92 protein-coding genes and 2 tRNA genes (1 of these 94 cut by a window edge) are annotated in these 115343 nt (G+C 60.1%); 44 read left to right on the forward strand and 50 right to left on the reverse strand.

Features of this window, described 5'->3' with window-relative positions; genetic code table 11:
• Together ACYU70_RS08110 and ACYU70_RS08115 are read left to right on the forward strand one after the other, a co-directional pair.
• Positions 1 to 1198 carry the 3' portion of an efflux RND transporter permease subunit gene (locus ACYU70_RS08110; RefSeq protein ID WP_342295495.1) on the forward strand. It extends 1910 nt beyond the left edge of the window, so only the last 1198 of its 3108 coding nucleotides appear in the window; the start codon falls outside the window, past its left edge; its stop codon occupies positions 1196 to 1198.
• 195 nt (positions 1199 to 1393) lie between these two features.
• Positions 1394 to 2785, forward strand: coding sequence for a TolC family protein (locus ACYU70_RS08115; protein ID WP_342295497.1), 1392 nt, complete (start codon positions 1394 to 1396; stop codon positions 2783 to 2785).
• Between the two features lie 184 nt (positions 2786 to 2969).
• Here the strand turns inward: ACYU70_RS08115 and ACYU70_RS08120 are convergent, their stop codons facing one another.
• A complete protein-coding gene (locus tag ACYU70_RS08120) occupies positions 2970 to 3887 on the reverse strand; it encodes a T9SS type A sorting domain-containing protein (protein ID WP_342295499.1) in 918 nt (305 codons plus the stop codon).
• 239 nt (positions 3888 to 4126) lie between these two features.
• On the opposite strand from ACYU70_RS08120, the gene eat reads away from it, so the two are divergent.
• The 4 genes from eat to eutC all read left to right on the forward strand — a co-directional run bounded on the left by eat (position 4127) and on the right by eutC (position 8227).
• A complete protein-coding gene (gene eat / locus ACYU70_RS08125; RefSeq protein WP_342295501.1) occupies positions 4127 to 5473 on the forward strand; it encodes an ethanolamine permease in 1347 nt (448 codons plus the stop codon).
• Between the two features lie 82 nt (positions 5474 to 5555).
• Entirely contained in the window at positions 5556 to 6944 is a 1389-nt protein-coding gene (locus tag ACYU70_RS08130; RefSeq protein ID WP_342295503.1) for an ethanolamine ammonia-lyase subunit EutB, read from the forward strand.
• A gap of 37 nt (positions 6945 to 6981) precedes the next feature.
• Entirely contained in the window at positions 6982 to 7461 is a 480-nt protein-coding gene (locus ACYU70_RS08135; protein WP_342295505.1) for a cupin domain-containing protein, read from the forward strand.
• A gap of 19 nt (positions 7462 to 7480) precedes the next feature.
• Positions 7481 to 8227 (forward strand): ethanolamine ammonia-lyase subunit EutC, encoded by a 747-nt coding sequence (gene eutC / locus ACYU70_RS08140; RefSeq protein ID WP_342295507.1) that lies wholly within the window; start codon positions 7481 to 7483, stop codon positions 8225 to 8227.
• Positions 8228 to 8327: 100 nt separating this feature from the next.
• Here the strand turns inward: eutC and ACYU70_RS08145 are convergent, their stop codons facing one another.
• Both ACYU70_RS08145 and ACYU70_RS08150 read right to left on the reverse strand, forming a co-directional pair.
• Positions 8328 to 11873, reverse strand: coding sequence for a T9SS type A sorting domain-containing protein (locus ACYU70_RS08145; protein WP_342295509.1), 3546 nt, complete (start codon positions 11871 to 11873; stop codon positions 8328 to 8330).
• Positions 11874 to 12028: 155 nt separating this feature from the next.
• Positions 12029 to 13291, reverse strand: coding sequence for a zinc dependent phospholipase C family protein (locus ACYU70_RS08150; protein ID WP_342295511.1), 1263 nt, complete (start codon positions 13289 to 13291; stop codon positions 12029 to 12031).
• Positions 13292 to 13464: 173 nt separating this feature from the next.
• Between ACYU70_RS08150 and ACYU70_RS08155 the strand changes: the two genes are divergently transcribed.
• Entirely contained in the window at positions 13465 to 14427 is a 963-nt protein-coding gene (locus ACYU70_RS08155; protein WP_342295512.1) for a glycoside hydrolase family 43 protein, read from the forward strand.
• Positions 14428 to 14574: 147 nt separating this feature from the next.
• Here the strand turns inward: ACYU70_RS08155 and ACYU70_RS08160 are convergent, their stop codons facing one another.
• From ACYU70_RS08160 to ACYU70_RS08190, 7 genes are all read right to left on the reverse strand, one after another.
• The gene (locus ACYU70_RS08160; protein WP_342295514.1) at positions 14575 to 16623 is read right to left on the reverse strand and encodes a glycoside hydrolase family 127 protein; all 2049 of its coding nucleotides are present in this window, start codon (positions 16621 to 16623) and stop codon (positions 14575 to 14577) included.
• An 11-nt stretch (positions 16624 to 16634) separates the two neighbouring features.
• Positions 16635 to 18464 (reverse strand): NPCBM/NEW2 domain-containing protein, encoded by a 1830-nt coding sequence (locus tag ACYU70_RS08165; RefSeq protein WP_342295515.1) that lies wholly within the window; start codon positions 18462 to 18464, stop codon positions 16635 to 16637.
• A gap of 64 nt (positions 18465 to 18528) precedes the next feature.
• A complete protein-coding gene (locus tag ACYU70_RS08170; protein WP_342295517.1) occupies positions 18529 to 20601 on the reverse strand; it encodes an alpha-L-arabinofuranosidase C-terminal domain-containing protein in 2073 nt (690 codons plus the stop codon).
• Between the two features lie 84 nt (positions 20602 to 20685).
• Positions 20686 to 22173 (reverse strand): L-arabinose isomerase, encoded by a 1488-nt coding sequence (araA, locus tag ACYU70_RS08175; protein ID WP_342295519.1) that lies wholly within the window; start codon positions 22171 to 22173, stop codon positions 20686 to 20688.
• 77 nt (positions 22174 to 22250) lie between these two features.
• Positions 22251 to 22952, reverse strand: coding sequence for an L-ribulose-5-phosphate 4-epimerase (locus ACYU70_RS08180; RefSeq protein WP_342295520.1), 702 nt, complete (start codon positions 22950 to 22952; stop codon positions 22251 to 22253).
• Complete coding sequence (locus tag ACYU70_RS08185) at positions 22949 to 24673, reverse strand: ribulokinase (RefSeq protein ID WP_342295521.1); 1725 nt, start codon at positions 24671 to 24673, stop codon at positions 22949 to 22951. Before ACYU70_RS08185 ends, ACYU70_RS08180 begins: the two co-directional genes overlap by 4 nt.
• Positions 24674 to 24752: 79 nt before the next feature.
• Positions 24753 to 25949 carry an aldose epimerase family protein gene (locus ACYU70_RS08190; RefSeq protein ID WP_342295522.1) on the reverse strand — a complete coding sequence of 399 codons (1197 nt, stop codon included), beginning with the start codon at positions 25947 to 25949 and terminating at the stop codon, positions 24753 to 24755.
• 371 nt (positions 25950 to 26320) lie between these two features.
• Here ACYU70_RS08190 and ACYU70_RS08195 point away from each other — a divergent pair, with 371 nt between their 5' ends.
• The gene (locus tag ACYU70_RS08195) at positions 26321 to 27553 is read left to right on the forward strand and encodes an NADP-dependent isocitrate dehydrogenase (RefSeq protein ID WP_342295523.1); all 1233 of its coding nucleotides are present in this window, start codon (positions 26321 to 26323) and stop codon (positions 27551 to 27553) included.
• A gap of 234 nt (positions 27554 to 27787) precedes the next feature.
• Here the strand turns inward: ACYU70_RS08195 and ACYU70_RS08200 are convergent, their stop codons facing one another.
• The 16 genes from ACYU70_RS08200 to mltG all read right to left on the reverse strand — a co-directional run bounded on the left by ACYU70_RS08200 (position 27788) and on the right by mltG (position 44577).
• Complete coding sequence (locus ACYU70_RS08200; protein WP_342295524.1) at positions 27788 to 28105, reverse strand: hypothetical protein; 318 nt, start codon at positions 28103 to 28105, stop codon at positions 27788 to 27790.
• 200 nt (positions 28106 to 28305) lie between these two features.
• Entirely contained in the window at positions 28306 to 28788 is a 483-nt protein-coding gene (locus ACYU70_RS08205; protein ID WP_342295525.1) for a hypothetical protein, read from the reverse strand.
• Positions 28789 to 28845: 57 nt separating this feature from the next.
• Positions 28846 to 29346, reverse strand: coding sequence for a cupin domain-containing protein (locus ACYU70_RS08210; RefSeq protein WP_342295526.1), 501 nt, complete (start codon positions 29344 to 29346; stop codon positions 28846 to 28848).
• 48 nt (positions 29347 to 29394) lie between these two features.
• Positions 29395 to 30324 carry an ROK family protein gene (locus tag ACYU70_RS08215; RefSeq protein WP_342295528.1) on the reverse strand — a complete coding sequence of 310 codons (930 nt, stop codon included), beginning with the start codon at positions 30322 to 30324 and terminating at the stop codon, positions 29395 to 29397.
• Positions 30325 to 30362: 38 nt separating this feature from the next.
• On the reverse strand, positions 30363 to 31646 hold the full coding sequence (gene fucP, locus ACYU70_RS08220) for an L-fucose:H+ symporter permease (protein ID WP_342295529.1): 1284 nt from the start codon (positions 31644 to 31646) through the stop codon (positions 30363 to 30365).
• Between the two features lie 167 nt (positions 31647 to 31813).
• Positions 31814 to 33025, reverse strand: a complete 1212-nt coding sequence (locus ACYU70_RS08225) for a glycoside hydrolase family 130 protein (RefSeq protein ID WP_342295530.1) — start codon at positions 33023 to 33025, stop codon at positions 31814 to 31816.
• 91 nt (positions 33026 to 33116) lie between these two features.
• Positions 33117 to 34244 carry a LamG domain-containing protein gene (locus ACYU70_RS08230; RefSeq protein WP_342295532.1) on the reverse strand — a complete coding sequence of 376 codons (1128 nt, stop codon included), beginning with the start codon at positions 34242 to 34244 and terminating at the stop codon, positions 33117 to 33119.
• Positions 34245 to 34300: 56 nt separating this feature from the next.
• The gene (locus ACYU70_RS08235; RefSeq protein ID WP_342295533.1) at positions 34301 to 35806 is read right to left on the reverse strand and encodes a RagB/SusD family nutrient uptake outer membrane protein; all 1506 of its coding nucleotides are present in this window, start codon (positions 35804 to 35806) and stop codon (positions 34301 to 34303) included.
• A 21-nt stretch (positions 35807 to 35827) separates the two neighbouring features.
• Positions 35828 to 39295, reverse strand: a complete 3468-nt coding sequence (locus tag ACYU70_RS08240; protein WP_342295535.1) for a SusC/RagA family TonB-linked outer membrane protein — start codon at positions 39293 to 39295, stop codon at positions 35828 to 35830.
• Between the two features lie 57 nt (positions 39296 to 39352).
• Positions 39353 to 40417: a FecR family protein gene (locus ACYU70_RS08245; RefSeq protein ID WP_342295537.1), complete on the reverse strand. Its 1065-nt coding sequence runs from the start codon at positions 40415 to 40417 to the stop codon at positions 39353 to 39355.
• Positions 40418 to 40588: 171 nt separating this feature from the next.
• Positions 40589 to 41167, reverse strand: a complete 579-nt coding sequence (locus ACYU70_RS08250; protein ID WP_342295538.1) for an RNA polymerase sigma factor — start codon at positions 41165 to 41167, stop codon at positions 40589 to 40591.
• A 355-nt stretch (positions 41168 to 41522) separates the two neighbouring features.
• Positions 41523 to 41607 (reverse strand) — tRNA-Ser (locus ACYU70_RS08255).
• A 75-nt stretch (positions 41608 to 41682) separates the two neighbouring features.
• A tRNA-Ser gene (locus ACYU70_RS08260) sits at positions 41683 to 41769 on the reverse strand.
• 104 nt (positions 41770 to 41873) lie between these two features.
• A complete protein-coding gene (locus ACYU70_RS08265; protein ID WP_342295540.1) occupies positions 41874 to 42851 on the reverse strand; it encodes a YihY/virulence factor BrkB family protein in 978 nt (325 codons plus the stop codon).
• Between the two features lie 6 nt (positions 42852 to 42857).
• Positions 42858 to 43349, reverse strand: a complete 492-nt coding sequence (locus tag ACYU70_RS08270) for an acyl-CoA thioesterase (RefSeq protein WP_196287696.1) — start codon at positions 43347 to 43349, stop codon at positions 42858 to 42860.
• A 145-nt stretch (positions 43350 to 43494) separates the two neighbouring features.
• Complete coding sequence (gene mltG, locus ACYU70_RS08275; protein ID WP_342295543.1) at positions 43495 to 44577, reverse strand: endolytic transglycosylase MltG; 1083 nt, start codon at positions 44575 to 44577, stop codon at positions 43495 to 43497.
• A gap of 205 nt (positions 44578 to 44782) precedes the next feature.
• On the opposite strand from mltG, the gene ACYU70_RS08280 reads away from it, so the two are divergent.
• The gene (locus ACYU70_RS08280) at positions 44783 to 45415 is read left to right on the forward strand and encodes an L-threonylcarbamoyladenylate synthase (RefSeq protein WP_342295545.1); all 633 of its coding nucleotides are present in this window, start codon (positions 44783 to 44785) and stop codon (positions 45413 to 45415) included.
• Positions 45416 to 45609: 194 nt separating this feature from the next.
• On the opposite strand, the gene ACYU70_RS08285 is transcribed toward ACYU70_RS08280, so the two are convergent.
• Together ACYU70_RS08285 and ACYU70_RS08290 are read right to left on the reverse strand one after the other, a co-directional pair.
• The gene (locus ACYU70_RS08285; protein ID WP_342295547.1) at positions 45610 to 46524 is read right to left on the reverse strand and encodes a lysophospholipid acyltransferase family protein; all 915 of its coding nucleotides are present in this window, start codon (positions 46522 to 46524) and stop codon (positions 45610 to 45612) included.
• Positions 46525 to 46526: 2 nt separating this feature from the next.
• Positions 46527 to 47396: a hypothetical protein gene (locus ACYU70_RS08290; protein ID WP_342295549.1), complete on the reverse strand. Its 870-nt coding sequence runs from the start codon at positions 47394 to 47396 to the stop codon at positions 46527 to 46529.
• A gap of 172 nt (positions 47397 to 47568) precedes the next feature.
• Between ACYU70_RS08290 and ACYU70_RS08295 the strand changes: the two genes are divergently transcribed.
• The 9 genes from ACYU70_RS08295 (at position 47569) to ACYU70_RS08335 (ending at position 63512) form a co-directional block, all read left to right on the forward strand.
• The gene (locus ACYU70_RS08295; RefSeq protein ID WP_342295551.1) at positions 47569 to 47985 is read left to right on the forward strand and encodes a hypothetical protein; all 417 of its coding nucleotides are present in this window, start codon (positions 47569 to 47571) and stop codon (positions 47983 to 47985) included.
• 150 nt (positions 47986 to 48135) lie between these two features.
• The gene (locus ACYU70_RS08300) at positions 48136 to 52584 is read left to right on the forward strand and encodes a CusA/CzcA family heavy metal efflux RND transporter (RefSeq protein ID WP_342295552.1); all 4449 of its coding nucleotides are present in this window, start codon (positions 48136 to 48138) and stop codon (positions 52582 to 52584) included.
• A 55-nt stretch (positions 52585 to 52639) separates the two neighbouring features.
• The gene (locus tag ACYU70_RS08305) at positions 52640 to 53824 is read left to right on the forward strand and encodes an efflux RND transporter periplasmic adaptor subunit (RefSeq protein WP_342295554.1); all 1185 of its coding nucleotides are present in this window, start codon (positions 52640 to 52642) and stop codon (positions 53822 to 53824) included.
• Positions 53825 to 53920: 96 nt separating this feature from the next.
• Positions 53921 to 54592 carry a WbqC family protein gene (locus ACYU70_RS08310; protein WP_342295556.1) on the forward strand — a complete coding sequence of 224 codons (672 nt, stop codon included), beginning with the start codon at positions 53921 to 53923 and terminating at the stop codon, positions 54590 to 54592.
• Between the two features lie 162 nt (positions 54593 to 54754).
• Positions 54755 to 57364, forward strand: coding sequence for an ATP-dependent Clp protease ATP-binding subunit (locus ACYU70_RS08315; RefSeq protein ID WP_342295557.1), 2610 nt, complete (start codon positions 54755 to 54757; stop codon positions 57362 to 57364).
• A gap of 143 nt (positions 57365 to 57507) precedes the next feature.
• Positions 57508 to 59652 carry a S9 family peptidase gene (locus tag ACYU70_RS08320; protein ID WP_342295559.1) on the forward strand — a complete coding sequence of 715 codons (2145 nt, stop codon included), beginning with the start codon at positions 57508 to 57510 and terminating at the stop codon, positions 59650 to 59652.
• A 186-nt stretch (positions 59653 to 59838) separates the two neighbouring features.
• Entirely contained in the window at positions 59839 to 61407 is a 1569-nt protein-coding gene (locus tag ACYU70_RS08325; protein WP_342295561.1) for an acyl-CoA carboxylase subunit beta, read from the forward strand.
• A gap of 117 nt (positions 61408 to 61524) precedes the next feature.
• Positions 61525 to 62595 (forward strand): M42 family metallopeptidase, encoded by a 1071-nt coding sequence (locus ACYU70_RS08330; protein WP_342295563.1) that lies wholly within the window; start codon positions 61525 to 61527, stop codon positions 62593 to 62595.
• Between the two features lie 107 nt (positions 62596 to 62702).
• A complete protein-coding gene (locus ACYU70_RS08335; protein ID WP_342295565.1) occupies positions 62703 to 63512 on the forward strand; it encodes an ABC transporter substrate-binding protein in 810 nt (269 codons plus the stop codon).
• On the opposite strand, the gene ACYU70_RS08340 is transcribed toward ACYU70_RS08335, so the two are convergent.
• Both ACYU70_RS08340 and aroB read right to left on the reverse strand, forming a co-directional pair.
• On the reverse strand, positions 63496 to 64740 hold the full coding sequence (locus ACYU70_RS08340) for a 3-phosphoshikimate 1-carboxyvinyltransferase (RefSeq protein ID WP_342295566.1): 1245 nt from the start codon (positions 64738 to 64740) through the stop codon (positions 63496 to 63498). The genes ACYU70_RS08335 and ACYU70_RS08340 overlap by 17 nt on opposite strands.
• 111 nt (positions 64741 to 64851) lie before the next feature.
• Complete coding sequence (aroB, locus tag ACYU70_RS08345; protein WP_342295568.1) at positions 64852 to 65898, reverse strand: 3-dehydroquinate synthase; 1047 nt, start codon at positions 65896 to 65898, stop codon at positions 64852 to 64854.
• 103 nt (positions 65899 to 66001) lie between these two features.
• Here aroB and ACYU70_RS08350 point away from each other — a divergent pair, with 103 nt between their 5' ends.
• On the forward strand, positions 66002 to 66442 hold the full coding sequence (locus ACYU70_RS08350; protein ID WP_342295570.1) for a hypothetical protein: 441 nt from the start codon (positions 66002 to 66004) through the stop codon (positions 66440 to 66442).
• A 12-nt stretch (positions 66443 to 66454) separates the two neighbouring features.
• Here the strand turns inward: ACYU70_RS08350 and ACYU70_RS08355 are convergent, their stop codons facing one another.
• Positions 66455 to 67582 carry a chorismate mutase gene (locus ACYU70_RS08355; protein WP_342295572.1) on the reverse strand — a complete coding sequence of 376 codons (1128 nt, stop codon included), beginning with the start codon at positions 67580 to 67582 and terminating at the stop codon, positions 66455 to 66457.
• A 148-nt stretch (positions 67583 to 67730) separates the two neighbouring features.
• Between ACYU70_RS08355 and ACYU70_RS08360 the strand changes: the two genes are divergently transcribed.
• The 6 genes from ACYU70_RS08360 (at position 67731) to lysS (ending at position 76126) form a co-directional block, all read left to right on the forward strand.
• Positions 67731 to 68930 (forward strand): proline dehydrogenase family protein, encoded by a 1200-nt coding sequence (locus ACYU70_RS08360; RefSeq protein WP_342295574.1) that lies wholly within the window; start codon positions 67731 to 67733, stop codon positions 68928 to 68930.
• Between the two features lie 225 nt (positions 68931 to 69155).
• Positions 69156 to 69524, forward strand: a complete 369-nt coding sequence (locus ACYU70_RS08365; protein WP_342295575.1) for a hypothetical protein — start codon at positions 69156 to 69158, stop codon at positions 69522 to 69524.
• Positions 69525 to 69733: 209 nt separating this feature from the next.
• Entirely contained in the window at positions 69734 to 70585 is an 852-nt protein-coding gene (locus tag ACYU70_RS08370; protein WP_342295577.1) for a hypothetical protein, read from the forward strand.
• Positions 70586 to 70828: 243 nt separating this feature from the next.
• Positions 70829 to 72994, forward strand: a complete 2166-nt coding sequence (locus ACYU70_RS08375) for a carboxy terminal-processing peptidase (protein ID WP_342295579.1) — start codon at positions 70829 to 70831, stop codon at positions 72992 to 72994.
• A 261-nt stretch (positions 72995 to 73255) separates the two neighbouring features.
• Entirely contained in the window at positions 73256 to 74344 is a 1089-nt protein-coding gene (locus tag ACYU70_RS08380) for a hypothetical protein (RefSeq protein WP_342295581.1), read from the forward strand.
• Positions 74345 to 74575: 231 nt separating this feature from the next.
• Complete coding sequence (lysS, locus tag ACYU70_RS08385) at positions 74576 to 76126, forward strand: lysine--tRNA ligase (protein WP_342295582.1); 1551 nt, start codon at positions 74576 to 74578, stop codon at positions 76124 to 76126.
• Positions 76127 to 76406: 280 nt separating this feature from the next.
• Here the strand turns inward: lysS and ACYU70_RS08390 are convergent, their stop codons facing one another.
• Together ACYU70_RS08390 and ACYU70_RS08395 are read right to left on the reverse strand one after the other, a co-directional pair.
• A complete protein-coding gene (locus ACYU70_RS08390; RefSeq protein ID WP_342295584.1) occupies positions 76407 to 76772 on the reverse strand; it encodes a YtxH domain-containing protein in 366 nt (121 codons plus the stop codon).
• Positions 76773 to 76897: 125 nt separating this feature from the next.
• Complete coding sequence (locus ACYU70_RS08395; RefSeq protein WP_425293310.1) at positions 76898 to 77335, reverse strand: CsbD family protein; 438 nt, start codon at positions 77333 to 77335, stop codon at positions 76898 to 76900.
• A 248-nt stretch (positions 77336 to 77583) separates the two neighbouring features.
• Between ACYU70_RS08395 and ACYU70_RS08400 the strand changes: the two genes are divergently transcribed.
• From ACYU70_RS08400 to ACYU70_RS08435, 8 genes are all read left to right on the forward strand, one after another.
• Positions 77584 to 77835 (forward strand): Kazal-type serine protease inhibitor domain-containing protein, encoded by a 252-nt coding sequence (locus ACYU70_RS08400; protein ID WP_342295586.1) that lies wholly within the window; start codon positions 77584 to 77586, stop codon positions 77833 to 77835.
• Positions 77836 to 77847: 12 nt separating this feature from the next.
• Positions 77848 to 78786 (forward strand): GNAT family N-acetyltransferase, encoded by a 939-nt coding sequence (locus ACYU70_RS08405; protein ID WP_342295588.1) that lies wholly within the window; start codon positions 77848 to 77850, stop codon positions 78784 to 78786.
• Positions 78787 to 78994: 208 nt separating this feature from the next.
• The gene (locus ACYU70_RS08410; protein ID WP_342295590.1) at positions 78995 to 79366 is read left to right on the forward strand and encodes a cupin domain-containing protein; all 372 of its coding nucleotides are present in this window, start codon (positions 78995 to 78997) and stop codon (positions 79364 to 79366) included.
• Between the two features lie 31 nt (positions 79367 to 79397).
• Positions 79398 to 80255 (forward strand): dienelactone hydrolase family protein, encoded by an 858-nt coding sequence (locus ACYU70_RS08415; RefSeq protein WP_342295591.1) that lies wholly within the window; start codon positions 79398 to 79400, stop codon positions 80253 to 80255.
• Positions 80256 to 80308: 53 nt separating this feature from the next.
• Positions 80309 to 80611, forward strand: coding sequence for a hypothetical protein (locus ACYU70_RS08420; protein WP_342295593.1), 303 nt, complete (start codon positions 80309 to 80311; stop codon positions 80609 to 80611).
• A gap of 307 nt (positions 80612 to 80918) precedes the next feature.
• Entirely contained in the window at positions 80919 to 81155 is a 237-nt protein-coding gene (locus ACYU70_RS08425) for a hypothetical protein (RefSeq protein WP_342295595.1), read from the forward strand.
• A 268-nt stretch (positions 81156 to 81423) separates the two neighbouring features.
• Positions 81424 to 81843 carry a hypothetical protein gene (locus ACYU70_RS08430; RefSeq protein WP_342295597.1) on the forward strand — a complete coding sequence of 140 codons (420 nt, stop codon included), beginning with the start codon at positions 81424 to 81426 and terminating at the stop codon, positions 81841 to 81843.
• Positions 81844 to 81958: 115 nt separating this feature from the next.
• Positions 81959 to 82450, forward strand: a complete 492-nt coding sequence (locus ACYU70_RS08435; RefSeq protein ID WP_342295599.1) for a hypothetical protein — start codon at positions 81959 to 81961, stop codon at positions 82448 to 82450.
• Positions 82451 to 82624: 174 nt separating this feature from the next.
• Here the strand turns inward: ACYU70_RS08435 and ACYU70_RS08440 are convergent, their stop codons facing one another.
• Positions 82625 to 82894 (reverse strand): hypothetical protein, encoded by a 270-nt coding sequence (locus ACYU70_RS08440; protein ID WP_342295601.1) that lies wholly within the window; start codon positions 82892 to 82894, stop codon positions 82625 to 82627.
• A gap of 809 nt (positions 82895 to 83703) precedes the next feature.
• On the opposite strand from ACYU70_RS08440, the gene ACYU70_RS08445 reads away from it, so the two are divergent.
• The 5 genes from ACYU70_RS08445 (at position 83704) to ACYU70_RS08465 (ending at position 88705) form a co-directional block, all read left to right on the forward strand.
• Positions 83704 to 83970, forward strand: a complete 267-nt coding sequence (locus ACYU70_RS08445; protein ID WP_342295602.1) for a hypothetical protein — start codon at positions 83704 to 83706, stop codon at positions 83968 to 83970.
• Positions 83971 to 84167: 197 nt separating this feature from the next.
• Positions 84168 to 85982 carry an ABC transporter ATP-binding protein gene (locus tag ACYU70_RS08450; protein ID WP_342295604.1) on the forward strand — a complete coding sequence of 605 codons (1815 nt, stop codon included), beginning with the start codon at positions 84168 to 84170 and terminating at the stop codon, positions 85980 to 85982.
• Between the two features lie 249 nt (positions 85983 to 86231).
• A complete protein-coding gene (locus ACYU70_RS08455; RefSeq protein ID WP_342295607.1) occupies positions 86232 to 86960 on the forward strand; it encodes a hypothetical protein in 729 nt (242 codons plus the stop codon).
• A gap of 128 nt (positions 86961 to 87088) precedes the next feature.
• Positions 87089 to 87355: a barstar family protein gene (locus tag ACYU70_RS08460; protein ID WP_342295608.1), complete on the forward strand. Its 267-nt coding sequence runs from the start codon at positions 87089 to 87091 to the stop codon at positions 87353 to 87355.
• Positions 87356 to 87691: 336 nt separating this feature from the next.
• On the forward strand, positions 87692 to 88705 hold the full coding sequence (locus ACYU70_RS08465; protein ID WP_342295609.1) for an ABC transporter ATP-binding protein: 1014 nt from the start codon (positions 87692 to 87694) through the stop codon (positions 88703 to 88705).
• On the opposite strand, the gene ACYU70_RS08470 is transcribed toward ACYU70_RS08465, so the two are convergent.
• Positions 88695 to 89732: a hypothetical protein gene (locus ACYU70_RS08470; protein ID WP_342295611.1), complete on the reverse strand. Its 1038-nt coding sequence runs from the start codon at positions 89730 to 89732 to the stop codon at positions 88695 to 88697. The two genes, ACYU70_RS08465 and ACYU70_RS08470, sit on opposite strands and share 11 nt — an antisense overlap.
• Before the next feature lie 371 nt (positions 89733 to 90103).
• Here ACYU70_RS08470 and ACYU70_RS08475 point away from each other — a divergent pair, with 371 nt between their 5' ends.
• Positions 90104 to 91042, forward strand: coding sequence for a D-2-hydroxyacid dehydrogenase (locus ACYU70_RS08475; RefSeq protein WP_342295612.1), 939 nt, complete (start codon positions 90104 to 90106; stop codon positions 91040 to 91042).
• 143 nt (positions 91043 to 91185) lie between these two features.
• Here the strand turns inward: ACYU70_RS08475 and ACYU70_RS08480 are convergent, their stop codons facing one another.
• From ACYU70_RS08480 to ACYU70_RS08525, 10 genes are all read right to left on the reverse strand, one after another.
• Positions 91186 to 92136 carry a pectinesterase family protein gene (locus ACYU70_RS08480; protein ID WP_342295614.1) on the reverse strand — a complete coding sequence of 317 codons (951 nt, stop codon included), beginning with the start codon at positions 92134 to 92136 and terminating at the stop codon, positions 91186 to 91188.
• Between the two features lie 96 nt (positions 92137 to 92232).
• A complete protein-coding gene (locus ACYU70_RS08485; protein WP_342295615.1) occupies positions 92233 to 93180 on the reverse strand; it encodes a pectinesterase family protein in 948 nt (315 codons plus the stop codon).
• Between the two features lie 375 nt (positions 93181 to 93555).
• Complete coding sequence (locus ACYU70_RS08490) at positions 93556 to 94389, reverse strand: enoyl-ACP reductase FabI (RefSeq protein WP_342295616.1); 834 nt, start codon at positions 94387 to 94389, stop codon at positions 93556 to 93558.
• Positions 94390 to 94464: 75 nt separating this feature from the next.
• The gene (recN, locus tag ACYU70_RS08495; protein ID WP_342295617.1) at positions 94465 to 96150 is read right to left on the reverse strand and encodes a DNA repair protein RecN; all 1686 of its coding nucleotides are present in this window, start codon (positions 96148 to 96150) and stop codon (positions 94465 to 94467) included.
• An 89-nt stretch (positions 96151 to 96239) separates the two neighbouring features.
• Positions 96240 to 97163, reverse strand: coding sequence for a type IX secretion system protein PorD (gene porD / locus ACYU70_RS08500; protein ID WP_342295618.1), 924 nt, complete (start codon positions 97161 to 97163; stop codon positions 96240 to 96242).
• Positions 97160 to 97810 carry a phosphopantothenoylcysteine decarboxylase domain-containing protein gene (locus ACYU70_RS08505; RefSeq protein WP_425293311.1) on the reverse strand — a complete coding sequence of 217 codons (651 nt, stop codon included), beginning with the start codon at positions 97808 to 97810 and terminating at the stop codon, positions 97160 to 97162. The genes porD and ACYU70_RS08505 overlap by 4 nt, the downstream gene beginning before the upstream one ends.
• Before the next feature lie 138 nt (positions 97811 to 97948).
• Complete coding sequence (locus tag ACYU70_RS08510) at positions 97949 to 98542, reverse strand: flavoprotein (RefSeq protein ID WP_425293312.1); 594 nt, start codon at positions 98540 to 98542, stop codon at positions 97949 to 97951.
• A gap of 148 nt (positions 98543 to 98690) precedes the next feature.
• On the reverse strand, positions 98691 to 99038 hold the full coding sequence (locus ACYU70_RS08515) for a DNA-directed RNA polymerase subunit omega (RefSeq protein WP_342295619.1): 348 nt from the start codon (positions 99036 to 99038) through the stop codon (positions 98691 to 98693).
• 19 nt (positions 99039 to 99057) lie between these two features.
• Positions 99058 to 99888 (reverse strand): outer membrane protein assembly factor BamD, encoded by an 831-nt coding sequence (locus tag ACYU70_RS08520; RefSeq protein ID WP_342295620.1) that lies wholly within the window; start codon positions 99886 to 99888, stop codon positions 99058 to 99060.
• A gap of 105 nt (positions 99889 to 99993) precedes the next feature.
• Positions 99994 to 101805: an OstA-like protein gene (locus tag ACYU70_RS08525; protein WP_342295621.1), complete on the reverse strand. Its 1812-nt coding sequence runs from the start codon at positions 101803 to 101805 to the stop codon at positions 99994 to 99996.
• 88 nt (positions 101806 to 101893) lie between these two features.
• Here ACYU70_RS08525 and tilS point away from each other — a divergent pair, with 88 nt between their 5' ends.
• From tilS to ACYU70_RS08540, 3 genes are all read left to right on the forward strand, one after another.
• Complete coding sequence (tilS, locus tag ACYU70_RS08530; protein WP_342295622.1) at positions 101894 to 103225, forward strand: tRNA lysidine(34) synthetase TilS; 1332 nt, start codon at positions 101894 to 101896, stop codon at positions 103223 to 103225.
• 126 nt (positions 103226 to 103351) lie between these two features.
• Complete coding sequence (gene mdh, locus ACYU70_RS08535) at positions 103352 to 104296, forward strand: malate dehydrogenase (RefSeq protein ID WP_342295623.1); 945 nt, start codon at positions 103352 to 103354, stop codon at positions 104294 to 104296.
• 146 nt (positions 104297 to 104442) lie between these two features.
• On the forward strand, positions 104443 to 104847 hold the full coding sequence (locus ACYU70_RS08540; RefSeq protein ID WP_460615958.1) for a hypothetical protein: 405 nt from the start codon (positions 104443 to 104445) through the stop codon (positions 104845 to 104847).
• A 10-nt stretch (positions 104848 to 104857) separates the two neighbouring features.
• On the opposite strand, the gene ACYU70_RS08545 is transcribed toward ACYU70_RS08540, so the two are convergent.
• From ACYU70_RS08545 to mutL, 3 genes are all read right to left on the reverse strand, one after another.
• Positions 104858 to 105793 (reverse strand): rhomboid family intramembrane serine protease, encoded by a 936-nt coding sequence (locus tag ACYU70_RS08545; protein ID WP_342300879.1) that lies wholly within the window; start codon positions 105791 to 105793, stop codon positions 104858 to 104860.
• 82 nt (positions 105794 to 105875) lie between these two features.
• Entirely contained in the window at positions 105876 to 106670 is a 795-nt protein-coding gene (locus ACYU70_RS08550; protein WP_342300881.1) for a rhomboid family intramembrane serine protease, read from the reverse strand.
• 40 nt (positions 106671 to 106710) lie between these two features.
• A complete protein-coding gene (gene mutL / locus ACYU70_RS08555) occupies positions 106711 to 108789 on the reverse strand; it encodes a DNA mismatch repair endonuclease MutL (protein ID WP_342300883.1) in 2079 nt (692 codons plus the stop codon).
• Positions 108790 to 109078: 289 nt separating this feature from the next.
• Here mutL and ACYU70_RS08560 point away from each other — a divergent pair, with 289 nt between their 5' ends.
• Positions 109079 to 112102 (forward strand): glycoside hydrolase family 3 N-terminal domain-containing protein, encoded by a 3024-nt coding sequence (locus tag ACYU70_RS08560; protein WP_342300884.1) that lies wholly within the window; start codon positions 109079 to 109081, stop codon positions 112100 to 112102.
• Positions 112103 to 112171: 69 nt separating this feature from the next.
• Here ACYU70_RS08560 and ACYU70_RS08565 read toward each other — a convergent pair whose 3' ends face one another.
• On the reverse strand, positions 112172 to 112975 hold the full coding sequence (locus ACYU70_RS08565; protein ID WP_342300885.1) for a DUF2490 domain-containing protein: 804 nt from the start codon (positions 112973 to 112975) through the stop codon (positions 112172 to 112174).
• Between the two features lie 369 nt (positions 112976 to 113344).
• Here ACYU70_RS08565 and bshA point away from each other — a divergent pair, with 369 nt between their 5' ends.
• Positions 113345 to 114481, forward strand: a complete 1137-nt coding sequence (gene bshA, locus ACYU70_RS08570; protein WP_342300887.1) for an N-acetyl-alpha-D-glucosaminyl L-malate synthase BshA — start codon at positions 113345 to 113347, stop codon at positions 114479 to 114481.
• Positions 114482 to 114669: 188 nt separating this feature from the next.
• On the opposite strand, the gene ACYU70_RS08575 is transcribed toward bshA, so the two are convergent.
• On the reverse strand, positions 114670 to 115206 hold the full coding sequence (locus ACYU70_RS08575; protein ID WP_342300889.1) for a DUF7935 family protein: 537 nt from the start codon (positions 115204 to 115206) through the stop codon (positions 114670 to 114672).
• Between the last annotated feature and the right edge of the window lie 137 nt (positions 115207 to 115343).

Here is a 115343-nt window from a genome sequence, read left to right on the forward strand (position 1 = left end):
CGCGACGGTGAAAAAATACACCGGAGCTCGCGTGTCAGTTTCTCAGGACCAGAGCATTAGCTCTGGCGGGGGCGGCGGTAAAGGCGGCGGCCTACCGGTGCAGTTTGTGGTGCAAACCCAGGATTTCGAGAAACTGACGGCCGCCGTGCCCAAGTTTCTGGAAGCCGCGCTGGCCGACAAAACCTTCAGCTTCGTGGACGTCAACCTGAAATTCAACAAGCCAGAGCTGCGCGTGGTGATTGACCGCGAAAAGGCCCAGAGCCTGGGCGTGAGCGTGCAGGACATTTCGCAGACCTTGCAAGCCGGCCTAAGCGGGCAGCGCTACGGCTACTTTATCCGCAACGGCAAGCAGTACCAGATTATCGGCCAGGTGGCCCGCGAAGACCGCAACCAGCCGCTCGACGTGCGCACCCTGAACGTGAAAAACCGCAGCGGCAAGCTCGTGCAGCTCGACAACGTGATTCGCCTCGAAGAAAAGAGTACGCCGCCCCAGCTCTACCGCTTCAACCGCTACAACGCGGCCACGTTCTCGGCCTCGCTGGCCAAGGGCAAAACTTTGGGCGAAGGCATCGCCGCTATGCAGGCCATCGCCGATAAAAACCTGGACGACTCGTTTTCGACTTCACTCTCGGGCCAGTCGCGCGACTTTGCTGAAAGCTCGTCATCGGTGCTGTTCGCCTTTGGCCTGGCGCTGGTGCTGATTTACCTGATTCTGGCCGCGCAGTTTGAAAGCTTCCGCGACCCCGGCATCATCATGGTGACGGTGCCGCTGGCCCTTTCAGGCGCGCTGTTCAGCCTGTGGTATTTCAACCAGACCATGAATCTATTCTCGCAAATCGGCATCATCATGCTGGTGGGTCTGGTGACGAAAAATGGTATTCTCATTGTGGAATTCGCCAACCAGAGCGTGGAGAAAGGCGCTGATTACATGACCGGCTTGATTGAAGGCTCGGCGGCTCGTTTCCGGCCTATTTTGATGACCAGCCTGTGCGCCGTGCTCGGCATTTTGCCCATTGCGATGGCGCAGGGGGCGGGCGCGCTGGGCCGCCGGGCCATGGGCATTGGCGTGGTGGGCGGGCTGCTGTTTGCCACGGGCCTCACGCTGTTCGTGGTGCCGGTGATGTACTCGTATTTCGCTACAGCTAGGAAGCATAAGCCGAAAGTGGCGGAGACTGAGCCAGAAGCAGTAGTGGCTTAGCATGGCCGCTAACTCCCCTCCTTACCAAGGAGGGGATGTTCGAGCCGAAGGCTCGGACGGGGGTGGTTGTGGGCGTTGAACGGTGCGGAATATTCGTTCAGTCAATCCCAACGCCCACAACCACCCCAGCTGACGCTTCGCGCCAGCGTCCCCTCCTTGGTAAGGAGGGGAGTTTGATGTTCTGATTTTCCTTTCATGAAATTCCCTCAGCTTCTTTTCCTTTCCCTCCTCCCCTTCGGCGTGATGGCCCAGCAGGTGCCCAAGGCCCGGCCCAACCAGCTGGCGCGGCCGGCTTCGGTGGCTACGGCCCCGGCGCTCTCGCTTCAGGAAGCCATTGCCGAGGCGTTGCAGCACAACTATGGCATCTTGCTTTCGCGTCAGGATGTGCAGATTGCGGAGAACAACGTGACCCGGGGCAACGCCGGCCAGCTGCCCAACATCAACGCCAACCTGACCCGGACGTTCAACCACAATAATATCACCTCAACGGTGGGCGATAACGCGCCCCGCGTTATTAACGGCGGCACGTCGAACCTGCTGAATTCAAACGTGACGCTGGGCTGGACGATTTTCGATGGCTTCGGGATGTTCATCGCCTACGACCGACTGAAAACCCTGCGCCAGCAGCAGCAGCAAATCACGCGCGCTACGGTGGAGGAAACCGTGGAAAACGTGACCAACGCCTACTACGACGTGGTGCGGCAGGCCGGCAAAATCACCTCGCTGGAAGAAGCCCTGAAAATCGGTCAGGCCCGCATCGACCTCACCCAGGCGCAGGTGGATGTGGGCGTGAGCGCCAAGGTGGAAGTGCTGACCGCCCGCGTGGATTACAACGCCGACCGCAGCCTATTTCTGCAACAGCAGCAGGCCCTGGCGGCAGCCAAAATCACCCTCAACAACCTGCTGGGCCGCACGCCGCGCCAGGATTTCGAGCCCAGCGACAGCCTGACTGTGACCCGCGACCTGCGCGAGGACGTGATTACGGCGGGCATCAAGGCCAACAACCCGCGCCTGGCCCAGGCCCGCCTGGGCGTGGACGTGGCCACCTACGACCGCAAGCTGATAACGGCCTCGCGCTTCCCCCAAATCGGGCTGGTGACGGGCTACGGCATCAACCGCAACATCAACAACGCGCAGTTTATCACGCTGCCCACCGGCCCGGTACTGAGCACGAGCATCAACAACACGGTAGGCCTGAACTATGGCATCACCGCGTCGGTGCCGATTTTCAACGGCTTCAACATCCGCCGGCAGGAGCAGAACGCCCGCGTAGTGGAGGAGCAAAGCAAGCTCAGCCTGGCCCAAACCGACTTACAGCTCGATGCCAACGCGGCCACGGCATTTGCCCAATACCAGAACTTTATCCAGCTGCTCGACCTCGAAGAAACCAACATCCAGTTGGCCCGCCAGAACGTGGACATTGCCCTGGAGCGCTACCGTCTGGGCCTGCTCACGCCCCTGGCCCTGCGCGAGGCCCAGCGCAATGAGCTCGCTGCCGAAACCCGCCTGCTGGACATCCGCTACTCGGCCAAGCAAGCCGAGATTGCGTTGCGGCGGCTGAGCGGCGGGCTGGTGCAGGCGCCGTAACTGTCATTGCGAGGCCGCAGGCCGCGGCAATCCGTCCTCGCATGAGCGACCAACCCCGAGTTGTGACAAAGCATTTTTCAACAACAGAAAGCCCCAATACCGCGAAGTATTGGGGCTTTCTGTTGTTGAAAAAGGGTCTGGGTTTGAGAGGACATATTGCTTCGGCCTCGCAATGACAAGCGTCTTATTCCTTCACAAAACGCTTGGTCTGGGTGCCACCTTTGGTGGTGATTTTGTAGAAGTACGTGCCGGCCGGCACGTCGTGCAAATCGAGCTGCTGGGTCTGCGGGCCTTTTTCCTGGCTGGCTGCTGATACCAAGGTGCGCAGCTTGTTGCCGTCTTTGTCGAGCAGGTCGATGGTTACGGGGCCGGCTTTTTTCACCTCGTAGTCGAGCTGGCTGGTAGGCGCGGCAGGGTTCGGGTATAAGCTGGTGTTGCCCACGCTGGGTTCAGCTTTGTTGGCAGCGGGCGCGTTGGGGTCCATCAGCAGAAACATGGCGGGCTTGAAGAAGCGGCGTAGACCACCCCGCTCACGCTGCCGGCCTTGGAATGCGGCCATTTTTTGCTGTTGCTCGGGCGTGGCATTTCTAGCCACAATGGCCTTGATGTCGGTGGCCCATTTCTCTTTCTGCGGAGCTACTTCCTGGGTGAGCTGCGCGATGGGCGCATCGTATTTCTGGGCCATCTGAGCCACGTTCAGCATGATGCCCCGGGCCTGAAAGCGCAGGTCGTGGGCCTGCTTCTGCTGGGCCTCGGTGAGGGTGGGGCGGGTGGCGGGGGCTTCCGTGCCCTCGGGCACCACGCTGCGGCGCAGGGCCTGGCCTTGCTCCTTTAAGGCTTTGAGCTGGGTGCGGTAGGTGGCCAGCTGGGTGCGGTAGGTGGCCAGCTGGGTACGGTCTTCGGCGGAGAGTTGGGGCTCCAGCTTCTGGCGCTGCTGTTGCAGCACGGGCAGGATGTTGGCCTGAAAATAGGCGCGGATTTCGCGGCGCATGGGCCGGTTTTCGTGCTGGCGGTGCCGGCCGCCCCGGGCCACGCCCACTACCGTAGCCGACAGAATGACCAGCAGCAGCAAAGCCAGGATTTTGGGTGCGTTCGATTTCATAATGATTTAGGAAGAAAGGATGGATTACCAGAGTTTACTCTCAATAGACTGCGTGGCTGCCATGGGGTTTAAGCGCGGTCCTGGCTTTCTTACCCAGCGTGGCTCACCAATACCAAGCTGGTTTGGGCCACTAAATCCTCACAAACGATACCGGTAGTCCATCTGTGCAGTGCTCCAACTCACTGAAACCAAACCCAAACCGGCATTACCTTAACGGCTGAAACCCAGCCCGCCCGCGCATGAGCACCGCCCCCGTCCTGAAGAAAGCGCTGACGCCGCTGCACCTGTGGGCCATTGCTGTGGGCCTGGTTATTTCGGGCGAGTATTTTGGGTGGAACTACGGCTGGGCGGTGGCCGGGCCGGTGGGCTTTCTGGTGGCTACGCTGGTGGTCACGGTGCTCTACGTCACGTTTGTTTTCAGCTTTACGGAGCTTACCACGGCCATTCCCAGCGCGGGCGGGCCATTTGCCTACGCCCACCGGGCCTTGGGGCCGATTGGCGGCTTCGTGGCCGGCTACGCCACGCTGGTCGAGTTTCTGTTTGCGCCGCCGGCCATTGCGTTTGCACTGGGCAGCTATGGGCATTTTCTGTGGCCGGCGGTGCCGGTGCTGGGCACGGCGCTGGGCTGCTACGTGGTGTTCACGCTGATTAATCTGCTGGGCATTAAGGAATCGGCCAACTTTTCGCTGGTAGTCACGGTGCTGGCCGTGGGCGAGCTGCTGCTGTTTATGGGCCTGCTCACGCCGCACTTCCGCACCGCCAATTTTCTGGCGTACCCGGTGCCGGTCACGCTGCCCGGCGTGTTTGCGGCGCTGCCGTTTGCCATCTGGTTTTACCTGGCCATTGAGGGCGTGGCGATGGTGGCCGAGGAGGTGGAAAACCCGCGCCGGACCATTCCGCGCGGCTATGGCTACGGCCTGCTCACGCTGGTGGCCCTGGCCCTGGGCGTGATGATATTGAGCGGCGGCGTGGGCGACTGGCGGCAGCTAAGCCATCTCGACCACCCGCTGCCCGAAGCCCTGAGCATGGTGCTGGGCAAAGACAGCCGCTGGACGAAGTTCTTCGCCAGCATCGGCCTGTTTGGGCTGGTAGCGTCGTTTCACGGCACCATCATCGGCTATTCGCGGCAGGTATTTGCCCTGGCGCGGGCCAGCTATCTGCCCGGTTTTCTGGCCCGCCTCAACGGCCGCCAAACGCCGCACTGGGCCTTGGTGGCGGGCGGCGCGGTGGGCATGCTGGCGCTGCTCACGGGTACTACGGCCCAGGTTATTATCCTCTCGGTGCTGGGGGCGCTGGTGATGTACGTAGTGAGCCTGCTCAGCCTTTTTGTGCTGCGCCGCCGCGAGCCGGATTTGGTTCGGCCCTTCGCCGTGCCGGGCTACCCGTATGTGCCGCTGCTGGCCTTGGCACTGTGCCTGGTGAGCCTGGCGGCGCTGGTTTACTATAACTTACTGCTGAGCGGGATTTTTCTGGGCGGGCTGCTGGCACTGCTTGCGGTGTATTTGTTGCTGGGCCGGCATCGGAAAGAACTGCCGCAGGAAGACCGTCATGCAGAGCGCAGCGAAGCATCTTTACCGCAGCAGTAATTATTTTCTTGCGATTGAATTGCGTTGCGCGGTAAAGATGCTTCGCTGCGCTCTGCATGACCGTTCAAATTACCCATACCCAATGCCCTACCGCCACACCATCGGCCAGCGAGCCTACGTTTTCGACGACCTGAAAACGCTGCTGGCGCGGGCCACTCCCCTGCGCTCCGGCGATGTGCTGGCCGGCGTGGCCGCCGCCACTTACGAGGAACGGGTAGCGGCGCAGTTTGCGCTGGCCGATGTGCCGCTACGCACTTTTTTGCATGAAGCACTGGTGCCATATGAGCAGGATGAAGTCACCCGGCTGATTATCGACACGCACGACACGGCGGCGTTCGCACCCATCGCCCATTTCACGGTGGGCCAGCTGCGCGACTGGCTGCTTTCGGAAGCGGCCGATGCCGAGACACTGCGTGCCCTGGCCCCCGGCCTCACGCCCGAAATGGTGGCCGCCGTGAGCAAACTGCTGCGCAACCAGGAGCTGATTGGCGTGGCGCGGCGCTGCGAAGTCGTCACGAAGTTTCGCAACACGCTGGGCTTGCGCGGGCACCTGGCCACCCGCCTCCAGCCCAACCACCCCACGGATGACGCGCGCGGCATCGCCGCCAGCCTTGTCGATGGCCTGCTCTACGGCAGTGGCGACGCGGTTATCGGCATCAACCCAGCTACCGACAGTCCCAAAGCGGTGAGCCAGCTGCTACACATGCTGGACGCGGTGCGCGAGCAATACGCCATTCCCACCCAGACCTGCGTGCTCTGCCACGTCACCACTGCGCTCCAGCTCATCGAGCAAAAAGCCCCGGTGGATTTGACGTTTCAATCCATCGCCGGCACCGAGGCGGCCAATGTCAGCTTCGGCGTCAGCCTGAGCTTGTTGCGCGAAGCCCACGATGCCACGCTGGCCCTGAACCGGGGCACACTGGGCGACAACGTGATGTACTTTGAAACCGGCCAGGGCAGCGCCCTTTCGGCCAACGCCCACCACGGCCTCGACCAGCAAACCTGCGAGGCGCGGGCCTACGCCGTGGCCCGCCGGTTCCGGCCGCTGCTAGTGAATACGGTGGTTGGCTTCATCGGCCCTGAGTATCTCTACGATGGCAAGCAAATCATCCGGGCGGCGCTGGAAGACCATTTCTGCGGCAAGCTGCTGGGCCTGCCCATGGGCGTGGACGTATGCTACACCAACCACGCTGAGGCCGACCAGGACGACATGGATAACCTGCTCACGCTGCTCGGCGTGGCGGGCTGCAACTTCATCATGGGCATCCCGGGGGCCGACGACATCATGCTCAACTACCAGTCCACGTCCTTCCACGATGCGCTGTACCTGCGCCAAGTGCTGGGCCTGCGCCCCGCGCCCGAGTTTGAGGCCTGGTTGCGGCAGCAGGGCATTTTTGATGAGCGCGGCCGGCAGCTGCCGGCCGCGCAGCACCAGCTGCTGGGCATGGGGCTCCTACAAAACCCGTCGTAGCTCCCGCTTTGCCCAAGTGCTGTTTACTTTCGGCGCTATGATGACAGCCCAGGACCTTATTCAGCAGCTGCACCTGCAGCCCCACCCCGAAGGCGGATACTACCGCGAAACCTACCGGGCTGCCCTGCACACCACGGCCGCGAGCGGCGTGCAGCGGAACGTGAGCACGGCCATCTACTACCTGCTGGAAAACAACGACCGGTCGCATTTCCACCGAATTCAGTCCGATGAATTGTGGTTTTTTCACCAGGGACAGCCCCTGGAGGTCTTGCTGTTGGAAAACGGCCAACTCACCGTTCTGACGCTGGGTCATGACGTGGCGCGGGGCGAATTGCCTCAGGCCGTGGTACCGGCTCATACGTGGTTTGGGGCGCGGGTGAAGTCGGGTACGGGCTTTTCGCTGGTGAGCTGCACAGTGGCCCCCGGCTTCGATTTTGCTGATTTCGAACTGGCCGACCGCGCCCGACTAACTAATGAGTTTCCGGAGCAAGCCGCAGTTATCGAACAATTCACCTAGCGCATCACGCCCGTCATCCATGAATCCATCTGCCGACCCCTGGACCGGGCTGCGCGCCTTCACGGCCGCCCGCATTGCGCTGGGCCGCACCGGCATCAGCGTGCCTTTGCAGGAGGCGCTGGCTTTCCGGCTGGCCCACGCCCACGCCCGCGACGCCGTGTATTCGGCCCTGAATACAGAGGCGCTGCTGACCGAACTGCCGGAGCTGAAGCTGCCCATATGCCAGGTGCACAGCCTGGCCACCAGCCGCGAGGAATACCTGCAGCGTCCCGACTGGGGCCGGGTGTTGGATGACGATTCGAGGGAGCAGCTGGCGGAACTGGCGAACGGGGAATGCGACCTGACCATCGTGCTGGCCGATGGTCTTTCGGCCACGGCCATAAATACCCACGCCCTGCCCCTGCTGCAACTGCTGGTGCCCGAACTACAACATATGGGTTTTCGCCTGGGGCCGCTGGTGCTGGCCGAACAGGCCCGCGTAGCATTGGGCGACGAAATCGGCCAGCTGCTGCGGGCGCGCCTCGTGCTGGTGCTCATCGGTGAGCGGCCGGGACTGAGCTCGCCCGATAGCCTCGGGGCCTACTTCACCTACGCACCCCGGCCGGGCCTCACAGATGAAGCCCGCAACTGCGTATCCAACATCCGGCCCGAAGGGCTGGCGTATCCGGCGGCGGCGGCGCGGCTGCTGCACCTCTTGCAGGAGGCGCTACGGCGGCAGCTGTCGGGCGTAGGGCTGAAGGATGAGTCGGATTTGCTGCTTGAGTAATTTACTAACGAAACCACTTCGTTGCTTTCAAATGAAGAAGGCCGACCCTGTTGGGGCCGGCCTTCTTCATTGTCAGTGGAAAATTGTTAGCGGAAAATCATTATTCCACCACCACTTTCCGCACCAGCAGGGTGCCGTCTACGGTCAGGCGCAGGGTATACACGCCGGCCGCGAGGGCATGCACATCAAACTCCGCGTCGATGGCTTGGCCGGCAGGGGCGCTCAGCGAGCGGCTCAGCACGGTTTGGCCGAGGGCGTTGGTGAGCGTGGCGGCTACTGCGGCCTTGCTGCCCAGCACCGGCAGCTGCACCCGGAACGAGCCCGAAGCCGGATTCGGGAACAGCTGGGTCTGGGCGCTCAGCGCCTGGGCGGGCGTGGTGGCCAGCGCCCCCGCCGGGCGGAACTCCACGGCGAAGCGGCCGGCGGCCGTGGTACCGCTCAGGCTAAAGGCGTAGCTGGTGCCGGTGCTCAGCACCGTGCGGGTACCGGTCAGGGCATCAACCAGCGTGGCAGTGCCGACGAAATTGGCCACATTGGCGGCCTCGAAGGTATAGCGGCCGGCCTGCGGCACCTGCACCGTGAGCGGCACCAGCACGGCGGTATTGCCCAGCACGGGCAGGCCGTTGATGGCCATTTCCTCGTTGCTGGCGGCCAGTGAGGCCAGGTTCAGGCCGCTGGGGTTAGCCAGCTTGGCGGCATCATACTCGGCGTCGTGGCTGGCGGTGGCACCGGCTTCAAAGTACACGTACGCTTCGTCGCGGCCAGCGCTGGCGTTGCTTAGCTCCAGGTGCAGCTGCGGGCGGGTATCGGCCAGCCCCCGCCCGAAGGCGGGCACCGCGCCAAAGGTGGTCACGCGGTTGTTGTTGGTCAGGTTCACGGCACCGTTGCTGACCGGCAGTTGCAGGCGCACAAAGTAGCCCGAAGCCGTGGGAATGAGGGGCGAAGTGCCCATGCCATTGGAATACGAGCGGTAGGTGCCGCCGTACTGCCCGCTGCTCTGGAACACATACATGGCCCCATCCACGCCGGGGCGTTGGGTGGCGGTCACGGTACTCCAGTCGAGCGGGGACGGGTAAGGGTTGCCCAGCAACTGCCAGCCCCCGTCGGGGCTGGTGCCCCAACTCAGGGTGCCCGAGTTCTGGCTGCCGTTGTTTAGCAAGCCCACAAAATCGACCAGCGCCGTGTTGGGCGCGTTCACGGTATAGCCGCGGTTCACCGTCATGGGGCTGCCCGAGGCCGGCACGAACCAGCCCTTGTCGAAGGGGCCATAGGTGGAGGTGACGGTGGTAATGCGGGATTGGTCGTAGCCAAACACGTTGGGGAACGGCCGGATGGCTCCTGGCGTGGGGCTACTATTGTAAGCCGTATTAAAGATGGGCGTGAAGCCCGCCGTGGCCAGGTCGTTCACCGTGGTGTTGCTCACCGGGGCCGAATAGTGGCGGTAGCCGATGGGGTTGGCATTGTCGATGTAGCGCTGCACGGTAGCCGTGCCCACTACCACGCCGCCCGCATTCACCACGCCGGCCGTGCCCGTGGCCGACGAAAGCAGGGTAAACGGCTGGCCCCCGGTAATCAGGTTGCCGGCCTGCAGGTTCAGGCCCTGCGTCAGGCTCAGGGCTTGGCTCAGGGTCACGCTGGCCGGGTTGGCCACGCCTACGGCCAGCACCGTAGTGGGCAGGCCCAGGCCCGTTGCTTGAGCAGCGGTGCCGTTGTAGATGTAGTTGGCCAGCGGGCTGTAGGTGCGGGTGCCCGCCAGCAACACGGCGCCGGTGGGCACGCCCGTGGGCGCGATGCCGGCCGGGTCGCAAATCGCCAGCGTGCCGCCGGCCTGCAGGTCGAAGCTGCCGGTGCCGCTCAGCAGCTGGCAGTTCTGGGCCAGTCCCCCGCCCCCCAGAATGGTGAACGTGCCAGCCGCCGTGAGCGGACCTACCAGCACCGCGAAGGCATTGGGGTTGATGGTTACGTTGTTGTAGTTGCCCGTAATGGGCGTGGGCGCAGTCGCCGTGCCGGAGGAAACCACCAGGTTGGGCAACGCGGCCGGATTCACGGTGAAGGTGGCCGCCGCCGAGGTGCCGCCGCCGGGCGCAGGGTTGGTCACGGTCACGTTGTAGCTGCCGGCCGTGGCCTGGTCGCCCGCCGTGAGCTGAATGGTGAGCTGCGTGGCCGACACGTAGGTAGTGGTGCGGGCTGCGCTGTTGAAATTCACCACCGAAGAGGCAATGAAGTTGGTGCCGTTCACCGTCAGCGTCTGGGCCGCCGCCCCGACCGTCACCGAGTTGGGCGAGAGGCTGCTGATGGTGGGGGCCGGGTTGTCGGGCAGCACGGTAAACGTGCCGGGGCTGGTAGCCGTGCCGAGGGGCGTGGTCACGGTGATGGTGCCGCTGGTGGCCCCCGTGGGCACGTTGAAGGTGATGGACGTGGCGCTTACCACCGTGTAACCGGTGATGGCCGCGCCGTTCAGGGTCACGGCCTTTACGCCCGTGAAGTTGGTGCCCGTAATCGTAACCAGCGTACCGGTTTGCCCGCTGGCAGGCGCGATATTGGTGATGGTGGGTACCGCATTGGCAAAGGCCACACCGCGGAAGGAATAGTTGGTGCCGGCAGTAGCAATGGCCGCCGGCAGGGTAGCTGTGCTGGGAGCAGCGTTGTAGCCGCTGTTATCGTTGAGAAAGAATAAGCCGCTGCCGCTGGCCACCAGCGTAACGACGCCGGCAGCACTCACCTGGCCATCGAGGCCGCGAATGGACAAGCCCGTGCCCCCGGTAATGGTGCCGTTGTAGGTCCAGGTACTGCCGACCAGGCTAAATTTCTGAATGCCCCCTCCGGCTGAGGTGTTACCGTCGTCGGCCACGTAGACGACATCAACTCCCGGTACCGAAGGGTTAAGGTCGGCGAAGTAGAAGGCCAGCGGGCTTACAGCGCTGTTGGCTGGGAAGCCGGGCAGCAGTACGGTCGTCTGGCCACTGGTGGTGGGCAAACCGCTACCTACCTGGCTAACGCCAATGAAAGGCGAGGAGGCGCTGCTAACGTAGAGGTTGCCCCCGAACGTATTGACATAGCGCAGGTTGCTGGGCGTGCTGCTGATGACGGTTGAGGTGCCGTTGTTGCCGAATGGCACGTAGCGCACCCCACCCGACGAACCTGCCGTGTAGAAGCTGGTGCCGTTTGCCGTAGTGCCGGCGCGCAGGTTGCCCGTGGCATCCGTCAGGCGCGTACTGGTGTCGACGGAGCCATCGGCAGCCACGCGGCCTACTATGCGGTTGGTGGTAGCCGGGGCCGTACCAGATACGGCAGCCACACCAGGCGCGGCGTCGTAGCCGGTTATCACCAGATAGGCACCGTCGGCTGAGCGCGTCAGGCCCGCATCGGTAGTCGATGAGCCCGCTACCGTCAAAATGCGATTGGTGCCCAACACTGTTGTTGGCAGGGAGATGGACTGCACCAGTCCACCGGCCGGCGTGTATTCAAGTAAAACCACCACAGTAGCAGCGCTAGTAAGCCCCGCCGTGCCGTCGCCGACGCGCACCACCACCAGATTGCCAGGAGTAAACGGCGCGGCCTGGCCCAGCACGGGCAGCAGCACCAACAAGACCAATAGCCACGCCCAGCGTAGCAGTGGCATTTCCCTCGAGTAACGTTTCAACATAGGAAAAGGACTAATGAGTGAATGGATGGGTTAGGTAAACAAAAGTCTCAGGAGCAGGCAAAACAGTCTTAAAAAAAGAAAGGTATGTAAAAAAGCCAGCCTTACAAGCACTAGCTTCTTCACATACCTCAATTTTCGGCAGGGCCACGTTTTTTCTAGCGCAGCGTCTTCAGCTGCTCCAGCGCGGCCTGGGTTTCCTGCTGCTTGCTGCCCTCTTTTTCTTCCTGCGAGGCCGGGGTTTTGGGCGTACTGCCGTAGAAGGCGAGGATGTTTTGACGGGCCACGGGGCTGAGGTTTTCGAACTTCTTGCCGGCCAGCTTGCGCAGCCACTCGCCGTAGGTTTCATCGGCCAGGCCGTATTCGCCGGCGTGGGTGGGCTTGCCGGTATCGAAGTCGGCATTGGACAGGGTGAGGGGCGCGGCGGCGGTGTCGGCGGGCTGGCGGGCCACGTTGGCGCAGTAGCTGGCCATCACCTTGCGGAAGCTGGCCCGGAAAATCTTCTCGGCCTCCGGCGTGGGCAGTTTGAAAGCGAAGGGTTTCAGCGGCCCAATTTTGGGCAACACCCGGATGAAATACGAGATGATGCGCGCCCCGAAACCTGGGCGCTTATACTCCTTGCCGTATTCTTTGCGGAAGGCCTTGGGGTGGTTGCGGGCCATGTAATCGCGCCGCCGGGCCCCGGGGCTCAGTTTCACGATGTCCTTGCGCTTGTAGTGCCAGGCCGCGCGCGCCGCCGTCGGAATGAGCTGGCTCACGGCAAAGCGGTAGCTGGCAATGCTCAGGTCCACGTTCACAATCACCTGGCCCAGCTCCAGGCCGTAGGTTTTCAGAAAGGCCCGCTCCAGCGGCGACTTACTCACCTTGAAGCCGATTTTCTGGTGGTAGTCCTGGCTGTGGTACTTGCCGCTGGCCAGTTGCACTACATCGAAGGAAAACTCCAGCTGCCCATGCTGCTTGGGGCCTTGCTCGTAGGTCACCACGTCGCCGAATTTCGCTTTCAGGTCGGGGTACACCAGCGGCACGGCGCGGTTGGTGCCTTCGGCGTGGCCGTTGAGGTCGGCCGAATAGTGGGCCAATGCGCCCAAGGCGAAGGCGTAATCGTTGAGGTCCCGGGACTCGTTGATGAGGTTGCGGATAAAGTCGCCGGAGCGCACGTAGTGCGTCAGGTTGGTGAACAGCACCGAGCCGAAGGGATAGTAGCCCATGTCCTGAATGATGGCCCCGCCGTAGGCATACGCCTTGGCATCAACCAGTTGCTCGGGCGTGGAGGCCGGGTAGCGCTTCAGGATGGCCGGTACCAGGCAGCGCTCCCAGGTCGAGTCGATGTTGGCCTGATGCGTCAGCACGGCGTAGCCGGCCGCCGGGCGGGCAGCCAGGGCCAGCAGCACAACCAGCAGAAATGAATAGATACGGAGCATGAAAAAGGTGCAGAAGAAGGTAAGCACAACGTTGGTTGCTTGCAACGGCAAACACCCTGGCCGCGTTGCCGCCCCCGGCAATAGGCTGCCGCATTGCCGGGACCGTCAATTTGCATGTACATTGCACAAACGATTGTGTAAGCCCGGATTCGCCCTTTCATTTTGAATGTAACATGAAGCTGTTTCTTCCCGCGCTGTTCCTGTTGGCCGCTACAGCCGCCGCCCAAACTGCCCCCGCTCCCACCCCGGCCGGCAACCCCATCTTCCGCCACAAGTACACGGCCGACCCCAGCGCCATGGTGCAAAAAGGCACCGTGTACCTCTACACCGGCCACGACGAAGCCCCCGCCCGCCAGGAGCGCTACGTGATGCACGAGTGGCTCTGCTTTTCCAGCACCGATATGGTGAACTGGACCGAGCATCCGGTGCCGCTCAAAGTGTCGGACTTTGCCTGGGCCAAAGACGATGCCTGGGCCTCGCAGGTGATTGCCCGCAACGGCAAGTTCTATTGGTACGCAGCCGTGGAGCACGGCTGCATTCACGGCAAGGCCATCGGCGTGGCGGTATCAGACAGCCCCACCGGGCCGTTCAAAGATGCGCGGGGCTCGGCCCTGATTACGCCCGACGCGACGCCCGACGACAAGATTAGCTGGGCCGATATCGACCCCACGGTTTTCGTCGACAGCAAGGGCCAGGGCTATTTATTCTGGGGAAATACTACCTGTTATTACGCCAAGCTCAAAGCCAATATGACGGAGCTGGACGGCCCCATCCAGACCGTGAAAGGCCTGCCGCGCTACACCGAGGCCCCGTGGGTACACGAGCACAACGGCTGGTATTACCTGAGCTACGCCTCCGAATTCCCCGAAAAAATAGTGTACGCCATGAGCCGCAGCCTGGAAGGCCCATGGGAATACAAGGGCATTCTGAACGAGCTGGCGGGAAATTCCAACACCAACCACCAGGCCATCATTGACTTCAAAGGCCAGTCCTACTTCATCTATCACAACGGCGGAGCCAATACCGACGGCGGCAGCTTCCGCCGCTCAGTCTGCATCGATAGCCTGTATTATAACAAAGACGGCACCTTGAAGCGCGTGGTGATGACGACGGAGGGCGTGAAGGCGGCGAGGTAGCCTTTATGTCAGGGAATTGACCGCTATGCAGAGCGCAGCGAAGCATCTTGCCCGCGCAACGCAATCCAATCAATGGGATTAGTAGCTGCGGTAAAGATGCTTCGCTGCGCTCTGCATGACGTTCGTTTTTGTTCTATACATCAGACCCTATTTCCCCACCGTCGCCTCCGTGGTGGCGGGCTGGCTCAGCAGGTCCACATCGGTGATGCGCTCGGGGAACCAGACGGTCATTTCGCCCTTGCCGCGGTTGGCCCAGGCGTAGTACGGGATGGCCGTGAGCGTCTGCGGCACGGTGCGGATGGCCGTGGCGCTGGCATCTACCTCCACCGCCGGAACGGTGGCCGTCAGGGTCATCATGCCGTTGAGCAGGCCGGGCTGGTAGATGGTGCTGAAAGCCGCGCCGACGGGCACGATGAGGTTGCTGGTTTTGCCATTATTGTCCTTCCACTCGGCGCAGTACATGACCGGGCCACGCTGCAAAGCCACTTTACCGAGGTCGTCCTTCACCTTGGCATTGGCCAGCACGCGGCGCACTTCCATGGGCAAAGTCAGGTCAATAACGTCGCCTTTGTGCCACTTGCGGGCCAGCACGGCGTAGCCGTTGCGTAGGGTGTAGGCCACGGGCTTGCCGTTGATTTTGAGGGTGGCCGCCTGCCCGGAAGGTGTGGCGAAGGTGTACAGATTCGAGGGCATGGCCTCGTTGCGCGCCCAGCCGGGAATGCGCAGCAGCAGGGTAAAATCGGTGGTGGCAGCCGGGTTCACGGTGAATTTCAGGCCGCCGTCCCATGGGTAGTTGTTCTGCTGAATGATGCTAACTTTTTGCTTGCCGATGCTTAGGTTGCTGGTGCCGCTCACGAAGAGGTTCACGTACAAATCCCGGCCGTTCTGGGCGTAGACGTAGCCGGGCAGAGCGGGCATTAGGCGGGCCAGGTTGGTGGGGCAGCACGAGCATTCGAACCAGCCCGCCCGCGCCGGCTCGGTCTGGGGAAAGCTGGCGCTGCTCTTAATCTGCATCGCGTTGCTGTAGAAAAAGCTTTTGCCATCGAGGCCCACGCCGGAAATCAGGCCATTGTAGAGCACTTTTTCCATCACGTCGACATACTTGGCATCGCCGTGGAGCTGGAACATACGCTGGTTCCAGTACACGTCGGCCACCGAGGCGCAGGTTTCGTTGTAGGCCGTGGCGTTGGGCAGCTCGTAGTTGGCCCCAAACCGCTCGCCGCCGGGCACCGCGCCGGTGCCGCCCGTTACGTATAATTTCTTCGCCACCATGTTATTCCAGATGGTATCCACGGCGGCCAGCAGCTTCTTATCGCCGGTGAGGGCGGCCACATCGGCCATGGCCGAGTAGAGGTATTCGGCGCGCACGGCGTGGCCTTCGGCTTCTTTTTGGTTGTACACCGGCTTGTCGTCCTGCCAGTACTGGCCGTTTTTGAATGGGTCGTGGCTCTTGGCGTCGTAGCCCTTGTACTGGCCCCGCGCCTCGATAAAGAACTTCGCCGTGCTCAAGTATTCAGGCTTGCCCGTGACGCGGTAGAGCTTCACCAAACCCATTTCCACGATTTCGTGACCGGGCGCCACGGTGCGCTTGCCGGGACCGAAAACGGAGCACACCAAATCGGCATTTTTGAGGGCGATGTTGAGCAGGGTTTTCTTGCCGGTGGCCTCGTAATGAGCCACTGCCGACTCGTAGAGGTGGCCGGAATTGTAGAGTTCGTGGCTTAGCTCGCGCTCCTTTTCCCAACGCTCTTTGCCTGACCAAGCGTGTGGGTGCGCGGGGTCGATGGTGCGGGCCGTGTAGAGGTAGCCATCGGGCTCCTGGGCCGCGCCTACTTTGGCAATCAGGCCGTCGATGTAAGCGTCCAGCTTGGCGTCGGGGTACACGCTCATGGAATATGATGCGCCTTCGATGGTCTTGTAGATATCGGTATCATCGAAAGGGTAACCCGTGGCAAACTTGCCCGATTTTGCCGCCGCCATCTCGAAGTTCTTCACCCGATTGGTGGCTTCGCAGCGGGCGAAGGATGCGGGAATGGTGACGTCGGTGTTGGTTTTGAGGCGCGGCAGCCAGAAGCTGTCCGTCAGCTTCACTTTAGTGAAGGGGACGGCCTGAATGGGGTAATCGGTGTGCTGGGCCACGGCCGGGCCGGCCACGCCCAAACCCAAAAACAACAGGAATAGCTTCGAAGTCATCATGATGGATGCTGTTACTTTTTGCGAGCAGAAATGCGATACAGCGCCGCCCCGTGCCGCCGGATATAAGGCGCAAACTCCGTTGTGAATTCACCAATTTTTCGGCCGCTCCACAGGTCGGTTACGGTTGCTTCGCTGGCAATTCCCAGCTCCTTCAGCAGCACCGGCACGCGCACCGAATCGGCGGGGGCCGGCCGGTAAGGCGATTTGGTGAAAACCAGGAAATCGAGCGTGCCGCCGGTGTTCTGCACGGCCGCCGCATTATCGAGCCCAACTGTGGTGCTGAGGTGCGTGGAGCCAGCCGGCAGGTCGTATTCGATGATGGAGTTGGCGTGGGTGCCGATGCCGGTTTCATAGGCTTTCCCGGCCACCAGCAGCGGCGCGCCTGATACGCTTTTGTTTACTGTAGACTTGCCCCAGCCGGCGCTGGCATTGCGCCACGGCAGCGTCGTCAAAGCCACCGTTTTGCCGCCACCGCTCAGCGTGGGGTTTAGCCAGTCGGCGTGGTCCCAGGCGGTGCCGTCGCCGCCGTCGCGCACGTTCAGGTAGAGCTTGGTGGCGCCGGTGATGTCCACGTCGGCCGCATTGCCTGGGGTTTGTCGATTTATTAGTCCGCTGGCCCACACGGCTTCGCTGGCGGGGGCCAGCTCCTGGTCCTGGGCGTTGAAAAGGGCCAGGAATTTATCGCCGGTGGTGGGGTCGTCGGCGGTCCAGGCCACGAGGTCGCCGCCGCGGAACAGCTGGCGGTTGTGGGTGCTGCTGCGGTTCACGGCCAGCACATTTTTGTTGGTGAGTAAAGCCAGCGTGGCGGCGTCGTTGCTGGGCAGGTCGCCGCCGAACATCAGCGGGGAGCGGAATACGCTCCAGAGCGTCATCAGGGTGCGCTGCTCGTCGGGCGTGAAGCGGGTCTGGCGGTCGTCGCCCCGCTCGGCGCGGATGCCCAGGCGGCCCAGCGGCAGCATATCCGCATCGGGAAAAGCGCCGGGTTGGATGTAAGGTGCCCAGCGGTTACAGACCTCAAAATGCTCCTTGAGTTGCTCCCAGCTGTCCCAGAAGTCGCCCACGGTGCGCCACATATTGGCATTGGCAGCAACGTGTTTGGCTTCCGCAATCGGGGTTTCACCGGGCGAGGTGCTGAACACGATTTTGCGGCCCGACTTATCAATGGCCCGCCGAATCATCTCCACTTCCGGCTTGTGGTAGGGCTCCGAAAGGTCATCGACTTTCACGAAATCCAGCCCCCACGCGGCATAGAGCTTGAACAGCGAATCGTAGTATTCCTGCGCGCCCGGCCCGGCTTTCACCGTGTACATATCGTGCAGCCAGCGGGCTAGGCTTTCCTTGCTATATATGTCGGCAGCCGTCAGCTTGGTGCCGAGGATGGGCAGCCGGCGTTGCACCGCCACCACCGGCACGCCGCGCATGATGTGAATGCCGAATTTCAGCCCCTTGGCGTGCAGGTAATCGGCCAGCGGCTTGAAGCCCTTGCCGCCGGCCGCCGAGGGAAATCGGTTCACGGCCGGGATGAAGCGGCCGTATTCGTCGAGGTTCCAGTCGGGGTTTTTCTCGTTGTAGCCGTGGGCCGTGTCGTTGCCCACGTACCAGCGGATATCCACCACTACGTATTCCCAGCCGCTGCTTTTGAGGTTTTTCGCCATGTAATCGGCGTTGGCGCGCACCTCGGCTTCGGTCACGGTGGGGCCGTAGCAGTCCCAGCTGTTCCAGCCCATGGGCGGCGTGGCGGCCCACTGGTGGAAGTCGGTTTTCGAGGCGGCTTTTTGGGCGTGACAGGGAACGATGCCCAGCAGCAAACCGGCAGCCAATAGCGTTTTATTTTTTTTCATGGATGATGTGTCGCTACGGACAGTGTAAGGGCGGGGTCGTACCCGGTAGGGCTTGCCCCCGCCCCTAGCGCTTGCCCGGAATGCGCAGCACCGTGAGCGAGTTCGGGGCCAGCGTATAACTCACCACCGACCCAGCCACGGCGAATTTCGATTCCTGCGGCGTGAGTTTCTTCGGCTCCTGGAGGCTGTTCTGAGTGTTTAAATCGTCGGAGGCCATCACCAGGGCGCGGCCAGTTTTGCCGAGCTTTTTGGCCCCGGTCAGGCTCACTTTCACAGCGCGGGGCGTAGCGGAGTAGTTCACCAGCTTCACCACGATGTCGCCGGCCGCATCGTCGGCCACGGCGCTGGCGAAGAGGTTATCGGTGCCGTTTTTGGCGTTGGCGGGCAACTGCACGGGCAGCATGGTGGTGCCCTTGTTCTGGCTGAAAAGCTGCTGCACGTAGTAATTCACCGTGCCGTAGGCGTTCAGGTTGTCGAACCAAATGAGGTTCGGCGTCCACTGCCAGGCATCGACGTGGGCGAACAGCGGCGCGTAGGACGCCATAGCTACCACATCGGCATTGCGCTCCAACCCCGTCATGAAGGCGGCTTCGGAGAGGGCGCAGTCCCAGTTGTTCTTGTTTTCCTGGCTGGCAATGCCGGCGCTCTGGGCGGCGTACTCGCCGGCGAAGATTTTGGAGCCGGTGCGTGGGTAGTTGTCGTAGCGGTCCACGTGCTGACGGAACCACTCCGGCCGGGCGTAGTAGTGCTCGTCGATAAACTCGGCCTTCTGCGCCCGCAGCGTGGCTGTGGCTTTGTCAAAAAGCTCGCCCTCCGGCGACGGCCCGGCGCTGCTCACAATCTGAATAGTCGGGTATTTGGCCTTCAGTGCTTTGGCAAACGGCTCGTAGCGCTCCAGGTACTGCGGCCCCCACTGCTCGTTGCCGATGCCAATCATCTTCAGGTTGAACGGCGCGGGGTGGCCCATGGCCACGCGCTTGGCACCCCAGGTGGAGGTGGCGGGGCCGTTGGCGAATTCCACCAAATCCAGCGCGTCCTGAATGAAGGTATCCAACGTGGGCTCGTCGCCCGGCCCGGCCGCGTTCGGCCCCTTGGCCGCGCTGCCGAGGGGGGCTAGCTCGGCCGAGTTGAACTGGCAGGCCATGCCCACGTTCAGAATAGGCAGCGGCTCAGCCCCAATGTCCTCCGAAAGCTGGAAATACTCGAAGAAGCCCAGCCCGAACGACTGGTAATAATCGGGCGTGTAGCGCTGTTTAAATTCTTTGTTCCAGCGGTTTATCATGGGCTGGCGGCTGGCTACCTCGCCAATGGTTTCCTTCCACTGGTAGCGGTTATCCAGCGTCATGCCCTCCACGATGCAGCCGCCGGGGAAGCGCAGGAAGCCGGGCTTCATGTCCTTGAGCAGCTGCACGAGGTCGGGCCGCAGGCCATTCTCACGCTTCAGGTACGTGTCCTTCGGGAAGAGCGAAACCACGTCGATATCGGCAGTGCCGGTGCCTTCCACGGTCAGTTTGAGACGGGCTTTGGCCGCCGTGGCTGTAGGCCGGAGCACCACGCTATACTTCTTCCACTCGCCGGTGAGGCCCGTAATTTGGGCCTGGGCCAGCGGCTGGCCTGATGCGGCGATTTCGGGGCCGCCGGCGCGGCGGCCGGGCTCCTCCAGCGCCACGTTCAGGGCCGATATGCTGCCGGGACCGCGCCGCAGGTACACCGAGAAGGTGTATTCCGCGCCCTGCTTCAGGCCCATGCCCCGGAAGCCTTCGTTCACAAAACCGGCATCGGGGCTGGCGGTTTTCACGCTCAGGCGCAGGAAATGGCGGTTGGTGTTGCCAATGGGCTGGTCGCCCGACACGCGGTAATCGGCCAGGCCGGCCGCGCCCCGAATGGCCTTCCAGCCAATGAGGTGGTCGTCGGTTTCAAACGACTTGTTCTTCACCAGCTCGGGGTACAGCCCGCCATCGGCCGCGAAGTTGATGTCTTCGAAAAACAGGCCGTACATGTTTTTGGGCACCGGTGCACCGGGCTTGTTCACCTGCACGGTGAGGGTGGCGGGGGCCGTTTGGGCCAGGACAGCGGGGCCGGTCAACAGGCCCAGCAGAACCAGAAATGCGGGCAGGCCAGCGGTAGGAATTCGCATGATGATAATGGGTTGTAAGTCTCAAAAAGAACGTCATGCTTCGATTTCGCTCAGCATGAAGGCCTGTTTTAGCAAGCTCCGCCCCTACCCGCGAAAAGCTACTTCGTTGTACCGCAGCTCGTTCTTAAAGGTCCGCAGCTTGGTATCAGCATCAATAATCACGAATTCAATCCCGGCCATTTCGGCGAAATCTTCGAGGTACTCGGCGGTCAAGTTCTGGCTGTAGCCGGTGTGGTGGGCCCCACCAGCTAATATCCAGGCAGCCGCGCCGGTAGCCATATCGGGCTTGATTTTCCAGAGCACGCGGGCCACGGGCAGCTTGGGCAGGTCGGCGGCGGGCAGCACGGCTTCTACTTCGTTCACAATCAGGCGGAAGCGGTTGCCGAGGTCCACGATGGTGGCGTTCAGGGCCGGGCCGGCGGGGCAGTTGAATACCAAGCGGGCTGGGTCGGCCTTGCCGCCGATGCCCAGCGGGTGCACTTCCACCTTCACTTTGCCGGCGGCGATGCTCGGGCAAATTTCCAGCATGTGCGAGCCGAGCACCTGCTCGTTGCCGGGCTCGAAGTGGTAGGTGTAGTCCTCCATGAAGGAGTTGCCGCCGGGCAGGCCCGCGCCCATCACCTTCATGGCGCGCACCAGGGCCGAGGTTTTCCAGTCGCCCTCGCCGCCGAAGCCGTAGCCCTCAGCCATGAGGCGCTGCGTGGCGATGCCGGGCAGCTGCGCCATGCCGTGCAGGTCCTCAAAAGTATCGGTGAAGCCTTTGGCTCCCTTGTCTTGCAGGAACTTGCGCATGCCGGCCTCGATGCGGGCGGCTTCGCGCAGGCTTTCGCGCTGGGCACCGCCGGCTTTCAGGTCCTCGGCCAGCTCGTATTCTTTTTCATAAGTAGCCAGCAGCTCGTCAATCTGGCTGTCGCTCACCTCATTCACCACCGCCACCAAATCGCCGATGCCGTAGGTATTCACCTCGTAGCCAAACTTGATTTCGGCTTCCACCTTGTCGCCTTCGGTCACGGCCACGTAGCGCATGTTGTCGCCGAAGCGGATGAACTTGCCGCCCTGCCAGTCGGCCCAGGCCGTGGCCACGCGGCTCCAGATGCTCAGGCTCTCGTGCACCGCCGCGCTCTGCCAGTGGCCTACTATCACCTTGCGCTTCAGCCGCATCCGGGCGCCGATGAAGCCAAATTCCCGGTCACCGTGCGCCGATTGATTGGTGTTCATAAAGTCCATGTCAATATCGGCCCACGGAATGTCGCTGTTATACTGCGTGTGCAGATGCGCCAGCGGCTTCTGCAGGATTTTCAGGCCGTTAATCCACATTTTGGCCGGCGAGAAAGTGTGCATCCAGGCAATCAGGCCCACGCAGTTTTCGGCCGTGTTGGCCTCCTGCATGAGCTTATAAATCTCCTGCGGGGTCTTCAGAATGGGCTTATAGACGATTTTGATGGGCAGCTTGAGGCCAAGCTCCTTGGCGATTTCCTGCGAGTGGCGGGCCACTTCTTCCAGGGTTTCGGGGCCGTAGAGGTGCTGGGTGCCAGTGACGAACCAGGCTTCGTAATGGGTGAGGTCAATCATGAGAAGTAGCGCGGACTTTCAGTCCGCGTTTGGAGGGATGGGTTGGGGATGTTTCGGGCGCGGACTAAAAGTCCGCGCTACTGTTGTCCGTAGTAGGAATTCACGCCGTGCTTGCGCTCGTAGTGCTTGCGAATGAGGGCGTCTTTCAGGCGTGGCACTTCCGGGCGCAGGGTGCAGCTGAGGTAAGCCATGCGGGCTATTTCTTCGAGCACAGCGCTGTTGTACACGGCTTTATCCACCGTTTTACCCCAGGTGAAGGGGGCGTGGTTGGCCAGCAGCACCATTTCTACTTCCGTGGGCGAGAGACCGCGGCGCTGGAATTCGTTGAGGATTTGCCAGCCGGTCTGGTGCTCGTAGTCGCCGGCAATCATGGCATCGTCCATGGGCGGGGCGCAGGGCACGTCGGCCGTCAGGTGGTCGGCGTGAGTGGTGCCGAGGATGGGAATATCGAGTTGGGCCTGGGCCCAGGCAGTGGCGTAGGTGCTGTGCGTGTGCACGATGCCGCCGATATGCTCCCAGTGGCTGTAGAGCACGGCGTGGGTTTTGGTGTCGGATGAAGGCCGCTTCTCCCCTTCCAGCACGTTGTTGGCGAAGTCGAGAATGACAATATCCTCCGGCTTCAGCAGGTCGTAGGGCACGCCGCTGGGCTTGATGGCGAACACGCGCTTCTCGCGGTCCACCACGCTGGCGTTGCCGAAGGTGAACAGCACCAGCCCGAGCTTGGGTAGTTGCATGTTGGCGTCGTAGCACGCCTGTTTCAATTCCTGGTACTGGCTCATGCGGTGGCGATAGCGGCGGTTTCGGTTTCCTCAACTGGTTCGGCCGGGCCGTTGGTCGCGCTTTCCACAAAGCGGCCGAAGGACTGGTACTGCGCGTAGCGAGCGGCGTAGTCGGCCACGCGGGCGGGGTTGGGCGTGTAGGTTTCGGCGAAGCCGGAGCCCATGGCCTTCTGGGCCGTTTGCACGTCGGGCTGAATGCCGGCGGCCACGGCCGCATACATGGCCGCGCCCAACGCTGGAGCCTGCTCCGACACGGCGATTTTGATGGGCCGGTCGAGCACATCGGCCAGAGTTTGCATCACAAACCGCGACTTTTTGGCTACGCCGCCGATGCCGATAACCTGCTTCACGGGAATGCCTTCGGCCTCAAACCGCTCCACAATCTGCTTCGAGCCGTAGCAGATGGCCTCCACCAGCGCCCGGAAAATCTGGGGCGCATTGGTGCCCATTGTCAGGTTCATTATCGCGCCTTTCAGGGCCTGGTTGGCGTCGGGCGTGCGGCGGCCGTTCACCCAGTCGAGGGCCAAGACGGCGCTTTCGGCGGGGTCCACGGCAGCGGCGGCTTCGCTGAGCTGCACCAGTAGCGCGTCGCTCATTTCTTCGCGCAGGGCGGCCTGCAGCTCTGGTGTCAGGACTTTGGAATGTTGCAGCACGTTGTACAGCGGCCACTCCACGATGTTGCGGAACCAGGCCAGCAAATCACCAAAAGCTGACTGCCCGGCTTCCAGCCCCAGCATGCCCGGAATCACGGAGCCATCCACTTGCCCGCAGATGCCGGCCACTAAATGGTCACCCACTTCGGCCGTGGGCGCGACCACGATGTCGCAGGTCGAGGTGCCCATCACCTTCACCATCGAATAGGCCTCGATTTCGCCCGCGATGGCCCCCGCGTGGGCATCGAATGAACCCACCGCGACTACCGTAGCGGTGGTCAGGCCGAGGCGCTGGGCCCACTCTTCGGAGAGATGGCCAGCCACCTCATCGGCGGTGTACGTTTCGGTGAATAATCGATTGTGTAAACCAGCCAGTTTTGGTTCGAGGTGGGTGAGAAACTGCTCGGAGGGCAGGCCGCCCCAGCTCGCGTGCCACATGGCCTTGTGGCCGGCGGCGCAGCGGCTGCGCTTAAAGGTGGCGAGGTCGCCGCCCGTCAGGAGCAGGGTCAGCCAGTCGCAGTGCTCCATCCAGGAATGGGCAGCAGCGGCCACGGCCTCATCCTCGCGCAGAATGTGCGTGATTTTGGCCCAGAACCACTCCGAGGAGTAGATACCGCCTGAATATTTAGTGTAATCTTCGCCGCCCCAGGTGCGGGCTTTGTGGTTGATTTCGGCCGCTTCGGCCAGGGCCGTGTGGTCTTTCCAGAGCACGAACATGGCGTTGGGGTTATTCTCGAAGCCGGGCGTGAGGGCCAGGGCCACCCCCTGCGCGTTCACGGGTCCGGGCGTGGAGCCGGTGGTGTCCACGGCCAGGCCCACGACCTGCGCGGCGGGCACCTGCCGGGCCACGCGGCGCACCACGGCCTCCAGGCCCTCGATATGGTCGAGCGGGTGCTGGCGGAACTGGTTGCGCGTGGGGTTGCAGAATTGCCCAGTTTTCCAGCGGGCGTAGTTGTGCACGGCCTGGGCTACTTCGGTGCCGGTGCGGGCATCCACGAGCAGGGCGCGGACGGAGTCGGTGCCGTAGTCGATGCCGATGACGTAGGCGGGGGTGGTGATTTGTTGCATAGGTGATAGTAGCGCGGACTTTTAGTCCGCGATAGAATAGTATGGTTATTCGGGCACGGACTAAAAGTCCGCGCTACACCTACTTCCGCACGCCGAAGGTGTAGGTGCTGGTGGTGTGGTAAGTTTCGCCCGGCTTGAGGATGGTGCTCGGGAATTTGGGCTCGTTGGGCGAGTCGGGGAAGTGCTGGGTTTCGAGGCAGAAGCCGGCGTGCAGGCCGTACACGGTGCCGCCTTTGCCTTTGAGGCTGCCGTCGAGGAAGTTGCCGGTGTAGAACTGGATGCCGGGCTGGTCGGTGGTCACCTCCAAGGTGCGGCCCGAGGTGGGGTCGTACACGGTGGCGGCGGGGTGCTGGCCGGTTTCGGCGTTCAGCACCCAATTGTGGTCGTAGCCGCCGGGCACCTGCGCAATGCGCTCGCCGATGGCGTGGGGTGTGGTAAAGTCGAAGGGCGTGCCCTTCACGGGGCGCAGCTCGCCGGTCGGAATCAGGCCGGCATCCACTACGGTATAGCGGTCGGCGGGCAGGGTCACTTCGTGCTTCAGAATGTCCTTGCTCACGCCGTGGCTCAGGTTGAAATAGGCGTGGTTGGTGAGGTTGACGGGCGTGGCCTTGTCGGTGGTGGCGGTGTAGTCGATGCGCAGGGCATTGGCGTCGGTCAGGGTGTAGACCACCGTAATCTGGAGGCTGCCGGGGTAGCCTTCTTCGCCGTCCTTGCTCAGGTATTTCAGGGTCAGGGTTTGGCCGTCGGGCGAGGTGCCGGGGGTGGCTTCCCAGATTTTCTGGTCGTAGCCCACTTTGCCGCCGTGCAGCGAGTTGGGGCCGTTGTTCACGCCCACCTGGTAGCTTTTGCCGTCGATGGTAAATTTGCCCTTGGCAATGCGGTTGCCGTAGCGACCGATGAGCGCGCCGATGTAGGGGTTAGCCTTGCGGAAGGCCGGGCTCTGGTAGTCGCTCACGTTATCGAACCCGAGTACGACGTCGCCCATTTTGCCGCCCCGGTCGGGCATCATCAGGCCCACGAGGGTACCGCCGTAGTTGGTGATGGTGGCCTTAGCGCCCTGCTTGTTTGTGAGGGTGTAGAACTGGATTTCGGTGCCGTCGAGGGCTTTGCCGAAGGAAGCGGAAGTGGGCATGGCAGCGACTTTCGTTTGGGTGGAATCGGCGGCCGGAGCCGTCGTGGTGGATTGCTCTGCGGGTTGATTGGACCCGCAGGCGGCCAGCAACAGCAGACCGGGCAATGTTACGGCCAGCAGCCCGGAACGACGAAATGGAATCATGGGTGGGGAATGAATAGGTGAAGCTAAAGCGGATGGTTTCGGCTGCCTTCCTGGACCAGCGGCTACTATTGGCGCAAGCGGAAATGGGTGCTACGCCTTGTTTTAGGGCCAGGCGTGGGCGGCTGGGTCTAAGAAATCAATCGCCCACACAATCGATTGTGTGAACAAATATAGCGAAAGCCTACCAAGTACAAAGCCAAAATCTTATGCCCTCCAAAAAACGTCCCCCAATGCCCTAAAACGCACCATCGGCAGCGGCCCGTGAGCTGCCCGCGTTGGGCTACCCCGCTTTCCTCCCTTAATATTGTTGTCGAACTGGAAAAGCCAGCGTACACACTGAACCCAACTCAAACGATAAACCAATAGCGGAAATGACCAAAATCAAAGTAGCCAACCCCGTAGTAGAGCTCGACGGCGACGAGATGACGCGCATCATCTGGAAATTCATTAAGGACAAGCTCATCACGCCCTACCTCGACCTCGACATCAAATACTACGACCTCGGCATCGAGTACCGCGACGAGACGAATGACCAGGTCACCATCGACTCGGCCAACGCCATCAAGCAGTACGGCGTGGGCATCAAGTGCGCCACCATCACCCCCGACGAGGAGCGCGTGAAGGAGTTTGGCCTGAAGCAGATGTGGAAATCACCCAACGGCACCATCCGCAACATCCTGGACGGCACCGTGTTCCGCGAGCCCATCGTGATGAGCAACGTGCCCCGCCTGGTGCCCAACTGGACGGCCCCCATCTGCATCGGCCGCCACGCCTTCGGCGACCAGTACCGCGCTACTGACTTCGTAACCAAAGGCAAGGGCAAGCTCACCATCACCTTCCAGCCCGAAGACGGCGGCGAAACGCAGTCGTTTGAGGTGTACAACTTCAAGAGCGACGGCGTGGCCCTGGCCATGTACAACACCGACGAAAGCATCCGTGGCTTTGCCCACGCCTGCTTCAACCAGGCCCTGAGCAAAGGCTGGCCGCTGTACCTGAGCACGAAGAACACCATCCTGAAGAAGTACGATGGCCGCTTCAAGGACATCTTCCAGGAGATTTACGAGCAGGATTACCTCGCCAAGTTCAAGGAAGCCGGCATCACCTACGAGCACCGTCTGATTGACGACATGGTGGCCTCGGCGCTGAAATGGAATGGCAACTTTGTGTGGGCCTGCAAAAACTACGATGGCGACGTGCAGAGCGACACCGTGGCCCAGGGCTTCGGCTCGCTCGGCCTGATGACCTCCGTGCTCGTGACGCCCGACGGCGGCACCATGGAGGCCGAAGCCGCCCACGGCACCGTGACGCGCCACTACCGCGACCACCAGGCAGGCAAGCCCACCTCTACGAACCCCATCGCCAGCATCTTCGCCTGGACGCGTGGCCTGGAGTTCCGCGGCAAGCTCGACGGCAATCAGGAGCTCATCGACTTCTGCCACGCGCTAGAGGCCGTGTGCATCGAGACCGTGGAAAGCGGCAAGATGACCAAGGACTTGGCCGTCTGCATCCACGGCAACAAAGTGCAGCACGGCCGCGACTACCTCTACACTGAGGAGTTCCTGGCAGCGCTGGACGAGAACCTGAAAGCCAAGCTGGCTAAGTAGGTTTTCTGACTGCTTTGCAAGAAAAATCCCCGCCTGACCGGCGGGGATTTTTTTTGTGGATAAACGGCAGCGCTGGCCCGACCTCCCTAGGCGGTCCGACCGGTTGAAGGAAGCACGTTCTGGTAAACAACGACAACCGGTCCGACCGCCTAGGGCGGTCGGACCGGCGCAGACGCAAACAGCCCCGAATTTCTTGCGAAATCCGGGGCTGCGTCAAATGCTAAGCGGACTTAATTAGCGGCGGTTGTAGCCGTAGCTACGGTCGCGGCTGTTGCGGTGCTGGGCTTCCCAGCGGGCACGCTCGGCGGCTTCGCGCTGGGCGGCGAGGCGGGCGCGGTCCTGCTCTAGCCGGCGTTGGTTGGCTTCGTAGCGGGCCCGTTCCAGGGCGATGCGGCGTTGTTCCTGTTGGCGCTGGGCAGCTTCGTAGCGGGAGCGCTCGATGGGCGACAGGCGGCGTGGGTCTTTATCGTGGTCGAAAGCGGGAGCAGCCGAGGCGGCGGTGGCAACGAAGAGCAGGCCGGTGGCGAGGAGCGAAAGCAGGGAGGTTTTCATGACGAAAAGAAAAGTTGAAGAGTGAATGGAGATTGTGACGGCGTCTGTCTCTCCAAACGCAAGCGCTGTGCCAAGGCCAGAAAGGGCCAAAACCCGCGTTTCTATCAATCAACTACTTCACAATAACTTACCTCAACTCCTTCCCTTTCAACCGTCGACCAAGCCGCCGAGTCTACCGACTAACATCCCCACGCCCCGCCTCAGAAACCACCCAATAATCCCGCAATTCCCTTGATATTGAGCCGGGCGAACTTCTGCACCCGCGCAAACCGGTCGGTGGTTTCCTCCAGGTCCTCGTCTTTGGGCTGGCGCGCGGGCACCTGGGTGTGCAGCCGCGCGAAAATCGTGGCGGCAATGTCCATGTAGCCCAGCAACAACAGGTACAGCTGCTTCTTCTCGTCCTCGGCGTAGCCCTTCTGGCGAATGGCCTTCACGAGCGTATCGAGCTGCGCGGTTTCGTCGGTGAACAGGTCGCGCAGGGCGCGGCGCTGCTGCTCGTAATCGAACAGCTGCTGCTCGCTGGCCGCCGAGGTCGGAAAGGGGAAACTATCCGTGAAAGCCACGGCCTTGACAAAGGCACTTTCGGCGGCATAAACCGTGGTCAGGTGCTTCTGGAGGCTGGTCCAGAGCCCGGTGCGGGCTTTGTCGAAAGCGCTGGGATTGGCCGGTTCGGTACCGTTCATCAGGAGGGTTGCTGGAATATGAACGGCAAAGGTACTCCGGCGGCCGGGCCGGGGTTGCTAGCGCCCAAAGTCGTCCTGCACCCGCACGATGTCGCTTTCATCCGATGGATTCTGCGCGTCGGTGTGCTGCCAGATTTCGGCCAGGATGCCCCAGTTCTGCAGGCCTATGAGGCGGTGGCGCTCACCCTGCCGCAGGATGATGCGCTCGCCGGCCTGGTATGTTTTCACTTCGCCCTGCTCGTCGTCGTCGCTGAAGGCCACGCCCACGGGGCCCTGCACCACCTGCCAGATTTCGGCCCGGCGGTGATGGTACTGCCAGCTCAGGCGCTGCTCGGGGGCCACTATCAGGATTTTCGGGCTGAGCTTGCCGGCAATGCGCAGCGAATCGGCCGATAATCCTTCGAAATAAGTGTCAGCAAAGGCCTGGGCCTGGGTTTCGTCAATGACGAAAAAACCGCCCCAGGGTCGGGCTTCATCCTGTGACGCAATTTTGAACCCCTGCTCATTCAGGCGGGTCGCGGTCTGTTGAAACAGTTCTTGTTTGGTCAGATTTTCCATATGGCAACGGAGAATAAAAGGCGAGAAAAATGCGGGCAGCAGGTTCGTCTACGCGACTAGGTAAGCCGCGCCAAATACCCCGGCGCTGTCGCCCAGTTGGGGTTTGACTACCGGCGTTTCAAATACATGGTCGAACACGTAAGGAGCCACCTGACTCACGCCCTCGGTGTAGAGCCGGTCGATATTGCCCACGCCCCCACCGATGACGATGACGTCGGGGTCGACGATATTGACCACCGTGCCCAGCGCCCGGCCGAAGTAGCTGACCAGGCGCTGCATGGTGGCTTCGGCGGCGGGGTCGAGGCCAGCGGCGGCGCGCTCGGTAATTTCCTTCAGGGAGCGGGACTGGCCGGTGAGGGTGGCGTAATAGCGTTGCAGGGCAGGGCCGGCCAGGATGCTTTCGTTACAGCCGGTTTTGCCGCAGTAGCAGAGTGGGCCGTTGGCTTCGTCCAGGAAATTGTGGCCCCACTCGCCGGCCAGGCCGTGGAAGCCTTCTAGGGCGTGGCCATTCACCACCAGCCCGCCGCCTACGCCCGTGCCTAGGATGATGCCGAACACTACTTTGGCATTGGGAAACTGCTGTTTGACCACGCCCAGGCGGGTTTCGGCCAGGGCGAAGCAGTTGGCATCGTTAGCCATTTCGATGCGGATGCCCAGCAGCTTTTCCAGGTCGGCCTTCATCGGCTTACCATTGATACAGAGGGCATTGCTGTTTTTCATCAGGCCCGTGCGGGGCACCAGGGTGCCAGGCGTGGCCAGCCCCAGACTGGTGGCTTTGCTGCCCACGGATTGCTCCATGTGGCCCACCAGCTGCTTAATCTGGCTCAGGACATGGTCGTAGCCCTTGTCCGCACCGGTGGGTAGCCGGTCGCGGAAAAGGACCTCCGGCTCCTGCGCTGATTTGAGGACGACGCCCTCAATTTTAGTACCTCCCAGGTCCAGGCCCCAGAGTTTCTCTTCGCGTTGAAAACCGTTCATGCAGGTTGTGAATGCGCCCTTGTATTGGGCATTAGAAATCAGACAGCTTTGTGCGACACTTTGTAGAGCCGCGCCCCGAACAGAGCGATGAAGGCGTAGCAGATGATGGGCAGGTAGTAAGCTGCCGCGATGTCGTGGTTGGCGATTTTGCCCATGAGGTAGGGGAAAAACGCGCCGCCCGCCACAGCCATCACCAGAATGGATGAGGCCTGCTGCGTGTGCGGGCCCAACTCTTTAATACCCAGCGAGAAAATGGTGGGGAACATGATGCTGAAGAAGAAATTAATCAGCAGCAGGGCGATGAACGAAGGCCAACCCCAGCTCTGGGCCACGATAACGCACATCAGCACGTTGGCCAGCGCGAAGGCGGCCAGCAGCCGGTTGGGCGCGATGTAGCGCATCAGGAACGTGCCCACGAAACGGCCGCTCATCATCATCACCATGAACAGCGAGAAATAGCCGCCCGCCACCTTGTCGGTGAAGTGCATTTTTTCGACGCCGTAGTTGATGAAGAAAGCCCAGGTGCCGCCCTGCGCTGCCACGTTGAGGAACTGCGCCAGCCAGGCCCAGCGGAAGTGGCTGTGCCCGAACAGGCCCTTGGCCTGCGGCACTTCTTCGGCCGTGCCGGAGTAGTAGCCGGCTTCGGTTTCGGCAGGCGCGGGTGCGGCGTGGACGTCCTGCAAGGCCGGAACTTTCACGAATGAGAAGGCCACGGCAATAACCAGAATGACGCTGCCGATGACCAAGTACAGGCTTTTCACCGAAGTCAGGTCGCCATTGACGTGCGAGTTGACGCCGCTCAAAATGAAGTAGCTGCCCAGCAGCGGCCCAATCACCGCGCCCAGGCCATTGAACGACTGGGCAAAGTTCAGGCGCTGGTCACTGGTTTTTTCCGGTCCGAGGGCGGCCATGAAGGGGTGCGCTACGGCCTCCAGCGTGGCCAGCCCGCAGGCCAGAATGAACAGCGCCCCCCGAAAGAAGGTGAACGAGCTGGCATTGGCCGCCGGCACGAACAGGAAGGCTCCCAGCGCATACAGCCCCAGGCCCAGCTGCACGCCGCGCTTATAGCCGAAACGCTTCATGAACAGGCCGGCCGGAATGCCCATCACAGCATAGGCCCCGAAAATGGAAAACTGCACCAGCCCCGACTGCGCCTTGCTCACACTGAGCACGTTCTGAAAGTGCTTGTTCAGCACGTCGCCCATAGTGATGGCAATGGCCCAGAGCATGAACAGCGACGAGACGAATACCAGCGTCGGGATGTATTTCTTCTCGGTGAACGGGACTTTTTCGGGGGCGCTGATGGCCACAGTGGTTTGCATATGGGTGGGAATGGGTATTGGGGAGGAAATTAATACGTTTCTGTCATCCTGAGCGCAGCGAAGGACCTTATCACGGTTGCTGCAACTGGACTCGTGCTAATTGTTTAGCGGTGATAAGGTCCTTCGCTACGCTCAGGATGACAGAAACGCGGGGTGACTATACCCTTTTACTGCGGCCGCACCGCCACGGCAATCTTCGAATCAGCCGTGCCATAGTACATGAACCACTTCGATTTGAAGCGGGCCAGGCCTTCGAGGAAAACCACCTGGTTTACCTGACCGGTAGTTTCGTAAGGCTTTTCGGGCCGCATGAAATAATTGTCCATGCGCTTGAGGAGCTTGCTGGGGTCGTTTTTGTCGAACAGGGCCTGGGCGGCCGAGTAGGTGCCCACGGGCAGATTTTTATCACCAAACGAAGGCTCATTGCGGCTGTTGTAAATCAGGCGGATGCCTTGGTCGGTAATCATGGCCGGCGGGCCGGACTCCACAAGGTCGCTGTCGAACTTGCCTTCGCGGGTGGGCAGCACGATTTTCAAATTGGGCATGGTGAGGGCCTGGGCGCGCAGCGGCACGGGCGGCTTTTCGCCGGCCGCCATCTCTACGGGCGTCCAGTGAATGAGGTCGTCCGAAGAGGCCAGCCAGATTTGGGCGTCGCCCCAGTACATCCAGTATTTGCCGTTGATTTTGGTGGCCACAATGCGGCCATCGTCCTCGTAGCGCGACACGATGGAGCCCGATTTGGTCCACTTGCTCACGTAGCTACCGCCGCTGAACTGGGCGAATACGTTGCCGTACTTGGTCCAGTGCAACAGGTCGGTGCTGGTGGCGATGTGCAGGCGGGCCTTGTCGCCGTCGTAGGCGGTATAGGTCATGTAGTAGGTGCCCTGGTCGTCCTGCACCACGCGGGGGTCTTCGGTGCCGCCGGGCCACTCCCACTTCTTCTGGGCGTCGTTGTCGGGGTGCAGTACGGGCGTGGCCATGCGGGTGAAGTGGATGCCGTCGGTGCTGCTGGCCAGGCCGATGCGCGAGGTTTTGCCCACGCTGGGCGTCACCAGGTTTTCGGCCCGGTACAGCATGAAGATTTTGCCATCCTTCACCACCACGGCGGGGTTGAACACGTCCTTCTCTTCCCACTTGATGGGCTGCTGAAGGATGGGGTCGGTGAACTGGCCCACCGCGCTGGGGCCCATGATGGGGTTATCGGTGTCGGCCTTCACGAAGTCGAGCAGCTGCCAGCTGTCGGGGCCGGTGGCGGCGGGCGTGTCGGTCACGGCGGGGGTGCCGCGGTCGGTACCGTTGCAGCCCATGAGCAGGGCCAAAGCCAGCGTGGCGGCGCTGCCGGCCAGGCGGCGGTTGGTGGAGAAATCGAAGCGAGTCATGCGATTGCGGGGACTAGGTAGGGGATAAAAAAATCTCCCACCATTCCGGGGAATGGAACGGTGGGAGACGAAAAAGCAGCCAACGCGCCGGTTACAGCGTGTTTTCGATGGTGAAGATGGAATTTACTTCGGCATCGGTCAGGGCGCGGTTATAGATGCGGATGTCATCCATCTGGCCCTTGAAGAAGCCGGCACCGTAGAATTTGTAGTAATCAACATCGGGCACCGTTGCACCGTTGACCGTGGTCGTCTGACCACCCGCAATTGCCTTATCGTAGAAACCGTTGGGGAGCTGCTGGCCAATTGCCAGCGGCGTTGGCTCCGGCGTGGCTTTCATCGTGCCGCTCAGGCCCGTCCATTCCTTCACCATCACCCCGTTGATATAGAATTTCATCGTGCCGGCCGCGTAAGTAGTCACCACATGCGTCCAGCTGGTGCCCACCACGCCGGATTCCGCATCCTTATCGATGCCGCCGGTAGTAGTCGTGACGGTCAGGAATGGCTTGTCGGCGCTTTGCAGCTGGAATTTATAGGCTTTCCAACGGTCCAGCGACACGATGTAGTTGTCGGAGTTGCTGCCATTCCGTTTCACCCAGGCGCTGATGGTGATGGCCTGTGGGTTGAGGGCCAGTTTGTAAGGCACTTCGATGTAGGCGCCATCATTGAAATCATAAGCCTGGTTGGCGCGACCGAAACGGTCGGGGACCATGGTTGGCAGGGTGGTGCCCATTTTTTTCACGGGAGCTGCCGGAGCCACCACCGCGGGGTCGTTGATATAACCCATTTTCAGGGTGCCATTGTTACCATTGGCCGTAGCATCGTTGGCATTGCCGGAAAACTTCCACTGCGCCACCAGGTTAGCGGCCGATACTTCCTGAATCAGGCTGTTCTTGAACACCACTACCGCCCGCCGCAGGCTGGCAACGGCAGCAGTTACGGAAGTCTGCGAAGCACCGCCGTCGTTCTTAACGCCGGTCGACAAGTCAATCGACGTTTTCAGCGTGGCCTTCGAGCCGACGGTGTAGGTGCCGGGCTTGGTGCCTTCCACGGCGGCCGTGTAGCCCAAGTTCACGGAGTCAATCAGGGCCGTGAGTGCGGCTTTGTCGACGGTAGGCGTGGGCGTGGAGGTGTCGTCTTTCTTGGAGCAGGACGACATGACCGACACTGCGCCGAACAGCAGCAGGGCCAGAAAAAAGAGTAAAACTTTGGAATTTTTCATGGTGGGGTTTTGAAAATGGTGAAGATTGGGAATGAAGAAAAAAGGTAATGCAGGGGCTACAGGCCCAGTTTTTTGTTGGTATCACGCTCACTCTGCGGCACCGGGAAGAAGCGGTGGCGGGCGTAGCTGAAATTGGGCTGGTTGCTGAGCGCCGCTTTCGCATAGGCCTCGCCGTAGCGGACGACATCGAAAAAGCGCTGAAATTCCAGGGCCAGCTCGGCCCGGCGCTCGCGGCGGATGTAGTCGCGCAGCTGGTTCTGGTCGGTGGTGGTGATGTCGGGCAGCAGGCCGGCCGGCACCGTGCCGTAGCCGGGCAGGGTGCGGTCGTTGAGGTAGCTCTCGCGGGCCCGTTTGCGCACCTTGTTCAGCGGGCCGAGTGCGGCGGCGGGGTTCCCGGCCTCATTGGTGGCCTCGGCCTCTATGAGCAGCACCTCGGCGTAGCGGATGGCCTGGAAGTTCAGGTTGCCGTCGCCCCGGGTGGTGGCGGGCACCTCGCTCAGCGGCTGCAAGTGCTTCTTCGAGAGGAAAGTGGTGGTGCTCCAGGTGGTATCAAACGGGATTCCGAAAAACGACTGTCCGAACCGGCCCACCGAGTAATCCAAGCGCGGGTCGACCACGCCGGCCGCAGTTTTCTCGAAGTTGTTCACCAGGCTTTTGGTGGGATAAAAGAAGCCATAGCCGTTTTGCTGGCGCGGGGCAAACCACTGGTTCAGGTTGTTGCCCTGGCCGGGGCTGAGGCCGGCGGTGTGCTGCACCGAGAAAATGCTTTCGGCGTTGTTCTTGGTGGCGGCCCGGAAGTTGTCGGCCTGCACCGGCAGCAGCGTGTAGCCCAGGGCCGTTACCTGCTGGGCGGTGCTGGCGGCCAGCGCGTATTTTTTCTCGTACAAATACGTCTTGGCCAGCAGCGCCAGCGCCGCGCCCTTGGTGGCGCGGCCCAGGTCGGCGGCGGCGGGCCAGACGTTGGGCAGGGCGGCTGCGGCGGCGGCGCAGTCCTGCTCAATCTGGGCGTAGATGTCGGCCTGGTCGCGGGCGGGGCTTTGCAGCTCCTCGGGCGTTTCCACCTTCAGGCGCAGCGGAATGCGACCGTATATGGTGGTGAGCTGGAAGTAGTAGTAGGCTCGCAGAAACTGCGCCTGACCCAGCACCTGCTGGCGCACGTCGGCGCTCACGGCGGTGTTGGAGGCGGGCAGGCCGTCGGTCACCACATTGCACTTAAAAATGCCGTCGTAGTAGCGACTCCACATGGCCTCCACTGCCGCATTGATGGGCGTAATATTGAAGTTGTCGATGTTCTCGAAATCGGTTTGGTCGCCGGGGTTGCTGCCTTTCACGGCATCATCCGAGGCCACGTCGCCCAGCACCCACAGCGGGTTCGCGGCCGCGTCGCGGAACGAGAGGGGCACATAGGCCGCGTTCACGGCCAGCACGGCGTTGGTGTTCGAGGTGAAGAACTGGCCGGCTTCGTACTGCCCCAGCACGGGCTGGTCCAGGAATTTATCGCAGCCCGCCGTGGCAAAGGCCAGCGTGGCGAGCAGGGCGGCGGCAATGGGTGGGAATTTCATGATAATTTGCTTGCCAAGTGGTTAGAAGCCCGCGTTGATGCCCACCGTGAAGGTGCGCGCCGAGGGGTAAGTCCCGAAGTCGATGCCGGTGGCCCGCACGCCGTCGCCGAGCGAGTTGCTGTTGGTGCCCTGTTCAGGGTCGAGGCCGGTGTATTTGGTGAAGGTGAGCAGGTTCTGCACGCTGGCGTAGAAGCGCACCGACGAAATGCGCAGCGGCGCAAGCAGCTTATCGCCGAAAGTGTAGCCGAGCTGCACGTTCTTGAGGCGCAGGTAGGAACCGTCTTCCAAGTAGCGGGTGGAGGGCTGCTTGTTATTGGTAGCGCCGGTCCACGACAGGCGTGGAAACTCGTTGGTGCTGCCCGGGCCGGTCCAGTAATTGGTGGCGGCGCGCTCGGTCAGGTTGAAGGACCGGTAAAAGCCTTCTATGTCGGTGTTGACCTGGTTGTAAATCTTGTTACCATGAATGCCCTGAAAGAACACGCTCAAATCGATGCTCTTCCAGCGCACGTTGCCCGTCAGGCCGTAAGTAAGTGTCGGAATCGGGCTGCCCACGAAGGTGCGGTCGTAGCCGTCGATAACGCCGTCGGGCACGCCGTCCGGTCCGCTGATATCCTTGAATTTAATGTCGCCCGGCTGCACACCCGGCCCCTGGTAGGCGTGGGTGAACACCTCTTGTGCGTTCTGGAAAATGCCGTCGGTTTGCAGCAGGTAGAACGAGCCCACCGGCTGGCCTATGGCCGTGAGCGTGGCGTAGTATTTGGTATCGATGCGCCCGCCCACGATGGGCTGGGCCTGGCCCAGCGAAACCACCTCGTTGCGCAGCGTGGCCATGTTGCCCGTCACGCCGTAGCTCCAGTCCTTGCCAATGCTGTTGCGGTAGCTCAGCTCCACCTCCAGGCCCTGGTTGCGGATGTTGCCGGCGTTGCTGGGCGGGTTGCCCGCGTTGCCAGCGCTGCTGGGCAGCGGCAGGTTCAGCAGCACACGCGAGGTGTTCTTCACGAAGTAGTCCACCGTGAACTGCAATGCGCCTTTCAGCAGGCCCACGTCGAGGCCCACATCAGACTGCGTGCTGGTCTCCCAGCGAATCTGCGGGTTGCCCTTCGACACGATGCTCAGCCCTTGCGTCGACACGCCGCCGAAGGGATAATAGCCCGTGGTGCTCACCAACGAGGCGTAGGGGTAGTTGCCGATGGCCGAGTTGCCGAGCTGGCCCACGCTGGCCCGCAGCTTCAGCTGCGACAGTGCCGTGATGTTGCTCATAAACCGCTCCTGCATCAGGTTCCAGCCCAGCGAGCCCGAGAAGAACGTCTGCGTCCGATTGCCGGGCAGGAACTGCGACGAGCCATCGGTGCGGAAGTTGAAGCTGGCCAGGTAGCGCCCGTCGTAGTCGTAGCCTAGTCGCCCGAAGGCCGACAGCAACGAGCTATGCGCCTCGTTGCCACCGTTGAGCTGAATGCCGATGCCGCTATCCAGGTACTGAAAGGTGGCCGTCTGGTCCACGTAGCCACGCCGCGAGGCCGACAGCGACCGCACGTTGTTCTTAATGGCCTCGGTGCCCAGCAGGAAATTGAACGTGTGCTTACCCAGCAGCAGGTCGTAAGTAGCGGTGTTGGTCCAGTTGTAGTTGAATTCGTTGGTGTTGGACTGGCCCAGCTGGGGCGGTGAGTTGAACGACCGGTCAATACCAAACGTCTTGAAAAACTGCTTGAAATCGGTGATGCGGAACGTCACGCCGTAGTCGGACCGAATGTGCAGGCGCTCGATGGGGGTAATTTCCACAAAGGCATTGCCCAGCAACGCGTAGCGGTAGAAATTGCGGTCGGCCGCATCGGCCAGCGCCACCGGGTTGATGCCGTCGCCGAAGTAGTTCGCAGTTAGCACGCCGTTGTTCTTCGGCAGGTCCACGAACTGACCTTGCTCATTATAAACCGGCGTGGCCGGCGTCCGAAACAGGGCGTAGCGCACGATGCTGGCCCCCGGGTTGCCATCGCCAAAGCCGTCGCCGGAGGTGCCCACCTGCCGCGTTTTCGAGTACGAAAGGTTAGCGTTGGTGCCCACCTTCACGTATTTCGACAACGTGCTGTTCACCGCCGTGCGCAGGTTGTACCGGTCATACGACGAGTTCTGAATCAACCCGTCCTGCTTCAAATAGCTGCCCGACACGATGTACTGCGAGTTTTCGCCGCCGCCGCTCACGTCGGCCTGCACGTTGTACTGCTGCGCGGGTTTCAGCACTTCTTTCAGCCAGTTCACGTCGGGCAGGGTGGCGGCCAGCGCGGCCGGAATCTGGCCGCGACCGTCGTTTTTCGCCGCTACGTTGAAGGCGTTCACATACTGGCTGGTGTTGGCCATTTTGATGAGGTTCGACGCCGTTTGCACGCCCGTATAGGCGCTCAGGCTCAGCCGGGGCTTGCCGGTTTTGCCACGCTTGGTCGTCACAATCACCACGCCGTTTGAGGCCCGTGCGCCGTAGGTGGCCGCCGCCGCCGCATCCTTCAGAATATTGATGGATTCAATATCATTGGGCGAAATCTGGTTGATGCCGTCCTTCGTCGGCACGCCGTCGATGATGTAGAGCGGGTCATTATCATTGATGGTGCCCACCCCGCGAATCCGCACGGAAATATTCTCGCCCGGCGCGCCGGTGGCCTGCGTGATGGCCACGCCGGCCGCCTTGCCCTGCATAATCTGGGCCACGCCCGTCACCGGAATACTGTTGATGTCGCGCTGGTCAATCTGCGACACAGCCACCGTCACGTCGGCTTTTTTCTGCGTCGTATAGCCCAGTACCACCACTTCTTCCAGCGCCTTCACATCGGTTTGCAGGGCCACGTTCACCGTGGTGCGGCCTTGCAGGGCCACTTCCTGCGTCACGAAGCCAATGGCCGAAATCACCAGCGTGGCGTCGGCCTCGGGCAGGCTCAGGGTGAAGTTGCCGTCGGCGTCGGTGGTGGTGCCATTAGTGGTGTTTTTCACCAGTACCGTCACGCCAGGAATGGGTGCTTTATCCGGGCCGATTACCTGGCCGCGTACCGTTACGGCCTGGGGGCTCGTAGCCCCGGCCGTTTCCCAGTTGGACGCACTGGGTCCGTTGTTGCCCCCAATCGTTTGCAGGTTGGGGGCAGAAGACTTGGGCATCGAGATGACGTACACATTCCGGTCCGTTTTCTCCACGCGCAAGCCGCTCATTGTCACGGCATACGTCAGCTTATCCTCCCAGCTGCGAAACGTCATCGCATCAAGATTGACTACCTTATCCCGCACTAACTCACTGCGGTACAGAAAGTAGGCATGGTGCACCGTCTTCATTTCCTGCAACAGGCTTTCCAGCGAAGTGCCCCGGGCGTTCGGCCGATTAACCGCCGGCTCAGGCTGTTGCGGGGGTTTGAGCATGGCCATGAGCGGGCGCTGTGCCTGCGCGTGGGCCGTGCCAAGGCTGCCGGCCAGCATCAGCGGCAGCAGCTTCAGGGAATGCGTAAAAAGTGCCATAGGTGGGAATTCTAAGGGCGGAGAGTAGTACTAGGGCAAAAGCGGAAAACCGCAAAATCAGTCGAGCCAGACGTGGTTGCCCTCGCGGCGCACACTCACATCCAACGACTTGCTGAAAGCATTCAAAAGCATATCCACATCCTGGTTGGGCACCGAGCCGGTCAGCTTCTGCTGGCGCAGGGCCGGGTTGCCCACCGTGATTTCGAGGCCATAAGTGTCCTCAAGCAGCGTGATGATTTCGGCCACCGGCGTGTCGTTGAAATCGAGGTGGCCGGTGGTCCAGGCCGCGTATAGCGTGGGGTTCACCACCCGCTTGGCCAGAGGGGCCTGCGGGGCGGCGGGGCGGTATTCCACCAGCTCGCCGGGCTTCATCAGCAGCACTTCGGTGCGGCCGGCATGCTGGTGCCGCAACTGCACCTGCCCCGATTTCAGCACCACTTTGGTCCGGCCCGGCCGGTTCAGCACGTCGAACTGCGTGCCCAGCACGGCCACATCAAGCGGCCCGGCGTGCACCGTGAATTTCACATTGGCCGGGGCGGCAGCCACGGCTTTCAGCTGCACCGGTGCAGTGTGGCGCACAGCAAAAAAGGCTTCGCCCGCCAGCCACACTTCACGGGCGTGGCCCGGCTGCCAGGTGGTGGCCAGTTTCAGCGTCGAGTTGGCATTCAGCGTCACGCGGGAGCCGTCGGGCAGGGTCACCGTGCGGTGCTCACCGGTGTGGGTGGTGTAGCTGGTCCAGGCCGAGACGGTAGGTGTGGCGTGCTGCCACAAGCCCACGCCCGCAAAACCCAGCACCAGGGCCGCCACGGCTGCGCTGGCCCAACGCCGGGCGCGCCGGCCTACGCGCAGGGCCGGCTGGGCACGGGGCACCAGCGGCGGGTGCATGGCGTGCCACAACTTGGCGGCTTCTTGCTGTTTCAGGGCCTCGGGCAGGGGCTGCGGCTGGCGGGTGGCCAGCAGTTGCAACAGCGCTACGGCTTCTTCAAACTCGGCCTGCTTGGCGGGGTTCTGAATAATCCAGTCGCGCCAAAACTGCACAGCCTCAGCGTCGTCCCCAACCACAAACGATTGGAACGACTCATCAGCCAAAAAATCCTCGGTCGAGTAAGCGGCGTATTTCATAAGCAGATGGCAGAAAGGGGCAGCGGCACAGTGCCACGTTTTGCTGCCGGGCGGGTAGTCGCTGGCAGCCCCATTCATCTCCATCACGGCCGAAGCGGCCGTTTATACTCATGTCGGCCAAAACTTTTTTTTGACTCCGCCAAAATCATTGCCATTTCGGAGCCAATTTGGCTAACCCGCCAGCTTGAAAAGCAGCACCATCGCCATTACAAGCACCTTGCGCAAAACCTGCAAAGCATTGAAAATCAGATTTCTTACTGATTGAATATTGAGTGACATCACCTCCGCGATGCGCTCGTAAGTAAACCCATCAAAAAACTTCAGATAAAGCGCCTCCCGCTGCCGCTTCGAGAGTTGGTTGAGGGCCGCCAGCAGCCGGGCACTCTGCTCGGCGTCGCCCTGCTGGGCAATCAGGAATTCCTCGTGCGAGTACGTCACCTCGAACGAATCGGTGTAGGTGGGCAGCAGGTGGCGGTGCTGCCGCAGCATCTTGGTTTCATCGCCAAGGTGCCGGCGCAGGGCTTTAAACAGGTAAGCCTTCACCACCTGCACGGCCCGCAGCCCCTCCCGCCGCCGCCACAGCTTTTGGAACAGGTTCTGGATACAGTCCTTCACCAAGTCCTCGTCGCCGGTCAGCTTCAGCCCGTAGTTATACAAGGCGTCATAGTAGTTCTCGAACAAAATAGCCAGGGCGCGGGCCTCTCCCCCCCGAAAGGCATTCCAAAGCTCCGCGCTATTCTCTTCTGTCATAGTCGGCAAGGAAATGGCTAGCACTTGTTCAGAAATGCAAGCCCCTCTAAAATATGTGCTAAGGTGGGGGTAATTATTTCGTATCGCTACAACTATACAAGTCCAAGGGACAATCTACCCAGCACTTTACCGGTTACGTTGGAAATATGCCTCGGAATGGCCTTCCCGGTAAAGCACGCGATGCAATCAGCCATACGGCTTCTTTATAAATCCGGATAAAGCAATGTTGGCGGTGGAACTGCCAAGGCGGCGGGCCCACACATGCCTATTGACTTTGGACTCCTATTGCCCCTACCCTGCGCCCTGGAAAAGCAAAAACCCCATTTCCAATCTGGAAACGGGGTTTTTCACGGTGTAGAGAGCGAGGGATTCGAACCCCCGGACCTGTTACAGTCAGCGGTTTTCAAGACCGCCGCAATCGACCACTCTGCCAGCTCTCTGGGTCAATTACTCTGGTGCGCTGTGGTTGGCAAAACAAAAAAAAGGCTTTTTCCAGCGCAGAAAAAGCCTTTTTGTAGAGAAGGGGGGATTCGAACCCCCGATACCGTTGCCGGTATAACGGTTTTCGAAACCGTCGCATTCGACCACTCTGCCACCTCTCTATAAGGCCCCCGAGTGATTGGGGAGTGCAAAAGTAAAAAGGAATCTGCTACGGTGCAGCCTCTGAGCAGATATTTTTTTTCGAGCGGCCAATCTTGGTCCTCCCCTACGGGGCTTTGGCCGCCAGCTGCTCCTGCAGCATCTGGCGGCGGCGGCCGGTCACGGCGTCCATGCTCACGTTCACTTCGAACCCGATAATCAGGGTCATACACACAAATTCGAGCCAGACCATGAAGCCTACCAGCGCCCCGATAGAGCCGTAGAAATGGTTGTAGGAATCAAAAATTCGGACGTAGAGCGTGAAGAGAAACGACACCAAAAAAATGAGCAGCGTGGCCACAATAGCCCCGGCCGACACCAGCGGCCACTTATCATGCACGGGCGGCACGAAGTAATAAATCACGCAGGTGGTGCTCAGAAACAGCCCCAGCAGCGAGCCGTAGCGGATGAGCGTGAGCACCAAATCGGTGAACCGCTCGGGCACGATTTCATAGAACACCAGCCCATCAATGAGGTAAGTGCCGAAGAAAATGCCCGCGATGGACAGCAGCAATATCAGCGCCAGCACAAAGGTCAGACCGGTGGCAATCATGCGCTTCCGTAGGTAGCTGCGGTGCTTGAACCACGGGTATTTCTTCTCAAAGGCATCGAGCAGGGCCATGATGCCGTTGGAGCTGAGCACCAGGGCCGTGCCGAAACCGAAGGAGAGCAGGCCGCCGTGCGGGATGTTCACTATGTCCTCGATGGTGCTGGCCGTGGCCGCGTACAGCTCGCGGGGCATGAAATCGGCCAGGAACTGGAGGATGTCCACGTTCAGGTTCGGCACGGGGATGTACGGAATGAGCGTGAACAGGAAAATGATGGTCGGGAACAGGGCCACCGTGAGGTTGAAGGCCATGTAGGCGGCGCGCTTTTCCAGCGAGTCGAGCCGCAGCTCGTGCAGAATGCGGTCGAGCACGTCGTAGAGCGAGGCGTGGCCGCCGGGCAGCCGCAGCCGCTTCAGGCCCACAATGGCCCGCCGGTACGGCCGTTGCTGGCGCACATCGGGGAAGCGGGCACGGCGGATGGCGGCGGGGGCTTTCATGGCGGGTTATTTCCGGAATGCGGCCGGCGCGGGCGCATCGGGCAGAATCGCGCCGGGCTTGGGCAGCACCGGGCTTTCCAAGTCGTCTTCGCTAAAATACGGGGCCAGCTGCTGCTGGATGCTTTCGGGGATGGGTACGGGCCGGCCGGTAGTGGTTTTCACGAACACCATGAGCGTGTGACCTTCGGTCAGCAGTTCCTGGGCTTCGTTGTAAATCTCATACTCGAACAGCACCCGCGTGCCTTCGGGCGGCTGGCGCAGCAGCAGGCGCACGGTCAGCAGGTCGTCGTAGCGGGCAGGGCGGCGGAAACGGGTGCGCAGCTCCCCTACCGGCATGCCCACGCCGTCGGCCTCCAGCTCTTTGTAGCTGATGCCGAGCTTGCGGAATGCCTCGGTGCGGGCCACTTCAAAATACGCCGCGTAGTTGCCGTGATAGACGTAGCCCATCTGGTCGGTTTCGGCGTAGCGCACGCGGATTTGGATGTCGGAGGTGTACATATGGTATGATTATATACGTTTTGTCATCCTGAGCGGAGCGAAGGACCTTATCACCGATGAACGATTTGCAGTAATCTACAAGAAGCGCTGATGTGATAAGGTCCTTCGCTCCGCTCAGGATGACAGACGCTTAGATGACAGCCGATTACTTAATACCAGCTCTATTTAAAGCCGCTTGATAACGCCGCGCATTGGCAATATGCTCCGTTTCATTCGTAGCAAAGGCGTGGTAGCCGCTGAAATCCTCCTTGGCGCAGAAGTATAGGTAGTTGTTGCTCTCCGGCTTCAGCACGGCGTCGATGCTGGCGATGCTGGGCAGGTTGATGGGGCCGGGCGGCAGGCCGGCGTACTTGTAGGTATTGTAGGGCGAGTCCTTTTGCAGGTGCACGTTGAGTACGCGCTTGATGGTGAAGTCGCGGTTGGCGTAGACTACTGTCGGGTCAGCTTGCAGCTTCATGCCGCGCTTGAGACGATTGAGGTACACGCCGGCGATGCGGGGGCGCTCATCGGCGTGCTGCTGCTGCTCGGCTTCCACGATGCTGGCTAGGGTGCTCACCTGGGCGCGGGTGAGGTGAAGCTTTTCGCGCTCGGCATCGCGGGCGGGGGTCCAGAATTTCTCGTACTCCTTTTTCATGCGCTGCATGAGGTTGGTGGCGGAGGTGTTCCAGTACAACTCGTAGGTGTTCGGGATGAACATGCTGAGCACCGTGGTGGTGTCAAAACCCAGGCTGCGGGTGTAGCTGGGGCTGGCCAACAGCGAGTCGATGGTGGCGGGCTTGGCATCAATCTGGGTCGAGAGCTTGTCGGCCAGCTCACGGCGCAGGCGCACGTTGGTGAAGGTGAGCTTGAGCGGCGACTGGATACCGGCTTTCAACACGTTGATGAGCTGGCGGTTGGTGAAGCCATCTTTCAGCTCGTAGCGACCGGGCTTCACGTGCTCGGGGTACTTCATCAGCTTGGCCACGAAGTGCAGCGAGAGCTTATCAACGACTACTCCGGTGGCGTCGATGGTTTTCAGGGCTGCCTGCCAGTCGTCGCCGCGATGCACGATGACGTAGGTCGGTTTGCCCTTGGTTTCGATGTTAGCGGTGAAGAACACCTGGTAGAAATAATAGGAGAAACAGACCAGCGCGAGCGTGAAAACGACGCTAACGGTGGCCCAGCGACGGCGGCGTTTCAGGGCTTGGTCGCGGTATTCGATGGCCGACTTTTTGGCGGGTTGGGACATGGGAGTTGAGAAGGGAATCGGGGGAGCGGCGCCAAAAGTACGAAGGGCGGCAACCGTAAGGCGCGGACGGCGTTTCAGTTGTTTCGTTTCGGCCGGGCGTAGTACCTTGCCCGCGCCTTTGGCCCGGTGGGTTGCCCGCCGCCGAAGGCCGTGGCCGCCGCGCCACCGCATTACGTCTCTAATTTATTAACCATCAGCCGTATCCATGCCCGCCACCCTTCTCCGCATCCACCCCGACAATCCGCCGCAGAGCCGCATTCAGCAAGCCGTTGACGTATTGCGCAAGGGGGGAGTCATTATTTACCCCACCGATACCGTCTATGGCATCGGTTGCGATGTAACCAATGCGAAAGCCGTAGAAAAAGTCTGCCGCATCAAAAAGCTCTTCCCCGAAAAGGCCAACCTGAGCTTCATCTGCTACGACCTGTCGCACATTTCCGACTACGCCCACGGCATCACCACGGAGACGTACAAGGTCATCAAAAAAGCCCTGCCCGGCCCGTTCACTTTCCTTTTCGAAGCTAGCGCCAACGCCCCCCGCTTCGGCGGCACCAAGCGCAAAACCGTGGGTATCCGCGTGCCGGATAACCAGATTATCCGCCAGCTGGTGAAGGAATTGGGTAATCCAATCGTGAGCACCTCGGTGCGCGAGGACGAAAACACCATCGACGAGTACGTGACCGACCCGGACCTGATTTTCGAGAAATACCGCCTGCTGGTAGACCTCGTGATTGATGGCGGCTTTGGCGGCAACGTCCCCAGCACCATCATCGACTGCACGAATGACGAGTTTGAGTTGGTGCGTCAGGGTGCCGGCGATATTGAGCAGTATTTGTAATCACCTGTCATTGCGAGGCCGCAGGCCGTGGCAATCCGTCCTCTTAAACCCAGACACCTCCTTTTACCAGAAAGCCCCGGCACTTCGCAGTGTCGGGGCTTTCTATTAGTGAAAAGGCTTCGTCACAACTCAAACTTGGTCGCATAGATAGTACGGATTGCCACGGCCTGCGACCTCGCAATGACAGGCGAATCCTACCGCTTGTGCTTCCACCTCCTATGAGTCCACAAATACTGCTCGGGCGAGGCGCGCATATCCGTTTCCAGTTGCCGGGCGAAGGCTTCGGTAATGGGAAATGTGCCGGCGGGCGCGCCTTTCGCGGCCCGGCCGTCGGGCAGCTCGGTGAAGGTGACTTCATAGTAGCCGCGCCGTACGCGGCGGATGCCCACGTAGAGCACGGCGCAATCGAGTTGCACGGCTAGGCGGTCGGCGCTGGTGTAAAAGCTGGTGTCCTGATTGAGGAATTGGGTCCAGTAGGGCCGGTCTTCGGGGCCGGCGGCCTGGTCGGTGAGCAGGCTGAGGGTGCGGCCCTCGCCCCGGTGAGCCACCAGGTAGCGTAGCGTGGCCAGCATGGGCACGGCATCGGCCCCGAAGCGGGTGCGCAAGCGGCGCATCAGGGTTTCAAAAAACAGGTTGTTGAGTGGCTTGTAGACCCCGGCGGCCCGGCCGGGAAATTCCAGCGCCGCGCCGTTTAGAATCCACTCCCAGTTGCCCATGTGCGAGCCCAGCGAAAGCACCAGCCGGTTTTCGGCGAAGTGGCGCGTCATCAGCTCCGGGTTGGTGAAGCGCATTCGCCGGCCCAATTCTTCCGGTGAAATGGCGGCCAGCTTCAGAATCTCGACCACCACCTGGGCAAAATGCCGGTAGAACGCCTTGCCGGTGCGCTCGATTTCAGCCGGCGTTTTCTCCGGGAACGAATTGCGCAGGTTCTCCGTGACCACGCGCCAGCGGTAACGCACCACGTAGGCCAGCAGGAAATAAATTACTTCGGCGAATAAATAAAGTACCGTCAGCGGCAGATGCGCCAAGCCCAGCAGCAGCCACCACAGCGGCTCGAAGTACCAGGCGTAGGGCCGGCCGGTGGTGGCGATGGTTCCTTTAGTGGCCATGCTTAGCGGGGCACGGCAGCGCCGGCGGGCGCGTATTCGGCGGCGGAGTGCTCGCCGATGGCGCGGTGGCCGGCTATCAGTTTCTTATTGCCGGGGCCGCCGTACACTTCTACGAACAGCGTGAACGGGCCATCGGGCAAGGGCCCCATAGGCAGCTGCCCGGCAATGCTGGTGGGGCGGCCGCTCTGGGGCGTGAGGGTGGCGTCGGCGTCGGCAGCCGAGCCGTCGGGGGTAGTGAGGTGGTAATGCACGCGCAGGGCCTGGCCCACGGGGGCGTTGTGCAATTCAGTGTAGAAGAATACATTGTCCGCTCCACGACCGTAGCTGCCGCCGGGGGCGCGGGTGAGCCGGTAGCCGCCCCGGGCAAAATTATCGTCGCCCCCACTTTTAGCGGCGGGTCGCGAAAGCAGCACCACATCCGATAGAAATGGGCCGGCGGGCGCTTCCAGTACCAGCGGTTTTTCTACGGTGGTTTCGCCGCCCGCGCTGCGGTATTGGTCCTTTACGGTGCCGCGCAGGGTGTATTTGCCATCAGGCAGCAGGATGCGCTTGAGGAAGCTCTGTGGGTTTTTGATGGCAATGGTGGTGTCGGTAAGCACCGGTGGCTTCAGGGTGATGACTTCGTGGTAGGCCGAAGTGCCGTCGGCTTTCAGGATATCAAGCGTGACGAGGGCCGACGACTGGAACGCCTTGGGCGCGCGCTGCCGGTACTGCAGCGACTGCGTGGGCACGGTCACGTAAATTTCCACTTCGGCGCCCTTCTCCACCTTATTGAGGTTGCGAAAGCGAGCCACGTCGAGCAGCAATTGCGGCGGGCCAGCCTGGGCAGCCAGCGTGGCGAAAGTGGCGAGTAAGGTGAGGAGGTAGCGCATAGGGCAAAAGTACGGCGGGAGAAAAGGACGGATTATCCGTTGTTGTCAGGTTACGGGCATATGCAGAACCGTGCCGTTCTTTGCGGGCCGAAAGCCACCTGACCGGCACAAGATTCATTAAATTCGCCGGTCGTCACAAACTTTCGCCCCGCCCGTTCGTTTCTCTCCTGATATGCGCGCACCGCTGGCCTTCTTTCTGGGAATACTGATGCTGCTGGGCAGCTTCGTGCCCGAGAATGACCTGGGCGAGCTGGCCAAGCTGCCGCAGCTGGTCGAGCACTACGAATACCACCATTCGGCAGCGGGCGGTGGGCTGAATTTTGGCCAGTTCATCGCCGAGCACTACGGGGCGGGCACCAAGCACTACGCTGGCTGCACCCTCTCGCCGCGCCACCAGCAAGACCACCACAACCTGCCTCTGCGCTGCCACCACGGCTGCGTCACGCTCAGTTTTGTGGTGGCACCAGTCACGCGACTGGTATTCGTGGCCCGGCCCGAAACGGCTGTTGTGCCGACGTACCGTGCCGCCATTGCGCCGCGCTACGCCTTCAGCTTCAGCACCTCGCTGGGCCAGCCGCCCCGAGCCTAACCCACCCGCGCCCCCGGACGCAGTGTGCCCGCGCCTAAACTGGCCCCGGTACCCAAACTCCGGCCCCTCCCCTCTCTTATTGGATTATTAGCGCCTCCCCGGGCCGGCTTTTGGCCGCGTTCGGGCCGGGCCGCATTGCACCGTATTCGTATGATTTCGGCGATTATTAATTTCAGCATCCGCAACAAGCTGCTGGTGGGTTTGATGCTGGCGGGCCTCATTGCCTGGGGCGGATTTTCGGCCGCCAGCCTGCCACTCGACGCCATTCCGGACGTCACCAACAACCAGGTTCAGGTCATCACCCAAAGTCCCGCGCTGGCCGCACAGGAAGTCGAGCAGCTCATCACCGTACCGCTCGAACTGCAGTTGCGCACCATCCCGGGCGTGACGGAAATCCGGTCCATTTCCCGCTTCGGACTGTCGGTGATTACCGTGGTGTTTGAGGAAGACGTGGACACCTACCACACCCGCCAGCTGGTGGCCGAGAAGCTGAAGGTGGCCGAAGCCGACCTCGGCCAGGGCCTGGGCGCGCCGGGTATGGCTCCTATCACCACCGGCCTGGGCGAGATTTATCAGTACACCATCAAAGTCAAAAAGGGCTACGAGAAGCAGTACGGCCTTGCCGAGCTGCGCGAAATTCAGGACTGGCTGGTGAAGCGCCGTCTGGCCGGTGTGAATGGCGTAGTGGATGTGAGCAGCTTCGGTGGCTACGTGCGCGAGTACGAGGTGAGCGTGGACCCCACCCGCCTGGCCGGTGCGGGCGTGAGCATGGCCGAGCTTTACGAAGCCCTGCAGGCCAACAACGGCAACGCCGGCGGCAGCTACCTGGAGCGCGGCCCGCGCGCGTTTTTCATCCGGGGCGAGGGCCGGGCCACCTCGCTGCAGGACATCGGCAACATCGTAGTAAAACCTATGGCCCGGCCCGGCCAGGGCGGCGCGCCGCTGCTGGTGCGCGATGTGGCGGCCGTGCGTTTCGGCCACGCCGTGCGCTACGGCGCCATGGACCGCGACGGCCTCGGCGAAACCGTGGGCGGCGTGGTGCTCATGCTGAAAGGCGCATCTTCGGAAGCCACTATCAAAAACGTGAAGGCGCGGGTGGCCGAAATCCAGCAATCAATGCCCGAAGGCCTGGAAATCGACCCGTTTCTCGACCGCACCAAGCTGGTGGACAAGGCCATTCACACGGTAGTTAAAAACCTGATTGAAGGCGGCATTATCGTGGTAGTCGTACTGCTCCTACTACTCGGCAATCTACGGGCCGGGCTGGTGGTGGCGGGCATGATTCCGCTGTGCATGCTCTTCGCGCTGGGCATGATGCGGACCTTCGGCGTATCGGCTAACCTCATGAGTCTGGGCGCGTTGGACTTCGGACTCATCGTGGATGGCGCCGTGATTATCGTGGAGGCCGTCATCGCCCACCTGCTACACGAGCGTCTCAAAGCCGCCCACGAAACCATGGACGACATCACCGAAGGCGTGACCAACCGGCTCATGAAATCGGCCCTGTTCGGCCAGCTCATCATCCTGATTGTGTACCTGCCCATCCTCTCACTCACCGGCGTGGAGGGCAAGATGTTCCGGCCCATGGCCCTTACGGTGAGCTTCGCCATTCTGGGAGCCATGATTATGTGTCTGACCTACGTGCCGGCCGTCACGGCCTGGGCGCTAAAGAAGAATATCAGCGAAAAGCCTAACCTGGCCGACCGCATTGTGGGCTTTCTGCACAAGCTGTACGACCCCATTATTCGGGCGGCGCTGGGCGCGCGCTGGCTGGTGGTAGGCGTGGCCGTGGGGCTGCTGGCGCTGGGTGGCTTCGTGTTTTCGCGGCTCGGTGGCGAGTTCATTCCGCAGCTCGATGAGGGCGACTTTGCCATGAACGTGACATTGGCCCCGGGCTCTTCTTTGGACGAAAGCATCCTGCTCACAAGCCGGATTCAGCGCATCCTGAAGAGCAAATTCCCGGAAGTGCTGCAAGTAGTGGGCAAAATCGGCACCTCGGAAATCCCCACCGACCCCATGTCGCTGGAAGATTCCGACCAGATGATTATCCTGAAAGACCACGCCGAATGGACCAGCGCCAGCACCCGCGAGGAGCTGGCCAATAAGATGCAAGCTGCCCTGGCCGGCGTGCCCGGCGTGAGCCTGGAGTTCCAGCAGCCCATCCAGATGCGGTTTAACGAGCTGATTTCGGGCGTGAAGTCGGATGTATCGGTGAAGATTTACGGCGACGACCTCGACGTGCTCAAAGCCAAGGCCGATGAGGCCGCCGTCCTCATCCGCCCGCTACAGGGTGTGGGCGACATTAAAGTGGAGCAGATTATTGGCCTGCCGCAGTTGCGCGTGATGTACGACCGCGCCAAGCTGGCCCAGTATGGCCTGCGCGTGACGGACCTCAACACGCTGCTGCAAACCGCTTTCGCAGGCCAGACCACCGGACAAGTGTACGAAGGCGAGCGCCGCTTCGACCTCGTGCTACGTCTTGACTCGCTGCACCGCCGCGGCCCCGACGACCTCAACCAACTCCTCGTCTCGCTGCCCGACGGCAACCAGATTCCCCTCAGCGAAGTGGCCACCGTAGCCCTGAAACCCGCCCCGGCTCAAATCTCCCGGGACGATGCCCGCCGCCGCGTCAATATTGGCGTGAACGTGCGCGGCCGCGACGTGCAAAGCCTCGTGCAGGATATTCAGGGCAAGCTGAAAACCGGCCTGCGCCTGCCGCCCGGCTACAGCATCACCTACGGCGGCCAGTTCGAAAACCTGAACCACGCCAAGGCCCGGCTAGCCATCGCCGTACCGGTGTCGTTGGTACTGATTTTCATGCTGTTGTTCCTGGCCTTCCGCTCGGTGAAGGAGGCGCTGCTGATTTTCACGGGCATTCCGCTGGCGGCCATCGGCGGCGTGCTGGCGCTGGGAATCCGGGGGATGCCATTCAGCATTTCGGCGGGCGTGGGCTTTATCGCGCTGTTCGGCGTAGCCGTTTTGAACGGCATTGTGCTGGTTGCCAGTCTAAATGAGCTGGCCACGGCCGGCGTGTGCAAAATCCGCGAGCGGGTGCTGCGTGCTACGGAGGAGCGATTCCGGCCGGTGCTGCTCACGGCTTCGGTGGCCTCGCTGGGCTTCCTGCCAATGGCCTTGTCAAATTCGGCCGGCGCGGAAGTGCAGAAGCCGCTGGCCACCGTGGTTATCGGTGGACTGATTACCGCCACGCTGCTCACACTGGTGGTGCTACCGGTGCTCTACACCTTCTTCGTGGATGATGACGAGCCCAGCCCCGAAGTAGCCGCCGAAGAAGCTAAAGAGGCGAAAGTCAAGGCCGAAACCGGCGAAGCCTCAAAGTTGGGCAACTCAGACGCTAAAGATTCTGGAGTGGCAGGTGCTTCAACAGTAGCTTTCCTACTGGTAGCCCTAACTGCTCTGCTGCCTGCCACTGCCCATGCCCAAAAGGCCCCTACGGATACCCCACTCAGTATCTCGCAGGCCCTGAGCACCGGCCTAGCCCAAAGCCCGCTGGTGCAGGCCGCCACCTTGCAGGCTCAGCAGCAACAGGCCCTCACCCGCACCGGCTACGACCTGCCGCGCTTGGTGTTCGACTACCAATACGGCCAGATTTCCGGCCCGCTGGCCGACCACAGTTTCAACGTGCTGCAGCAGTCGGCCTTCCCCACCGTATATGGGGCACAGCGTCAGGTGCTGCAAACCACGGCCGAGGCCGGCACCATCCGCGCCCGCGCCCAGCGCCGCGAGCTGGCCCGCAGCATCCGTTCGGGCTACTATAATCTATTGGTGACTTACCGCCTTGTGGCGCTGCTGCGTCGGCAGGACAGCCTCTACCAGCGCGCCGCCCGCGCCGCCCGCATCCGCTACCAGGTGGGCGAAACCAACCGCCTGGAGCAGGTTTCGGCCGAAGCCCGCGCCCGCGAGCTGCAAAACCGCCTCGCCACCCTCCGTTCCGAGCTGCTGGTGCAGCGTCGCCAGTTGGCCCTGCTGCTGGGCCAGCCCGGGCTGGCCAGCATCGACACCACCGCCAGCCCCCGCGCCGTGCTGCTGCCCGCCGATACGGCCACCCTTACGCCCGCCACCAACCCCACGCTGGCGCTCTATCAGCAGCAGCTCACCCTCAGCCAGCAGCAAACCAAGCTCGAAAAGCTCCGCCGCCTGCCCGACCTGCGCGCCGGCTACTTCAACCAGACCATCAATCAGGAAAAGAGTTTCCAGGTGGCGCAGGCCGGTATCGCGGTGCCTTTAATAGGTGGCGCGCAGCGCGCCCGCATTGCTGCCGCCAAAATCGGCGAGGAAGCCGCCCAGGTGCAGCTGGCCTATGCAAATACGCAATTTGGCACCCAGCTCAGCACCCTACGCCAGCAGTTGGCCCGCGCCCAGGCTTCGCTGCTTTATTATGAGAACTACGGGTTGCCACAAGCCCGCCTTATCCTCGACACCGCCGAGAAAAGCCGCCGCGCCGGCGATATCGAGTACGTGGAATACGTGGTGAACACCCAGCCCGCTTGGCAGATTCAGGAAGCATATTTCGAGCAACTCCGGCAGTACAATGAGCTGGTGGCCAATATCCAGTCCCTGGCCGGGGCAGATTCGCAATAAGCCGTCGTGCAGCAAACTGCGAAATACGAAGGCAAAAAATATCACGAAACATCTCATGAAATCCCTCCCCTACATCGCCCTGCTCCCCTTCCTCATCGCCTGCGGTAGCAAAGCCGAAAACGCCGCCGATAAACCCGCCACGTCCCCACCTCGCGCTCCAAACGAAGTTTTCCTCTCCAAAGCCCAGATGCAGGCCGCTGGCATCGAGCTTGGCACCTTCACCCGGCGCGACCTCGGCACCGAAGTGCAGGCCACCGGCCAGATTGATGTGCCGCCAAGCCACCGGGTCTCCGTCACGGCAATCATGGGCGGCTATGTGCAGCAACTCCCCATCCTGCCCGGCCAGCACGTTTTACAGGGCAGCGTACTCGCCACCCTCCGCAATCCCGATTACCTCAAACTCCAGCAGGATTATCTCCAAAGCCAGGCCCGCATCGTATTCCTAAAACAGGAAACCGCCCGCCAGCAGGTTCTCAACGACGAAGACGTAGGGGCGCGCCGCAAGCTCCAGCAAGCCACCTCCGAGCTGCGCACCGAGCAGGCCGCCGCCGGCAGCCTCGCCGCCCAGCTTCGCCTCATCGGTCTGAAGCCCGAGCGCATCACCGCCACTAACATTAAGCCCAGCGTGCCGCTCATCGCGCCCATCGGCGGCTTCGTGAAAGCCGTGCTGGTGAACCCCGGCCAGTTCGTAAACCCGCAGGACGTGCTCATTGAGCTCGTCGACCGTTCCGACCTGCATCTTGAATTAAAAGTCTTCGAGCGCGACATCGCCAAAGTGAAAGTTGGTCAGGACATCCTGTTCCGCGTGCCAGCCCAGGGTGCCAGCGCCCAGCCGCTGCCCGCCACCGTCTTCCTCGTCGGCAAAGCATTCGACGACGACGGCCGCACCGTGAGTGTGCACGCTCACCTGCACGAAACCGGCCCCGATGCCGCCGCTACCGCCGCCTTACTACCCGGCCAATACGTCAGTGCCCGCATCCTCACCGGCCGCACGCCCCAGCGCACGCTCCCAGAGGATGCCCTCGTACCCGGCGGCGAAGTCAGCTACGCTTATTATCAGGTGAAATCTGATGCCAAAGGCAGCACCTTCCGCCGCTTCAGCCTCCGCCCCGGTGCCACCGACCAGGGCCAGGTAGCCGTGCGCCCGCTGGATAAGCTGAGCGATACCACGCACTTGGTTATCAAAGGAGCCTATTTTATCGATGCCGAGCGCAGCAAAGGCCAGGGTGGCGACGAGTAGAGACGCATATTTGCGTCTCGTCGTTGAACGGAATCAGCGCACGATTTCTGCCCGCCTTGTTCAACGACGAGACGCAAATATGCGTCTCTACCGCCCATGATTCTCCTCACCGAACTCCACTACCACCCGCCGGCTGCCCTCTTCGCCGAGCTGCTCCGCGCCGACAGCATCCTGCTCGAAGCCCACGAGCACTACCGCAAGCAAACCTTTCGCAACCGCTGCCTCATCCGCACGGCGCAGGGCGTGCAGCCGCTCACCGTGCCGGTTATTGATGGCAACCGGGCCGAAAAGGTCAGCGTTTCCGAAATCGAAATCGACTACCGCCAGAACTGGATTCACCGGCACTGGCGCACGCTGCAAACCGCCTACGGCAATAGCCCCTATTTTGAGTTTTATGCCGACTATCTGCGCGATATTTACGTAAGTAAACCTGCGTTGCTTTTTGACCTAAATCAGCAATTTTTACGTTTACTGTTGAGGTGTTTCCGCATCACCCTGCCCCTACACCTCACCACCGAATACCACGCCCACTACCCCGCGCAACCTTCTGCCGAGAATTCCGCTCTTGCTACTACCCAGCTTATCGCTGACCGGCGCGACTGGCTGACACCCAAAGCCGCTACCAAAACGCCCGAACCTGACACTCCGGCAGCCTCTGCCCTAGTGCGGCCCTATCCGCAGGTGTTTGGCCCAGGTTTTGAGCCCGGCCTGAGTGTGCTGGACCTGCTGTTTTCGCAGGGCCCGGCTGCCGGCCGCTATTTGCAGTAACCCGTAGATTTCGGCCGACGTTAGGTTAATTAATGCCGGGCCGCAAATTTAGTCCGAACCTTCGCCCGAACCGGCTTGTTTTCAAGTCACATCGGCCCAACCCGTTATTCGTGTTACTTGCCCGACGCGGGGCTTATTTGATTTTTCACTACGTTTATTGGCATGGAAGCTAAATTCTCAAACCGCGTCAAAGAGGTTATTTCCCTCAGTCGGGAAGAGGCCATCCGTCTCGGCCACGACTATATTGGTACCGAGCACCTTTTGCTTGGTATGATTCGGGAGGCCGAAGGCACCGCCCTTGGCCTGCTGCGCAAGCTGGGGGTGAGCATCGATGAGCTGAAATTCTCATTGGAGCAAGCCACCCGCAACACCGCCACCCAGGGCACCAGCATCACCGGCTCGATTCCGCTTACCAAGCAAACCGAGAAGGTGTTGAAAATCACCTATTTGGAGGCTAAAATCTTCAAATCCGAAATCATCGGTACCGAACACCTCCTGTTGTCCATCCTGCGGGACGAAGACAACATATCTTCCCAAATTCTCAGCAAATTCAACGTGAACTACGAAACTGTGCGCGACTCGCTGGATTACCACGGTAACGCCGGCGCGGCCCCGCAAAACCGCACGCCCGATACGGACGACGACGACAACGACAAACTCTTTGGCTCGTCGGGTCCCGGCGGGCGTGGTGCCGGCACCGGCGCTGGTGCCAAGAAGCCTGGCGAAAAATCGCGCACCCCGGTGCTCGATAACTTTGGCCGCGACCTCACCAAATTGGCTGAGGACGACAAGCTCGACCCCATCGTGGGCCGCGAAAAAGAAATTGAGCGCGTGGCCCAAATCTTGAGCCGGCGCAAGAAAAACAATCCCATTCTCATCGGTGAGCCCGGTGTAGGCAAAACGGCCATCGCCGAAGGCCTCGCCCTGCGCATCATCCAGAAAAAAGTAAGCCGCGTGCTCTTCAACAAGCGCGTTGTTACGCTTGACCTCGCGTCGCTGGTGGCTGGCACGAAATATCGTGGCCAGTTCGAAGAGCGGATGAAGGCCGTGATGAACGAGCTGGAAAAGTCGCCCGACGTAATCCTGTTCATTGACGAGCTGCACACCATCGTGGGTGCCGGCGGCGCTTCGGGCTCGCTGGATGCTTCGAATATGTTCAAACCAGCTTTGGCTCGCGGCGAGATTCAATGCATCGGTGCCACCACACTGGACGAGTACCGTCAGTACATCGAGAAAGATGGTGCCTTGGCCCGTCGTTTCCAGATGGTGATGGTGGACCCCACCACGCCCGAGGAAACCATCGAAATCCTGCACAACATCAAGGACAAGTATCAGGACCACCACCATGTGGTTTATACTGATAAGGCAATTGAGCAGTGCGTGATGCTGTCGGACCGTTATATGTCCGACCGTTTCCTGCCGGACAAGGCCATCGATATTCTTGATGAGGCCGGTGCCCGCGTGCACATCAACAACATCGTGGTGCCCGAGGACATTCTCACGCTCGAAGAGCAGATTGAGAACATCAAAGGCGAGAAAAACCGCGTGGTGAAATCGCAGAAATACGAGGAAGCCGCCAAGCTCCGCGACACCGAGAAGAAGCTTCTGGACCAACTCGAAACGGCCAAAAAGTCGTGGGAAGAGGAAACCAAGAAAAAGCGCTACACGGTGAAAGAGGAGAACGTGGCCGAGGTTATTGCCATGATGACCGGCATCCCCGTTTCGCGCGTGGCCCAGAACGAGAGCCAGAAACTCCTCAACATGAATGAGGAGCTGCAAGGCAAAGTAATTGGACAGGAAAAAGCCATCAAGCAGCTGGTGAAAGCCATTCAGCGCACCCGCGTTGGCTTGAAGGACCCCAAGAAGCCGATTGGCTCGTTCGTATTCCTCGGCCCGACGGGTGTGGGTAAGACGGAATTAGCCAAAGTATTGGCTACCTACCTCTTCGACAAAGAAGATGCGCTGGTGCGCGTTGACATGTCGGAATACATGGAGAAATTCAGCGTATCGCGCCTGGTTGGCGCGCCTCCCGGCTACGTGGGCTATGAAGAAGGCGGCCAGCTGACGGAGAAAATCCGTCGCAAGCCGTACTCGGTTATCCTGCTCGACGAGATTGAGAAGGCGCACCCGGACGTGTACAACCTGCTCCTGCAAGTGTTGGACGACGGTATCCTGACCGATGGCCTCGGCCGCAAGGTGGACTTCCGGAATACCATCATCATCATGACCTCGAACATCGGGGCGCGTGATTTGCAGGACTTCGGCGCAGGCATCGGCTTTGGCACTAAGGCCCGTCAGGAGAATATGGATGAGTTGACCAAGGGTACCATCACCAATGCCCTGAAGAAGACCTTCTCGCCCGAATTCCTCAACCGTTTGGATGACGTTATCGTCTTCAACTCGCTGGAGAAAAAGGACATCCACAAAATCATCGACATCAGCCTCAGCAAGCTCCTCTCGCGGGTGCAGGCCCTCGGCTACCGTGTCGAGCTGACGGAAGCCGCTAAGGACTTTGTGGCTGACAAAGGCTACGACCCTAAATACGGTGCCCGTCCGCTGAACCGCGCCATCCAGAAGTATATCGAAGACCCGATTGCTGAGGAAATCCTCAAAGCTCAGGTTGTGCACGGCGACGTTATTACGGCCGACTATACCGAAGGTGCCGAGGAGTTGACCTTCGCCGTGAGCAAGAGCGGCGAGGCCCAGAACCTCGCCAGCGATGAGCGCCCGGCTGAAACGCCGGAAGCGCCCGACGCGGACGCGAAGAAATAAGCAGCAACATCTGCTTTAGCTTGTGATTATTAAAAAAGGCCGGTTCCTGAAAAGGAGCCGGCCTTTTTTGCTATCTGCCTAGTACCTTGCATCTTGATTTCGACCATTATTGTTGAGATTTTGGCAGTCTTACTCCCTTATTCATGAATTTTCTGCAAAGAGCGGCCCTCGCCGGGGCCGGTGCGGCTATTACCAGCGGCGCGATGGCACAGTCGGCCCCGGTGGCTCCCATCAAGCCCAAGGTTTTTACTGATTTTGGCATCACCCGGACTGACAATTACTACTGGCTGAACCAGCCGACTGACCCGACCGTCCTCAAATACCTGGAGGCGGAAAACGGCTACTACGACCAGCAAATGGCCGGGGCCAAAGAAAACCAAAAGAAGCTGGCTCAGGAAATCAAAAACCGCATCAAGCAGGAAGATTCGTCGGAGCCGTACCGCGACAACGGCTACTACTATTATTCGCGCTACGAGTTTGCGTCGGAATACCCAGTGTATTGCCGCAAGAAGGGCAGCGTCATCAACCCGGAGGAAATCCTGCTGAACGGCGACGAAATGGGCACCGGCCAGGCCTATTTCCAGATTGGCGACTGGGCCGTGAGCGACAACAACCAGCTACTCGCCTTTTCGGTGGATACCGTGAGCCGCCGCCTCTACACGCTGCGCTTTAAGAACCTCGCGACCGGCAAAAACTACCCCGAGCGCATTGCCAACACCGGCGGCGAAGTGGTGTGGGCGGCCGATAACAAGACGGTTTTTTACACCAAAAAGAACGTGACCACGCTACTGCCCTACCAGGTGTACCGGCACGTGCTGGGCACCGACCCCAAGGGCGACGCGCTGGTGTATGAGGAGCGGGACAACACGTTCAACGTGCACGTGAACCGCTCGAAATCACGCAAATATATTGGCATTGAGCTGGTCAGCTCGCTGTCGTCAGAGTACCGCTACGTGGAGGCCAGTGCGCCCACGGAGCAGCCCAAAGTATTTGCGCGGCGCGAGAAAGACCATCTTTATCAGGTAGAGCATCTGGGCGATAAGTTTTACATCCGCACCAACTGGCAAGCCCCCAACTACCGCCTGATGACCACGCCCGTGGCCACCACCGGCAAAACCACCTGGACCGATGCCCTGACCCGTCACCCCGAAATATTCCTCGACAACTTCGAGCTGTTCAAGGATTTCCTCGTGCTGAATGAGCGCAAGGGCGGCCTGCGCCAGCTGCGCGTGGTAAGCATGAAGGACAAGCAGGAGCACTACCTTCAATTTGAGGAGCCGGCCTACACCGCCACCATCGGGGTGAACAAGGAGATGGACACGCCGGTGCTGCGCTACAACTACACCTCGCTCACTACGCCGCCGTCCATTTTTGAGTACGACATGGGCACCCGCACCAGCACGCTACTGAAGGAGCAGCCGGTGCTGGGCAACTACAACAAATTCGACTATGTGACGGAGCGCGTGTTCGTAAAATCGCGCGATAACAAGTTCATCCCCATGTCTATCGTGTACAAGAAGGGCACGAAGCTGGACGGGAGCGCGCCGCTGCTGCAATACGCATATGGCTCCTACGGCTTCTCGCAAGACCCCACTTTCAGCGCCGCCCGCCTGAGCTTGCTGAACCGGGGCTTCGTGTACGCGCTGTGCAACATTCGCGGGGGCCAGGAAATGGGCCGGCAGTGGTTTGAGGACGGCCGGATGCTACACAAAATCAACAGCTTCAATGATTTCATCGACTGCTCCGATTACCTGACCAAGCCGCACGAGGCCACCGTGGGCAGCGCCAAAGTCAAACAACAATTTACTTCCCCAGCTACCCTATTTGCCATGGGTGGCAGCGCCGGCGGCCTTCTCATGGGCGCGGTGCTCAATATGCGCCCCGACCTCTACAAGGGTGTTATAGCCGCAGTGCCATTCGTGGATGTGGTCACGACGATGTCGGACCCCAGCATCCCACTCACCACCAGCGAGTACGACCAATGGGGCAACCCCGCCGAGGAGGAATATTTCAAGTACATGCTTTCGTATTCGCCTTATGACAACGTGAAGCGCCAGGCTTACCCCAACATTCTCGTCACCACCGGCTTGCACGACTCGCAGGTGCAGTATTTCGAGCCCGCCAAGTGGGTAGCTAAGATGCGCGCCATGAAAACGGACAAGAATCTGCTGCTGCTGCACACCGACATGGCCGCCGGCCACGGCGGAGCCTCAGGCCGCTTCAAGTCGATTGACGACACGGCGCGGCAGTATGCGTTTATGATGATGCTGTTGGGCAAGAATTTGTAGCGTGTTTGTCATGCTGAGCGCAGTGAAGCATCTGGGAAATGACCTACCACCGTCATTCCTCAGATGCTTCACTGCGTTCAGCATGACAGAACTATCCCAACTCTGCCGTCCGTAATCTACCCGTAACCTCTACCTTTGGCCTCCTATTCCCGCGCACCCATCCCACCCGCGCGCTAACCCCTGCTCATGCCCGACCCGCACGCTCACGCCCATCTCTCCAAAACCGAATTGCTGGCCCGCAAAAACGAAGAAGCCCTCCTCGGGGGCGGCCAGGCCCGCATCGACGCTCAACACAAAAAAGGCAAGCTCACCGCCCGCGAACGGGTTGATTTGCTGATGGATGAAGGTTCCTTCGAGGAAATCGGCAAGTTTGTGATGCACCGCTCCAAGGATTTTGGTCTTGACAAGGAGCATTATCTCGGCGATGGCGTGATAACCGGCTACGGCACCGTGAACGGCCGGTTGGTATACGTTTTCTCGCAGGATTTCACGGTTTTCGGTGGCTCGCTGAGCGAAACGCACGCCGAGAAAATTGTGAAAATCATGGACCTCGCCATGAAGAACGGCGCGCCCGTGATTGGCCTCAATGACTCGGGCGGAGCCCGGATTCAGGAAGGCGTGGTGAGCCTCGGTGGCTACGCCGACATCTTTTATAAGAATACGCTGGCTTCGGGCGTGGTGCCACAGCTCTCGGCCATCATGGGGCCGTGCGCGGGCGGCGCGGTGTACTCACCTGCCATCACAGACTTTATTCTGATGGTGGAGCACACGAGCTATATGTTTGTGACCGGCCCCAACGTGGTGAAGACCGTGACCCACGAGGAAGTGACCAGCGAAGAGCTTGGCGGTGCCAGCACCCACTCGGCCAAAAGCGGCGTAACGCATTTCTCGTGCGCTAATGAAGTGGTGGCCATCAACCATATCAAGCAGTTGCTGAGCTACATGCCACAGAACTGCGAGGAAACCGCCCCGCACCAGCCCTACGAGGCCAGCGGCGACGAAAGCCGTCCCGTGCTGGACCGCCTCATTCCCGACAATGCCAACCAGCCCTACGACATGCGCGAGGTGATTGAGGGCATTATTGATGCCAACTCCTTCCTCGAAGTCCACCAGAATTTTGCTGAGAATATCGTGGTCGGCTTTGCGCGGCTGGCAGGCCGCAGCATTGGCATTGTGGGCAACCAGCCGGCCGTGCTGGCCGGCGTGCTCGACATTAATGCCAGCACCAAAGCTGCCCGCTTCGTGCGCTTCTGCGATGCGTTCAACATCCCGTTGCTGGTGCTGGAGGATGTGCCCGGATTCCTGCCCGGCACCGACCAGGAGTGGCGTGGCATCATTACCAACGGTGCCAAGCTGCTCTACGCCTTCTGCGAAGCCACCGTGCCGCGCATCACCGTGATTACCCGCAAGGCCTACGGCGGCGCGTATGACGTGATGAACTCCAAGCACATCGGGGCCGATATGAACTACGCCTGGCCCACCGCCGAAATCGCGGTGATGGGTGCCAAAGGCGCGGCCGAAATCATCTTCAAGCGCGAAATCGCCAAAGCTGACGACCCCGAAGCCAAGCTCCAGGAGAAGGTAGACGAGTACCAGGAGAAATTCGCCACGCCCTACCGCGCCGCCCACCGCGGCTTCGTAGATGAGGTGATTCTGCCCTCGCAGACGCGCCAGAAGCTGATTCGCGCCTTCAAGATGCTGGAAAACAAAGTGGACACCATGCCACGTAAGAAGCACGGCAACATTCCGCTGTAAATCTGCTTGTCATTCCGAGCCCCGCGAGGAATCTGAGTCATTCTAATCATTTAATAACCTCCGACACGCAGGCAGTCTATCCAGATTCCTCACTGCGTTCGGAATGACAGTTCCATCATGCGTCCCGAATCCTTAACCTTCCTCCAGAACTATCTCAATAACCCCTCCCCCACCGGCTTCGAAAAAGAAGGCCAACAGATGTGGCTGGAGTACCTCAAGCCCTACATCGACGAGTATTTCGTGGACACCTACGGCACGGTGGTGGGCGTAATTAACCCCGAGGCGAAATACAAAGTCGTTATCGAGGCTCACGCCGACGAGATTTCCTACTTTGTGAATTACATCACCAAGGAAGGTTACCTCTACCTGCGCCGCAACGGCGGCTCCGACCCGCTGGTAGCCCCCAGCAAGCGCGTCAATATTTTCGGCGAAAAGGGTATTGTGAAGGGCATTTTCGGCTGGCCCGCCATCCACGTGCGCAAGGTGGAGCAGGATAAGGCGCCGACCATCGAAACCGTGTTTCTGGACTGTGGCGCGAGCAGTGCCGACGAAGTGGCCGAAATGGGCATCCACGTGGGCTCGGTGGTGACGTTCGAGGACGAATTCACGGTGCTGAACGACAAATTTTACGTGGGCCGCGCGCTGGACAACCGCGTGGGCGGCTTCATGATTGCCGAGGTGGCCCGCATGCTGAAGGAGAACAACAAAAAGCTGCCCTTCGGCCTCTACATCGTGAATGCCGTGCAGGAGGAAATTGGCCTGCGCGGGGCCGAAATGGTGGCCCACCGCATCAACCCCGACGTGGCCATCATCACGGACGTGACGCACGACAGCCAGTCGCCGATGTATGAGAAAAAGACGGCTGGCGACATCAGCTGCGGCAAAGGCCCAGTGATTACCTACGGCCCAGCCGTGCAGAATAACCTGCGCGACCTCATCATCGACACGGCCAAACAGGCTGATATTCCCTTCCAGCGCGCCGCTGCCACCCGCGCCACCGGCACCGATACGGATGCCTTCGCCTACTCCGGCTCCGGCGTGGCTTCAGCCCTGATTTCACTGCCGCTCAAGTACATGCACACCACGGTAGAAACCGTGCATAAAGATGACGTGGACAGCGTGACGCGCCTGATTTACGAGACGCTGCTGCGCATCGAGGATGGCCACGATTTCCGGTATTTCAAATAAGCTCTTTCCATATTGTCATCCTGAGTGCAACGAAGGACCTTATCACGGCTGAGCAGCTTGCCTCACCGTAATAAGGTCCTTCGTCTTTGACAGGCCAGCGTTTTCTCATGGAACTCCCCCTTATTCCCTCCCTCCCACTCAACGTAACCGACCAGATGGGCCGGCGGGTGGCGGTGCCATTTCCACCGCAGCGAATTGTGTCCCTAGTGCCTTCGCAAACGGAATTGTTGTTCGATTTAGGATTGGGCGAGAAGGTGGTGGGCGTGACTAAATTCTGCATTCACCCAGCCGAAGCGCGCACTCAAGCCACAGTTATTGGCGGCACGAAAAACTTCGATTTCGATAAAATAGCCGCGTTGAAACCCGATTTAATTATCGGTAATAAGGAAGAGAATTATCAGGACGGCATCGAGCAATTAGCCGACCAATACCCGGTTTGGCTGAGTGATATCAGCAATTTGACGGAAGCACTGGATATGATTCGGCGCGTCGGTTTCATCGTTGGCGCGAAGGAAAAAGCTACTGTGTTGGCTGATGAGATTGAAGCTTCTTTTGCAACTTTTGCGGCTTCTGCTACTGAAGTGGCGCTTGTTTCGGCAGCTTACTTCATCTGGCGCAAACCCTACATGGTAGCCACCACGGGCACTTTTATCGATGACATGCTGCGCCGGGTGGGCTTCGTCAATGCCTTCACCGGGCTGAGTCGCTACCCGGAAATCACCGCCGAGCAATTGGCCACGACAGCCCCACAACGCATCCTGCTATCGTCGGAGCCCTACCCTTTCGCGGAAAAGCATGTGGCTGAATTTCAGCAAATATGCCCGACCGCAAAAGTTGAAATCGTTGATGGCGAATTATTCAGCTGGTACGGCAGCCGCTTGCTGAAATCGGCGGCCTATTTCACTCAGCTTCACTAACGGCAAAACCGCTTTTTGCTAATTCCTTCCAGAATTGTGGGTAAGACTTGCGCACCACGGTGGGCGATTCAATAGCGAGGAGGCCGCGCATGGCCAGCGGCGCGAAGGCCATGGCCATGCGGTGGTCGTGGTAGGTAGCCACCGATTGATTGTTGACAGCAAATCCGCTCGATTCGGCCCGAAAACGGCCTTCGCCCAAGTCGCGCAGGTCGCCGCCGAATTTGGCCAGCTCGGTTTGCAGCGCCGCAATGCGGTCGGTTTCCTTGATACGCAGGCTTTCGAGGCCGGTCATGTCCACCGGACGGGCCAGGGCGGCCGCCACTACGGCAACGGTCTGGGCTAGGTCGGGGCAATCGGTGAAATCCAGGGTCTGGATTTCGGTCTGGGGCGCGAGGGGAATCTGGCGCAGGTGCACGCCATCGGACAGGAAAGTGGTTTCTACCCCGAATTGCTTCATCATCCCAGCAATGGCCTGGTCGCCTTGTAGCGACTCCCGGCGCAGGCCGGGCAACGTGATTTCAGAGCCGGCTGGGGCCAGCGCCACGAATGAATACCAATAGCTGGCTGCCGACCAGTCCGATTCAATCGTGTAATCGGTAGGCTGATACGCACCGGGGCGCACCGTCAGTACATCGCCCTCGGCCGAGTAATCGGCCCCGAAGCGCTGCATCAGTGCCACCGTCATGTTGATGTAGGGCCGTGAGCCGATGTGGCCGGTGAGTGTGAGGCGCAGGCCGCCGGGCAGGCGTGGTCCCACCATTAACAGGGCCGAAATGTACTGGCTGCTGATGTCGCCGCGCACGGATAATTCGATGGGCTCTGTCGTTTCGGCGGCTACCGTGAAGCCGGCGATTTCCAGCGGCGGGTAGCCGTCATTATTCAGGTAATTGATGCTGGCCCCGGCCTGACGCAGCGCATCGACTAATACCTTAATAGGCCGCTCCTGCATCCGGGCGGTGCCGGTGAGGCGGCCGCGCCAGTTCGTGACAGCGAGGTAGGCCGTGAGAAAGCGCATGACGGTGCCGGCATCCTCGGCACTCAGCTCGACGGTGCCGGGCGCGGCGGCCAGTAGGCGCATCATTAGCTGGGTGTCATTGGCATCGGAGAGGTTGCTAAGGGTCCCGCCGCCGGCCAAAGCCTGGAGGATGAGGGCGCGGTTGGCTTCGCTTTTGGAAGCTGGAAGTTGGGCGGTGCCGCGCAGCGGGCCGCCGGGCCAGGATAATTGCATATGACTTGTAGCGCATGCTTCAGCTTGCGCCGGTAATGAGGGCGCTTGCACTGCAAGCGCCGTTGAAATAAGATTTGCGACCGGGCGCAAGCTAAAGCATGCGCTACAGGGCTACGCTTGCAGCCGGTGATAATAGCGCAGGGATTCGGCGATTTCGGCCAGTGTCACGGGCTGGTCGTACACGCCGTGACCGATGCCGCTGAGCAGCGTGCAATTGATGGTGGCACCCGCATTTTTCTTGTCTTGGAGCGCGAATTCGGCGATGGCGTTGGTTTCCAGCGTCACGAAATCCAGCTTGTCGAACACCGAAAACACGAAGGTTTCGATTTTGTCCAGTTCCTCGGCACTCAGCAGACCGCGCTGCACCGATAGCCAGCTTTCGCAGACGATGCCGGCGGCCACGGCCTCGCCGTGCAGGGCCTCGCGGCCGGGCTGGGTGAGCAGGTAGCTTTCCAATGCGTGGCCCACGGTATGGCCGAAATTGAGCAGCTTGCGCGGGCCGGCTTCGAGCGGGTCTTCGGCCACGATGCGCTGCTTGAGGGCCACCGATTCGCGGATGATATCGGTCCAGTTGTCCGTCAGCCAGCCCAGGCGGCGGTTGGTGTTGAAGGCGTCCGCATCGGCAATGAGCCAGTGCTTGATGACTTCGGCATAGCCGGATTTGAGCTGACGAGGGTCGAGCGTTTCGAGAAATTTCGGCTCGATAAACACACCAGCCGGCTCCTGAAATACGCCCAATTGATTCTTATAGCCCTGAAAATCAACACCCGTTTTACCGCCCACACTGGCATCTACCTGCGCCAGCAGCGTGGTGGGCACCTGTGCAAACCGGATGCCGCGCTTGTACAGCGCCGCCGCGAAGCCGCCCAAATCGGTAACCACGCCGCCGCCTAGGTTCACGAGCACGGCATGGCGGTCGGCGCGCTGCCCGGTGAGTTCGCCCCACACGGTATCGCAGCTGGCCAGCGTTTTATACTCCTCGCCGGCGGGTATTTCGATGAGCTTATAATCGGCCGGCAAGTGGTGTTCGAGCAGCGGCAGGCAGTGGCGGGCGGTGTTGCTGTCGGCCAGCACAAACACGCGGCTCACGGCGGGGCGATGCAGCAGCTCGGCCAAAGCAGGCAGGGCCTGGGGGCCAATGATGACGGAATTATCCATGGGGCAAAAGTCGGCACAAAAAATTGCGGGCCGGCTACTGGCGGCGCAACCTTGGCGGCGGTTGGCCGGTCAGGGCATTATTCAGCGGATTTCTTCCTTTCTTATGTTAATTCTTATCGTCATGCGCTTCGCCACTTCCCTCCTCTTGCTGCTGGTGTCGGCCAGCTTCAGCAGCTGCAAAAAAGACTCCGAACCCCGGGCTGATTCTGGTCTTATCGGCACTTGGCGCCTGGTAAACCGCCAGTGCTATTGTGCCCCCACACCCTTGCCAAATGAAACGCTGACGTTTACCGCCACCACATTCACCTTCAGCCGCTTCGCTCCGCAGCCCGCACCGTATCCGTTCACAAACGGCACGTACCAGCCCGCCGCCGTGACCTTGTGCGGCCTGCCGAACCCCGGCGCGGGCCTGCGCCTCACCGATGCGGTGGCTAATATCGGGCCGCGCGACGTGCAATTCACCATTCAGGCCGATACGCTGGTGCTGGACTACGGCAGCCCCTGCGATGCCCCGCGCGACACCTACGTGCGTGCACAGCCGTAGCCCAACCCACCTCTACAAGCCCGGCCCGAGGTGCTCCACGCCGTCCACTTGCGGGCGGCCGTTGAGCACCTCGGTTTGCTTACGAATGCTTTCGATGTGAATGAGTTTGTAGAGCTCAGCCACGAATTTGGCGTTCACGTTCAGCTTGCCGGCCCAGTCGGTGCGGGTGCGGAAGATTTCCTGCCAGCGGTCGAATTGCAGGATTTTCACGTTGTTTTCCTTTTTGTATTCAGCCAGCTCCTCTACTAGGGCCATGCGGCGGGCCAGGGCTTCCACGATTTCACGGTCGGCCACGTCCATTTTCTGGCGCAGCTCCTCGGCTTTGTTGAGGTAATCGGCGTTGTTGCTGGAGCGGTAGCGGTACTTCAGCTCGTTCAGGATTTCGCCCAGGCGCTGGGGCGTCACCTGCTGCTCGGCATCGCTCAGGGCGTGGTCGGGGTCGGGGTGGGTTTCGATGATGAGGCCATCGTAGTCCAAATCGAGAGCCTTTTGGGCGATGGGCAGCAGCAAATCGCGCCGCCCGCCAATGTGGCTGGGGTCGCAGATGAGCGGGATGTGCGGAAACCGCGTTTTCAGCTCAATGGGCAGAATCCAGGTGGGCGCGTTGCGGTAACGGCTGGGCGCAAACGTACTGAACCCCCGATGGATAGCCGCCAAATCCGTAATTCCGGCCCGCTCCATCCGCTCCAGCGCGCCGGCCCAGAGGGCCACGTCGGGGTTCACGGGGTTTTTCACCATCACTGGCATGCCGGTGCCGGCCAGGGCATCGGCCAACTCCTGCACTGCGAAGGGATTGACGGTGGTGCGCGCCCCAATCCAGAGCACGTCGATGCCGTGCGCCAATGCCTCCTCGACGTGGCGCGGCGTGGCTACTTCAATGGCCGTCGGGATGCCCGTTTCGGCCTTCACGCGCTGCAGCCAGGGCAGCGCCACCGCACCCATGCCCTCAAACGAGCCCGGCCGGGTGCGCGGCTTCCAGATGCCGGCCCGGAACAAATCAATCTTCCCCAACGCTTTCAGGCCGTGGGCGGTGGCCATCACCTGCTCTTCGGTTTCGGCCGAACACGGCCCGGCAATCAATAACGGTTGGCCTTTCTGGGCCAGCAAGCGGGTGAAATACGTATCAGTATCGGGAAGCATTCTGCGAAAGGGACAAATAATAGCCAGCGGCCAATCAGCCGCCGAAAAGCCCGGCAAACGTAACTCGTTTCCCCGAAACGTTGTTTGCTTTCTACCTTCGCGGCCAATTCCCATCCCGCCCAATTCCCACGTTTTTAAGTTGCAGCTTATGTCTATTGCTCCCCCTACCCAGGCCCCGCCCGTTTCCTTTGAGGATACCCGCGTCGCCTTCGCATCCAAGTCTGATGCGCAGCTTCGCAAGGTGTATGCCCTGTTCGCCGCCATGAACAACGGCAGCCTCGTGAAAACCGGCAGCGGCCTCATGAAAGCGGCCCTCAAATGGGGAATTCCCGGCACCAAGTTCCTCATCAAACACAGCATTTTCGAGCAGTTCTGCGGCGGCGAAACCATCGCCGAATGCCGCCCTGTGACGGCTGAGCTGGGCAAATACAACATCGGCACCATCCTCGACTACTCGGTGGAAGGCGAAGGCAGCGACCAGAGCTACGACCGCACCCGCGACGAAATCCTGGCCACCATCGACGAAGCTCACCGCTCCAGCCACATTCCGTTTTCGGTCTTCAAAGTAACCGGCGTGGCCAACGTGGCCATTCTCGAAAAAATCCAGGCCGGCCAGCTCCTCACGCCTGCCGAGGAAGCTGCCCACGCCCGTGCCGTGGCCCGCGTGGAGGCCCTGTGCGCCCGCGCCCACCAGTATGGCGTGCGGCTATTCGTCGATGCTGAGGAAAGCTGGTTTCAGCACACCATCGACCTACTGGCTTACGACATGATGGCCAAGTATAACCGCGAGAAGGCCATTGTGTGGAATACGTACCAGCTCTATCGGCGCGACCGCCTCGAAGCCCTGCAAGCCGCCCACGACCACGCCGCCGAAGCCGGCTATTACATGGGAGCCAAGCTGGTGCGCGGGGCCTACATGGAAAAGGAAGCCCGCGTAGCCAAGCAGCGCGGCTACCAGAACCCCATCAACCCCACCAAGCAAGCCACCGACGACCTCTATAACGAAAGCCTGCGCTACTGCATCGACCACATCGACCGCATCAGCATCTGCGCCGGCACGCACAACGAGGCCAGCTCGCTGCTGCTCACCCAGCTCATGCAGCAGGCCCACATTGCGCCCAACGACCCGCGCGTGTGGTTCGCCCAGCTCTACGGCATGAGCGACAACCTCACCTACAACCTCGCCAACGCCGGCTATAACACCGCCAAGTACCTGCCCTATGGTCCCGTGGCCGCCGTGATGCCCTACCTGCTGCGCCGCGCCGACGAGAACACCGCCATCTCCGGCCAGAGCAGCCGGGAATTTTTGCTTATTCAAAAAGAAATCCGCCGCCGCCGGGGGCAATAATTATGTACGACCCAGGCCAATATCTTACACCAAAAACGGCGTTAAAACAGCCCTGGTCCGGTATTCTGTCGGCTCAAAATAAAATTTAGGAACGATTGTGGTTAGGAGCGAAACCGCAGGGCTGAAAATTACGGGCGCAGCTGTGGCCGACTGGTTGCGTTTGGTAGTTAAAAATCACTAATTTTCAGCCCCCAAAACGGTTTTTTGTTCACTTGTAACCCTGCCATGATTGGTCGTATTCGCACGTATTTAATTCGCTATTCCCGGTTGCAAACCGGTACCGTGAGCTACCTCACGCTGGTGCAGGAAGCCGAATTGGGGCTCAATCTGGAGATTTCGCACGAAAAATCCCGGCTCAACGAAATGCTGGCCGAAATATCCGCCACCGAGCACGAAGCCGGCCGCCCGCCCCTGAGCGCGCTGGTGAAAGTGCAGGGCTCGAAAGGTCAGGGCGACAACTTTTACAAGCTGTGCGAGAAGATGGGAATGGGCGAATGGCGCAGCCTCAAACAGGACGAGGAATTCTTGAAAAATCTCATCCGCGACTGCAGGGCCTTCTGGCGCGACGAAGAAAATTTTCAGAAATTTTCCTGAGGCACCTGAAAAGCAAAATTCTACGACAGCGCATTCAACATGAGCAACTTGCCAGGTGAATGCGCTGTTTTTTTATTCCCCAACAGTAGTATATAAAGCAGAAGGAATAGAATTCGGGCTTACCGTAACCCCCGTTAAGATGCCCCCGTTGAAGGGACATATTCCAGCCGCTATGACTGGATTTCCTATTCACATTCTATTCCCTTCCCATGAACACCAACGATTCGAACAACCCGCAAAACACTGGCACCGGCGCAGGCTCTAACTACGGCACCCAGAACACTGGTACCGGCATGGGCAACAGCACCGGCCTCAGCAATGAAGGCACCAGCTACAATGCGGGCACCGGCTCCACGTCGGGCACGGGCGTTTCTTCTTCTTCGGGAGCCAGCGTTTCCAACGCCGTTGACGGCGACGATTTTAGCGCTACCGCCAAAGGTGCTGCTGTAGCCGGCACTGCCGGTGCCGTAGTAGGCCGCGCTATTGATGGCGTGCAGAACACGGCCGACAGCGCCGCCCACGCCGTAACCGGCGAGCCTTACCGCGATGGCAGCACCATGAGCGGCATGTTCCGCGACCGTAGCAGCGCCGAGAAAGCTTACGATGCCCTGCATTCGCGCGGCTACGGTAAAGACGACGTGAACCTGCTCATGTCGGACGAAACCCGCAAAACCCATTTCGGTGACGATACCGTGCATTCTGACCTCGGCGACAAAGCCATGGAAGGTGCCGGCGTAGGCTCGGCCATCGGTGGCACGGCTGGTGCTATCATCGGTGCCATTGCCGCCATCGGTACTTCGGTAGCCTTGCCCGGCCTGGGCCTGATTATTGCCGGCCCGCTGGCCGCAGCTTTGGCCGGCGCTGGTGCCGGTGGCCTCACGGGTGGCCTGGTAGGCGCCCTGGTAGGCTCGGGCATCCCCGAGGAGCACGCTGCTGAGTACGAAAGCGGCATCAAGAACGGCGGCATTGTGATGGGCGTGAAGCCCCGCAACGCCGAGGATGCCAAATACTTCGAAGACGAGTTCCGCCGCAACAACGGCGACAAGATTTACAAGTACTAGTCTCGTCGCAGGTTCCGGCCTGTTAGTCATCAAAAAAGCCTTTCCCGTCTGGGAAAGGCTTTTTTATTGCAACCTTCGGTCAGTTTAGACAGTTTGTAGACTAATAATTGCTCATCGGCAGCCATTTACAAAACCGGGCACTTATTCCCCCCGCTTAGGCGTTTTTGCGGCAGGGATTGCGTGCCTGCGTTGCCTGGCAATCTCCGTATATTTGATTTTCATCCCGTTTTTTATCTTTTGCAGATGTCATTTCCCCGCTTGAAGGTCGGGCTGTACGCTTTTTTGGTGGCAGCTGTGTTTGTTCTGGCTTCGTACCGGCTGTTTCGCCGGGCCGACTCGGCGGCACCGAGTAAGGACCAGGTGCTGATTGGCACGATGTTGCAGGGCTTATCGGCGGCCCATTATCAGCCCGAAAAGGTCGATGACGCCTTCTCCAAGCGCGTATTCGACTTGTACCTCAAGCACCTCGACTACCGCAAGCAGTTCCTGCTGGCCAGCGATGTGGACCAGCTGCGCCGCTACCAGACGCAGATTGACGACGAGGTGAAGAACGGCACCCACGAGTTTCTCGACCTCAGCACCAAACTGATGGCCGACCGCACCAAGGAAATGCAGGGCCTGTATCGCGACATCCTAGCCAAGCCTTTTGACTTCACGGTGGACGAAACCTTCCAGACCGATTTCGAGAAAGCGCCTTTCCCGGCCGATAAAGCCGCCCAGCGCGAGTTGTGGCGCAAGCTGCTGAAGTACGAGACCCTGAGCCGCGTTTCGGAAATGATGGAAGCCCAGGAGAAGGCCAAAGTAGCCAAGCCCAGCGGTGCTACTGCCGCGCCAGCTGCCGCCGATGCCTCGGCCCCCACCGCTGCGGAGCCCGTGCGCACGCCCGCCCAGATGGAAGCCGAAGCCCGCAAGCGCGTGCTGAAATACTACGACGACCAGTTTGACGAAATCAACGATACCGACGCCAATGAGCGTCTGGCGACCTACGCCAACACCATTGCCAATACCTACGACCCGCACACCGAGTATTTCGCCCCCAAAGCCAAGGAGGATTTCGACTACGAAATGACCGGCCGCTTTGAAGGCATCGGGGCTACGCTGCGCGAGAAGGATGGCCTGATTTACATCGAGGAAATCATGCCGGGTTCGGCTTCAGCTCGTCAGGGCGATTTGAAAAAGGGCGACGCCATCCTGCGCGTGGCCCAAGGCGCAGCCGAGCCGGTGAGCATCGAAGGCTGGCACACGACTAAGGCGGTGACCCTGATTCGGGGTAAAAAAGGCTCGGAAGTACGCCTGACGGTGAAAAAGCCCGACGGCAGCACCAAGATTGTTCCGATTATCCGCGACATCGTGGTGGTGGAAGACAAGTACGCGCAGTCGTCGATTATCACTGACAAAGGCCAGAAAATTGGCTACCTGCGCCTGCCCGGCTTCTATGCCGACTTCAACGACAACGGCGGCCGCAGCTCGTCGGATGACGTGAAGAAAGAACTGGCCAAACTGAATGCTGAAGGCGTGAAGGGCATTGTGATGGACCTGCGCTTCAACGGCGGCGGCTCGCTGAGCGATGCGGTTTCGATGGCCGGCCTGTTTATGCCCAGCGGCCCCATGGTGCAGGTGCGCGACGGCCAGGGCCACACCCAGGTGCTGACCGATAATGACCCCCGCGTGCAGTACAGCGGCCCGCTGGTGCTGCTGGTGAACAAATACAGCGCCTCGGCTTCGGAGATTCTGGCCGCTGCCGTTCAGGACTACCACCGTGGTGTAATCATGGGCTCGACCAGCACGTACGGCAAGGGCACGGTGCAGCGCATCTTCGACCTTGATGAGGCCCTGCCTTCGGAACTGAACAACGTGAAGCCCATTGGCTCGCTCAAACTCACTACCCAAAAATTCTACCGCGTGAACGGGGGCTCGACCCAGTTCAAAGGTGTGGCATCTGATATCGTGGTGCCGGACTTGTATTCATACCTCGATGAAGGTGAAAAGGAGTCGGACTACCCATTGAAATGGGATGAGATTCAGCCCGCCCGCTACCGCACCTGGGACGCCGCGCCGTCGCTCGACAAGCTCCGCGCCGGCAGCAAAGCCCGTGTGGCCACCAATCCCAGCTTCAAGGTGATGGATGAGATGGTGAAGAGCATGCGCAAGCGCAAGGACGAAACTACGGTTTCGCTGAAGCTGAGCGCCTACCGCGCCGAGCAGCAGGAGTCGAAAGCCATTTCGGACCGCTACGAGGCTGCTCAGAAAACCAATACCGCCCTAGCCTTCTCGCCACTGGCCGCCGATGTGCGCGCCGTGGGTGGCGACACAGTGAAGGTGAACCGGGCCGCCCGCTTCACCAAGAGCCTGAAGAAGGATATCACCATCGGCGAAGCCGTGGCGGTGATTCAGGACGAGATAAAATAATGTCTGATGATGGAGTGGCGTTGCCGCTTCCAGAAGCAGTGTAGTTTGCGAAGCCCCCGTTTCAATCGAAGCGGGGGCTTTTTTTAGACCTTACACCAGCCGGTCAAACCTGTTAGTAAATCACCTGTCAAAAATCTTACACATCATGCCTAGACAATTACCCACAACATACTGATTATCAATGATTATTTCTTTAGTAAATTTTGTCAAAAAAATTAGCAATCGAGCAACTAAAAGCATGCCTCCTGCTGTTTATCTGGTATGACTACTCAAGAGGAAACCCGCATCATCCCGCTCAACCCGTCGGTAGCTGCTATCGCCGATGAGCAACAGCAGAAGCTAGCTGATGAAACCTGGCGCAAATCCATCCCGGCGCAGGTTTTCCTCAACTATTTCTTCGCTATCAACTATCACATTCAGGAAAACGACGACGCCCTCGGCGGCTTGCAGAACCTGCCGTTTTTCCGCAGCCACACGGCTGAGCTGAACGATGCCGACGTGGCCGCGCTCACCAAGATGCTGCATACCAGCTGGAGCACCGAGTACGCATTGCGTGCCACGGCCGAGCTGGGTGATGAGAACTTCCTGCGCAATGCCCTGCACTGGACGTTTCCGCAGGCGTACCACGCCATCTGGTCGGGCTTGCAGGCATTTCTGTACACCACCGGCGTGCGCTCGAACAACGGCCAGCTGATGCGCCGTGAAGTGGGCCGGCTGGTGGTGAAGAATGCCTACCCGCGTCCGGTGTCGTTCTACGCGGCCGGGGCTTACGGTGACTTTAGCATTCATCGCCTGCCGTTGGCGGGCTACAAGGCCGGGCTGCACATTGCCAGTAAGGAGATTGACGCTCAGGCCCAAGTGGGCCAGTTTCTGCGCACCACACGTAAGATGCAGGCGCAATGGACCCGCGCCCAGGTGCAGGCCAACCCCAACACGGCCATCCGCAGCCAGAAAACCGGCCGCCCGCTTGACAAATGGACGGCTGCGCATTGGCAGCAGATTACTTGGCGCCTGGGCTACACTACCATCTTCGATTTGCTGGGTCGCCTGCGCATTTCGCAGACCAGCCGTGAGATTGAGCGCTACGTGGAGGCTGACATTGACTTCCGCCTCTTCCACGCCTCGTTGCTGAATATTGTGAGCTACCTCAACGGTGTACACGAAACCTACGTGGCCAAGGCTCTGGGTCTGGAGCGCTACCGCCAGTTGGTGGCCGAGCTGCCGCTACACTTGCAGGCTGGTTTTGTGCAGGAGCGGCTGCGTACCCGCGTCGAGCCGGTGCTGGCCCCTACCCCGCCGAGCGCCCCAGCCCTCAACGCCGAGGCTCCGCAGTACCGCATGGCCGCCTAATCACGACGGCGGATTGGCCAGATTATTCGGATTTTGTGAATAGAAAGCCGCTCCGGTTTCGGAGCGGCTTTTTTCGTGCCGTACTTTTGCGGTTCACTTTTTACTTACCGCGGCGCACTTGCTTGTGCAAGCTTACTGATTCGCAGATTTAATCGTCCACAAAATCCGTGGAATCCGAGAAATCCGAGCGAACCGAAGGTCGGCGCAGCCAATCCGTGGTTCAGATACTTTATGCAACACCTCAGCGAACAAGAAATCCTGCGCCGTCAGAAACTCGAAGAACTGGAAAAGCTGGGCATCGAAGCGTACCCGTCGGCTCTGGTGGACGTGACGTTTTACGCCAAGGAAATCCACGACAACTATCATCCCGAGCTTAATAACTTTCAGGACGTGACGCTGGCTGGGCGGCTGATGTCGTCGCGGGTGATGGGCAAAGCCTCGTTCGCCGAGCTGATGGACACTACGGGCCGCATTCAGCTCTACATCAACCGGGACGAAATCTGCCCCGGCGAGGATAAGACGCTGTATAACGTGGTGTTCAAGAAGCTGCTCGATTTGGGCGACTTCATCAGCGTGAAAGGTCACGTGTTCAAGACGCAGGTGGGCGAAACCTCCGTGCACGTTACGGAGCTGAAACTACTCTCGAAAGCCCTGCGCCCACTGCCCGTGGTGAAAACCCAGAAGGACGAGGCCACCGGCGAAATCACGACTTTCGACGCTTTCACCGACCCCGAGCAGCGCTACCGTCAGCGCTACGTGGACTTGGCCGTGAACCCGCAGGTGCGCGATACCTTCATCAAGCGCACGCAGCTGGTGCAGTCGATGCGCAATTTCCTGAACGACAAGGGCTACCTGGAGGTGGAAACCCCGATTCTGCAGCCGCTTTACGGCGGCGCGGCGGCCCGGCCCTTCACCACGCACCACAACACGCTGGACATGACGCTGTACCTGCGCATTGCCAACGAACTGTACCTCAAGCGCCTGATTGTGGGCGGGTTCGATGGCGTGTACGAGTTCAGCAAGGACTTCCGCAACGAGGGCATGTCGCGATTCCACAACCCTGAGTTTACTCAGATGGAACTCTACGTGGCCTACAAGGACTACGCCTGGATGATGGACCTGGTGGAGGAAATGGTGGAGCGCGTGGCCATGGCCCTGCACGGCAAAACCGAAGTACAGGTGGGCGCGAACGTCATCAACTTCCAGCGGCCCTGGCAGCGCTACACCATGTTCGAGGCCATTGAGAAGTACACCGGCAAGGCCATCGGCGAGATGGACGAAGAGGCCCTGCGTGCCACCGCCCAGGAGCTGAACGTGCACGTGGACCCCAGCATGGGCAAGTCCAAGCTCATCGATGAGATTTTTGGCGAACACGTGGAGCCCAAACTCATCCAGCCCACGTTCATCACCGATTATCCGGTGGAAATGTCGCCGCTGGCCAAAAAGCACCGCGACCGGCCGGGTCTGGTAGAGCGCTTCGAGGCCGTGTGCAACGGCAAGGAAATCTGCAACGCCTTCTCCGAGCTCAACGACCCCATCGACCAGCGCCAGCGCTTCGAGGACCAGCTGGAACTGGGCAAGCGCGGCGACACCGAAGCCATGGTGCTTGACGAGGACTTCCTGCGCGCCCTGGAGTACGGCATGCCGCCCACGGCCGGCCTGGGCATCGGTATCGACCGTCTTAGCATGATTATGACCAACTCGCCCTCGATACAGGACGTGCTGTTTTTCCCGCAGATGAAGCCGGAAAACGTACAGAAAGAGAAGCACGAGGAGAAGTAAGCCCGAAACGGCCTAAAATCGGAAAAGCCCCGCACGAAATGTCGTGCGGGGCTTTTCTTTTTACAATCTCCCTACCCTTCAAACCGCTTTTCTTGACAGGAATTTGCGATGGAACGTCTGATTTTACTACCGAGTTGTTTGACCAATTTCGCTAGAAGCTCCTACGGACGGCAATCTTACTGACAATATTTTCGGCCTTCTTTCAAGGCGATTGTAGGGAGTTATACGGAACTGTAGCGCCTTGGGTTACAGTAGAGAAAGAATATTTTTTTGGCGAGAGTTACGATAAGTTGGGCTGGTGGCGAGTGTCGTCGCCGAAACCGTCATAGTCGGGGTTATCCTCGTTGTGGGTGTGGGCCGTGGAGGGCGTGCCGCTGCTCAGGTTTTGCAGGAGGCGGTCGGCGGCCTGCTTGTCGTCGCTCACGGCGGCGTCGGGGTTGGTGGAGCTGGCAGCAGCTTGGCCCTGCACTTTGGCCAGGGTGTCGGTGGCCAGCTTGCTGAGGTCGCCGGCCCATTTGGCGGCCGACTTGCGCAGGTTGGAACGGGTGTCATCGCCGGTTTCGGGGGCCAGCAGCAGGCCGGCCACGATGCCAGCGGTAGCCCCGGCGATGAGCGAGAAAATGACTTTGCCTTTGTCGTCTTTCATGGGTTTGCAGGAAAATGGAGGAATTTGATTATTACCTAACGGGAAAGCGGCCCGACTGGTTGGGGCCACAAAAAAGCCCCGCACCTTCCGGCGCGGGGCTTTAAATAATCAGGCTGAAAGCCAGATTACATGTCGTTCAGCATTTTGGTGATTTCGGCTTTGCCTTTGCCGAGCTTGTCTTGCAGTTTGCCTACCAGCTCGTCGCCTTTGCCTTCGGTGTAGGTCAGGTCCTCGTCGGTCAGCTGGGCATATTGCTGCTTCAGCTTGCCTTTGATTTCGTCCCAGGCACCTTTCATTTTCAGGCTGCTGCCGGGCAGGCTCACGCCCATATCCTCCAGCTTGCCAGCGTATTCTTTAAATTTAGTTTCGAGGTCGGAGCCCAGCTTGGTGGCTTGCTCGCCGAGCTGGCCGCTGTATTTGGAGGCAACGCCTTTCCAGTTTTCGCGGGTGGCCGAACCTTTATCGGGAGCCAGCAGCATACCGGCAATAATGCCAGCACCGGCACCGGCGAGAGCAGCTAAAAGGATTTTACCGGCGTTGTTGTCTTCTTCGTGGTACGACATGGTGTAGGTAATGAAGGGTGAATGGGGGTGAAAGTTCGTTTAGAGCAGCGCGGTGCCGAATTTAAAACCGGGTGGTTTGTTTGCGGCGGCGCTTGGTTCTGGCTGACTATACGAAACGCTCCGCCGGGGGTTGAGATTGCAGGAAAATTTTCCTGCGGACATCCGCATTCCTCAATATCTCGGTTTACGGGTCAGGCCAAATCCCGGGCGGGCGGTGTAGCTTCGCCCCTCTCCTACTTTCTGGCACTATGATAAAGCATTGGATTTGGGGTGCGGCCCTGCTGCTGAGCGCGGCTTCCTGCCAGCGTCAGGCCGTGCCCACGGCCACCACCGCCGACTGCATCGATTCGAGTAAAATCAACCCGAACGGCATTTGCACCATGGAATACAAGCCCGTGTGCGGCTGCAACGGCAAGACCTACGCCAACCCCTGCGCGGCCACCAACGCGGGCGTGCGCACCACCACGCCCGGCCCCTGCGCCACGGCTCCGGCCAAGTAAATCTGTTCGTTGATGTCCGCCAAAGCCCGCTACCACGACTTCTGCCGCACCGCGCCCGACGTGCCGGTGTTCAGCCAGCCGTGGTACCTGGACGCCTGCACCGAAGGCGGCACTTGGGACGTAGTACTGGCCGAGGAAAAAGGCCGCGTAGTAGCGGCGTTGCCGTATTTCTTTAAGCAGAAAGGCCCGTTCCGTTACGTCACGATGCCGCCCTTTGTGAAATGGCTGGGGCCGTATGTGCTGCCCGAGTTCCGGGGCCGGCTGCCGAAGGAGCATGAGCTGCTGAAGGCGCTGATTGCGCAGCTGCCGGATTTTGCGGCCTTCAAGCAGAACTTCTACCCTACTGTTACCAACTGGCTGCCCTTTTACTGGGAGAATTATAAGCAGACGACTTTCTATACCTACCGCCTGCACCAGCTGCGCGATTTGCAGCAGGTAGAAGCTGGCCTGGGCACCGGCATTCGGCGCGATATCCGGCTGGCCCGCCAGAAAGTGCGCGTGGTACACGACTTGCCACTCGATGAATTCTACCGCGTTAATATGCTCAGCTTTACCCGCCAGGACTTGCCCGCGCCGTATTCGGCCGCGCAGTTCCGGCGGCTCGATGCGGCTTTAGAGGCAGCCGAGGCCCGGCAGCTGTTTTTTGCCGTGGATGAGCAGGGCCGGGTGCATTCGGTGGCGTATTTGATTTGGGATGCTACCACGGCCTACTTCCTGCTGGCCGGCGACGACCCGGCTCTGCGGGCCAGCGGCGCGGGCGTGTTGCTGGCCTGGGAGTGCATCCGCTATGCCAGCGAGGTGTTGAATCTGGGTTGCTTCGACTTTGAGGGCAGTATGCTGCCGGGCGTGGAGCGGATTCGCGTGCGCTTTGGCGCGGTGCAGACACCGTATTTCTTTGTCTGGAAATACAATTCGCGGCTTTTTGAGTTGCTGGAAAAGCTGAAGCCGTAGAGGCAGCTGCCGTTTAGTATGAACAAGAACGTCATGCTCATCTGGCGTCCGCACAGCCGAAGCATCTCGCGTGCTACCACTAAATTCCTTTTTCTACGATTGAATTACTGCCGCACGCGAGATGCTTCGGCTGTGCGGACGCCAGATGAGCATGACGTTATTCGTAGTTCTTACTTCAAACCGTACCACACCTCATTCCACTCTAACAATGTCCGAAAAACGCTACATCCTCAACCCCGCTCCTTTTGTAGTGCCCACCACCGATGGCAAGCTCATTGAAGAGCATGTGGGCGGGGCCAGTACCGGCACCTCGGCCTACAGCTTGGCTCACATGGTGGCCCCGCCGCACTGGAGCGAGCCCCACCAGACGCCCACGTTCGATGAAATTACCATCGTGGTGCGCGGCCGGAAGCGCTTTGAAATCGACGGCGACGTGGTGGAGTTGCAGGCCGGGCAGGCGCTGCTGATTAAGGGAGGCGCGCGGGTGCGCTATTCCAATCCGTTTGATGCAGAGTGCGAATACTGGTCTATTTGCGTGCCGGCGTTCAGCCCCGACACGGTGCACCGCGAAGAAGAATAGCGCAAGCCATAAACCGCTTACATTTAGCCTCATGGACCAGCGCATCATCAATCTTTTTGACGAGTATACCCACGCCCCGCTCACCCGCAAGGAGTTTATGGACCGGCTGATAAAGCTGGCCGGCGGTACGGCGCTGGCCCTCACGGCGCTTTCGGTGCTGGAGCCGGGCTACGCGGCGGCGGCCACCATCGCCCCCGAGGCCGATGATTTGGAAGCCGAAGAAGTAACCTGGATTGGCGATGGCAGCCCCGTGCGGGGCTACCTGGTGCACCCCAAGGGCCGCCAGAAGCGCGGCGCGGTGGTGGTCATCCACGAAAACCGAGGGCTGACGCCGCACATTAAGGACGTAACGCGGCGCGTGGCCCAGGCCGGCTATCTGGCGCTGGGCGTGGATGCGCTGTCAGTGGTGGGCGGCACGCCGGCCGACGAGGACAAGGGCCGCGAGCTCATCGGCCAGCTCGACCCGGTGAAAAACCTCAATAACTACCTCAAAGCGCTGGAATATCTGCGCGCCCGGCCCGACTGCAACGGCCGCACCGGCGCGGTGGGTTTCTGCTGGGGCGGCGGCTTGGCCAACCAGTTGGCTGTGCACGACCCCAAGCTGAACGCCGCCGTGGCCTACTACGGCCAGCAGCCCAAGACCGAGGATGTGCCCCAGATAAAAGCGGCCGTGATGCTGCACTACGGCGGCCTCGACCAGCGCATCAACGCCGGCATTCCGGCCTACGAAGCGGCCCTGAAAGCGGCCGGCACCAAGTACGAGCTGTACGTGTATGAGGGCGTGAACCACGCCTTCAACAACGACACCTCCCCCGCCCGCTACAACGCCGAGGCCGCCAAGCTGGCCTGGGACCGCACGTTGCGATTATTCAAGGAAAAACTGGGGTAGCCGGGCAACGGCGGGGCATTTTGCGGCATCTTTGCAATATCCATCCGCTGCCCATGTCGCTCAGAAAACTACCCATTCTGCTTCCGTTTCTGCTGTTGCGGGCCGGCGGGGCGCTGGCCCAAACCCAGCCCCCACCGTCGCCCGACCCTGACTATGAGCAGGTAAGCGTGCCGGTGCCGCGCGCCGTGTCGCTGATTGCGGATGCGGCGAGCGTGTTGTTTTCGCGCAACGAGGACGAAAACAAGGTGCAGGCGCTGGTGGACCGCCGCCGCGAGCGGTCGAAAAAAGGCGACCAGAGCCTGCGTTTCACCATTCCGAAGAATAAGCTGACCCGCACGCTGGGGCTGGTGGAGTAGGCGCAAACTGTCATTCCGACGCAGCAGGAAGCTGAGTGAAGCTGTTGGAACGGCTCTACTCAGCTTCCTGCTGCGTCGGAATGACCTTTTTCTGACCTGTTTAAATGGGTTCTAAGTCCGGGAAGTGGGCGGTCTGGTCGGGGTATCCGGCCCGTCCGTCCACCTTTTTATTTCCGGACGGGATGTGGCCGGTGGTTTGCAAATACCCTGGCAGGATGAGTCGATTCTCACATTCCGGAGCCCGCTGCCTGCAGCAACCGAGCCCACCGCTTCCCCTCCATTTTTCACTCCCCTTCACTCAGAAACCATGAAAACCTCCTTGTTTTCCATCATCGCTGCCGCCATGCTTATGGCTTCTTCCACGCCTTCGTTTGCCGCCGCTGCTGCCGGGCCTTATGACAACCACCGCAACGACCACGACCGCGACGACCGCAACAGCAAAGACTTCAACTATGGTTTCGACAAGAAGCACCGCGTGACGCCCCAGGAGCGCGCCCGCTGGGAAGCCGCCCACAGAAACGACCGCAACAACGGCCGCCGCTAATTAGCCAAGCCGGGCCGGCCACGCTGACAGTCCTGGCGTGACCGGCCCTTTTGGCAAGCTCGTCCGGTGGTTTGCCCACCTGGTCGATGCTAAGGCCCCCTTGGTCCACCTTATTTTTTCACGGCTGCTTTCGGCCGCAGGTTTGCACCAACCCCAATAGACTGCCTTGGTTCTCGCCGCTGATTTTCAAACGCCTGAAACCTGACAACTCCGCTTTACACCCCCAATTCACCAAACCATTTTTTCACCCATCGCTCGCTTCACCATCATGAAAACTTCGTTTTTTTCCATCCTCGCCGCCGCCAGCTTACTGGCCACTACTTCGTTTGCCGCCGCTCCGGCCGCTTTCGGCCACGACGGCCGTCCCACGCAGCAAAACCCCAACGACCGGTTCAACGACCGCAACGACAAGGATTTCAACTACGGCTTCGACAAGAAGCACAAAGTATCGCCCGATGAGCGCAAGCGTTGGGAAGAAGCCCACAAAAACGACCGCAAGGACTACAAAGAGGACCGGAAAGACGACCGCAAAGACCGCAAGGATGACCGGAAAGACGACCGTAAGGATTACAAAGACGACCGCAAAGACAACAACTACGGCTTCGACAAAAACCACCGCGTGACGCCCGAAGAGCGCGCCCGCTGGGAAGCCGCCCACAAAAACGACCGCCGGGACGACCACCGCTAAGCCTCGGCAACTTGCCCGCCAGAAGCCTCGTTCCGTTATCCAGAACGGGGCTTCTTTATGAATCTTCCGTTTTCAATCACTCCTCTTTTTCCACGCTCACTTCTTAATTAATCCGATGAAAAAGTTTCTGTTTCCCCTGCTGGCTGTTTGTGCGCTCACCGTAGGCACCGCCGCCGCCCAAACCACCACGCCCGATGCCGCCGGCACCATGCAGGGCCGCGGCCGCATGCAAGGCAACCCCGATGAAATGGCCAAGCGCCAGGCCGACCGCATGACCCAAGAGTTGGGCCTGAACGCCGACCAGACTGCCAAAGTGCAGCAGATTCTACTGGCCCGTGGACAGGAAATGCAGGCCATGCGCGGCCAGGCCCGCGACGCTGGCAACCGCGACCAGATGCGCGACCAAATGCAAGCCAACCGCGCCAAATACGATGCCCAGTTCAAGGAAGTGCTGACCGCCGACCAGTACACCAAATACACCACCATGCAAGCCGACCGCATGAACCGCGGCGGTGGCCCCGGCATGGGCATGGGCGACTCGGACGTGAAGAAAATGAAAGCCAAGTCGACCGACGGCGACAAAATCAAAGTGAAGGCCGATAAGTAAGCCGGCTTCGTCATCTGAAAAAACAACGCCCCGGCCGGTTGGCCGGGGCGTTGTTGCGCTGTGGAGCCTTGCGCCCTGCGGTGCGGCCGGAGTGCAGGCCCTTAAAAGCGAAAGGCTACTCCTGATGCAGGAGTAGCCTTTCGCTTTTAAGTAGTGTCTCGAACGGGCCGCGCGCTACATCGTGCGGTGCGGCCGGCCCCCACGCGTCACGCGCGGAGCCGAGCTATGCCGCTTGGCCGCCTTAGAATGGTGCTTGAACAGGCCGAAGAAACCAGTTTTCTGGCTGCTGTGGCCGCGATAGTAGCGGTACACCGGCACGTAGTTGCCGGCCGTGGGCTTGCGCCGGTGAATGGGCCGCGACGAGGCCGCCGTGGCCGGCGCAGCGTAAGATTCGGAGGCTAAAAAGCCCAACATGCAGAAAAATAACAGGGCGGTACGCAGCATAAAAAAGGTGGTAATGGTGGTACGTGCACTGGGCGTTTTGCGCCAGCGGTAGCGGCTTGCTACTGAATTAATAACTCCGAAAACGGGGAAATTATTACCCGCGTTGCACATTTTATCGACCATTCCGTTCTTTTAATCGACGGAAACAGCACCTGAATCCCTGAAAATGAGCGGTTAATAGGCCGTATAATTTTTGTCAATTTTTAATAATAAGCAACAGATTATCTGCTGATTGACAATTCTCACTCGCCAATAATTAGCACTCAATTAATTATTTGTTGAATATTCAACACTTTACATTCCGCGTAAATTCTGCATTCGTGAACCCTATTGGTGCGAGTTTAGCGCCTCGGCCAGAGCAGCAGCCTGCGTTTCAGCAGCAGCTGAGAATCTGAAACAGTTGCCCGCGAAGTCCAACTAGTTGAGGTCATACTCAAACCAGTTGCCTTGAAAGCGGAACCAGTTGCCCGCTGAAGGCAGTGAGTTACCCTCGGAAGGCAACTGGTTGGGGTCGGAGCCGAACTGGTTGCCCTTCGAGGGAAGTGAGTTCGGCTAAAAGGGCAGTCAGTTCGGCTTTTGGGGCAACTGGTTGGTCTTTGAGGTGAACTGGTTTGGATTGACCTTCGCTGGCGCGGGTTTAACGCAACGTAACTCGTGCCGGCTATGGCGGCTTTGGGCCATATTGCTGTTCTAGTGGCCGCTTTACGAGCGGCTGCTTCAATTTAGAATATTATTCAAAGTATCTGACATATACTTACGCAACAAGCCAATGCTCATGCAGAATATTTCTCATTTCATCAATTAAACTTATGGCAGACACTAATGACACAATCCAACTTAAATACCTCACGCCATTTTTATTTAATGGATTTGCTGCATTTATCATATACCTACTCTCAACTCAACAAAATAGCAGCTCCTATGGATTAGCCGTTTACATGCTCGCAGTTATCGTAGCAGGACTTATTATCAATACAATATTCTTTTTTGTATTTACCCTGAATAAAGATTATAAAACGGCAGCAATCCATGCATTAGTAATAGCTGGAATCATTATTTTTCTTATTCGGCTTTAAGCAATCCGTTAAATCAAATTATTGGACAAGCTTTTTCATTGCACGAATATTCACAGGCGCAATCTTGCTTTTGATGGCTTGGCAATTCAGTGCGGCATTAAATCATATGATGGCTGGGACGTAGAGGAAAGAAAGTAGAAGAGCCCAACCCCACCCCCGCCCCGCCCGTCTAACCGGCTCCCCTTAGCCCCGATTAGATGAGCCTCTGGCAGATTATCCAACGCCTGCTGCCATTTGTGCGGCCCTACCGCCGCCTGGTCATTGCCACGCTGCTGCTCACGCTGGTGGGCTCGCTGGCCGCGCAGGTCAACCCTTTCGTGCTGCGCTATACCGTGGACACCGTGCAGGGTATGCTGGACAAGGGCCAGGGCCTGGCCGAGGGCTGGACGCTGCTGGCCTGGGTGAGCGGGCTGCTGCTGGGCAAGGAAATCATCAACACCTTCATCCAGTTCGGGCAGAAATACTACGGCGAGAAAATCCGCATCCAGATTTCCGGCGTGCTGGCCCAGACGGCCGTGAGCAAGATTCTGAGCTACCAGCTCGGCTTTTTCTCCGACGACGGCAACCAGACCGGCAAGCTCCAGACCCGCATCGACCGGGGCGTGGAGAGCCTCATGAAGCTGGTGCAAAACTTCTTTATCGACATCATGCCGCTCTTCGCCAACGCCATTGTGGCGCTGGTGGTCATTTTCCTCAATAACAAGTGGGTGGGGCTGGTGGCGCTGGCCGTGCTGCCGGTCTATTTCTGGCTCAGCTACGCGCAGGCCGAGAAGTTGCAGGGCGTGCGGCGGGGCCTCCAGCGCCTGCGCGAGGAGAAAAACCACGGCCTCATCAGCATCATCGACAGCATTGTGGTCATCAAAAGCTTCGTGCGCGAGCAGTACGAAGGCCAGAAGCAGGCCGCCGTGCAAAGCCGCCTCGAAGGGGCCCAGCTCCTGACCCGCAAAACCAACTTCCGCTTCGACGGCCTCAAAACCTTCGTCGAGCAGATTGGCGTGGTGGCCATCATCGTGCTCACGGCCTACCTCGTGCTCGGCCGCCAGATTTCCATCGGGGCCATCATGTTCCACATCCTGCTGTTCAACAACGTGTCGGCGCCCATCCGGCAGCTCCACCGCATCTACGACGAGATGAACGAGGCCCTCACCTACTCCGAAGGCTTCTTCGCCATCCTCGACGCCGACGACCAGCGCGAGCGCCCCGGCCAGCTCGAACCCGGCGACAACCTGCGCGGCCAGTTCGAGTTGCGCAACGTCAACTTCACCTACCCCAGCGGCACGGCTGCCCTGCACGACGTGAGCCTGACCATTCAGGCCGGCAAAACCACCGCGCTGGTGGGCCTCAGCGGGGCGGGCAAAAGCACCATCATCAACCTGCTCTGCCAGTTCTACCGCCCCGACAGCGGCGAAATCCTCCTCGACGGCCACCCGCTGGCCCAGTACGACACCTTCGCCCTGCGCCAGGAAATCGGCCTGGTGCTCCAGAAAAACCACATTTTCAAGGGCACCATCGAAGAAAACATCCGCTACGGCGACTTCACCGCCACCCAGGCCCAGATTGAAGCCGCCGCCAAGCAAGCCTACCTGCACGACCAGATTCTGGACCTGCCGCGCCAGTACGAGTCCGATGCCCAGCAGCTCAGTGGCGGCCAGCAGCAGCGCATCGCCATCGCCCGGCTCTTCCTCAAAAACCCGCCCATCATCTTCCTCGACGAGCCCACCGCCAGCCTCGATGCCATCGCCACCGAGCAAATCAAAAACTCGCTCGATGCCATCAAGCAGGGCCGCACGGTGGTCATCATCTCCCACAGCCTCGCCCAAATCGTGGACTCGGATTGCATCTACGTCATGAAAAAAGGCCACATGGTGGAAAGCGGCACCCACGACGAGCTCTACGACCTGAAAGGCACCTACCGCGAGATTTTCGACGCCTCGGCCCGCAGCTTAAATATCGAGAAGCTGGCCAAGACCATGGCCGATGACGGGGACGACGTACTGGATACCGCTTCGTGAGGCATCTTTGTTTCCAATTCTACACGCGGTTTCTACTTGTCAATCAAATCCTTTTGTTAGAACGCACTTTGTTTGATTCATCTGTGGTCTCCGTGTCTCCACTACTCCAATAGCGGTACCTGATACCATGTGAACGTTGTTTTCTGCTACAATGCCTTCCCTGTAGATAATGGTGAAACTTAGCCTGAATTGGGTTCGCGCCACTTGGGTGACTCCAGTATATTTGCTGCTTTCCTAAATCACCTTTCAATGAAACACTACTTCTACCCACTGGCTTTAGGACTAATTACACTTGTTGGTTGCAGCAAAAGCAAGTCTGAAGAGACGCCTAAGTTTGATGCAACTGGCACTTATACTATCTCCGCTACGCCAGAGCCCGGACCAATACGTATGTTTACCCAGGCTGGTGAAATACAAAACGATGTGATAATTCGTCGATATTTCGAGCGTCAATATGCCGGATTGCCCATAGCATGGGGGGTTATTCCGCCATTTCGGGCAGCTGAACTAATTTTCACCAGCCCTTCGGATGCCATTCTCAATACTACTGCTCCAACGAGTGGCTTTCCCCCGAGCTCCAGTGTACTCGTGACATTTTCTGGCCTCACCAATGCAAGAGCGGTACTAACATCGAAGAACCCGAAGTCAGCTATTTCTCCGTCCAGTAGTTCCAGTAAATGCGACAATATTACGCACGACATTCAAGGCGTTTCGCCAGTCTATACATGCACCGCACTACCCCCATCCACTGGCTTTGGGACACAATGTGATTTCAAGCCAGTGTATGTGCTCAATCTACGTGGCGAAAAGGCTAGCCTCGCCCTCATGTTTTTCTATTTTTCAGCGACCGTAAGCGGCGGAAGATGCGGGATTGGAGGCAATCTGTTCAACGTGTTGAACACTACCCTCCCCCCCCGTATCGCCGCTGGCGATACGCTGGTGGTTCAGGAAGCTGAACTACCTCTGGTGAAGAGATAGTGCCGATGCATTGCCAACTGAATTAGATTCTCTGACTCGGGCGTAGAACGACTTAGTTTGCCGTAATTCTAATTCGAACCCAGTCGGCACGCGTCAGAGACGCACGCCAGCAAACGGCAATAGCCCCAATGACCATTGACCTAACCAGCATCGACACCAAAGCGGCTTTTCACCAGACGATGAAAAGCCAGCTGGGCTTTCCCGACTGGTACGGCGTGAGCTGGGACGCTTTCTGGGATGCCATCATCGCCGTGGTCGAAATGCCGGATATCGTGGTGTTGCAGCACTGGCAAGCTTTCGCCCAGACCTGCCCCCACGACATGGCCATCCTGCGCGACATCATCGCCAACTACCCCCACGAAAAGCCCGGCAAGCAACTCCTGCTCGCTCCATAAGAGGCCGCGAAACCGTCGTCACACCCCGCGAAGCTATTGTAATAGCCCGCAAACCCGTTTATACACCCCGCGAACCCGCTCATACACCCCGCAAATCGCCCCATACACCCCGCAAATCGCTGCATACACCCCGCAAATCGCCCCATAGGCCCTGCGAACTCATTTATACGGCCCGCGAACCGCTCCATAGGCCCCGCAAACCGCTGCATAGGCCCTGTTTTACGTGTTTGCCATGTTGCGCGTGTTTGCCATGTTTTAGCAATTCGGCGTGTTTTGCACATCTCACCCCGGTGCGACCCGCCTGCAACCTGCCCCAGCCCCGTTCTTTGCCGGCGCATGGACATTCTCACCGTCACCAACCTCAGCCTTACCGAAAACGGCTTCACTGCCCTCCACCCCATTAGCTTCACCCAGAAAGCAGGGCAGAAGCTGGCACTGGCCGGCGAAAGCGGAGCCGGCAAAAGCACCCTGCTGCAAATGGTAGCCGGCCTCATCCAGCCCAGCACCGGCACGGTGCACGCCAACGGCAGCCGCGTGCGCGGCCCGCAGGATGTATTGGTGCCCGGCCACCCCGGCGTGGCCTACCTCTCCCAAAAGTCCGATTTGCCGCAGTTCCTGCGCGTCGAGCAGGTGCTGCGCTACGCCAACAAGCGCCCCGAAGCCGAAGCCCAGGCCGTGTATGAGCTGTGCCGCATTGCCCACCTCATGCCGCGCCGCACCGACCAGCTCTCCGGCGGCGAGCAGCAGCGGGTGGCGCTGGCCCGGCTGCTACTGGGCGCGCCCCAACTGCTGCTCCTCGATGAGCCGTTCTCCAACCTCGACCGCACCCACAAGCGCATTTTGCAGAGCATTATCGAAGAGTTGGGCACCCGCCTGAGCATCACCTGCCTCCTCGTGTCGCATGATGCCACCGACGTGCTGCCTTGGGCCGATGAAATTCTGGTGCTGCACCGGGGCCGGCTGGTGCAGCAGGGCACTCCCGCGCACCTCTACCACCAGCCGGTGGATGAGGCCACGGCCGCGCTATTCGGCGACTACAACCTGGTGCGCGGGGCCGACCGGCGGGCGCTGCTGCCGGGCCGACGCTTCAAAAAAGACACCGCGCTGCTGGTGCGCCCCGAGCAGTTGCGGCTGGAGCCAGCGGCTGCGGCCGGAGCCAGCGGCACGGTGCAGGCCGTGCGGTTTTTGGGCAGCTACTACGAAGTGGAAGTGGCCCTGGCAGCGCAAAGCGTCCGGGTGCGCGTTGCCACAACGGAACTGCGGCCCGGCAATGCCACAAGCATTTCGGTAGCCACGGGGGCGGGCTGGAGCATTCCGCTGCTGCCCCCCGCCGGGCGCGTCACAGCTTAACCTTGCCCTTGCGGGCGGCGGGCTTTTTCGGGCTCATCGGCTTTTCGGCGAAAGCCCCGGGCCGGGCGGCGCTTATCTGCTCGGCGGCCACGCGCTGCAGGGCCACGGCCTCGGCCGGGCTGATGCCGAGGGCGGCGGCGGCCTGCTCGGCCCCGCCGAGGGCGCGGGGGTCGTGGCCGGTGATTTCGCCAAACAGCACGCAGGCCGTGAGGTAGGCCCCCCAGTTGCTGGGGTGGTAGTGGTCTTCGGCCCAGAGGTCGACCTTACCGGGCTCGGGGGCGTAGGGGTTGCGCTGGGCGAGGCCGGTTTGCACGGCGCGTAGCCAGGCATCGCCGGCCGGCGCAATGCCCTTGAAGCCCGGGTTCTGGGCCAGCAGGCCATAGTAGGAAGCGTGCAGCTCCTGGGCCATCGAGTCGATGGGCAGGCCGCTGAAGGGCTTGCCGGCCTGGTAAGTCAGGTCGGCGCGGGGCCAGGTCTGGAACAGGAACACGCTGGCGGCGGGGCTGGCCGTGTGCACGGCCCGCTCCAGCCGGGTGGCGTAGTCGCGGAACAGCTCGGGGTGGCCGCCGTGGCGCGGGGGCAGCGCCCACTGGCTGTGCTCCTGGAGCACTACCGTGTTCCAGCGCGGCTGCTGAATGATGCTGAGCGCGTGCTCGTAGTGGTATTGCAGCGGCCGGGCGTTGATTTCCTCGAAATGAACTTCGTAATTCAGGCCGGCTTCCTCGGTGAATTGCTGGAAGATGCCGGGAATGCCGCCCCATACCACGGGCTCGCCGGTGGTGGTTTCGCAGCGCGGGTCGGTGGCGGGCAGGCCGTAGTTTTCGTCGGTGACGTGGGCGGCGTTGTAGGCCAGCACGGGCTGGTACTTGCCGTGAAAAAAGCTGTTGCCGACGAACAGAATAGTCTTGACGGGCGGGGCCACCGCCGATGGGCGAGCGGGCTGCCCCTGAGCCCCGGCAGGAACGGGCAGGCCCGGCAGCAGGCCCACCACGGCCACCACCAGCAGCTTACGTAGCGTTTGAATCACAGAAGAGAAGTAAGTAGCAAGGGCCGTTGCGATGGCCCGCCCCACGAGGCCAGCCGCCGCAATTGCCCCAAAGAGCAGGAATTTGGGCGCGCAAGAAACGGCTTTTTTAGCACATCACCGGCCCCGTATCCATTCATCAGCTACTTCAAAGCAGTTTCTGCCTGGGGCGCAACGGCAGCTACTTCGTGGCGCGGGGGCATCAGGCTCCAGGGCCAGCCGGGTACGAAGGCCGGCCCGGGCATACCCTCAACCGCCTTCACTCGGACCATTTCTTCATAAAAAGTACGCCGTCCGGGCAGCAACTTTGTCCATTATTCCGTTTCAGGCACTCACGCTTGCCAACTCCCTGCGGCCGTACCGGCTGCTCCCCCATGCATCTTTTCGTTTATTCGCCCCTCAGCGCCTCGGCCCGCGCCTACCTTCAGCAGCAGCTCCCCGCCGACGTAGAAGTTACTTTCAGCCACGACTTAGCCCCCGAAGACCAGTTCCCGGCTTTCCAGGAAGCCGAGGTGCTGCTCGGCAACCCACCGCCCGTGTGGCTGGCGGCCGGCCCCTCGCCCCGGTTGCGCTTCTGGCAGATTGATTCGGCCGGCTTCGAGCGCTACCGCCACCTGCACCTCACGCTGCCCGTGGCCAACATGGGCGACTTCTTCGCCTGGCCCTGCGCCGAAACCATGGTGGGTGGCCTGCTGGCCCTCTACCGCCACCTGGGCGAGCTGGCCGTGCTCCAAGCCGAACGCAAATGGGTGGGCGGGGCCTATGTGCGCAACCGCGCCGGCCTGCTGCGCGGCAAGCGCGTGGTAGTGCTGGGCGCGGGGGCCATTGCGCTGGCCGTGCGCCAGCAGCTCAGCGGCTTCGAGTGCCCCGTGCAGCTGCTGGCCCGCACCCACCCCGAGGCCCAGCTCCATTCCAAAGAAGACCTGAAAGCCGCCCTGCCCGAAACCGACATCGTGATAAATACCCTGCCTGGCAGCGCCGAGGGCTTTTTCTCCGCCGATTTGGTAGCGGCCATGCGCCCCGGCAGCATCTACGCCAGCGTGGGCCGCGGCAACACCACCGACGAGCCCGCCCTCATCCGCCTGCTGCAAGCCGGCTACCTCGGCGGGGCCGTGCTCGACGTAACCGCCATCGAGCCCCTGCCAGCTGATAACCCACTCTGGACCCTGCCCAACGTGCTGCTCACCCAGCACACCGGCGGCGGCCAGCATAATGAAGACGAAAGCAAAGTCGACGTGCTGCTGCGCAATCTGGAACGGCTGCGCAACGGCCAGCCGCTGGAGAATCTGGTGGATTTGAGCCGGGGGTACTAGGTGGGGTGGTGGGATTCCGGCTGTCATCCTGAGCGCAGCGAAGGACCTTCTCACGCTTGCTCCGATTGGATTACTGCAAACCGTTTTTCGGTGATAAGGTCCTTCGCTCCGCTCAGGATGACAGCCGGAGCCCCGCCAATCCGCTACTTCCCCGGCACCCACGGCACCTCCGCCGCAAAAATCGCCTTCAGCGTGTAGCCCTTCGCCTCCTTCGCCGTGAGCTGGTGCGACCACGGCACCCGCCCCGCCGGGTTAGCGCCCGGCCCGGTGGAGCGGTATTCGGCGAAATAAGCCGTCTTTTCATTGGCCGGATTCTTCCAGTTGTCCCAGCCGGCGGGCACGATGTGGCCGCCCATTTCGGTGTTCAGATACACCACTTTGGCATTGGGCCGCCAGGGCCGGCCGAGGTGCACTTTTTTGGCCAACGCCGTGTCGGCGGTCAGCTTGCAGCTCAGAAACACGAAGCCGAAGGGCTGCTGCTCGGGCGTGGACGCGGCCGTGATGAACGAGCTTTTTTTGCTTTTGATAACGCAGTGGTCGAATACGGCCGTGCTGGCCCCGAAGATGAAATCCGTGGTGCCTTCGAGGTAGCAGTCCTGGAAATACTGGCGGGTGTGGCCGGCGGCCAGGAACAGGATGTCCTGATTGCCCACCACGCGGCAGTTTTTAAACGTGCAGCGGTCGCCCTCCACGTGTAGGGCCACGGCCTGCCCGGCGGTGTAGCCAGCGTTGTTTTCGAAGGTGAGGTTTTCGGCCGCGAAGTCGTTGGCCTGCACCAGCGCCGAGTACGAGGTATAGGTATTGTGCCCGCCCGCGTCGCCGGTGTGGTCGTTGAATGTGAGGATGGTGGTTTCGGGATTTTCACCAACCAGTTTTATGTGGGTTTTGAGCGTGTTTACCACCAGCTTTTCGCGGTAGGTGCCGGGCTTGATGCGGATGGTCACCAATTTTTGCGACTGGTTGGGCACGGCATCCACGGCGGCCTGCACGGTGCGGTAGGTGCCGGTGCCGTCCTGGGCCACGGTGATGGGGCCGGCGGGCGTTTGGGCAAAGGCTGGGGCGGCGGCCAGCAGCAAGAGAAGCAGAAGTTTCATAGAAATGTAGCGCGGACTTTGTAGTCCGCGTCCGCCGCGGAAATCTGAATAATATCCGAACGGCACGGGGACGCGGACTACAAAGTCCGCGCTACATTACTCCGCCGGCTGCCAGCCGTGCAGCACATTGTCGCGGGTATAAATCCGGGCTTCCGCGTCCGTAAGCTGGTGCGACCACGGCACTCGTTGCTTCGGCGCGGCTCCCGGCCCGCTCGACTTATACTCGGCGTAGTAGGCGGTTTTCTTGTTCGATTCCTTGTCCCAGAAGTCCCAGCCTTCGGGTCGAATCATGGCCCCCAACTCGCAGTTCAGGTACACGGTTTTGGCGTAGGGCCGCCAGGGCCGGCCCAGCCCAAAGCTACCCGCCGGCGCATCGCCGGTTATGCGGCAGTGGCTGAACACGTAGCCGAACCGCGCCGTGTCGGGCGTGCTGCCCGCCGTGACGTAGCCGCCGCGCTTGCAGAAAATCTCGCAGTTCTCGAACCACGCCGTGCTGGAGCCGAAGATGAAATCCACCGTGCCTTCGATGTAGCAGCCCTTGTAAAACTGCCGGCTACCGCGCCCATACGTGTACAGCGTGTCCTGAAACCCCAGAAACCGGCAGTTCACAAACGCCGCCTTGTCGCCATCGACCCACACGGCCACCGCCTGCCCCACCGGCCCCGACGAGTTCTGAAACGTGAGGTTCTCCGCCGAAAAATCAGCCCCGTAGATATAGCAGCTTGCCGAGCCCGACGTGCCCTTGTCTTCCCCAAAAATATTCTTCTTCTGGTTGTAGTCGTCGTAGGTCAGGATGGTCAAATCCCGGTCCTCGCCAATGAGCTTCACTAGCTGCTTCGAGCCAGCCAGTACCAGCTTCTCCTTATAAATACCCTTCTTGATGAAGATGGTGGTGACTTTCTTCCGGAAATCGGGCACCGCATCGAAGGCCGCCTGCACCGTGCGAAACCGGCCGCTACCGTCGGCCGCCACCACGAAATCGTAGCCCCAGGCCCGGCCTAGCCCGCCGAAACTCAGCAACACCAGCAGCAATAGATTCTTCATAATTCAGCCCTTAATATGCCGCAAACCTAGCGGCTGGCTGCGCCGAAAGCACGGTTTTTCTGCGCAATCGATGCCGGGCCACTGGCTTGTCGATGGCGTTCGAGTCCTTGTCGGTGGTATTCGGATGCTTGCCGCCGATACTCCATGCCTTGCCAGCGACGTTCCGGCACTTGCCAAAGCTGTTCCACCACTTGCCGGGGCTTATCCACGATTTGCCGGACCTTATCCACGATTTGCCAGGGCTTATCCACGACTTGCCGGGCTTCATCCACGACTTGCCGGGGCTTATCCACGACTTGTTGCCAGCGCCCACTCATCAAACGCAAAAAGCCCGACCAACCGGCCGGGCTTTCTTATTTCAACCATTCGCCGCGCTTATTCCTGCGAAACGCCGGCCGCTTTGGTCATCATGTCCACAATCTCGGCCGAGATGCCGGTGGTGCTGAAGCCGCCGTCGTGCATCAGGTTCTGCATGGTCACGTAGCGCGTGAGGTCCGAAAACAGCGAGATGCAGTAGTCGGCGCAGGCTTCGGCCGGGGCATTGCCCAGCGGCGACATCATGTCGGCGAAGTTGTAGAAGGCATCGAAACCCGTGATGCCGGTGCCAGCCGTGGTTTTGGTGGGCGACTGCGATACCGTGTTCACGCGCACTTTTTTCAGCTTGCCGAAACGCTGGCCGTAGCTGCGGGCAATGCTTTCGAGCATGGCCTTGGCCTGCGTCATGTCGGTGTAGTCGAGGAAGGCGCGCTGCGAGGCGATGTAGCTCAGGGCCACGATGCTGCCCCACTCGTTCATGGCATCCTGCTTCTCGGCCACGGCCATCATCTTATGAAACGACATAGCCGACACGTCAATCGTCTGCTGGAAGAATTTGTAGTCCAGCTCGCCGTAGTGCTTCTTTTTGCGGATGTTGGCGCTCATGCCAATGCTGTGCAGCACGAAGTCAATCTTGCCGCCCAGCTTCTCCTGCGCCCCCGAAAACAGCGCCTCCAGCTCCTCCGTCGACGTCGCATCGGCCGGGATGATGGGCGCGTTGCACTCCTCGCTCAGCTTGTTGATTTCGCCCATCCGCATGGCCAGCGGCGCGTTGGTGAGCACGAAGCGGGCGCCTTCGGCGTGTGCCCGCTGGGCCACTTTCCAGGCAATGGAATGTTCGTTGAGCGCGCCGGAAATGATGCCGACTTTGCCGGCGAGGAGGTTGTTAGCCATTGAGTAAATGAGTAAATGGGTAAGTGAGTAAATGAGCCGCTACTCGCGCCCAGTCTGATTTGGGCGGCAAGTTACTCATTTACTCACTTGCTCATTTACTACTTCGCCCCGCAGTGCCAGCAGTTCGCGGGCGCTCTGGAAGGCGTTTTCGCTGGGCTTAGCCCCCGCAATCATGTGCGCGATTTCCTTGATGCGGTCGTCCTGGTTCAGTTCACGAATGCGACTCACAGTGCGGTCGGCGCGGTCTTCCTTGTACACGAAGTAATGCACGTCGCCGGCCGCCGCCATCTGCGGCAGGTGCGAAATAGCCACGAGCTGGTGCTTCTGGGCCATCTGCTGCATCATGCGCCCCACTTTCACCGCAATTTCGCCCGAAATACCGGTGTCAATCTCGTCGAATACAATCGTGGGCAAAGCCGTCTTATCGGCCAGCATGTACTTAATGCACAGCATAAGGCGCGAAAACTCGCCACCCGAGGCCGCCTTGCTTAGCGTCTGGGGTTGCGCGCCCTTGTTGGCGGTGAAAAGAATGCTCACCACGTCGATGCCGCTGGTGGCCGGCGTGCCGGTACTGTGCTGCACCACAATGCGGGCGTGCGGCATGCCCAAATCGGCCAGCAGCAGCCCCAGCTGCTTCTCAAAATGCGGAAACGACTTGCGCCGGCTTTCCGAGAGCTTATTCCCCTGCTTCGTAACAGCAGCCAGCGCGGCATCCGAATCCTTACGCAAGCGGGCAATTTCCTTGTCCAGGCTCAGCACCGAGCTTACTTTCTGGCGCAGGCTGTCGCGCACCTCTATGAGTGCAGACAAGTCACGGGCCTGGTGCTTGCGTTGGAGAGTGTAAAGCACATTCAGGCGGTCTTGCAGCTCCTCGGCACGGGCGGGGTCGCCCTCGGTGCGGCGCTCGGCGGTTTCCACCTCGTCGGCAATGTCGTGCAACTCAATCAGGCAGCTGTTGAGGCGCTCGCGCAGCTCCTTGAAGTTATCGGCGTAGCTCGCCACCTGCCCCAGCAGGCCCACGGCTTCCTTGAGGTTGCCAGTGGCGCAGGTTTCGCTGTCGCGTAGGCCGTGCAGCGTCTGGCTCAGCTTGTATTTGATTTCCTCGGCGTGCTCCAGCTGTTTTATTTCCTGCTCCAGCGCCTCCTGGTCTTCGGTATCGAGGCGGGCTTCTTCCAGCTCATTCAGCAAGAAACTATTGTAGTCCAGCTCCTTGCTGGCCTGGGCCGCCTGGCTTTCCAACGCCTGCAAATCAGTTTCGAGCTTGCGGTACTGCCGAAAAGCGTGGCTGTACATGGTGCGCTGCGGCACCAGCCCGGCATACAAATCCAGCAGATTCAATTGAAAAACCCCATCACCCAGCAGCAGCGTGTCGTGCTGCGAGTGAATATCCATCAAATTAGCGCCAATTTTTCGCAGGGCTTCCAGCGTTACCGGCGTGTCGTTTACAAAAGCGCGCGACTTGCCATTCGGGCTGATTTCACGCCGCAAAATGCAGTGCGTGTCGTAGTCCAAATCCTCGGCCTCGAAAATATCCTGCAATTGGTAATTGGCAATATCAAATTGCCCTTCAATCACGCATTTGCGTTCGGTATCAAAGAGCATCCGCGAATCAGCCCGGTTGCCCAGCAGCAGGCCAATAGCGCCCAGCATAATGGATTTACCAGCTCCGGTTTCACCCGTAATAATGTTCAACAATGGCGACGGACGCAGCTCCAGCTGCTCAATCAGCGCGTAGTTATTAATCCGTAAATCGACTAACATTATAGTTAATTATGAATGTTGAATTATGAATTATGAATTAGAGAATCACCCTAATGGCAACTCATAATTCACAATTTATAATTCATAATTTACTTCAGTACCGTTTGATATTTTGCCGAATTCGTCGGGTCTACTTCCGTGAGCATGGTCACGAGCTGCTGCTTCTGCTGCTGGTCCTGACTAGTGCGGAAAATATTGGCGATTTCATCCGACTTCGCATCGAAAAAAGCGCGGGCAAATAAGGTCCCCGGGCGCGTGAGGGCGGCTTTCTGCACACCGGTTAGGGCCGCCATCACCGAGGTGCGGGCTTCTTCAGGCTTTTCGATGAAGATGTCCATTCCCTGGCGGTAGTAGCCGTAGAGCCCCGTGCGGAAAGCTTCGAGCTGCGGGTCGGTCAGATTGTCGAGGATGAAGTGGCGCTCGCGCGAGCCGCTGCCGCGCCAGCCTTCGTCGGTTTCGTTGGTCTGCGTCTGGTTGGCCGAGTAGTTGACCACATTGCGGGCCAGCTCATAGTACGGTGTGCCGCCCAGCCGGGCATACGTGTCGCGGTCAATCCCGATAACGAGGTAGGCATAATACCCCAGCAGCGACGACAGGTTGGAAACGAAGCTGTTGGGCGAAAAATCCAGCGGATTCTGCGGCGAGTAATTGAAGTTGAAATTGCGGTCGACGATGCTCACCACGTTGGTTTCGTAGCCAGTACCGTACACCGGGCGCGTCGAAATCAGGCGCATGGTGGTATTGTAAGTACCGTTCTGCGGGATGGCCGTGATGCCGACAAAAATTTTCAGCCGGATTCGTTCCTCGGGGCGGTAGGTCTGCGTAGTCCACGCCCGGTTGTTGAGGAAGGTGCGGATGTCGTTCTGCATCTGCGTGACGATGGTGGGGTCCGAAATCGTAACGTTTTCGGTCGACACACGCACTTCGGCCAGCAGCTCCTGGGCGCGGGCAGCGGGGCCGGCCAGCAGTAGCAGGACAAATACGGGCAGCGCGGCAAGGAATTTTCGCATCATGAGGAAGGGGCCAGACGGGCCAGAATCAGGCTAACCAGCCCGCGGGCCACATCGGCTTTGGACTGCAACTCAAAATTAACGATTTGGCCGGCCGCATCCAGCACGGTCACCTTATTGGTGTCGTGGCCGAAGCCCGCGCCCGCATCACGCAAGGAATTCAGCACGATGAGGTCGAAGTTTTTTCGGCGCAGCTTGTCCTGGGCGTGGGCCAGCTCGTTCGTCGTCTCCAACGCAAAACCGACGGCAAATTGTTCAGCCCGCTTGCGCTGGCCGAGCGTGGCGGCAATGTCTACGTTTTTCACCAGTTCCAGCGTCAGCGTTTCGCCCGATTTCTTGATTTTATCGACCGCGACGTGGGCCGGCCGGTAGTCGGCCACGGCCGCCGCAAAAACCCAAACGTCGGCTTCTGCCGCTACTTCAGCCGCTGCGGCAAACATCTCCGCCGCCGTTTCTACCCGCACCGTGCGGATGCGCGGGCTAGCGGGGTCCGGCAGGTGGCTGGGGCCGCTCACCAACGTCACGTCGGCGCCGTGCGCGGCAAAGGCTTCGGCCAGCGCGTAGCCCATTTTGCCCGTCGAGCGGTTGCCGAGGAAGCGGACGGGGTCGAGCGGTTCGTAGGTAGGGCCGGCCGTGAGGAGAACGTGCATCAACTATTAAATGGATTGAGGAAAAACGAACCCAAAGAACGTCATGCTGAGCGCAGCCGAAGCATCTCTACCGCTTCGTTGTAATCGTAAATGATTAGTTGCACGGTAGAGATGCTTCGGCTACGCTCAGCATGACGTTCATTTAGCCCCGATTTTATTGAAATACCGCTCCAATTCCGCCACAATATCCTCGGGCTCCAGCATGCGGCCCTGACCATTGAGGCCACTGGCCAACTCGCCGCTGGGCGAGTCAAAAACGTGGTTGCCGAAGGAGCGTAACCGCGCCAGGTTCTGCGTCACGGCCGGGTGGGCAAACATATCCAAATCCATGGCCGGGGCGAGGAAAACCGGGCAGCGGGCCGACAAATACACGGCGCATAGCAAATTGGGGCACAGGCCATTGGCCAGCTGGCCGATGGTGTTGGCGCTGGCGGGCGCAATCAGAAAGGCATCGGCCCAGAGGCCCAGCTCGACGTGGTTGTGCCATTCACCAGCCGCCGCATCACGCAAAAAGCCCGTCAGGACGGGCTTTTTGGAGAGGGTGCCCAGCGTGAGGGGCGTCACGAAAGCCGTGGCGGCTTCGGTGAGGATAACCTGCACTTCGGCCCCGGCTTTAATGAGCAGGCGCATGAGCGGGGCGGCTTTATAGGCAGCAATGCTGCCGCTGACACCCAGCAGGATGCGCCGACCGGCAAGAGAGGAAGCTGATTGCTGATTGCTGTTTTCAGGCATCACCGAATAAAATCAAAAAACGTCATGCTGAGCGCAACCGAAGCATCTCTACCGTGATAGTAAATCCTTTCGATTGGATTGCTACTGCGGTAGAGATGCTTCGGCTGCGCTCAGCATGACGTTCTAGTATTGAACTACCGTCGTTCGTTTAGAACAGCTCGCGGGGCACCGGAACTTCTTCGGGCGCGGGCGTGGAGTAGTAGATTTTGCCTTGCAGGAACTCCTCGATGGCCAGGCTGGTGGGCTTGGGCATGCGCTCGTACTGCTTGGAAACTTCGATTTGCTCGCGGTTTTCGAACACTTCTTCCAGGTTATCAACCGTGGAGGCAAACTCGGCAAGGCGGTCGTTCAGCTCTTCTTTCAGCTTCACCGACAGTTGGTTGGCACGCTTCGAAATCACAGCAATGGCCTCGTACACGTTGCCGTTGTCGCCTGTGATGTCGGCCACATTGCGCGTGATGATGGAGCTCGACGGGGTGTTGGGATTAGGTTTCATGGGCTGATTTAGTGACAAATTAGTTGGCGCCGGCCGTGGGCACGGCCTTCAGGCGAACAATCTCGGCTTGGCTGAAATCGTACATATCCTGCGCGGCTTTCAGGCTCTTGCTCTTCGGATACGTGTCGAGGAACTGTTGGTAGAAGCTTACCGCATCCAAATAACGTTCCCGCTGCTTCGATTCGATGCTTTCCTTAGCCCAGGCATATTGGGCGCTCAGGCGCAGGAACGCAGCTTGTTCGGCGTAGGCCGAGGCCGGGAAGTTAAGTTGGAAGTTGGTGAGCGCCACCACCGCTGCCTGATTGTAGCGCAGCTGATAATAAAGGCGGGCGCTTTCGAAAGCCTTATTTTCCAGCTTGCGCTGGAGCTCCTGCGACATGTTCTCGGTTTCGGCCTTGAACTTGCTTTCGGGGTAGCGGTTCAGAAAATCCTGAATGGATTCTAGGGCTGATATCGTGTTAGTCTGGTCCAGCTCGTAGCTCGGCGAGTCGAGGAACAACGACTTGGCGTGCAGGTACGCGGCTTCTTCGGAATACTCCGAATTCGGATACGTATCGGTAAACGACTTGAAATAGAAGGCGCTCAGCACGTAGTTACGCTGCTTGTAGTTGGTATTGGCGAAGTAGAACTGGGCTTTTTCGGCCTCGGGGCGGCCTTTCAGCAGCGGAATGAGGTCTTCGAGCAGCGTACCGGCCCGGAAAAAGTCGCCTTTGTCATAGTACTTGACGGCGGCTTCGTACTTTTTATTGACGTCGGTGCTTTTCAGCAGGCGTTGGTAGCCACTGGCGCAGGAGCCCAGAATGAGCGTACTAACGAGCAGAAACAGAACCGTGAGGCGGGAAATCGGCATAAGGGGTGCAAAGGTAACGATTTGAGCCGGCGGAGGCAAACCGGACGGCGGCTGGGGCTGGCCCGACTGCCAGGAAGAGGCCCGGCGAGGGACCAATGGTTGCAGCTAGCGCCGCACAGGAGTGGTCGCGGCCGCTGGCTTGGCCGGCGCGGAAATAGTCGGTTTATTGACTGGCTTGGTGGGTTGGGCCGGGGCAGCGGACTTGGGGCCGGTGATTTTGGCGGGCGTTTTAGCCTTCGGTTTGGTCGTGCGCTTGGTGGCGGGAGTGGCTTTTTTCTTCACCACTTTCTTCTTCACGACTTTCTTTTTGGGGCGGTCGTCAAATTGTTTGCCCAACACCTGGCGACGGGTGGGCCGTTCCTTGGCGCGCCACTGGTAGCCTTTCAGGCGCTCGTCGTCGGGCTTGAGCTCGTGGGGCGGGATGAATTTGGCCTCGGGATTGGAGAGGACGGAGATTTTATTTAGCTTGTTATCAAGAAATAACAGGCGCATGTTGGCCGAGAGCACGCGGTTCATACCGGTGGTGGCGGTATCGCCGTCGAGGGCGTAGAAGATGCTTTCGGCGTTGCCGAGCACGTCCACACGGCGCATCTTGTTGTCGCGGAAGTAGGCCATCATGTTGCGGCCCTTGGTTTGGTTAAAGTTCAGGAGCGTGTCCTGATTCACGGCAAACGCATTGGAATAGAGGCGCATCTCGTCCACCTTGCCGCGCTTCGAACGAATCTGGATGGAGTCGGCGGTGAGCTGGTTTTTGGCCTGCCACAGCACCGGGTCGCGGTTGAGATAGATGATGCTGTCCTGGCGGTCGTAAGTTAGTGAGTCGCAGATTCCCTGGAGGTTACCCCGGAAAATCTGCACCTTCGGGAAGGCGTAGAGGATGGTGCGCGTGGTGGTCTGGCCGGGCCGGGCCTCGATGCTAATAAGCGTGTCGGCCGCCATGTAAAGCGTGTCTTTCTGGCTGCCGATGTTGCGCACCACCGGCCGACCGCCGTAGAGTTTGGTGCGGCCCAAGGCGCGCCAGTACCTGCCGGCATCGCCGCGCAGCACCAAGTTGTCCTTCTTGGAAGTGAGCGAGACGTGGCCGCGCGCCACGCCGTACTGTTTCACCTCGTCATACACCAGTTGGTCGCCGCCCAGCAGGTAGTTGGGCGTGTCGATTTTGGCTTTTTTCTTGAAGTCCGAAACGCGGGTTTTGGTGTTATAATTGCCGCCTTCGGCATACAGATTCCCTTGCTTGCCTTTGATGCGCGTGGGACCGTTGAAGTAGGCGATTTTGCTGACGGTGTTGTAGCGCAGCGTGTCGTTGTTCAGCTCTGAATCGGGCGTTACAAGGTGCACGTTCTGCTTGAAAACGAACACCTTGGAATTCGTATCGTAGAAACCCTGCTGGCTGTCGAGGGTGTTCTGCGGGTCGGTGAGGTGGCCGGTTTCGGTGTAGGAGGCCGTTTTGCGGTTCAGGTCGTAGTCGAGGCTGGGCGTGGTCAAGGTCATGCGCGGGTCGCGCATCACCACGTTGCCGGTCATGCGGGCCGTGCGCAGGGCACCGTCGTAAAAGCCGTGGTCGCCGGTGATAGTCATGGTGTCGCTCTGCACCACGCGCACGTTGCTAAACGCCTCTACCTGATTGCGCTCCAGGTATTGGTAGGCCGAATCGCAGTACAGAAATACATCGTCCTGCTGAAAGCTGACATTGGTAATCAACTTGCGGATTTTTACCCCGTTGAAATCACCGCCTACCAGCTCGCCAGCCGTGAGCAGCTTGATGGGTGAGCCTTTGGGGGTGGGCTGACTGGTCCCAGAACGCGGACCCGCCGGGGCAGTCTGCGGCGGCCGGGTGGCCGGCGGCGTGGGGCGCTGGGCCTGCCCCAGCAGTGGCACCAGCAGGCACAGAAGTAAAAAAACGCGAAAGACGGCCATTGAGGGCGCAAAGGTACGGACGGAGGCCGCGCTAACGGCCATCTTTGCACCGTAGTACATACTGGCCCATTGGGCCGCCCGTTGCATCATGCTGGAATCCGTTCGCCGCTTCATTGAAGAAAACAATCTATTTTCCATCGAAAATGACCCCATTCTGGTCGCGGTAAGCGGCGGGCTCGATTCGGTGGTGATGCTGGACGTGCTGCACAAGCTGGGCGCACAGGTGGCAGTGGCGCACTGCCACTTCGGCCTGCGGGGCGAAGATGCCGACGCCGACGAGCAATTCGTGCGCAAGCTGGCCAAGCAGTACGGCCTCCCCTACTTCGCCGAGTTTTTCCAGACCAAAGCCTACGCCGAGCAGGAAGGCATTTCGACCCAGATGGCGGCTCGTTTCCTGCGCTACCGCTGGTTTGAGCAGGTGCGGCAGGTACAGGGGCTGGCTTACATCGCCACGGCGCACCACCAGCGCGACGAGGCCGAAACCATGCTGCTGAACCTCACGCACGGCACCGGGCTGGCTGGCCTGCACGGCATCCAGGTGAAAAACGGATACATCATTAGGCCGCTGCTGGGCCTGAGCCGCGACGACCTGCACGAATACTTAGTGGAGCGCGGCCTGCGCTGGCGCGAAGACGACAGCAACGACAGCCCCGTGTACCAGCGCAACCTGCTGCGCCACGAGGTGCTGCCCGTGCTGCGCGAAATCAACCCCAACCTCGACCAGACCATGCACGGCACCGCCGAGCGCGTGGGCGGGGCCGAAGAAATCGTGCGCCGCTACGTGGAGGAAACCTCCGCCCAAGCCCGGCGCGACGAGGCCGAAGTGACTTATCTGAACATCAGCACGCTGCAAAAAACAGCCGCCACGGCGCTGGTGCTGCACGAGATTCTGCGGCCATTCGGCTTTTCGTGGCTGGTGGTGAAGGACATTGTGGCGGCTTTCGGCGGCGAGTCGGGCCGGAAGTTTGATTCGCCCACGCACCGGCTGGTAAAGGACCGGGAGCACCTGGTTATCACGCCGCGCCGGCTCACGCAGTTCGGCACATTCCAGCTGGCGGCGGGCCAGACCGACCTGCTGGCTGATGGCATGCGCCTGAAAGCCGAGCTGCACGACGATGCCCGGCACTTCGTTATTCCCCGCTCGAAAAGCACGGCCGCGCTAGACGCCGACAAAATCAAATTCCCACTCACGCTGCGCAAATGGCAGGAAGGCGACTGGTTTATGCCGCTGGGCATGAAGGGGAAAAAGCTGCTCAGCGACTTCCTCATCGACCAGAAAGTGCCCTTGAACCTGAAAGATGACGTGCGCGTGCTCACCTCGGCCGATGGCAAAATCTGCTGGGTGGTGGGCTGGCGCGTCGATGACCGGTTTAAGGTAGAAGAAACCTCTGAGCGGGTGCTGACGGTGCAGCGGATGTAGGCTTTCCGGGCAATCGATTTAACTGCTGAACTTCATCTTGGGTAAAAACTTGCCTTTTTTCACGAAAGCTTGGGCGGCCCGTCCGTACTTTTACCCGCGAAACTCCAACCCCCCAATTCTTTTTCTATGAAAGTTACCGTAGTCGGAGCCGGCAACGTGGGCGCAACCTGCGCCGATGTGCTCGCCACCCGTGAAATTGCCAACGAAATTATTCTGGTTGACATTAAGGAAGGCATCGCCGAAGGCAAAGCCCTCGATATCTGGCAGAAAGCTCCGATTATCGGCTACGACTCGCGCACCGTGGGCGTGACCAACGACTACGCCCGTACCGCTGGTTCGGACGTGGTGGTAATTACCTCGGGCCTGCCCCGCAAGCCCGGCATGAGCCGCGACGACCTGATTGCCACCAACGCTGGCATCGTGAAATCGGTGACCGAGCAGGTAGTGGCCCACTCGCCCAACGCCATCATCATCGTGGTGAGCAACCCGCTCGACGTGATGACCTACCAGGCCCACCTCACCGCCAAGCTGCCCCGCGAAAAGGTATTCGGCATGGCCGGCATCCTCGACACGGCCCGCTACCGCGCCTTCCTGGCCGCCGAGCTGAACGTGAGCCCAAAAGACATTCAGGCCGTGCTCATGGGTGGCCACGGCGACACCATGGTGCCCCTGCCCCGCTACACCACCGTGGGCGGCATTCCGGTTACCGAACTGATTTCCAAAGAGAAGCTTGACGCCATCGTGCAGCGCACCGCCGTGGGCGGCGGCGAGCTGGTGAAGCTCATGGGTACTTCGGCCTGGTACGCGCCCGGCGCGGCCGCCGCTCAAATGGTGGAGGCCATCGTGCGCGACCAGCGCCGCGTGTTCCCCGTGTGCCTGGAGCTGCAAGGCGAGTACGGCATCAACGGCGTGTACCTCGGTGCCCCGGTTATCCTCGGCAAAAACGGCGTGGAGCGCGTGATTGAGCTCCAGCTCAACGACGAAGAGAAAGCCATGCTCGAAACCTCGCGCGGCCACGTGAAAGAGGTGATGGATGCGCTCGACAAAATGAGCAGCGCTCAGCATGCTTAAACAGTTTTGATTGTTGTAAAAAAGGCCGATGCTGCATAGCATCGGCCTTTTTTTGTGACTATCCTTTTCTTCGCAGCCCTGAATGTGAGATGGTGAATTAATCTGCTTACTTTGCAATATTCCTGCCCACCTGCCTTACTACCTTCATGAAAAAATCCCTGACCAATTCGTTCGATAAGGTGTTCTTAACCATCGAATTCGATGCGGCCAATCAATGGATTTACAACAACTGGACGGGTGTGCTGCCCACCGAAAAAGTTATCCAGGGCTGCCAGGCCACCATCGATTTCCTGCGGGAAAACCGGTGCGCCCACATGCTAAATGATAACCGCGAAGTCATCGGCTCATGGAGTTCGGCCAACGACTGGATTGCGGAGAACTGGATGCCGCAGGTGATGGTGCTGGGCCTGAAACGTTTCGCGCACATTGTCTCACCCGGCATTTTTGGCCAGGCCTCGGCGGCTGAAATGGTCACGCGGGTGGGTCACCAATTCGAAATACGGCTGTTTCAGGACGTAGAATTAGCCAAAGCCTGGCTGCACAGCGCGTAAACTGCGCCGGTTACTGCTGGCTGGCGCGGAAGAGTTTCTGTTTCTCTTCCTTGGAAAGGCTCTCGTAGCCAGAGCGCGAAATCTTGTCCAGAATGCTGTCGATTTCGTCCTGCAAAGGCTGGCCAGGGGCGGCGGGCTTCTTGCTGCCACTCATGGAGGAAGCCGCTACGGGCTCGGGGCGGCGCGTGGTGCTGCTCACGCGCATGGCCGGGCGCGGGCTGGTGAGGTTGCTGAACCAGTTGCCGATGGCCTGCACCGGCCGGCCCAAATCACGGCCGTTTTGCAGTTGCTTGATAAATACGAAGCCCAGCAAGGCCCCGCCCAGGTGGGCCATCATGCCGCCCGGGTTGCCACCACTAAGGCCCGCGAGCGATAGCAGAATCACCACGGCCGCAATCCACTTAATTTTTACCGGGCCGATGAGGATGACCATGAACGTGTAGTCGGGCAGCAGCGTGGCCGCCGCTACGATAATGGCCGAAACTGCCGCCGACGCGCCGTTCATGGGGCTGCCCAGGCCGGGCTGGAAAGCAGGAATCAGGTTGAAGCTGAGCAGGAAGAAGGCCGCGCCCGCCAGCGCCCCTAGAATGTAGATGCTCACGAGCCGGCGGTTGCCGAGGTATTCGCGGATGAGCTGCCCGAACCAGTACAGGTTCAGCATGTTAAACAGGATGTGCAGCAGGCCGTCGAAGAAGCTTTTCTGGTAGGTGGTGTGCGTGAAGGCGTAGGTGAGGACGGTCCAGGGGTGGCGAATGAATTCCGGCAGCGCCGACGACAGCTCAAACTGGCGTAGCAGCAGCGGGAAATACCCGCTACTGCTGGTGATAGTCATCACGGCCTGCACCACAATCAGGCCCGCAAACACCAGCACATTGAGCATAATGAGCTGCATGAGGGCATTGTCGCGTTGGCTGAAGGCGGTGCGGATGTCTTGAACGATGCTCATGGCACGTATCGGGAAGTAAACTGATGCTACGAATTAAACGGATTCGCCGCCTGCGCGGCCCGGTTATTTTAACAACCAATCCTTAATAAAACCGTTCCCGGCCGCGCTCCCAGAATTTGAGGACGATGAAGCCAATCAGCAGGCCGCCGAGGTGAGCAAAGTGGGCCACATTGTCGCCGGGGGTGCGATGCACGCCCGCGTACAACTCATACACGGCGTACAGGAACACAAAATACTTCGCTTTGATGGGAAACGGAAAGAAGAGCAACATCAATTCCGTATTCGGAAACAGATAGGCGAAGGCGAAGAGGATGCCGAACAGTGCGCCCGACGCGCCCAGCATCCCGCCATTGGGCGAGTCACGGGTTTCGATAACAGCGCCGTCCACGGCGCGGGTGGCAGCATTGATGTACTCAGCGTTTTGCGGGTTGCGCTCCAGCGCACCGGCCAGGCTTTCGTAGCCGGTGGCATCGGGGAAATAGGAACGAAAGAAATTGGCAAAATCCCCGCCGGTGGGCGACTGGTGAAACTCCTGCCGCGCCACTTCCATCTTGTGCATTTCGTAGCCACGCACGCCTTCGTAGAGCAGGCCGGCACCCACGCCGCAAATCAGCCAGAAGGTGAGAAAGCGCGACGCGCCCCAGCGCTGCTCCAGCAGCGGCCCGAAGGAAATCAGACCGAACATATTGGAAATGAGGTGCCCCCAGCCGGCGTGCAGGAACATGTAGGTAAAGAACTGCCAGGGAAAAAAGTACGGCGAGCCGATGGGATACAGGCTGCCGACCTGGGTGATGAGCGGCAACAGGCTTTGCTGGGCAACGAGAAACAGAACGTTCGCAATCAACAAATTGCGAACCGTGGGAGTGAGATTGAACATGCAGCGAAAGTAGGTACCGCGAGAGCTTCGCGGCTGAGCCTTATTTACGGAAGAAGTCGGCCAGCTGCTGGCCATCGAGGAGTACGAGGGTTTTGCGGCCGTCGGGGGTGTAGCCGGGGGTTTGGCAGGCGAAGAGGCGGTCGGCCAGCGCATTGAGCTCGGATTCGGGCAGACGGGTGGCGGCCGTGCCGGCGGCTACGCGGCGGGCTAGGGCGCGGGCCAGGCTCTCGCTCTGGTCGAGCTTGAGCGGACCCGCCGTGGTCCGGAACTGCTCGATGAGGCTTTCCAGCAGCTCCTTTTCGTCCTGCGCGGGCATCCCGGCCGGAATGGCTTCCACGGCAATGGTGCTCGGCCCGAACTCGTTAAAGATGAAGCCCAGCGCGTGCAGCGGCTCGGTAAGCTCGCGCAGCACGGCGAAGTCTGCCGGCGAAAACGTGACCGTGCGCGGAAACAGCAGCGTTTGCGACGTGCCCACGGCCCGGCCCAGCTCCTGCCGGTACTGCTCGTAGAGAATGCGCTCGCGGGCCGCCTCTTGGTCAATCAGCAGCACGCCCGACTTCACCGGCACCAGCACGAAGCGCTGCTGCACCTGCACGGCGCGGCTGCCTGCGCCGCTGCCATCGCGGGCCGGTGCAGTCCGGCTGGCTGGCACTTCGGGCAAATTCAGACCCAATAAAAGCTCGGCCGGGCTATTCGCGACAACATCTCGCACAGGAAAACCAGCAGCAAACGTTTCTCCCGGCACCGTTGGCGCGGGCGTTTCAAAGCTGCGAACGGTGACGGCATCGATGCTCGCGTTGTCGCGCACGGGCTGGCCCAGCTCGCGGTAGAAGGCTTCGAGCTCGCGGCGGGCCTGCTCGGTGGGGCGCGGCGGCACTTGGCGCTCGAAGCCGTCGCGGCGGGTTTCGGGGTTGAAACTGGAGAAGCCGGAGTGGCTGGAGGTACGGGCGGCAGGGCCACCCATGTCGTCGGGGCGGTAGCCGTCGGAGCTGGCGGCGCGGGCTAGTGGGGTAGCGGCGGGCAGGTGGTCGTCGGCTTCGGTAGGGATGCCGCCTGTGCCTTTGCCGGCCCGTAGCGGGCGGATGGGCGCGAAATTTACGTCACCATCGAAGTCCAGTGAGGGCGCGATGTTGTGCAGGCCCAGGCTCTGCTTCACGGCGGCGCGCACTACGGCATATACGGTTTTCTCGTCCTCAAACTTGATTTCCGTCTTGGTCGGGTGCACGTTGATGTCGATGGCCTTGGGGTCAAGCTCCAGAAACAGCACGTAGAACGGGTGCGTGTCGCGGGCCAGCAGGCCTTCGTAAGCCGCCAGCACGGCGTGGTTGAGGTAGGCCGAACGGATAAACCGGTTATTCACGAAGAAAAACTGGTCGCCCCGGCTTTTCTTACTCGACTCCGGCTTACCCACGAAGCCGCGCACCGAAATGGAATGCGTCACCTCCTCGCAGGCCGCCAGCTGCTCCTTGTAGCCGTTGCCCAACAGCGCCACAATGCGCTGGCTCAGCTTGCCGGCCGGCAGGCCAAAAACTTCCAGCTCATTCTGATACAGCGAAAACGCAATTTGCGGATTGGCCAGCGCCACGTGCTGAAACTCATCCAGAATGTGCCGCATCTCCACGGCATTGCTCTTGAGAAAGTTGCGCCGGGCAGGCACGTTAAAAAACAGGTTTTTAACGGCGATGCTGGTACCATCCGGGCAGGCCGTGGGTTGCTGGCTGGTGATTTGCGAACCCTCAACCAGAATCAAAGTGCCGGTATCCTGTTCGGGCTGCTTGGTTCGGATTTCGACCTGCGCCACGGCCGCGATGCTGGCCAGCGCCTCGCCCCGGAAGCCAAGGGTGCGGATTTTGAATAAATCTTCAGTCGAGCGGATTTTGCTGGTGGCATGGCGCTCCAGGCTCATACGGGCGTCGGTAGGACTCATTCCCGCGCCGTTGTCCACCACCTGCACCAACTGCTTGCCGGCCTCTTTCACAATGAGTTGCACTTGAGTGGCACCGGCATCGACGGCATTTTCCAGCAGCTCCTTCACCACCGAGGCGGGGCGCTGCACCACCTCGCCGGCCGCAATTTGATTGGCGAGGTATTCGGGAAGCAGGTGAATGATATCAGGCATAAGCATTAGCGCGGACGAAGGCGCGCGCCGAAGAAACGAAAAGAGCTAATCAGCACGTAAACAAGCGGAAACGTGCCCAACAATAACCATAAAATGGCCGCGTTGTGAACCCGCGCGGGGGTTTGTTGCGTACCTTTGCGGCTAAATAGCGGAGTTCCAGTGCAAAATTTTACGGCTCGCACCGTTGAGTTTCGCACCGGAGCCGGTCAGGTTTGGAACCTCCAAACCCGGCCGGCGGGTTCCGTTGTTACTCACGACAAAAGTACGGCCCCCGCGGCCCGTTTGCCCCTTGAATCAACCCACCAACCCTACGGGGCTGATGCGCATCCCTTTCCAGCTTACCATGGCAGCCCTGCTGTTGGCGGCGGGACTGTTGCTGTCGTTTGCCGAAGTAAAAAAAATGCCCGCCGACCCGCTGCCTTCCGGCCCGGTGGAGACGGCCTGGGTCGACAGCGTATTTAACGCCCTCACCCCCGACCAGCGTCTGGGCCAGCTGTTCATGGTGGCCGCGTATTCCAATAAAGACCGCAGCCACGTCGAGCGCATCGAGCGCTTGGTACGCAATCAAGGCATTGGTGGCGTGATGTTTATGCAGGGCGGCCCCAAGCGCCAGGCTCTGATGGCCAACCGCTTGCAAGCCGCCGCCAAAGTGCCGCTGCTCATCGCCATGGACGCCGAATGGGGCCTCGACATGCGCCTCGATTCCTCGGCTCACTTCGCCAAGCAGATGACGCTGGGGGCCATGGACGACCCCAAATACGTCTACCAGATGGGCCGTGACATTGCCCGCAAAATGCGGGCGCTGGGCGTGCACATCGACTTCGCGCCGGTGCTCGACGTGAACTCCAACCCCGGCAACCCCGTCATCGGTAACCGCTCGTTTGGCGAGGACCAGAACCGGGTGGCCACGCTGGGTATCCAGTATATCAAGGGCTTGCAGGATAACAACGTGATGGCGGTGGCCAAGCACTTCCCCGGCCACGGCGATACCGATACCGACTCACACGTTTCGCTGCCGGTAATTAATACCGACATGGCCCGTCTGACGAAAGTGGATTTGGTGCCGTTTCAGCAGTCGTTTGAGGCCGGCGTGATGGGCGTGATTGTGGCCCACCTCTACATGCCACTGTTTGATACGACGGATGCCAAAACCACCACCCTTTCGCACGCCCTGGTAACGGATTTGCTGAAGGACAAGATGGGCTTTAAAGGCCTGGTTTTCACCGATGCGCTCAACATGAAGAGTGTGAGCAAGCTCTACAAAGACGGTGAGCTGGATGCCCTGGCCCTGGCCGCCGGCAACGATGTGCTGCTGTTTTCGGAAGATGTGCCATCGGCCCTGCTACGCATCCGCGAGGCGGTGGCCGCTGGCAAGCTCACGCAGGTTGATTTGGACTTCCGCGTCAAGAAAATTCTGCGGGCTAAATACTGGGCTGGCCTGAATCACTATCAGCCCGTGAACCTGCGCACCCTGCGCGACAGCCTGAATCTGCCGGCTTCGAAAGTATTATCGCAGAGCATTTTCGAGCACGCGGTTACCATCGCCAAAAACGACGACCAACTCCTCCCCTTCCAGCGGCTCGATACGTTGCGGATTGCGGCCATCACCATCGGCACGCAGGCGGAGGGGCCGTATGCTACCATTTTCAATAAGTACCAGCCCGGCCCAGTGTACGCCGTTCCCGACCGCTACGCGCCTGACAGCACGTTTGCCCGCATCAGCAGTCGCCTGCAAGGGTATAATGTGTTGGTAGTGAGCCTGCACGCCATGAACAACACGCCCAGCCATAACTATGGCATTGGCGACGGGGCGCTGAAATTCATCAAGCAACTGGAGGCCAATAAGCGCATCAAAACGGTGGTGGTAGCAATGGGCAACGCCTATTCGCTGAAGTTTCTGGAAGGTGCCCGCACGTTGGTTTGCGGCTATGAAGACCATTACGCGGCGCAATTGGTGGTGCCGCAGGTGCTGTTTGGTGCGCTGCCGGGGCGGGGCAAATTGCCCGTTACGGTATCGCCCACGCTTAAAACCAACCTCGGCATTGCCACCGCCGACCTGCACCGCCTGCGCTACGCCGTGCCCGAAAGCCAAGGCCTGAGTTCGCGAGTGCTTGCCCAGATTGACAACATTGCACTTGAAAGCCAGACCTACGCCGCCGCTCCCGGCTGCCAGGTTTTAGTGGCCAAAAACGGCACCGTGGTATTTGACCAGAGCTACGGTTACTGCACTTACGACCAGTCGCAGCCCGTGACCAGCAGCACATTATATGACCTGGCTTCAGTCACCAAAGTAGCCGGTACGTTGCAAGCCGTGATGTACCTCAAGGACCAGGGCAAGCTGAATATCGAGGAGAAAGTGTCTACCTACCTGCCCGAGTTGGCCCGCACCAACAAGCGCGAAATGACCGTGCGCGACGTGCTGCTGCACCAGGCCGGCCTCAAGCCGGGCATCCCAACGTGGGAGCGCACCCTGCGCGATGGCCAGTTCAAGTCCGCATTCTACGCCAGCGCCCGCTCCGACGATTTTCCCAACGAAGTAGCGCCCGGCGAATACAGCACCAAAGCCGCCGACGATTCCGTCTGGGCCTGGACGATGCGCTCCAGCCTGCTTCCGAAAATCAAGAATCGATACCCCACGGAATATTCGGACCTGAGCTTCATCGTGATGAAGCGCGTGTGCGAAAAAATTCTCAAGCAGCCGATTGAGAATTTTCTGGAGGATAATTTTTACCGTCCGCTGGGGCTAGGTAGTATGACGTACAACCCCTTGCAACGCTTCCCCAAAAGCTGCATCGCGCCCACCGAAAACGACACTTACTACCGCCGCGAGCAATTGCAAGGCACGGTGCACGACCAGACGGCCGCTCTCGTGGGCGGCGTGGGCGGCCACGCCGGCCTCTTCGCTACCGCCAACGACCTGGCCGTCCTGATGCAGATGAACCTGCAAAACGGCAACTACGGCGGCACCCATTACTTCCAGTCGCCGGTGGTGACAGAGTTTGCACGGCCTCAAACTGCCGGCAGCCGGCGCGGTCTGGGCTGGGACCACGGCGACCCCAGCAAGCCCGAAGGCCCCACCAGCAACCTTTCGCCGGCCAGCACCTTCGGCCACACCGGCTTCACGGGCACTTGCGTGTGGATGGACCCGGATAACAACATTCTCTACATCTTCCTATCCAACCGCGTATACCCCGATGCCGGCAATAACAAGCTGCGTCAGTACAACATCCGCACGCGCATTCAGGAGGTTATCTATAAGGCGATGGCAGCGGAAAACACGAAGAAGCTGCCAGCCACAGCCTCGCAGAAATAAGGTTTTCTGACCTGTAAATACCTTAACGGGGCCATGACTTTGCAGTCATGGCCCCGTTAAGGTAATGGCCTATTTAATAATGAAATCCATCATCAGATTGTAGCTCGTATTGAACGCCGACTGTTGGGTTTCGCGCCAATACTGGTACATGATGCCAATGTCCCAGTCGAGCTGGTGCTCAGGAAAACTGCGGCGGTAGTAGATGGAGGCGCGGTTTTCGGTGAGTTTGTAGGGGCTCCATTGGTGCCCCATTTTTTCGGCAGTACCGGCGCTGTAGTCATCGGAAGCCGTCAGCACTTCATCGTTGAGAATAACCCAGTGGCGATGGTCCGCATCGAGCGGGATTTTGGCGTTTACCATCTCGCGGGCCCGAAACTCGAACGGTGTGGGCCAGCGTTCGAAGGCAGGCGTGAAATAAAACCGGTAGTCGGCCCGTAGCGTATTGGTGAAGAGCACCTTGCCAAACTTCACATCGTAGTAGAGTTTCTGAAATGGCCGCAGCTCATTGCGGTATTCGTTGGGCTGACTGGCCTCGTAAGGCGCGTCTTCCTGATAGGAATTGCGCCGCCAATAGCCGACCGAGATGGCCGTGCGCCAGTGCGGGCTCAGCCGGTAAATGAAATCCTGCGTCAGCACGAAAAGACCCTGCCGCTTCACCGGGTTCAGGTCGCCGGTGGGGTCGCTGTGCCGCCCAAAGCCAATGTCCGTCACTGAAGCCCAGCGCTCCGAAAGCTCCTTGTCGAGCCCGAAGGCGACCCAGGTGGTGAGCTTGCCGCCCTGAGCTTCGGCCCCAATTTGAGCGGCGGCCCGGCCGGGCGGCAGCAAGAGGGCTCCGGCCGCCAGCAGGCCGCCAAGGTGTGTGAGTTTGGCCATACATCAGGCTGTTGCTGAGGCCAAACCATTGGTTTATTCGCTACTGAATGACCTGAGCGTTCGAGAATAATTCATGCAGTATTGCAGGAGCATCGTAAGGTTTTGGTGAAGCTGAATACCTGCAAACTATTTGTCATAAACCACACATCCCTTTTCGCAGCTCTGCTGTATGCACACTTTTGTGCAACATTTTAAGACAGTTGCGACTAACAGGAATATCTGTTGGTACGGATGGTACGAATGCCGCTATTCTCTCGTACAGCGTAGTCGTAGTAAGTAAAACTACGCTTCGTCCGTCAACCAGCACACCCGGCCGCTGGCGCAACAATGCGCCGCTTTTCTGGTTCGCTAAGCGCAACAGCATTTTCTATGAACATCGGCATCGTTTGTTATCCCACCTTTGGCGGCTCCGGCGTGGTAGCCACGGAACTGGGCAAAGCCCTGGCCCAGCGCGGCCACCGCGTGCATTTTATCACCTATAGCCAGCCGGTGCGGCTCGACTTTTTCAACGAAAACCTCTTCTATCACGAGGTATATGTGCCGGCGTATCCACTGTTTCAGTTTCCACCTTATGAACTGGCGCTGACCAGCAAGATGGTCGACATTGTGCAGAACGAAAAGCTTGATGTGCTGCACGTTCACTACGCCATTCCGCACGCCTCGGCAGCCTACATGGCCAAGCAGATTCTGCGCTCGCGTGGCATCCAGATTCCGGTGGTGACCACGCTGCACGGCACCGATATTACCCTCGTGGGCAAGGATGCCAGCTTTGAACCGGTGGTGACCTTCAGCATCAACCAAAGCGACGGCGTAACGTCGGTGTCGGCCGATTTGCGGCGCGAAACTTACGAGTATTTCGCCATCGAGAAGGACATCATGGTCATTCCGAACTTCATCGACTTGCACCGTTTCAAGAAGCAGGAGAAAAGCCATTTCCGGGCCGCCATCGCACCTGAAGGCGAGAAACTTTTGATACACACCAGCAACTTCCGCACCGTGAAGCGGGTGGAAGACGTGCTGCGAATTTTTGTGGGCGTGCGGGAGAAAATCCCGGCCAAGCTGCTGCTCGTAGGCGACGGCCCCGACCGCAACCGCATGGAAAAACTGGCCCGCGACCTTGATGTACACCGCGACCTGCGCTTCCTGGGCAAGCTCGAAGCCGTAGAAGAAGTACTGAGTGTGGGCGACCTGTTCCTGATGCCTTCAGAAAACGAGAGTTTCGGCCTCGCCGCCCTCGAAGCCATGGCCTGCGAAGTGCCCGTAGTGAGCACCAATGCCGGCGGCATTCCCGAGCTGAACGTGCACGGCGTAACGGGCATGATTAGCGACATCGGCGACGTGGCTGACATGGTGAAAAATGCCCTCTACGTGCTGGATGACGAGAACCTGCCACGCTTCAAAGCCGCTGCCCGCGCCCGGGCTGAGGAGTTTGCCGTGGAGAATATTGTGCCGCTTTATGAGGAGTGCTACCGCAACGCCATTGAGGCGGTGAGCGTGACGGCGTAGGGTCCGATTGTCATTGCGAGCGAAGCACGGCAATCCGTCCTCTTGATGCGACCAACCCCGAGATGTGACAAAGTCCTTTTTTCAACAATAGAAAGCCCCGATACTGCAAAGTGTCGGGGCTTTCTGGTAAAAGGTTTTGACAGGACGGATTGCCGCGTTCCGCTGTGCTCCACTCGCAATGACAGGCGTTAAAACAGCCCGGACGCCTCGTTCTTCACCACGGCCAGTGCCTGAGCGGTGGGCTCGGCACCGTCCATCATCAGGCCTTCGAGGATACGCTTGGCCAGTTCGGTGCCGCGTGACTGCGCCGGGTTCTGCATGCCGTGGAAAGCGCGGTTGACCATCGTGAGCACGTTTTCTTTGGCTTCTTTGACCAGCGTCCAAGCATCAGCCGAGATGTAGACCTGCTGGGACAGGTTGTGCTCGTACTCGGCCCGGATTTCCTGCTGGAGCAGGCGGTGAAACTCGGGCGCGGTGGAGCCGGCGCTGCTCAGGCGCACGAGGATGTTGTTGGGCGAGATGCGCTCCAGAAACAGCACGATGCGCTCGTAGGCCTGCAGGCGCAGGGGCAGCGTGGTTTTGTTGCTTTCGAGGCGCAGCTCAATCAGGCGGCGCTGCTGCTCCTTTTCCAGAAATTGCTTAAACAGCAGATAAATGGCCGCAGCCACGATGATGGCGGGCAGAATAATCTTGAGCAGCTCGTAGAAATAAGTAGTCGAATCCATAACATTAGGCCGGCTTTAGGGCCGGCGAATCAATAAACGAAGCTCTAGGTAAAAACTGTGCGCGTGGCTTGTGACGCCCCCATTTGCATGCCGCACGGGGCCGCAAACTTACGCCGTGAACCGCCGGGCCCCAACTG

This window comes from Hymenobacter segetis (assembly GCF_054776495.1).

Bases quoted from the DNA above. Each gene is read 5' to 3' on its own strand.
- ACYU70_RS08115 (WP_342295497.1), top strand. From the start codon at position 1,394: ATGAAATTCCCTCAGCTTCTTTTCCTTTCCCTCCTCCCCTTCGGCGTG.
- ACYU70_RS08120 (WP_342295499.1), bottom strand. From the start codon at position 3,887: ATGAAATCGAACGCACCCAAAATCCTGGCTTTGCTGCTGCTGGTCATT.
- eat (WP_342295501.1), top strand. From the start codon at position 4,127: ATGAGCACCGCCCCCGTCCTGAAGAAAGCGCTGACGCCGCTGCACCTG.
- ACYU70_RS08130 (WP_342295503.1), top strand. From the start codon at position 5,556: ATGCCCTACCGCCACACCATCGGCCAGCGAGCCTACGTTTTCGACGAC.
- ACYU70_RS08135 (WP_342295505.1), top strand. From the start codon at position 6,982: ATGATGACAGCCCAGGACCTTATTCAGCAGCTGCACCTGCAGCCCCAC.
- eutC (WP_342295507.1), top strand. From the start codon at position 7,481: ATGAATCCATCTGCCGACCCCTGGACCGGGCTGCGCGCCTTCACGGCC.
- ACYU70_RS08145 (WP_342295509.1), bottom strand. From the start codon at position 11,873: ATGTTGAAACGTTACTCGAGGGAAATGCCACTGCTACGCTGGGCGTGG.
- ACYU70_RS08150 (WP_342295511.1), bottom strand. From the start codon at position 13,291: ATGCTCCGTATCTATTCATTTCTGCTGGTTGTGCTGCTGGCCCTGGCT.
- ACYU70_RS08155 (WP_342295512.1), top strand. From the start codon at position 13,465: ATGAAGCTGTTTCTTCCCGCGCTGTTCCTGTTGGCCGCTACAGCCGCC.
- ACYU70_RS08160 (WP_342295514.1), bottom strand. From the start codon at position 16,623: ATGATGACTTCGAAGCTATTCCTGTTGTTTTTGGGTTTGGGCGTGGCC.
- ACYU70_RS08165 (WP_342295515.1), bottom strand. From the start codon at position 18,464: ATGAAAAAAAATAAAACGCTATTGGCTGCCGGTTTGCTGCTGGGCATC.
- ACYU70_RS08170 (WP_342295517.1), bottom strand. From the start codon at position 20,601: ATGCGAATTCCTACCGCTGGCCTGCCCGCATTTCTGGTTCTGCTGGGC.
- araA (WP_342295519.1), bottom strand. From the start codon at position 22,173: ATGATTGACCTCACCCATTACGAAGCCTGGTTCGTCACTGGCACCCAG.
- ACYU70_RS08180 (WP_342295520.1), bottom strand. From the start codon at position 22,952: ATGAGCCAGTACCAGGAATTGAAACAGGCGTGCTACGACGCCAACATG.
- ACYU70_RS08185 (WP_342295521.1), bottom strand. From the start codon at position 24,673: ATGCAACAAATCACCACCCCCGCCTACGTCATCGGCATCGACTACGGC.
- ACYU70_RS08190 (WP_342295522.1), bottom strand. From the start codon at position 25,949: ATGATTCCATTTCGTCGTTCCGGGCTGCTGGCCGTAACATTGCCCGGT.
- ACYU70_RS08195 (WP_342295523.1), top strand. From the start codon at position 26,321: ATGACCAAAATCAAAGTAGCCAACCCCGTAGTAGAGCTCGACGGCGAC.
- ACYU70_RS08200 (WP_342295524.1), bottom strand. From the start codon at position 28,105: ATGAAAACCTCCCTGCTTTCGCTCCTCGCCACCGGCCTGCTCTTCGTT.
- ACYU70_RS08205 (WP_342295525.1), bottom strand. From the start codon at position 28,788: ATGAACGGTACCGAACCGGCCAATCCCAGCGCTTTCGACAAAGCCCGC.
- ACYU70_RS08210 (WP_342295526.1), bottom strand. From the start codon at position 29,346: ATGGAAAATCTGACCAAACAAGAACTGTTTCAACAGACCGCGACCCGC.
- ACYU70_RS08215 (WP_342295528.1), bottom strand. From the start codon at position 30,324: ATGAACGGTTTTCAACGCGAAGAGAAACTCTGGGGCCTGGACCTGGGA.
- fucP (WP_342295529.1), bottom strand. From the start codon at position 31,646: ATGCAAACCACTGTGGCCATCAGCGCCCCCGAAAAAGTCCCGTTCACC.
- ACYU70_RS08225 (WP_342295530.1), bottom strand. From the start codon at position 33,025: ATGACTCGCTTCGATTTCTCCACCAACCGCCGCCTGGCCGGCAGCGCC.
- ACYU70_RS08230 (WP_342295532.1), bottom strand. From the start codon at position 34,244: ATGAAAAATTCCAAAGTTTTACTCTTTTTTCTGGCCCTGCTGCTGTTC.
- ACYU70_RS08235 (WP_342295533.1), bottom strand. From the start codon at position 35,806: ATGAAATTCCCACCCATTGCCGCCGCCCTGCTCGCCACGCTGGCCTTT.
- ACYU70_RS08240 (WP_342295535.1), bottom strand. From the start codon at position 39,295: ATGGCACTTTTTACGCATTCCCTGAAGCTGCTGCCGCTGATGCTGGCC.
- ACYU70_RS08245 (WP_342295537.1), bottom strand. From the start codon at position 40,417: ATGAAATACGCCGCTTACTCGACCGAGGATTTTTTGGCTGATGAGTCG.
- ACYU70_RS08250 (WP_342295538.1), bottom strand. From the start codon at position 41,167: ATGACAGAAGAGAATAGCGCGGAGCTTTGGAATGCCTTTCGGGGGGGA.
- ACYU70_RS08265 (WP_342295540.1), bottom strand. From the start codon at position 42,851: ATGAAAGCCCCCGCCGCCATCCGCCGTGCCCGCTTCCCCGATGTGCGC.
- ACYU70_RS08270 (WP_196287696.1), bottom strand. From the start codon at position 43,349: ATGTACACCTCCGACATCCAAATCCGCGTGCGCTACGCCGAAACCGAC.
- mltG (WP_342295543.1), bottom strand. From the start codon at position 44,577: ATGTCCCAACCCGCCAAAAAGTCGGCCATCGAATACCGCGACCAAGCC.
- ACYU70_RS08280 (WP_342295545.1), top strand. From the start codon at position 44,783: ATGCCCGCCACCCTTCTCCGCATCCACCCCGACAATCCGCCGCAGAGC.
- ACYU70_RS08285 (WP_342295547.1), bottom strand. From the start codon at position 46,524: ATGGCCACTAAAGGAACCATCGCCACCACCGGCCGGCCCTACGCCTGG.
- ACYU70_RS08290 (WP_342295549.1), bottom strand. From the start codon at position 47,396: ATGCGCTACCTCCTCACCTTACTCGCCACTTTCGCCACGCTGGCTGCC.
- ACYU70_RS08295 (WP_342295551.1), top strand. From the start codon at position 47,569: ATGCGCGCACCGCTGGCCTTCTTTCTGGGAATACTGATGCTGCTGGGC.
- ACYU70_RS08300 (WP_342295552.1), top strand. From the start codon at position 48,136: ATGATTTCGGCGATTATTAATTTCAGCATCCGCAACAAGCTGCTGGTG.
- ACYU70_RS08305 (WP_342295554.1), top strand. From the start codon at position 52,640: ATGAAATCCCTCCCCTACATCGCCCTGCTCCCCTTCCTCATCGCCTGC.
- ACYU70_RS08310 (WP_342295556.1), top strand. From the start codon at position 53,921: ATGATTCTCCTCACCGAACTCCACTACCACCCGCCGGCTGCCCTCTTC.
- ACYU70_RS08315 (WP_342295557.1), top strand. From the start codon at position 54,755: ATGGAAGCTAAATTCTCAAACCGCGTCAAAGAGGTTATTTCCCTCAGT.
- ACYU70_RS08320 (WP_342295559.1), top strand. From the start codon at position 57,508: ATGAATTTTCTGCAAAGAGCGGCCCTCGCCGGGGCCGGTGCGGCTATT.
- ACYU70_RS08325 (WP_342295561.1), top strand. From the start codon at position 59,839: ATGCCCGACCCGCACGCTCACGCCCATCTCTCCAAAACCGAATTGCTG.
- ACYU70_RS08330 (WP_342295563.1), top strand. From the start codon at position 61,525: ATGCGTCCCGAATCCTTAACCTTCCTCCAGAACTATCTCAATAACCCC.
- ACYU70_RS08335 (WP_342295565.1), top strand. From the start codon at position 62,703: ATGGAACTCCCCCTTATTCCCTCCCTCCCACTCAACGTAACCGACCAG.
- ACYU70_RS08340 (WP_342295566.1), bottom strand. From the start codon at position 64,740: ATGCAATTATCCTGGCCCGGCGGCCCGCTGCGCGGCACCGCCCAACTT.
- aroB (WP_342295568.1), bottom strand. From the start codon at position 65,898: ATGGATAATTCCGTCATCATTGGCCCCCAGGCCCTGCCTGCTTTGGCC.
- ACYU70_RS08350 (WP_342295570.1), top strand. From the start codon at position 66,002: ATGTTAATTCTTATCGTCATGCGCTTCGCCACTTCCCTCCTCTTGCTG.
- ACYU70_RS08355 (WP_342295572.1), bottom strand. From the start codon at position 67,582: ATGCTTCCCGATACTGATACGTATTTCACCCGCTTGCTGGCCCAGAAA.
- ACYU70_RS08360 (WP_342295574.1), top strand. From the start codon at position 67,731: ATGTCTATTGCTCCCCCTACCCAGGCCCCGCCCGTTTCCTTTGAGGAT.
- ACYU70_RS08365 (WP_342295575.1), top strand. From the start codon at position 69,156: ATGATTGGTCGTATTCGCACGTATTTAATTCGCTATTCCCGGTTGCAA.
- ACYU70_RS08370 (WP_342295577.1), top strand. From the start codon at position 69,734: ATGAACACCAACGATTCGAACAACCCGCAAAACACTGGCACCGGCGCA.
- ACYU70_RS08375 (WP_342295579.1), top strand. From the start codon at position 70,829: ATGTCATTTCCCCGCTTGAAGGTCGGGCTGTACGCTTTTTTGGTGGCA.
- ACYU70_RS08380 (WP_342295581.1), top strand. From the start codon at position 73,256: ATGACTACTCAAGAGGAAACCCGCATCATCCCGCTCAACCCGTCGGTA.
- lysS (WP_342295582.1), top strand. From the start codon at position 74,576: ATGCAACACCTCAGCGAACAAGAAATCCTGCGCCGTCAGAAACTCGAA.
- ACYU70_RS08390 (WP_342295584.1), bottom strand. From the start codon at position 76,772: ATGAAAGACGACAAAGGCAAAGTCATTTTCTCGCTCATCGCCGGGGCT.
- ACYU70_RS08395 (WP_425293310.1), bottom strand. From the start codon at position 77,335: ATGTCGTACCACGAAGAAGACAACAACGCCGGTAAAATCCTTTTAGCT.
- ACYU70_RS08400 (WP_342295586.1), top strand. From the start codon at position 77,584: ATGATAAAGCATTGGATTTGGGGTGCGGCCCTGCTGCTGAGCGCGGCT.
- ACYU70_RS08405 (WP_342295588.1), top strand. From the start codon at position 77,848: ATGTCCGCCAAAGCCCGCTACCACGACTTCTGCCGCACCGCGCCCGAC.
- ACYU70_RS08410 (WP_342295590.1), top strand. From the start codon at position 78,995: ATGTCCGAAAAACGCTACATCCTCAACCCCGCTCCTTTTGTAGTGCCC.
- ACYU70_RS08415 (WP_342295591.1), top strand. From the start codon at position 79,398: ATGGACCAGCGCATCATCAATCTTTTTGACGAGTATACCCACGCCCCG.
- ACYU70_RS08420 (WP_342295593.1), top strand. From the start codon at position 80,309: ATGTCGCTCAGAAAACTACCCATTCTGCTTCCGTTTCTGCTGTTGCGG.
- ACYU70_RS08425 (WP_342295595.1), top strand. From the start codon at position 80,919: ATGAAAACCTCCTTGTTTTCCATCATCGCTGCCGCCATGCTTATGGCT.
- ACYU70_RS08430 (WP_342295597.1), top strand. From the start codon at position 81,424: ATGAAAACTTCGTTTTTTTCCATCCTCGCCGCCGCCAGCTTACTGGCC.
- ACYU70_RS08435 (WP_342295599.1), top strand. From the start codon at position 81,959: ATGAAAAAGTTTCTGTTTCCCCTGCTGGCTGTTTGTGCGCTCACCGTA.
- ACYU70_RS08440 (WP_342295601.1), bottom strand. From the start codon at position 82,894: ATGCTGCGTACCGCCCTGTTATTTTTCTGCATGTTGGGCTTTTTAGCC.
- ACYU70_RS08445 (WP_342295602.1), top strand. From the start codon at position 83,704: ATGGCAGACACTAATGACACAATCCAACTTAAATACCTCACGCCATTT.
- ACYU70_RS08450 (WP_342295604.1), top strand. From the start codon at position 84,168: ATGAGCCTCTGGCAGATTATCCAACGCCTGCTGCCATTTGTGCGGCCC.
- ACYU70_RS08455 (WP_342295607.1), top strand. From the start codon at position 86,232: ATGAAACACTACTTCTACCCACTGGCTTTAGGACTAATTACACTTGTT.
- ACYU70_RS08460 (WP_342295608.1), top strand. From the start codon at position 87,089: ATGACCATTGACCTAACCAGCATCGACACCAAAGCGGCTTTTCACCAG.
- ACYU70_RS08465 (WP_342295609.1), top strand. From the start codon at position 87,692: ATGGACATTCTCACCGTCACCAACCTCAGCCTTACCGAAAACGGCTTC.
- ACYU70_RS08475 (WP_342295612.1), top strand. From the start codon at position 90,104: ATGCATCTTTTCGTTTATTCGCCCCTCAGCGCCTCGGCCCGCGCCTAC.
- ACYU70_RS08480 (WP_342295614.1), bottom strand. From the start codon at position 92,136: ATGAAACTTCTGCTTCTCTTGCTGCTGGCCGCCGCCCCAGCCTTTGCC.
- ACYU70_RS08485 (WP_342295615.1), bottom strand. From the start codon at position 93,180: ATGAAGAATCTATTGCTGCTGGTGTTGCTGAGTTTCGGCGGGCTAGGC.
- ACYU70_RS08490 (WP_342295616.1), bottom strand. From the start codon at position 94,389: ATGGCTAACAACCTCCTCGCCGGCAAAGTCGGCATCATTTCCGGCGCG.
- recN (WP_342295617.1), bottom strand. From the start codon at position 96,150: ATGTTAGTCGATTTACGGATTAATAACTACGCGCTGATTGAGCAGCTG.
- porD (WP_342295618.1), bottom strand. From the start codon at position 97,163: ATGATGCGAAAATTCCTTGCCGCGCTGCCCGTATTTGTCCTGCTACTG.
- ACYU70_RS08505 (WP_425293311.1), bottom strand. From the start codon at position 97,810: ATGCACGTTCTCCTCACGGCCGGCCCTACCTACGAACCGCTCGACCCC.
- ACYU70_RS08510 (WP_425293312.1), bottom strand. From the start codon at position 98,542: ATGCCTGAAAACAGCAATCAGCAATCAGCTTCCTCTCTTGCCGGTCGG.
- ACYU70_RS08515 (WP_342295619.1), bottom strand. From the start codon at position 99,038: ATGAAACCTAATCCCAACACCCCGTCGAGCTCCATCATCACGCGCAAT.
- ACYU70_RS08520 (WP_342295620.1), bottom strand. From the start codon at position 99,888: ATGCCGATTTCCCGCCTCACGGTTCTGTTTCTGCTCGTTAGTACGCTC.
- ACYU70_RS08525 (WP_342295621.1), bottom strand. From the start codon at position 101,805: ATGGCCGTCTTTCGCGTTTTTTTACTTCTGTGCCTGCTGGTGCCACTG.
- tilS (WP_342295622.1), top strand. From the start codon at position 101,894: ATGCTGGAATCCGTTCGCCGCTTCATTGAAGAAAACAATCTATTTTCC.
- mdh (WP_342295623.1), top strand. From the start codon at position 103,352: ATGAAAGTTACCGTAGTCGGAGCCGGCAACGTGGGCGCAACCTGCGCC.
- ACYU70_RS08540 (WP_460615958.1), top strand. From the start codon at position 104,443: ATGAAAAAATCCCTGACCAATTCGTTCGATAAGGTGTTCTTAACCATC.
- ACYU70_RS08545 (WP_342300879.1), bottom strand. From the start codon at position 105,793: ATGAGCATCGTTCAAGACATCCGCACCGCCTTCAGCCAACGCGACAAT.
- ACYU70_RS08550 (WP_342300881.1), bottom strand. From the start codon at position 106,670: ATGTTCAATCTCACTCCCACGGTTCGCAATTTGTTGATTGCGAACGTT.
- mutL (WP_342300883.1), bottom strand. From the start codon at position 108,789: ATGCCTGATATCATTCACCTGCTTCCCGAATACCTCGCCAATCAAATT.
- ACYU70_RS08565 (WP_342300885.1), bottom strand. From the start codon at position 112,975: ATGGCCAAACTCACACACCTTGGCGGCCTGCTGGCGGCCGGAGCCCTC.
- bshA (WP_342300887.1), top strand. From the start codon at position 113,345: ATGAACATCGGCATCGTTTGTTATCCCACCTTTGGCGGCTCCGGCGTG.
- ACYU70_RS08575 (WP_342300889.1), bottom strand. From the start codon at position 115,206: ATGGATTCGACTACTTATTTCTACGAGCTGCTCAAGATTATTCTGCCC.